A 114,081-nucleotide genomic window follows, 5' to 3' on the forward strand; every position below is an offset into this window, starting at 1 on the left:
ACAAGTGCACGCTGTTGAGTTCTCAAGGATCGGATGCTCCTGCTACTCAGCCTCTCAGCCTCGCCCGCAGGGCAACTAATCAATTGTCCGGTGTCCACCAGATCGGCGCTTCGCTCGACATGACGTCGGGCAGTGGTCCCTGACCTGGTTCTGTGAACCGGACTCCCCATCGTAGCACGCCCCGGAGGGTGTGTGTAAGAGGTGGGGGGTTGTCGGCTACTTGAGGGGAGCGGGGCGTCTCAGCCTCTCCGCTGTCCCTGTGGGGCCAACAAGAAAAAGAATACGTGGATCCCGGGCACCCGGCAAATCGGGCCCACCTCCCGGGCGTGTCGCGCCCCTGTCCCCCGTGATCACGCGGGTCCACGCCCCTCCCGGCGCGCCCACTCCTCCCCTGCGCACCACCTCCCCCGCACCCCGCCAGCGCACAACGTCGCCAATCCGCATCACCCCGGCACGGGCGACCACGCACAACGTCGCCAATCCAGTCCCCTGGACAGTTCCCCCCGCATCCACACGGCGGTCCAGCTTCGGAATGGCGACGTTGTGCAGCTGGTGCCAGGTGTGGGGTCGCCGGATTGGCGACGTTGTGCACGCGGCAGCCCGCGACCCGGGCGACCCGGGCACCCGCGCGCTCAGCGCGGGGCCGGCACGGTGGGGCGGAGGAACACCACCGCGACGATGCCGAGCAGGATCACCCCGGCCGGGAGCAGCGTCGCCTGGGCCATGGCCGCGGCGAACCCTGCTGCCACCTCGGCCGGCACCGCCCCGCCGCCGCCGTCGCCGGCGACCATTCCCGGGACGTTCGCCTCGAGGCGCCCCTGCATGACGGCGGCTATCGCGGCCGAACCGAGGACCGAGCCGATCGTGCGCATCGTGTTGTACACGCCGGAGCCGGCGCCGGCCCGTCGCGGCGCGAGATTGCGCGTGGCCGTCGTCGCCAACGGCCCCCACAGTCCGGCCTGCCCGGCGCCCATGAGAGCAGAGGGCAGCAGGAACATCCAGATGGGGGTGTCGAGGTTCATGAGCGCCGCGTACCAGACGAGCGCCGCCGAGACCGCGATCATCCCGGGTACGAGCAGCCGCCGCGGGTCGGTGCGATCGAGCAGCCGCCCGGCCAAGGGGGACAGGATGCCGGCGGCGAGCGCCATCGGCACGAGCACCAGGGCCGCCTGGGTGGGGGTGAGTCCGCGGGCGAGCTGCAGGAAGAACATGAACGGCAGCGACATGCTCGCCGCCATGAAGCCGACAGTGGTGATGCCGATGCCCGCGATCGCGAAGTTGCGGTCGCGGAAGAGGTCCATCGGCACGAGCGGCTCACTGCGCGTGCGCGCCTGCTGCCAGATGAACAGCCCGAGCACGGCGATGCCCGCGACGAGCAGCATCCACACCGTCACCGGCCCCCAGATGACGCCCCAGTCGTAGTGCTCCGCCTCCTGCAGCGCGAACACGATGAGGAAAAGCGCTGCGGCGCTGAGGAAGACGCCCACCATGTCGAACCGGTGCGGGTGCGTCTCGAGCGTGGGCACCAGCATCCACGCCAGCACGAACCCGATGACGCCGACCGGGAGGTTGACGAAGAAGATCCATTCCCATCCCCACGCATCCACGAGCAGCCCGCCCGCGAGAGGGCCGACGAGCATCGCGACGCCGGAGGTCGCGCCCCACAGCCCCATCGCGGCGCCCCGACGGTCGGCGGGGAACGTGCGCGTGATCACCGCCATCGTCTGCGGCGTCATGAGCGCGGCACCCAACCCCTGCACCGCGCGGAAGGCGATGAGGGCACCGAGCGTGGGTGAGAGCCCGCACCCGAGTGAGGCGAGGGTGAACACCGCCAGACCGATCAGGTAGATGTTCTTCGGTCCGAACCTGTCGCCCAGGCGGCCGGTCAGCAGCAGCGGCACCGCGTACGCGAGCAGGTAGGCGCTCGTGACCCACACGACATTGTCGAGGTTGCCCGTGGCGGGGTCGAGCGCCGCTTTGATCGCGGGGTTGGCGACCGAGACGATCGTGGTGTCCACCAGGATCATGAAGAACCCGATGACCAGCGCCCAGAGGGCCGGCCACGGTCCGCGTTCGCGGGTGGATGCCGCGGGGCGCTGCGCCGGGGCTGCGCGCCGCGCGCGGGTGTCGGGTTCGGTCACGGGTTCGCCCTTCCACATCGCGCGGCCATCGTCGTCGTCGGTCCACGGCGCACTCTACGCCCGGCGCGCACCCACGAGGGCCGCCGGGGCGGGGCCCCGCCGGCACCGTCGATAATGGGCACGTGACCTCCCCCGAGCTGCCCGGCTGGCGACATGTCTATTCCGGCAAGGTGCGTGACCTCTACGTACCGGACGCCGCAACGAGCGACGAGGCGGTGGCCGACCGCATGCTCGTTGTCGCCAGCGACCGCGTCAGCGCGTTCGACTTCGTACTGGAGCCCGGCATCCCGGGCAAGGGCGTGCTGCTCACGACGCTGAGTCTGTGGTGGTTCGACCAGCTTGCCGGCGGCGACGGCGGGCGCGGCATCCCGAACCACCTCGCCGCGAACGTCGTGCTGGGCGACGACGACGAACCACACCCGCTCGTCCCGGAGGCCGTGGCGGGACGGGCGATGGTGGTGCGCTCGCTCGAGATGCTCCCCGTCGAGTGCGTGGTGCGCGGCTACCTGACCGGGTCGGGGTGGGCCGAGTACCAGGCCTCCGGCACGGTGTGCGGCATCCCTCTGCCGGCCGGCCTCGGCGACGGCGACCGGCTGCCCGAGCCGCTCTTCACCCCCGCGTACAAGGCACCGATGGGCGAGCACGACGAGAACATCTCGTTCGCGCAGACCATCGACCTCGTCGGGGCGGAGCGTGCGCACGAACTGCGCGACACCTCGCTGGAGATCTACACGCGCGCCACGGCGACCGCCGAGCGCCACGGACTGATCCTCGCCGACACGAAGTTCGAGTTCGGACTCGACGATGGGGGCGAACTCACCCTCGCCGACGAAGTGCTCACGAGCGACTCCTCGCGCTATTGGGATGCCGCGGCCTGGCAGACCGGCACGACCCCCGCCGCGCGGATGGCGTCGTTCGACAAGCAGATCGTGCGCGACTGGCTGGCGGCGAACTGGGACAAGCGGGGCACGCCGCCGCCGCTTCCCGCCGACATCGTCGAGCGCACGGCCGACCGCTACCGGGAGCTGCTGCAGCGACTCACCGAACGTTGACCGCACCCGGCGGTTCCTCTCAGACTCCTCACAGATAATCTGAGTCCAGATACTTCCCCTGTACTTCCTACCCGAGGAGTCCTATGGCCATCTGGCGCCTGCACGGTGACGGCCGTCATGTCGAACGCGGAGCCGTCGTCAAACCCGAGGAACGTCTGAGCTGGGGCGCCACCATCGCCATCGGCGCGCAGCACGTCGTCGCGATGTTCGGTGCGACGTTCCTGGTTCCGATCCTCACCGGCTTCCCGGTGTCGACGACCCTGCTGTTCTCGGGACTCGGCACCCTGCTGTTCCTGCTCATCACCAAGAACCGCCTCCCCAGCTACCTGGGATCGTCGTTCGCGTTCATCGCACCGATCACCGCGCTCAACGCCGGCGGCCCGCTGACGACCGCCACCCAGCTCACCCAGGCGCTGGTCGGTGTGTTCGTCGCCGGCGCGCTGCTTGCCGCGGTCGGCTTCATCGTTCAGGCGGTGGGCACCGGCTGGATCGAGAAGCTCATGCCGCCGGTCGTCGCCGGTGCGATCGTCGCGCTGATCGGCTTCAACCTCGCCCCGGCGGCGTGGAACAACTTCCAACTGCAGCCGGAACTCGCCACCGTCACCCTCGTCGCGGTCGTGCTGTTCAGCGTGCTGTTCCGCGGGTTCCTCGGTCGCATCTCGATCTTCCTGGGCGTCATCGTCGGCTACCTCGTGGCCGTCTTCACCGGACAGATCGACTTCACGACGGTGAACGAGGCCGCGTGGATCGGACTGCCCGAGTTCCACCTCGCCGGTCTCACCGACCCCGCCGCGTGGGCGCTCGTGCCGATGTTCCTGCCCGTGGTGCTCGTGCTCATCGCGGAGAACGTCGGGCATGTGCGCGGCGTCGCCACCATGACCGAGGACCCCTCCATCAACAAGCACACCGGCCGCGCGCTCATCGCCGACGGTGCCGCGACGATGCTCGCCGGCGGCTTCGGCGGCTCGGCGACGACGACCTACGGCGAGAACATCGGCGTCATGGCCGCCACGCGCGTGTACTCGACGGCGGCCTACTGGGTCGCCGGCATCGTGGCGATGCTGCTGGCCTTCTCGCCCAAGATCGGCGCGCTGTTCAACACGATCCCGGCCGGCGTGCTGGGTGGCGTGACGACGGCCCTGTACGGCCTCATCGGCGTCATCGGCATCAAGATCTGGGTCGACAACCGCGTGGACTTCTCGCGCCCGGTGAACCAGTACACCGTGGCGGTGTCGTTCATCATCGCGATCGCCGGCTTCACGATGGACTGGGGCTCGCTGCAGTTCGGTGCGATCGTGCTCGGCACGGTGGCGGCGCTCGTGATCTACCACGCCGGCAACGCCATCGCCCGCTGGCGTCGCACCGGGGCCGACGACGGCGGCCCGATCCCCGCGGTCGGCCAGCTCGGCGGCGACCCGCAGGACTGACCCCGCCCCGCCGCGCGCCGTCTCCACCATGAGACGAATACCGGTGGCCGAGAACCTGGGTATCACCCACGGTCTCGGCCACTGGTATTCGTTTCAGCGCGGGGAAGGCGGTGACGCGACGCGGCGCGGCGGCGGCGGGGGGTCAGGCGGAGTCGCGGACGATCAGCTCGGTGGCGAGCATCGTCACGTGCTGCGGACGACCGCCACGCAGCAGCTCCAGCAGGATCGAGGCCATGTGCTCGCCCTGTTCGTGCGAGGGCTGGCGCACCGTCGTGAGCGCGGGGGTCACCGCCGTCGCGACGGGAGAGTCGTCGAAACCGACGATCCCGACGTCCTGCGGCACCCGGATGCCGGCCCGCGCGAGGGTCGCGAGCGCTCCCCGGGCCATGAGGTCGCTGGCGACGAACAGACCGTCGAACTCCACGCCCGCCTCGAGCATGCGCTCCAGCGCCCGCGCGCCGCCCTCGGCCGTGAAGTTGCCGTCCTCGACCGCGACCTCTTCGAGGCCCGCCGCGGCGAGCGCATCGCGGTACCCCTGCAGACGGTCCACGCCCGCGGGCATGGTGACGGGCCCCGTGATCGACGCGATGCGCCGGCGCCCGCGCTCGATGAGGTGCTGGGTCGCGACGCGACCGCCCTCGACGTTGTCGACGTCGACGTAGTAGTCGTTCTCGCGCTCGCGCACCGGCCGACCGCCGTAGACGACCGGCACGCTGGCTGCGATGCGGTCGATGAACGTGTCGCTGGTGTGGTGCGAGACGATGACCGCCCCGTCGACGGCGCCGCTGCGCACGTAGCTCGTGGTCTTGTCGCGCGGATCGTCGTTGGCGAGGATCAGGTTCAGCACGTAGTCCGACCGACTGATGCGCGCGTTGATGCCCGACACGACCGCCGCGAAGAACGGGTCGCCGAAGAATCTCGTCGTGTCCTCGGGCACCACCAGCGCGATCGCGAGCGTCTGCCTGCTCGCCAGCGACCGGGCCGCCCGGTTGGGGACGTAGTTCAGTTCGGTGATCGCGCGGTTGACCGCCTCCAGCGCGGTGGGGCTGACGGCGGTCGACCCGTTGACGACGCGCGACACCGTCGAACGTGACACGCCGGCGGCGGCGGCGACCTCTTCGATCGTCACCGCACCGCGCAGTTCGTCGATGCTCATGCGCCCTCCGGTGACATCGTGACTATCCGGCAGGCGGGACGTCCAGCGCCCGCTCGGCGATGATCCGACTGTACTCGCGACCGCTGTCCTTGACCGACCGCTGCTGGGTGTCGTAGTCGACGTGCACGATGCCGAAGCGCTTCTCGTATCCCCACGCCCACTCGAAGTTGTCCAGCAGGGACCAGTAGAAGTAGCCGCGCACGTCGACACCGGCATCCTGCGCGTCGAGGATCGCCCCCAGGTGCACCCGCACGAACTCGGCGCGGTCGGCGTCGTGCACGCGCACCTCGCCGTCCTCGACCACGGCGACGTCGTCGTAGGCGGCGCCGTTCTCGGTGACGTACAGCGGCACCTGCTTCGCGCCGGTGTAGTCCTCCTGCACACGCACGAGCAGGCGGGTGAGGCCCTCGGGCTGCACCTCCCAGTGCATGGTGGTGCGCGGGAGGCCTCGGTCGTGCCAGTGGATGCGATCGTGCGACGGGAACGGCGACGAAGCGGGCCGGTCGGTCGGGGCGTCGCCACCGGTGACGGGCACCGCGGGCGCGCTGCCGCCGACGAACTCGCCGTGGTAGTAATTCACGCCGAGGGCGTCGAGAGGCGTCGCGATGGCTTCGAGGTCGCCGGGGTGCACCGCCTGCTCGAACGCCGCGATCGCCTCGGCATCCACCGCGCGGATGTCCTCGACGATGTCGGCGGGGTAGGCCGCGCGGAAGATCGGGTCGAGGAACCACCGGTTGAACTGGCCGTCGATGCGACGGGCGGCGTCGAGGTCGGCGGGGTCCGTCGGATCCACCGGGTCTGCCACCGTCAGGTTGAGGGTGATCCCCAGCTGCAGGCCCGAATCGCGCGCCCGCAGCTCCCGCACGGCCTGGCCGTGTGCGAGCAGCAGGTGGTGTGCGGCCAGCACACCCTCGCGCACGCTCTCGTGCCCGGGGGCGTGGATGCCGGCGGTGTAGCTGAGGAACGACGAGCACCACGGCTCGTTGAGCGTCGTCCAGGCCTGCACGCGGTCGCCCAGCGCCTCGTGCATGTCCAGGGCGTACTCGGTGAACAGGTCCGCGGTATCGCGGTTGGTCCAGCCACCCTTCTCCTGCAGCGCCTGCGGCAGATCCCAGTGGTAGAGGGTCAGCCACGGCATGATGCCGGCATCGAGCAGCTCGTCGGTCAGCCGCTTGTAGAAGTCCACGCCCTTCGGGTTGAGCGCTCCGCCGTCGGGCCGCACGCGCGACCACGAGGTGGAGAACCGATAGGTCTGCAGCCCCATGCGCTTCATCAGCGCCACATCATCGCCGTAGCGGTGGTAGTGGTCGCAGGCCACGTCACCGTTGTCGGCGTTGATGACCGCCCCGGGAACGCGGGCGAAGGCATCCCAGATCGAATCCGTGCGGCCGTCCTCGTGGGCGGCCCCCTCGATCTGGTAGGCCGCGGTGGCGGCCCCGAAGAGGAAGTCGGTGGGGAAGGGGCGGGTACGTGCCGACATGCGGACGGACTCCTCTCGTGTGATGGTGCTCATGATCGTCAACCCTTGACTGCGCCGGCCATGATGCCGCTGACCAGCTGCTTGCCCGCGAAGATGAACAGCAGCAGGAGCGGAATCGTGGCGAGCACGACCCCGGCGAGCACGATGGAGTAGTCGACGAAGTAGTTCGACTGCAACAGCGACAACGCCACCGGCAGCGTGGGGTTCTGCCGATCGAGCACGATGAAGGGCCAGAAGAAATTGTTCCATGCGCCCACGAAGGTGAAGAGGAACAACATGGCAGCGGCGGGGCGGGCGGCGGTGACGCCGACGGTCCAGAAGGTGCGGATCATCGACGCGCCGTCGACACGGGCGGCTTCGATGAGCTCATCAGGCACGGCCTGCTGCAGGTACTGCGTCATCCAGAACACCCCGAAGGCGCTCGTGAGGGCCGGGATGATGATCGCACCGATCTCGCCCGTCCAGCCGAGGTCGGCGAACAGGATGTACAGCGGCACCACCCCCAGCTGCTGCGGCACGGCCATCGTGGCCACGACGAACACCAGCAGCGCCGGCCCACCGAGGAAGCGCAGTTTGGCGAACGCCCAGCCGGCGAGGGTCGAGGTGATGACCACAGCCGAGGCGATGATGAACGAGCTGTAGATCGAGTTCCACAGCGCCGGCCAGAAGTTCACCGCCGGGTTGGTCACGACCGACAGGGCGTTGTCGATGAAGTTGCCGCCCGGGACCCACGGGAAGTCCCCGCGCAGCGTCGTGGCATCGCCGGAGCCGATGATGAACGACCAGTACAGCGGGAAGACCGCCGAGAGGAAGACGACGCCGAGGGTCGCGTAGGCCCAGAATCCGGGGCGGGTACCGCGGATGCGGATCGCCTTGGCGCCGCGGCGGCGTGCGCGGGCGTTCGCGATGCCGGACTCGGCGATCGCGAGGGGCGGAGGGGTGCCGATGCTCATCGCTGGGACTCCTTGACCTGCTTCTTGGCGGTGCGGGCGGCCTGTTTCTGCTGGCGTTTGCTGAGTTCGGTGCGCAACCCCTCGTCACGCACGAAGGTGCGGGTGAGGAGGAGGTTGATCAACCCGATGCCGAGGATGATGATGAACAGGATCCAGGCCATCGCCGCGGCGCGGCCGAAGTTCCACTGCCCCCAGCCGATGTCGTACAGGTAGAGCGTGATGGTGAGCCACTGCTGACCCGCACCACCGCGACCGTACTGGTCGAACACGCGCGGTTCGTCGAAGATCTGCAGTCCGCCGATGGTGGAGGTGATGATGACGAAGATCAGGGTGGGCTTGAGCGACGGCATCGTGATGCTGAAGAACTGGCGCAGCGGGCCGGCACCGTCGACGGTGGCGGCCTCGTAGTAGTCGCGGTTCACGGCCTGCATGGCCGCCAGCAGGATGAGGGCGTTGTAGCCGACCCAGCGGTAGTTGACCATCGTGGCGATGGCGACGTGGCTCCAGAACGGTTCGACGTGCCACGGGATGGCGGAGATGCCGATGAGCTCGAGCCAGCTGTTGATGAGGCCGGACCTGTCGGCGAACATCGCGTTGAAGATGAGGCCGACGGCGACGGGGGCCACGACATAGGGCACGAGCACGCCCATGCGCCAGAACGTCTTGGCGCGGATGTTGCGGTCGAGCACCGCGGCGATGAAGATCGCGAGGATCAGCTGCGGGACGCTGGAGAGCACGAAGATGCTGAAGGTGTTGCGCAGCGCCGTCCAGAAATGGGGCTGCGACAGGATCCAGATGTACTGGTCGAAACCGACGAACTCGCCGGAGTTGCGGACGAGGTCCCAATCCATGAACGAGATGACGGCGGTGTAGGCGATGGGGAACAGACCCACGATCGCGAACATGATGAAGAACGGCGAGATGTAGAGGTACGGCGAGACCTTGAGGTCCCACTTGCTCAGCCGTTGCGAGAACGAGATCACGCGCGGCGGCCGCGGCGGCTGATCGAATGCCTCGGCGGTCGTCGCCGGGCGGGTGTCGGTAGCGGTCACGATCGCCTTTCGTTGTCGACGGTCACGGGGTGCGGGTCGCGCGGGCGGCCCGCACCCCGTGAGTCAGTGGTCGAGACTGTGCGTCAGAAACCGCTGATCTCGGTCAGCCACGTCTGCCACGCGGTCTCTTTGTCGTCCAGTCCGTCGAAGACGCGGGTGATCGCGTTCTGGAGCGCGTCGTGGTACTTGAAGTAGTCCTGACCCTTGTAGGTCGACACCGTGATCGCGTTGGCGCGGTCGATGCCGATCTGACCCGTCGGGGCGTCGTTGAAGTACTCATTGACGAAGCCGGTCAGGTCAGGGCTGTCCTGCGCGTCGACCTGGCTCGGGAGGGTGCCGGCGTTGACGAAGGCCTTGATCTGGGTCTCGGGGGACGTCAGCCAGTCGGCGAGCTGCTGGGCAGCTTCGATGTTGTCGCCGTCAGCGGGGACGACGAGGTACGAGCCACCCCAGTTGCCGCCACCCTCGGGGAACGCGTTGGCAACATCCCAGCCGGTGACGTCAGGAGCCTCACCGGCGATGATTCCCTGCATCCACGGCGGGCACAGCATGGCGGCGAACTCGCCACCCGCCATCGACGCGTACCAGTCTTCGCTCCACTGACCGGGGTAGGCCGCGATCGGCACGGCCTGGTCGATGACGGTGTCGTAGGCCGCGCGGATCTCGGGGTTGTCGGCGGCGATGATCGTGCCGTCCGGCTCCTCGTAGGCGAACTCGAGCTGGTTCACCAGGCCCTGGAGGACCGAGTTGGCCGAATCGATGAACGGCGTGCCGGTCTTGGCGACGTAGTCCGCACCCACCTGGAAGAAGGCGTCCCACGTCGGGAAGAGCTCGGCGACGGCCTCGCGGTCGGTGGGCAGGCCCGCCGCCTCGAAGAGGTCCTGGCGGTAGCAGACCGCCTGCGGGCCGGCGTCGGTGCCGTACGCGACCAGGTTGCCGGCGGCATCGGTCGCCGCCGCTTCCTTCCAGTCGAGCCAGCGGCCCTTGAGGTCGTCGGGCACGGGAACGACGAGGTCGGAGTACTGCATCATCTCGGTGAACCAGTCCACCTCGACGGCTTCGACGTCGCCGAGTCCGCCCTTGCCGAGCTTCTGGAAGAAGTTCGCGCGGGCGTCGTTGGACGTGGCCGCCTTGTTGTGGACGACTTCGATGCCGGTCTCTTCGGTGAACTCCGCGAGGAGTTCGTCCGAGTAGCCCATGTCGTTGAAGGTCGCGAGGGTCAGGGTGGCCCCGCCGCTCGCATCTCCATCGGCGTTGCCCCCGGCGTCGCCGTCGCCGGCGGTACAGCCGGCGAGCACGAGCGCGGAGGTGGTCGCGACGGCCGCCAGCAGGGCGGTGCGCCGCAGTGCGCGTGTTTTCACGTGTCACTCCTTTGTGGTGTGGGTATGGCTGGTGCGTCGGCCCGCGCACCCGACGTGGGAGCGCTCTCACCGATAGACCACAAGTTATGGGATCGCTCCCACCGAGTCAAGGGAGCGCTCCCACCGATCGGGTCACGCTTGCGTAACGCCGTCGACCCGCCCCGGCGGGCGTGCCGCGCCACGGGCTCCCCGTAGACTGGCCGGGCACCTTTCCCGCGACATCCGGAGCCCCCACATGCCCACCATCGTCGTCGACGTCATGCCCAAGGCCGAGCTGCTGGATCCGCAGGGGAAGGCCGTCTCGGGCGCACTCGACCGCCTCGGGGTCGCCGACTTCACCGCCGTGCGCATCGGCAAGCGTTTCGAGCTCACCGTCGAAGGCGACGTCACCGACGAGGTGCTCGCCACCGCCCGCCGCATCGCCGACGAGATCCTCTCCAACGCCGTCATCGAAGACGTCGTGGGCATCGAGGTCGTCGAATGACCGCTCGGGTCGGGGTCATCACGTTCCCCGGCTCGCTCGACGACGGCGACGCCGCTCGCGCCATCCGGCTGGCCGGCGCAGAACCCGTGGCGCTCTGGCACGGCTCGCACGACCTCGATGGTGTCGACGCTCTCGTGCTGCCCGGTGGGTTCAGCTACGGCGACTACCTGCGCGCCGGCGCGATCGCCGCGCTCGCGCCGATCATGGCCGAAGTGAAGGATGCCGCCGCCAAAGGCATGCCGGTGCTCGGCATCTGCAACGGCTTCCAGATGCTCGTCGAGGCGCACCTGCTGCCGGGCGGGCTCATCCGCAACGCCCACCAGCAGTTCATCCGACGCGACCAGCGCCTGCGGGTCGAGAACGCCACCACCTCGTGGACCAGCGACTACGACGCGGGGCAGGAGATCGTCATCCCGCTGAAGAACGCCGACGGCGGCTACATCGCCTCGGAGTCCGAGCTCGACCGTCTCGAGGGCGAGGGCCTGGTGGCGGTGCGCTACCTGGGGGTGAACCCCAACGGGTCGCTGCGCGACATCGCCGGCATCACGAACGAGCGCGGCAACGTCGTGGGCCTCATGCCCCACCCCGAGCACGCCGTCGAGCCGGGCTTCGGTCCTGACACCTCGGTGGCGATGCGCTCGGGCGTGGACGGACTGTCGTTCTTCACCTCGGCGATCAGCGCCGTGGTGGGCGCCGCGGCCTGACCCGCCACCCACGGGTCGCCGCACCGGCAGGGTCGGTATCGTCGGAGGATGACCTCCGGCATCCACGATCTCGTCCTCAGCGTGCCCTCGGCCCAGCTCGCCGCCGACCTGGGGCCACTGCCCGACGGTGTCGATCTGGTCGTCTGGGATATGGACGACGACGCCCCGCGTGAGCGCATCGACATCGTCGTGCCGCCCTACATGAACGGCGCGACGCCGTTCGACAAGCTGGCCGCGGTCGCACCGCGCCTCGTGCAGGGCCAGTCGATCGGGTACGAGGGGGTCGCCGACCGCCTTCCTGCGGGTCTCGTCTTCGCCAACGCGGCGAGCGTGCACGAGACCTCGACGGCCGAACTCGCGGTCGCGCTCATCCTCGCCGCGCAGCGCCACCTCGACGACTTCGCCGTGGACACGCGCGAGGGCCGCTGGCGGCCGCAGTTCGCACAGAGCCTCGCCGATCGTCGCGTGCTGCTCATCGGCTACGGCGGCGTGGGCAAGGCCACCGCGGCGCGGCTGCTGCCGTTCGAGGTGGAGCTCACCGTCGTCGCCCGCACCGCACGCGACGAGGACGGCGTGCACGTGCACGGCATCGACGAACTCGACACCCTGCTGCCGGACGCCGAGATCGTCGTGCTGACGCTCCCCGGCGGCGCCGAGACCCGCGGCATCCTCGACGAGCGCACCCTCGCGCTGCTGCCCGACGGCGCGCTCGTGGTCAACGTCGGCCGCGGCTCGCTGGTCGACACCGACGCGCTCGTGGCTGAGACGGGATCGGGCCGGCTGCGTGCGGCGCTCGACGTCGTCGACCCCGAGCCGCTGCCCGAGGGGCACCCGCTGTGGGGTACGCCCGGCGTGCTGATCGCCCCGCACGTGGGCGGGGCGTCCAGCGCGATGCGCCCGCGCATCGCCCGACTCGTCCGGCGTCAGGCCGAGCGGATGCTGGCGGGCGAGGAACCGCTGAACGTCGTCATCCGCACCTGAGCGGCGGGGCTCGGGGGCCTCAGGCGGTGAAGACCGAGTAGACGTCGCCGACGGCCTCGCGGCCGCCGAGTCCTTCGAGTTCCATGAGCACGGCGGTGCCGACGACGACGCCGCCGAGCCGGCCGATGAGCTCGTGCGCGGCGACGAGGGTGCCGCCGGTGGCGAGCACGTCGTCGACCAGCAGCACGCGGGTGCCGTCGGCGATGTCGTCGTGGGCTTCGATCGTGGCGGTGCCGTACTCGAGCGTGTACGAGACGGCGGCCGCGGGGCGGGGGAGCTTGCCGGCCTTGCGGATGGGCACGAGGCCGACGCCGGCGGCGGTCGCCATGGCCCCGGCGAGCAGGAAGCCGCGCGCCTCGATGCCGGCGACCACGTCGAACCGGCCGGCGAACGGGGCGATCATCGCGTCGACCACACTGCGCAGCGCCGTGGCGTCGGCCAGCAGCGGGGTGACGTCGCGGAAGAGCACGCCCGGCTGGGGATAGTCGGGGATCGTGCGGATGAGCGAGTCGGCGTGTGCGAGCGCGGTTTCGGGGGTCACCGACAGATTCTATGCGCCGCGACCGGACGATGCCTGGGAGAGCCGACAACGGCCGCGACCACTGCAAGCGCTTGCATTAGCATGGCGGCATGACACTTCCCGAGACCGCCCTCCCCGGAGAGACCCGCGAGAACTCCCGCCCCGGCGCAGAATGGTGGCGCACCGCCGTCATCTACCAGATCTACCCCCGGTCCTTCGCCGACGCCTCGGGCGACGGCGTGGGCGACCTGCCCGGTGTGACCTCGCACATCGATGATCTGCAGGCGCTCGGCATCGACGCGATCTGGCTGAGCCCGTTCCAGCGGTCGCCGCAGAAGGATGCCGGCTACGACGTGGCCGACTACTGCGACGTCGACCCGCTCTTCGGCACCCTGGCCGACTTCGACGACCTCATCGACGCGGCCCACTCCCGCGGCATCCGCATCATCACGGACCTCGTCCCCAACCACTCCTCCGACCAGCACGAGTGGTTCCAGCAGGCTCTCGCCGCCGCCCCCGGCAGCCCCGAGCGCGCCCGCTACATCTTCCGCGACGGCAAGGGCGAGCACGGCGAACTGCCCCCGAACAACTGGGAGTCCGTCTTCGGCGGCCCGGCCTGGACCCGTGTGGTCGAGCCCGACGGCACGCCCGGTCAGTGGTACCTGCACCTGTTCGACTCGTCGCAGCCCGACTTCGATTGGTCCAACCCCGAGGTGCGCGAGGAGTTCCGTCGCATCCTGCGCTTCTGGCTGGACCGCGGCGTCGACGGCTTCCGCGTGGATGTCGCCCACGGTCTCGTGAAGGCCGCGGGCCTGCCCGACTACACGCCCGACCCCGACGCGGGCTCGATGGGCGGCGACGCCGCCGACGTGCCCTACTGGGGCCAGGAGGGTGTGCACGAGATCTACCGCGACTGGCACGAGCTGCTCGCCGAGTACGACGGCGACCGGGCGCTGTGCGCCGAGGCGTGGCTGCCCACCGTGGACATCACCGCCCAGTGGGTGCGCCCCGACGAGATGCACCAGGCGTTCAACTTCGCCTACCTCGAGACCCCGTGGGATGCCGCGGCGCTGCGCGAGGTCATCGATGAGTCGCTGCGCGCCTACCCCGCCGTGGGCGCCCCGAGCACGTGGGTGCTGTCGAACCACGACGTCGTGCGCCACGCGTCGCGTCTCGCACTGACCGCCGAGAACCCGCAGGGCCACGGCATCGGACCGGACTCCCCCGGCCAGCCGGAGCCCGTGCTGGGCCTGCGGCGCGCCCGCGCCGCGTCGACGGTCATGCTGGCGCTGCCCGGTTCGGCCTACCTCTACCAGGGCGAGGAATTGGGCCTGCCCGAGGTCATCGACCTGCCCGGCGAGGCGCGTCAGGACCCGACGTGGTTCCGCACCGGCGGCGAGCGCTACGGGCGTGACGGCTGCCGCGTGCCGATCCCGTGGCAGGCCGACGCCCCCGCGTACGGCTTCAGCCCCACCGGCCGGTCGTGGCTGCCGCAGCCCGCGCAGTGGGCGCCCCTCGCCCGCAGCGCCCAGGTCGACGACCCGGCATCCACGCTGTCGCTGTACCGCACGCTGCTCGCCGCGCGCCGCGCGCACGGGCTCGGCGCCGGCGCACTGCAGTGGATCGACGGCTTCGGCGACGACGTGCTGGCCTTCCGCAACGGCGACGTCACGGTGATCTCCAACATCGGCCCCACGCCGGTCGAGCTCCCCGCGGGCGAGGTCATCGCGGCGAGCGAGCCGGTGACCGGCGGCGTCCTGCCCGCCGACACCACCGTGTGGCTGCGATCGGCCTGACGCGAGCCCTGCGGGGCCCGACACCATGGTGAGCATCGACGAAGTGGCCCGCGCGGCCGGGGTCTCCACGGCCACGGTCTCGCGGGCCCTCAGCGGCCGCGGCCAGGTGTCGCTCGGCACCCGGTCGCGGGTGCTGGCCACCGCCGCGGAGCTGGGCTACGTCGTCTCGTCCTCGGCGTCGAGCCTCGCTTCGGGACGCACGCGCAACATCGGGGTGCTGCTGCCGGTCGTGGACCGCTGGTACTTCTCCACCGTGCTCGCCGGCATCGCCTCGGGCCTGCAGCGCGCCGGGTACGACATCACGCTCTATGCGCTGACCGAGGATGCCGCCGAGCGCGCGACCGTGTTCGAGACGTTCCTGCGGCGGCAGCGCGTGGATGCGGTCATCGCGATCGCGATCTCGCTCGATGCCGCAGAGGTCGAACGGGTCGAGGCGCTGGGGCTGCCGGTGGTGGCGCTGGGTGCCGCGCACCCGCGGCTGCCGAGCCTGTCGGTCGACGACGTCGCCGTCGCGCGCGTGGCGACCGGGCACCTCACCGCCCTCGGGCACCGCCGCATCGCCCACATCGGCACCACCTCGGCGCACGACGCCGACGGCGACCACATCCCGACGCTGCGACGACACGGGTTCGAGCAGGCCCTCGCCGATGCCGGCATCCCCGCGGCATCGGCCCGTCACGAGCACGCCGACTTCACGATCGAGGACGGGCACCGTGCGGCGATGCGGCTGCTGCGCTCCGACGAGCCGCCCACCGCGATCTTCGCCGCCTCCGACGAGATGGCCATCGGCGCGCTCATGGCCGCGCGCGACCTCGCCCTCTCGGTGCCCGGCGATCTGTCGATCGTCGGGGTCGACGGTCACGAACTGAGCGCCTTCTTCGGACTCACCACCGTCGACCAGTTCCCCCACGACCAGGGGCTGCGCGCGGCCGAGGCGGTGCTGGCCGAGCTCGGCGACGCCGCTCCACCCGCCCCCCTCGCGCCGCTGCCGTTCGAGCTGGTGGTGCGCGCGTCCACCGCACCGCCCGCACGCCCTTCGCCCTAGGCTCACGGGCATGAGCATCGACCTCGAAGCCCTCTACCTCGACCTGCACCGGCATCCGGAGCTCTCCTTCCAGGAGACCCGCACCGCCGGCGTCATCACGCGCGTGCTGGGCGAACTCGGCATCGAGTTCGAAGAGGGCATCGGCCGCACCGGCGTCGCCGCCGTGGTGCGCAACGGCGAGGGGCCGACGGTGTGGCTGCGCGCCGACATGGATGGCCTGCCCGTCCAGGAGCGCACCGGCCTCGCGTACGCCAGCACCGCGCACGGCATCGACCCGTCCGGGCAGGACGTGCCCGTCATGCACGCCTGCGGTCACGACATGCACGTCACCGCGCTGCTGGGGGCGTTGGAGCGCTTGACGGCGACGCGCGAGGAGTGGGCGGGAACGGTCGTCGCCGTGTTCCAGCCCGCCGAGGAGTACGGCGCCGGCGCGCAGGCGATGATCGCCGACGGGGTGCTCGACCGCTTCCCCCGCCCCGACATCGTGCTCGGCCAGCACGTGACGCCGCTGCCGTCGGGAGTCGTGGGCGTGCGACCGGGGACGCAGATGGCCGCGTCCGACGGGCTCACCGTGACGCTGCTCGGCCGCGGCGGCCACGGGTCGCGCCCGCACGCGACGATCGATCCGGTCGTGATGGCGGCTGCCACGGTGATGCGCCTGCAGACGATCGTCTCGCGCGAGGTCGACCCGCGGGAGATGGCGGTCGTGACGGTCGGCGCGATCCACGCCGGGCTGAAGAACAACATCATCCCCGCCGAGGCGCGGCTCGAGCTGAGCCTGCGCTACGCCGACGAGGCGGCGCGCGAACGCATCATGGCCAAGGTCGAGCGGGTGGTGCGCGCCGAGGCCGAGGCGTCCGGCGCCGAGGAGCAGCCGGTGATCAGCACCCTCCACACCCTGCCCCCCACGATCAACGACGTGGATGCCACGGCCCGCCTCGTCGCGGCGTTCGAGCGGTCGTTCGGCGAGGGTGCGGTGGTCGACCCGGGCATGTTCACCGGCAGCGAGGACGTGTCGTGGTTCGCGCGCGAGGGCGGCGCTCCGCTGGTGTTCTGGTTCTGGGGCGGAGTCGACCCGGAGGCATACGCGGCCGCCGCTGCGCGCGGCACGCTCGACGCCGACATCCCCACGAACCACTCGCCGTTCTTCGCTCCGGTGCTGCATCCCACCATCGAACGCGGGGTCGAGAACCTCGTCGTGGCGGCGCGGGAGTTCCTCGCGCAGTGACGCCGGCGCGGCCCGTCGCGAACACCCCTTTCGGACCATTGTGCGACCGGTCGCGCAGGAGTAGCGTCCCTCGCCGTGACCACAGATCAACCCGGCCCGGCGGCGGAGTCCCCCGCCGTCAAGCGGCTGCTCATCGGCGAGCCGCTCACCTCCAGCCGGCAGGAAGAGCAGCTGCTGCACAAGCGCATGGCGCTGCCGATCTTCGCCTCCGATGCGCTGTCGTCGGTGGCGTACGCGCCGCAGGAACTGCTGATGATCCTGATGCTGGGTGGGCTGTCGTTCCTGACGTTCAGCCCGTGGATCGCCCTGGCGGTCGTGGTGCTCTTGGCGGTCGTCGTGCTCAGTTACCGGCAGCTGATCCTCGCCTACCCCTCCGGTGGCGGCGACTACGAGGTGGCGCGCACGAACCTGGGCGAGATACCGGGCGTGGTCGTCGCCTCGGCGCTGCTGGTCGACTACATCCTCACCGTCGCGGTGTCGGTGGCCGCGGGCGTCGACAACATCATCTCGGCCCTGGCGGTGCTGAACCCCTGGCGCGTCGAGCTCGCCGTCGGTTTCGTCGTCCTGCTCGTCGCGGTGAACCTGCGCGGTGTGCGCGAAGCGTCGCGCGCTTTCGCCCTGCCCACCTACCTCTTCATCGGCTCGGTGGGGGTCATGGTGGTCACCGGCCTGGTGCGCTGGGCGGTCGGGGATTCTCCCGTGGCATCCAGCGCCCAGTTCGGGGTGGAATCGGCCGGCCTCACCCAGGTCGCGGTGGTGCTGCTGCTGCTGCGCGCCTTCGCCAGCGGGTGCTCGGCGCTGACGGGGGTCGAGGCCATCGCCAACGGCGTACCCGCGTTCCGCCCGCCCCAGGCACGCAACGCTCGCACCACCCTGGCGATCATGGGCCTCATCGCGATCTCGCTCTTCGCCGGGCTCACGACCCTGGCCCTCGTCAGCGGGGTGCGGTACGCCGAGGACCCCTGTGAGCTGATCGGATTCGACTGCACACTGCCGCAGCCCTCGCTCATCGCGCAGGTCGCGGCGGCGACCTTCGGCATGGGGTCGGTGCTGTTCTACGTCGTGCAGGCCACCACCGCATGCGTGCTGCTGCTGGCGGCCAACACCGCCTTCAACGGCTTTCCGCTGCTCGGGTCGGTGCTCGCCCGCGACGGTTACGCCCCCAAGTCGCTCAACACGCGCGGTGACCGGCTGGTGTACTCCAACGGCATGGTGCTGCTCGGCATCGCCGCCATCACGGCGCTGCTGGTGTTCCAAGCCGACCTGACGACGCTGATCCAGCTCTACATCATCGGGGTTTTCGTGTCGTTCTCGCTCGGTCAGATCGGCATGGTGCGGCATTGGAACCGCGAACTGCGGCTGATCCCCCGCCAGGCGACGCTCGAACGACGCATCGCCCTGCGCGGACGCGTCATCAACTCCCTCGGCGCGGTGATGACGGTCGTCGTGTTGGTGATCGTCACGGTGACGAAGTTCACCCACGGGGCGTGGCTGGTGTTCCTGGCCATCCCCGTGCTGACGACGCTGATGATCGGTGTGCGGCGGTACTACCTCGACGTCGAGGTGGAAACCGCCATCGACGACGACAGCGTGCGCTTCGGGTCCCGCGGCGATGTGGCCCTCGTGCTGGTGGGAGCGTTCCACAAACCGGCGGCGAAGGCGATCGACTACGCCCTGGCCGCCCAACACGACACGACGATCGCGGTGCATGTGGCCGTCACCCCGCGCGAGACGGCGCAGCTCGCGGCCGACTGGGAGGAGCACCATGTGCCGGTGCCGCTCATGGTGCTCGAATCGCCCTATCGCCAGTACGCCGCCCCGCTGGCGGCTTTCATCCGCGAGTACCGCCGCCGGCACGGTTCGTCGGTCGTGACGATCTACCTGCCGCAGTACATCGTCGGGCACTGGTGGGAGACGTTCCTGCACAATCGGCGAGCCCGTCGCCTGGCTCAGCGCCTCATGCTCATCCACGGGGTAGCCGTGACCCTCGTGCCGTGGCTGCTGGACTCGTCGCGCCTGCTGTACGGCCGCGCGGCGCGACCCATGCCCGGCGACGACCGCGCGGGACACGCGGCGGAGTACGGCCTGGTGACCCACCTGGCGCCCGAAGCCGACGACGCGACGACCGGCCCCCCGACCCCCGATCCCACCGCCTCCCGACCGGCGTAGCCTGGAAGGGTGAGTGCCACCATCGCATCCGAGCCCGGTCGGGTCTTCGACCCCGCCGCGTTGCGCGCGGACTTCCCCATCCTCGACCAGACCGTCAACGGCGAGTCGCTGGTCTACCTCGACTCCGGCGCCACCAGCCAGAAGCCGCAGGTGGTGCTCGACACCGAGATCGACTTCCTCATCCGCGCCAACTCCGCCGTGCACCGTGGGGCCCACACCCTCGCCGCCGAGGCGACCGAGCTGTTCGAAGATGCCCGCGAGACCGTCGCCGGCTTCGTCGGTGCCGCGCCCGAGAACCTCGTCTGGACCAGCGGCGCCACCGCCGCCCTCAACCTCGTCGCCTACTCGATCGGCAACGCCACCGACGGCCGCGGCCTGCCGGCATCCGCCCCCTACGCACTGCGCGCCGGCGACGAGATCGTCGTGACCGAAGCCGAGCATCACGCCAACCTCATCCCGTGGCAGGAACTCGCCGCCCGCACCGGCGCGGTGCTGCGCCACATCCCGGTGCACGACGACGGCACCCTCGACCTGCATGCCGCGGCCGAGATCATCGGCGAGCGCACCAAGGTCGTCGCGTTCACCCACGTGTCCAACGTGCTGGGCATCGTCAACCCGGTGACCGAGATCGTCGCGCTGGCGAAGGCGGTCGGCGCGCTGACGGTGATGGATGCCTGCCAGTCGGTGCCGCACCTGGCATTGGACCTGCCCGCACTCGGGGTGGACCTCGCGGCCTTCTCGGGCCACAAGATGCTCGGCCCCTACGGCATCGGCGCCCTGTACGGCCGCACTGAGGTGCTCGAGGCGCTGCCCCCGTTCCTCACCGGCGGCTCGATGGTCACCACCGTCACCCTCGACGAAGCCGGGTTCCTGCCCGCACCGCAGAAGTTCGAGGCCGGCACCCAGCCGGTGTCGCAGGCGATCGCGCTGGCCGCGGCGGTGCGGTACCTCGAGGCCCTGGGCATGGACGCCGTGCACGACCACGAGCGCGCGATCGGCCGCCGTCTCATGGCAGGCCTGCGCGACCTCGACGGCGTGCGGGTGCTCGGCGACGCCGCCGAGGGCACCGCCGACCGCATCGGGCTGGCATCCTTCGACGTCGCCGGTGTGCACGCGCACGATGTCGGGCAGTTCCTCGACTCCCGCGGCATCGCGGTGCGGGTGGGCCACCACTGCGCCAAGCCGCTGCACGCCCGGTTCGGCCTGACGGCGTCGGTGCGCGCCTCGGCATCCGTGTTCACCACCGACGACGACGTCGACCGTTTTCTCGACGCTGTGGCCGGAGTGCGGTCGTACTTCGGCGTGGAAGGAACCCCCGCATGAGCAACCTCGACTCCCTGTACCAGGAGCTGATCCTCGATCACTCCAAGCACCCCCACGCCCGCGGCCTCGCCTCGGAGGACGGGCGCACCGCCACGTCTCACCAGCACAACCCGATCTGCGGCGACGACATCACGCTGCGCGCACAGGTGTCCGACGACGGCGAGACGCTCACCTCGGTGACGTGGGAAGGCGCCGGCTGCTCGATCTCGCAGGCATCGGCATCGATGCTCGCCTCGCTCATCGACGACCGCATCGACGCCGGCGACGCGCTGACCCGGCAGGAGGCGATCGACCTGATCGCCGGGTTCCGGGAGGTGCTGCGCTCGCGCGGCAAGATGGAGCTCGACGAGGACGTCTACGGCGATGCCACGGCGCTCTCGGGAGTGTCGAAGTTCACCGCCCGGGTGAAGTGCGCGATGCTCGCGTGGGTCGCGCTGGAAGACGCGCTGCCCCGCGCCTGACGCCCGCGCAGCCGCAGCCGCGCGGGCGCCTGTGCGGCGTCAGCGCAGGGCGCCGTCGGTGGCCAGCACCGACTCGAGCCGCGCGTAGCTGGTCTCCATGCCGTCGGCCATGCCGGTCGCGAGGATCGCGTCGCGGGTCTCGACGTCGGGGTACTCCACGAGCAGGGTGAGCAGGGTCGCGCCGTCCTCCTCCTCGAGGTTCAGGTCGTTGAGCGTGCCCGGACCCGCCATGCCGATCATGCGCTCGGTGGTGACGGCGCGGCGCGGCGGCGCGGACAGCAGCAGTTCGCCCTCGAATCCGAAGCCGGATCCTTCGACGCCGTCCTGCTCCCACCAGTAGCGGTACGTGCCACCGACTTCCGTCGCCACATCGCAGGTCGTCATCGACCAGCCGTCGGGGCCGAGCAGCCACCGACGCATCAGGTCGGAGTCGTGGTGCGCCCGCCAGATGAGGTCGCGCGAGCCCTCGATGAACCGCGTGATGCGCACGTGGGTGTCGTCGATCAACTCGACCTGCGTGCCCTTGCCCTGCGCGTACTCGCGCAGGCCCAGCAGCACGCGGTCGAGCTGGTTCAGCGCCATCGTCGAACCCTCGACCGCGCCCATCGCGACCATGGCGTCGAGCGAGTCGGCGGAGGGGAAGTGGGTGACGTTGCGCAGCCGGGAGCCGGTCGCGGTGGGCTCGAAGGCGAAGCTCATGCGCATCGCCGGGGGCATGTCCTCGTCGACGTCGCCGTTCTCGTCGACGAAGCCGTCGAGCACTTCGAACCCGGCGGGCTCGTCGATGGACAGGAACTCCCACGAGCCGCGCGACTTCTCGCCGCGGGGACTGGTCATGTGGTACCTGGCGCGGCCACCGGCGATGGGGTCGAACTCGGTGAAGGTCACCGGCCAGCCCGGCGGGCCCCAGAACCGTTCCAGCTCGCGCGGGTCGCTGAACGCCTGCCAGAGGCGCTCGACGGGGGCGGCGAAGTCGGCGATGAGGGTCATCGTGAGGGCTTCGGGGTCGGTGGTGACTTCGGTGACGGGCATGTCACCCTCCTTGCGTGTTCGGTGGCGGGGCCGGCGCAGCCAACAGGTCGTCCAGCCGATCGATGCGTGCGCGCCAGAGGGCTTCGTAGGCCGCCAGGAGGGCGCGGGCTCGGGCGATCATGCGCGGATCCGCCCGCACCAGCCGCTCGCGCCCCTCGGCACGCTTGATGATGAGTCCGGCCGCTTCGAGCACGGCCACGTGCTTCTGCACCGCCGCGAACGACATGTCGTACCCGGCCGCGAGGGCCGAGACGGACTGCTCGCTCTCGAGCGTGCGCCGCAGGATGTCGCGACGGGTGGATGCCGCCAGCGCCTGGAAGACGCGGTCGGTCTGCTCATCGGTGAACTCATCTTGTACAACCATTTGGTTGCACGTTACGGCGGGGAGGGCGGCACGTCAAGAGCATCTGCTGTCGGCGCGCAGCGCAGGAGTGCGGCGCCCCCGCGCGAAACGACGAGGCCGGGGGTGGGGATCCCCCGGCCTCGTGCCGTTCGCCGCCGGTCAGGCGCCGGGGACCAGCACCCGATCGATCGTGTGGATGACCCCGTTGGTCGCCTGGATGTTGATCGCCCGGAGCACGAGCCGCGGGTCCTTGAGCGACGGGGTTTCATCGCGAAGCGTGGTGCCGCGCGGCTGGACGGTGCCGCCGTTGGCCATCGTCAGGTTGCGCGAGAGCAGCACCTGGAGGGGGCCGAGCTTCTTACCCGGCACCACGTGGTACAGCAGGATGTTCGAGATCTGCTCCGCCGAGAAGGTCGAGGTGATCGCCGTGAGGGCCGCGGCCTCTGACGCCGGCGCCGCGCCGGTGAGGTCGGTGACCAGGCGCAGGAAGGCCTCGTCGTTGGGCGCGAACACCGTGAAGGTGGTGCTCGTGTCGGCGAGGGTGGCATCGAGCCCGGTGGCGACGAGCGCCTGCACCAGCAGGTCGTAGTCGCGGCCGTTGGCATCGGGGGTTCCCCCGCCCGATGCGGCGACCGCCACATCGACGATCGACCCGGTCGGCTTCGAGCCGCCGTACGCCGACGCCGGCGAGGCGGTCAGCGCGAGCGACGCGGTGAGCACGGCCACGAGGCCGAGGGAGAGTTTCCTGTTCATCTTCCAGCTCCTTCGATGAGAAGAGTCACGCTCGGCGACAGCCGTCGGGCGCCTGAAAGATATTCCGCTCGAGCGCCCCGTTTGGATGCAGGGGCGGCTCAATCGGATGCAGGGACTCACTCGTCTCCGGGGGAAGAGGGGCGGCGCGGCCGGCGCCGCCCCCTCGGCATCAGTCGAAGGTGGCGACCAGACGCCCCTTCACCTCACCGCGGTGCAGCCGCTCGAGCCCCTCGGCGATCTCGTCGAAACGGATGGTCGTGGTCTCGGGCTTCAGCTGCCCCGTCTTCATGTACTCGTAGACGCCGGCGATGTCCTCTTTGCTGCCGCCGTTCGAGCCGCGCAGGTTGCACTGGTTGAGGATGAGCGACTTGGTGCTGATCGTCGCCTCGAGCCGGCCCATGCCCACCACGACGACCGTGCCGTCGCGGCGGATCGCATCCACCGCCTGCGCCGTGGTCGTGCCGAATCCGGCGAAGTCGACGATGACGTCGAAGGCGACACCCTCGAAGTCGGCGATGGATGCCGCGACCCCCGCCGCGCCGATCTGCTCGGCCAGGGGCCACGCCGACTCGTCGATCTCGGCGACGTACACGGTCGCCCCGGCGAGCACGGCCACGCGGGCGCCGATCTGGCCGAGGCCCCCGAGACCGATGATGCCGACGGTGTCGCCCGCCTTCACCCCGCCGTTGGTGATGACCGCGGCGTAAGAGGTCATGCCGGCATCCGTCGCCGCCGCCCCGTAGACGTCGTCGACCTCGTCGGGGATCGGGACGAGCGCTTCGGCGGCCACCGCCATCTTCTCGGCGAAGCCGCCGTCGAAGCCGTAGCCGGGGGCGCCGGCGGCGGTCGTCGGGCACACCGCGACACGGTCGCCGACGGCGTAGTCGGTGACGCCGTCGCCGACGGCCTCGACCACGCCTGCGTTCTCGTGACCGAGCGTGATCGGCAGCTTCGCCAGCATCGACAGCCAGCCTTCGTCCTCGAGCACCCCCACGTCGGAGTGGCACAGTCCTGCGGCGGTCATCTTCAGCACGACCTCCCCCGGGGCCGGGGTCGGATCGGGCACCTCGTTCAGGACGAGCGGTTCGTGGGTTCCGGTGAACTGCCAGGCTTTCATGGCTGCTCCTTCGTTCTCGGGTCCCTCTCGGGCTTCTTTCCACGCTACGTCGCGGGCCGCGCACGGGCGGGGGAAGGGACCGGGGAAAAGCACCGGGCGACTAGGATGGACGCGTCCGGCATCCCCTCATCTCCTGGAGTTCAGCCGCGTGACCACGCCCTCTTCGACCTCTGTCGCCGATACCGTCGAAAACGCGGTCGCCACCCCCGAACGGGAGCAGCCGTATGCCGCTCTCGGGCTGAAACCCGACGAGTACGCCAAGATCCGCGAGATCCTCGGCCGCCGCCCCACCTCCGGCGAGCTGGCGATGTACTCGGTGATGTGGAGCGAGCACTGCTCCTACAAGTCGAGCAAGATCTACCTGCGCAAATTCGGCGAGAAGGTCTCCGACGAGATGAAGACCCGCCTCATGGTGGGCATGGGCCAGAACGCCGGCGTCGTCGATGTCGGCGAGGGCTGGGCGGTGACCTTCAAGGTCGAGTCGCACAACCACCCCAGCTACATCGAGCCCTTCCAGGGAGCGGCGACCGGTGTCGGCGGCATCGTGCGCGACATCATCTCGATGGGCGCGCGCCCCGTCGCCGTCATGGACCAGCTGCGCTTCGGCGCCATCGACCACCCCGACACGGCGCGCGTCGTGCACGGTGTCACCAGCGGCATCTCGTTCTACGGCAACTGCCTGGGCCTGCCCAACATCGGCGGCGAGACGGTGTTCGACTCGGTCTACCAGGGCAACCCGCTCGTCAACGCCCTCGCGGTGGGCGTCATGCGCCACGAAGACATCAAGCTGGCCAACGCCACCGGCGCCGGCAACAAGGTCGTGCTCTTCGGGGCGCGCACCGGCGGCGACGGCATCGGCGGCGCGTCGATTCTGGCATCCGACACCTTCGCCGACGGCGGCCCCACCAAGCGCCCCGCGGTGCAGGTGGGCGACCCGTTCGCCGAGAAGGTGCTCATCGAGTGCTGCCTGGAGCTGTACCAGGGCGAGCTCGTCGAGGCGATCCAGGACCTCGGTGCCGCCGGCATCTCGTGCGCCACGAGCGAGCTGGCCGCCAACGGCGGGTCGGGCATGCGCGTGGATCTGGAGAACGTGCTGCTGCGCGACCCCTCGCTCACGCCGGAGGAGATCCTCATGAGCGAGAGCCAGGAGCGCATGATGGCCATCGTCGCTCCCGAGAAGCTCGACGCGTTCCTCGCCGTCACCGGCAAGTGGGATGTCGAGACGAGCGTGCTGGGCGAGGTCACCGGAGACGGCCGCCTGCAGATCTTCTGGCACGGCGAGGAGATCGTCAACGTCGACCCGTCCACGGTCGCCGTCGACGGCCCCGTCTACGAGCGCCCCGTCGCGTACCCGACCTGGATCGACGCGCTGCGCGAAGACTCGGCCTCGGCCCTCCCCCGCAGCGACGACCCCGCGACGCTGCGCGAGCAGTTCCTGCAGCTGGTGGCCAGCCCCAACCTCGCCGACACGTCGTGGGTGACCAACCAGTACGACTACTACGTGATGGGCAACACCGCCCTCAGCTTCCCCGACGACGCCGGCATGATCCGCGTCGACGAGGAGTCAGGCCTGGGCTTCGCCATCGCCACCGACTGCAACGGCCGGTTCTGCCAGCTCGACCCGTATGAGGGTGCGAAGCTGGCCCTCGCCGAGGCCTACCGCAACGTCGCCGTCACCGGCGCCGTTCCCACCGCTGTCACCGACTGCCTCAACTTCGGCAGCCCCGAGAACCCCGAGGTCATGTGGCAGTTCTCGCAGACCGTCGACGGCCTGTCGGACGCCTGCCTCGAACTCGGTGTGCCGGTCACGGGCGGCAACGTGTCGTTCTACAACCAGACCGGTGACATCCCCATCCACCCCACCCCCGTGGTGGGCGTGCTCGGCATCATCGACGACGTCGCCCGGCGCATCCCGAGCGGCTGGCAGGATGCCGGCGAGAACATCTACCTCCTCGGCGTCACCGCCACCGAGCTGAGCGGCTCGCAGTGGGCGGGGACGATCCACGGGCACCTCGGCGGTCGCCCCCCGAAGGTCGACCTCGCGGCCGAGAAGCGTCTGGCGGGCCTGCTGCACGCGGCATCCCAGCAGTCGCTGGTCTCCAGCGCCCACGACCTGTCGGAGGGTGGCCTCGCGCAGGCCCTCGCCGAAGGCGTCATGCGCTTCGGCGTCGGCGCCCGCGTGTGGCTGCGCGAGATCATGGAGCGCGACGGCGTGGATGCCGCGACCGCACTGTTCTCCGAGTCGACCGGCCGCGTCATCGTCACCGTCCCCCGCGAGGACGACGTGAAGTTCCGGGGCCTGTGCGACGGGCGCGACTACCCGGTGCTGCGCATCGGCGTGACCGACGCCCCCGGCGACGGCGATGCACCGGCGCTCGAGGTGCAGGACGTCTTCACCGTTTCCGCGACCGAGCTGCGCGATCGCTCGCGCGCGACCCTGCCCGCCGCGTTCGGCGCGACGGTCACCGAGCCCGCCTGAGAGGCAGACACATGTCGAACGACGACGAGTACGGCACCTACGGCCAGGCGCGCCAGCGGCGCATGAAGATCGTGGCGTGGGTCGTCATCGTGTCGCTGATCCTGGTCGGCGGCGGCGCGACGGTGATCGCGCTGCTCTTCGGCTGACCCGCCGCCGAACCGGCGAGACACCACTTCTCGGACGAGACACCGCGCATCGCGTGATGTCTCGTCCGATTCGTGGTTTCTGGGCGGAATGCGGGGGCGGGCGGGCGGGCGGGGTGCCCGATGCCGGGCGGGGCGGCCGCGGCTAGCATGGCAGGGTGGAGACGGTGCTCCTGATCGTGAGCTCGTGGTGGTGGGTTGCCCCCGCCGCCGCGGGCGTGGGCGCGGTCGGATACGGGGCGCTGACCACCACCCGCCGCCGCGCCCGTCGACTCGAGCTCGATGCCGCCCGCCAGGAGGAGCTCACCGCCTACCGAGCACTGCAGGCGGCGCGGGCGCAGCTGCGTGCCGCGCAGGCCGACCTGCTGACGGCGAAGGCGCAGCGCGGCGTCTCTGCCCCCGGCATCCCCTCGATCTCCGCCGCCCGGCAGGCGCTGCAGGCCGCGAAGCAGCAGGAACGGGTGGCGTCGTTGCAGTTGCGGGCGAGCCGCAGCCGGGTGAAAGCGACGCGGGCGACGTACGGCGCCGCGGCCGGCGACGCGCCGCTGCCGATCGAGGCGCTGTTCGCGCAGCACGACGCCGTCACGGCGCGCTGGCTCGAGTACGAGACGGATGCCGGCAAGGCGCTGTCCTTCCCGCAGATGCTCGACGCGCGGCATCCGGCGACGCTCGCGTTCCTGCGGGCGCAGCACGAGGCGCAGCGGCTGCGGCCCGCGGCGGTGCGCGCGAAGGTGACACCGGCGCAGTTCCTGGCGTATCGCGACGCGGTGCGCCAGGCGGAGGCGGCCTTCGTGTCCGCAGAACACGACGCGCATCGCGCGGCGCGGGCGGCGCTGCCCCGGCCGCCGGGCAGCCCGATCTGGCCGGCGCCGGCGCGCGGGCCGCGACCCCCGGCATCCACCTGACGCCGGTCATCGACCGCGCCTCGGCGCGAGACGGGTGGGGACTACCATGACAGGGTGGAGCCACTGTTCGACTTCCTCGGCAACTACTGGTGGCTGGCGTTCCCGCTCGCCGGCATCTTCGGTGGTGTCGGCTCCGCGTGGGAGCGGGCGACGAAGCGCCGGCACAAGCGCCGCCTCGAGATTCTGCGAGCGAAGAGCGAACTGAAGGCCGCGCAGGCGGCGGCGCGGGCGAAGCCGGTCGCAACGGCGTCCGTGCCGACCGCGATCACGCGTCCGTCACCGGAGCCCGATCAGCTCGAGCAGCTGGTGACCGCGCATGATGAGGTGGCGCGGCGCTGGCTCGACTACGAGCTCGATGTCGCGAAGCTCATCGCGTTCCCCGCCATGAGCGATGGGCGCCAGCCGATGACGGCGGCGTTCCTTCGAGCCAAGCGCAACGCCGATCATCTGCGACCGGCATCGGCCAAGGCGAGGGTGACCAAGCAGCAGCTCGACGAGTACCGCTCCGCGGTGACCGAGTTCGAGGTGGCGTTCGACCTGGCCGAGCGCGAGGCCCGCCGGGTGCGCGACTCGTCGTTCACCGAGGTCGAGCGCAAGCGCCTGTCGACGGCGAAGCAGCTGCTGACGGTGGCGATCGATCAGGCGGCCACGCCTGCCGAACGCCAGCTGGCCTACAAGCGGGTGCGTGAAGAGCTGGACGGCCTGATCTCGCTGTCCGATGAGGCCGTCGAGGAGCTGGAGAAGAAGGTGGCGCTGGAGCTCACCGCCGATCCCCATCCCGCCAACGAGTGAGCACCCGTGCGCGCCCGGATCACTGATCGCAGGGCGCGCAACGAGTGCTCACTCGACGCGAAGAATACTCACTCGGCGGTGAGGGAGGTGACGTACTCTTCGTTCGCGGCCATCCAGTCGGCCACGATGGCCTCGTAGTCGTCGCTGTCGTTCTCGTTGAACATCACGTTCTCGAGGGAGTACAGCGTCTCGCTGTCCATCTCGAAGGCGCTCAGCCACGCGAAGACCTCGGGGAAGTCCTCTTCGAACGTCGTCGAGGCGAAGGAGTGGATGCCCTCGGCGTCGCCGAGCAGGCCCTGGGGGTCTTCGAGGTCCTTGATCGGGTACGCGTCGTAGGCCCAGTGCGGACGCCACAGGGTGACGAGGATGTTCTCGCCTGCGTTCGTGGCGGTGTCGAGCTCGGTGAGCATGGCAGGGGTCGACGACGTCACGTGGTCGAACGCTTCCAGTCCGTACCCGGGGATGACGGCCGCGTCGGTCACGGTCGCCAGGCCCGACCCCGACTCGATGCCGATGATCTGGTTGCCGAACAGCTCGGCGTTGTCGGCGAGCTCCTCGAGCGAGTCGATCGGGGCGTCCTCGTTGACCGCGAAGGTCAGCTTCGCCTCGGTGTTCCAGGCGCCGAGGTCGACCATGTCATCGCCGTACTCGTCGATGTAGTCGGCGTGGGTCAGCGGCAGCCAGGTGTCCAGCGTCAGGTCGTAGTCGCCACTGGAGATGCCGTTGTAGACGGCGGCGGGGTCGGCGTACTCGAGCTCGACCTCGTAGCCCTGCTCTTCGAGCACGGCCTTCCACAGCTCGGACGCGGCGATGCCCTCGTCCCAGCCGTTGAACACGGCGATCGTGATGGGCCGGTCGGCGGCGGCGTTGTCCGAGCCGTTCGCGGAGCCCGCGTCATCGGTACCTCCGGCGCACCCGGTGAGTGCCAGTGCGGCGGCCGACGTGAGTGCCAGTGCCCCCAGAAGGGTGTTTCTCTTGGTCATCGTGACTTCCTCTCCCCTCGCGTGCTGTCGCGAGGCGGTCGTTGTGGTCGGGCGCGGAGTCTCCGCACCCCCCGCGAGTGATGAGCTCGCAAGTGTGTGTGACGGGCGGCGGTCAGGCGGATGCCGCCGCCACCGGCCGCGGCGTGCGCGCCGCCTTGCGGCCGCGGTTCGACCCGCGCGCGGCGAGGGCGGAGGTCGTGCGGTCGAGGATCATCGCGATGATCACCACCGACAGGCCGGCTTCGAAGCCGAGCGCGATGTCGATCTTCTGCAGGCTCTGCACCACGTCGCCGCCGAGGCCGCGTGCGCCGACCATGCCCGCGATGACCACCATCGACAGGCTGAGCATGATCACCTGGTTGACGCCGGCCATGATGCTCGGCAGCGCCAGCGGAAGCTGGATCTGCCGCAGGATGCGGCTGGGCGAGGCACCGAAGGCGTGGCCGGCTTCGACGACCTCGCGGTCGACACCGCGGATGCCGAGCTCGGTCAGCCGCACGCCGGGCGCGAGGGCGAAGAGGATGGTGGCGACGATGCCCGGCACGACGCCCACGCGGAAGAGCATGAGCGCGGGGATGAGGTACACGAAGGCGGGCATGGTCTGCAGGAAGTCCAGCACCGGGCGCACGATCTTCGAGACGGTGTCGCTGCGCGCGGCCCAGATGCCGAGCGGGATGCCGAGGGCGAGGGCGATCACCGACGCGACGATGACCAGGGCGAGCGACTGCATGGCGTTGTCCCACTGGTCGACGCCGACGATGATGAGCAGGCCCACCGCGGTGCCCACCGCCAGCCACAGGCCCCGCGCCCAGAACGCCAGCGCGGCCAGCACGATGATCACGGCCCAGAAGGGCGGGGTCTGCAGCGTCCATTCCAGCGCGTCGTAGACCGCGAGGAAGAGGGAGCGCAGGCCATCGAACAGCCACCCGAAGGTGTCGATGAGCCAGCGGACGAAGGTCTCGGCGATCTCGCCGAGGGGAAGGCGCACGTCGATCATCGGTCTCCCCCCTTCGCCGAAGCCGTGAGGCCGGCGGCATCCGCCTCCGCCGAGGCGGTGAGGCCGGCGGCATCCGTCTCGCTCCGGCCGAGCTCGGCCAGCGAGGCGACGAGGTCGGACTGCGGCACCGAGGGTGCCGGCTCGATGATCGGGATGGCCTGGGTCGTGGGCGGCACGTTGCCGAGGGCTGCCAGCAGCGTCACGCGCGGGATGAGGCCCACGAGGCGCCCCTCGGCGTCGACGACGGGCACCGGCACGGTGGTCTCCACAGCGCGCTCGACGACGTCGGTGAGGGGGTCGTCGGGCGAGACGGTCGGCACCGAGGCGTCGACGATCGCGCGCAGGTCGGTCTCGCCGGCCTTGATCGCCCGGATCACGCGGCGGTCGCTGACGACGCCGAGCAGCCGGCGGTTCTCGACGACGAACACGGAGCCGGCCTGCAGTTCACGCAGCGACCGCAGCGCACCGCGCAGGCCTGCGCTGACGGGGGTCGTGGCGTGTGCGGGCTCCATGACGGCGGAGGCGGTGAGCACCCGGGCACGGTCGACGTCCTGCACGAACTGCGCGACGTAGTCGTTCGCGGGGTCGGTGAGGATCTCTTCGGGCGTGCCGTTCTGCACGATGCGCCCATCGCGCATGACCGCGATGCGGTCGCCGAGGAACATGGCCTCGTTGAGGTCGTGGGTGATGAAGACGATGGTGCGGCCGAGCTCGCGCTGCAGCTCGACCAGCTGTTCCTGCATCTCGCGACGGATGAGGGGGTCCAGTGCCGAGAACGCCTCGTCCATCAGCAGGATGTCGGTGCCTGCCGTGAGGGCGCGGGCAAGCCCCACCCGCTGACGCATGCCGCCCGAGAGCTCGTCGGGCATGGCTTCGGCGCGGTCGCCCAGGCCGACCTTCTCGAGGATCTCCATCGCGCGGCGGCGGCGCTCGGCCTTGCCGACGCCCTGGATCTCGAGCGCATACGCGGCGTTGTCGATCACGGTGCGATGCGGCAGCAGGGCGAAGTGCTGGAACACCATCGAGATCGACTGGCGGCGAATGCCCCGCAACTCGCTGGCGGACGCGCCGGTGACGCTGCGCCCCTGCACGAGCACCTCGCCGGCGGTGGGCTCCAGCAGGCCGTTGAGCATGCGGATGATGGTGGATTTGCCCGACCCCGACAGGCCCATGATGACGAAGATCTCGCCGGGCTGCACGGTGAAGCTGGCGTCGATGACCGCGGCGGTGCCGGCATCGGCGACCTCGGTGCGGCTCTGCCCTGCACGCAGCCGTTTGACGGCATCCTTCGGGTTGCGACCGAAGACCTTGAACAGGTTCTTCGCTTCGACGGCGGGGGCAGCTGTCACGTGGTCACCTCGGCGGTCGCACCCGCGGCCGCTTAGGTCACGCCCGGGTGACGGTCATCGTCGCCCCGCACTCATGCCGCCGTCAGGCGACCGGGCGAGGCGCTCCGGCGACGCGCACATCGGGTGCGCGGCCCAGACCGCCGACCATACGCTCGCCCCTCCCGATCGGGTGACGGGGGACGACCGCGGACTGGTCTTACGGACCTCACGGTCCTCATCCACCGTATCCGGGCCTTTCAGCCTGTGCAAAACCAGTTCACAGCAGGCCTTGACAGCAGTGTGCTTCACGTTCCATAGTTAGCTACTCAAGTAATGAACCAGGGAACGGAGCGCAATGATCGAAGAAGGCCGGGCTCTCTTCCTGCAGATCGCCGAGAGCATCGAAGACGCCATCGTCGACGGCAGCCTCGCCGAAGAGGCCCGGGTGCCTTCGACGAACGAGCTCGCGGCCTTCCACCGCATCAACCCCGCCACGGCGGCGAAAGGAGTGAACATGCTCGTGGACAAGGGCGTGCTGTACAAGCGACGCGGCATCGGCATGTTCGTCGCCCCGGGGGCGCGCGAGCAGCTGCGCGGCGAGCGCCGCGCAGCCTTCGCCGACCGTTACATCGAGCCTCTGCTCGCCGAGGCGCGGGCGCTGGAGCTCGGCCCCTCGGAGCTGAGCGACCTCATCCGACAGCGGTACACCGACAGCACGACAGAAAGGACGGCACGATGACCTCCGTCATCGAGGTGACAGGCCTCACCAAGCGGTACCGCGACGCGCTCGCGGTCGACGACGTCAGCTTCACGATCGAGCAGGACACGATCTACGGCCTGCTCGGCCGCAACGGCGCGGGCAAGACCACGATCATGTCGATCCTCACGGCGCAGAACTTCGCCACGAGCGGGCAGGTGCGCGTCTTCGGCGAGGATCCCTACGAGAACTCCCACGTCCTGCAGCGGGTCTGCTTCGTGCGCGAGGGTCAGAAGTACCCCGACGACGCCCTCCCTCGCCACGCGTTCGAGACGGCGCGGCTGTTCTTCCCCCGCTGGGACCAAGAGCTCGCCGACCGGCTCGTCGCGGACTTCCAGCTGCCCACGAAGACGCGCATCAAGAAGCTCTCCCGGGGTCAGCTCTCGGCGGTCGGGGTGATCATCGGTCTGGCGGCGCGCGCCGAGATCACCTTCTTCGACGAGCCCTACCTGGGGCTCGACGCCGTCGCGCGTCAGACCTTCTACGACCGCCTGCTGGAGGACTACGCCGAGCACCCGCGCACCGTGGTGCTCTCCAGCCACCTCATCGACGAGGTCTCCAACCTCATCGAGCGGGTCCTGGTGATCGACCAGGGTCGGATCATCATGGATGAGTCGACGGATGCCGTGCGGGACCGCGCTGCGAACATCGTCGGCGAAACCGCAGCGGTCGACGCCTTCGTCGCCGGCCGAGAGGTGATCCACCGCGAGAGTCTGGGCCGGGTCTCGAGCGTCACGGTGCTGGGCACATTGACGGCCGCCGAGCGCGATCAGCTGGTGCGCGCCGGCCTCGACGTCGCCCCGGTCTCGCTCCAGCAGCTGATCGTGCGGACGACGCAGCATGCCGCCGAGAAGGCGGCGCAGGCAGCACCGCAGCCGGCGGCATCCGCCGCGGAAGGAGCACTCCGATGAGCCGCACGATCAATGTCGCGCGCATGCAGCTGGTGAACCGGCAGACCTACATCTGGATCCCGCTCATCGTGCTGGCAGGCTCGCTGGTCATCACGCTGGCGATCTACGGCATCCTCGCCAACGCCGGCGTCGAGGGCCCGAAGTACGGCGGCGGTGCGCAGGCGCCGCTGTGGTACTTCGCCGTCGTCGGCATCCAGGCGCTGACGCTCACGTTCCCGTTCTCGCAGGCCATGAGCGTGACCCGGCGGGAGTTCTATCTCGGCACGGTGCTCACCGCGACAGGGACCTCCGCCATCCTCGGGGTCGTGTTCGTCCTCGGCGGCCTGATCGAGCAGGCGACCGACGGGTGGGGAATGAACGGCTACTTCTTCTACCTGCCGTGGGTGTGGGAGGCGGGGCCGGTCGCCGCAGGCTTCGTCTTCTTCGTGCTGGCGCTGCTGTTCTTCGTCTGCGGCTTCTGGGGCGCGACGATCTACAAGCGCTTCGGCAACCTGTGGCTCACCGTGGTGCTGGTCGGGCTGTCGCTCGCGCTGGTCGGGCTCGCGTGGGTCATCACGCAGACGCGGTCGTGGGGTGCGGTCGCCGAGTGGCTCGTCGCGCAGAGCGCGCTGGGGCTGGCGCTGTGGGGCGTGGGCCTGATCGCGGTGCTGGGCGTGATCTCCTGGCGGACGCTGCGCCGCGCGGTTCCCTGAGCATCGGTCACGCTGCACGTGCAGGGCGCCCCGGGCCTCGGCTCGGGGCGCCCGTCGTGTCAGCGGCCGTCAGCGGCCGTCGGCGGCCGCGGCGTGGTGGCGGATCACCTCGGCGACGACGAAGTTGAACCACTTCTCGGCGAACTCGGGATCCAGCGACGACTCCTCGGCGAGGCGACGCAGCCGGCCGATCTGCTGCTCCTCACGCGACGGGTCGGATGCCGGCATGCCGTGCTCCGCCTTGAGGATGCCGACCTGTTTGGTGCACCGGAAGCGTTCGGCGAGCATGAAGATGAGCGCGGCGTCGATGTTGTCGATGCTGCTGCGCAGGTTGTGCAGCGTCACGGTGGGGTCTTCGGTCATGGCGTCCTCCTCGCATCGACCCTACCGGCGGGGCGGGGACCCTCCCGTCACGGCGGCCGCGGCGTACTGCGCATGACGCGGACGCGCCCCTAGAGTGTCCCCATGAGCGACCCCTCGGACCGCACGCCGGCCGCAGACGTGGCCGCCGGCACAGCCGCCGCCGGCCCCGCGCCCGCCGCGTCGGCGGCCCGGCGCACCGCGAGCCTGTCGAACCCGTTCGCCCTCGGCTTTCTGCTGACGCTCGGCGGTCTCGCCGCCCTGGTGCTGGGGCTGGCGGTCGCGAGCCTGTCGACGATCCTCATCTACATCGCGTTCGCGCTGTTCGCCGCGCTCGGGCTCGACCCTGTCGTGCGCTGGCTCGAGAAGCACAATGTGCCGCGGGCATGGGGCATGCTGATCGTCTTCCTCGGGTTCGCCGTGGTGGTCGTGGGCATGCTGTGGCTGGTGATCCCGGCCGTCGCCAGCCAGATCAAGCAGTTCTTCGACAATCTGCCGTCACTCATCGCCGATTTCCAGAAGAGCGACGTGTACGCCTGGCTCACGAGCACCTTCAGCGACCAGATCGGCACGCTCCTCACCGACGCGCAGGACTTCATCACCAACCCCAGCAACCTCGCCTCGATCGGCGGCGGCGTGCTGCAGGTCGGCGTCTCGATCGCCACCGCCATCTCGGGCGTGATCATCGTGCTCGTGCTGACGCTGTACTTCCTCGCGTCGCTGTCGACGATCAAGACGTCGTTCGTGCGTCTGACCCCGGCGCGCACCCGCACGAAGGTGGCCTCGCTCACCAACGAGATCACCGACTCGATCGGCAGCTACCTCATGGGGATGGTGATCCTCGCGTTCTTCAACTCGGTGTTCGCATTCATCCTGCACGTGGTGCTCGGGCTGCCGTTCCCGGCCCTCATGGCGGTCATCGCGTTCTGCATCACGATCATCCCGCTCGTGGGAACGGTGATCTTCTGGGTGCTGGCCACGACCCTCGCCCTGTTCACGAGCCCCGTCGCGGCGCTCGTGTTCGGCATCGCCTACCTCGTCTACATGCAGATCGAGGCATATGTGCTCACGCCGCGGGTGATGAACCGGGCGATCTCCGTTCCGGGCGCTCTCGTCGTGATCGGCGCGCTGGTCGGCGGCACCCTGCTGGGCCTGCTGGGCGCGCTCATCGCGATTCCGGTGACGGCGTCGATCCTGCTCATCATCAAGCAGGTGCTGGTCCCCCGCCAGGACGCGAAGATCTAGCGCATCGCGACGAGGCACGTCGGCGAGGGTGCCGCGGTGCGCGCCCGCGCCCGGCCGGGCACCCCGGTGCGCACGTCGAGGGTCAGTGCGGCGACCTCGTCGGAGCGCTGGCCCGCCACGAGCAGGGTGTCGAGCACGACGGTGTGATGCCGCGGCCCCGCGACACCCGCCTCGGCGAGTGCGACAGGGGTCAGCGTGGACCCGTCGCCGTGCACACGCAGCACCGCCAATGTGTCGCTGCCCCGCACGCCCACGTACACGAACTGCCCATCGCGGGACAGGCAGATCTCCGCCGCCGTGTCTCCGGCGAGGGTGCCCACCAGCTGCGCACCCGACACCACGCGCCACGCGCCGTCGGCACCGGGAGCCAGCACGTACACCTCGCGCGAGAGCTCGGTGACGACGTAGAGGTGACCGCTCGGATGCCACACCATGTGCCGCGGCCCGCTCCCCCGGGGCAGGACGACGTCGCGGAGGGCGCGCAGCGACCCGTCGACACCCCGCCAGAGCCGCACGAGGTCGAAGCCCATGTCGGTGGCGGCGACCACTCCGCCGGGGAGGAAGACGCTCTGGTGCGCGTGGGACACGCGCTCGGCGACCGCCTCACCGGCGGCATCCATCGTCGGGGCCGGCGTCGCGGCGACCACGGGCTCGGTTTCGGGCGCGTCGTACTGCGGCACGAGGTGGGCGAACTCCTCGCCCGCCGCCTCCCGCAGTGCCCGTGCCGCAGCGGCGAGGTCGCGCTGCTGCGCCTGCGCCTCATCGGCGTGCCCGGCGGCGCCGGTGCCGAGCACGGCGGCGGCCACGGCCGAGGCCGACGACGACGCGCCCTCGCGGGTGTAGGGGTCGCGTGCCGCCGCGGCGGCGGCGATCGTGGTGGTCGGACGCCCCTCGGCATCCACCCGCACCCGTACGACCCGGCCGTCGCCCCAGCAGCTCACCAGCAGCGACCCGGCGTCGGGCGCGACGGCGATGTGGCACGGCGCCTCGCCGACGGCGACCGCAGGTCCGAACGGCGCGAGCGACGTCGCGCCGGTGCGGCGGAACGCCTGCACCGTGCCGTCGCCCTCGAGCGCGGCGTAGACGACATCGAGCGACGGATGCCACGTGAGCCACGACGGCGACCCGCCGGTGCGCACCGCTTCACCCTCGAAGGCGAGCGGCCCGCCGGCAGAGGCGGCGTCGGCCTCACCGGCGCGCAGCACGCCGATGCCGGTGGCTGCGCCCGCCATGTCGGCGGTGTAGCCACCGAGCAGGAAGCGCATCAGTCCAGCAGGTCGTGCCGCACGATCACGGCGTCACGGCCGGGGCCGACCCCGATCACCGAGATGCGCGTGTTGCTCATCGCCTCCAGCGCCAACACGTAGTCCTGCGCGGCAGCCGGCAGCTCCTCGAACGTCCGCGCCGACGAGATGTCCTCGGTCCAGCCGCGGAAGTACTCCAGGATCGGCGTGGCGTGGTGGAAGTCGGACTGGTTGACCGGGACCTCTTCGAAGCGGGTGCCGTCGACGTCGTACGCGACGCACACCGGGATGCGCTCGAGACCGGTGAGGATGTCGAGCTTGGTCAGCACCAGGTCGGTGATGCCGTTGATGCGGGTGGCGTAGCGGGTCACCGGCGCGTCGTACCAGCCGACCCGGCGGGGACGACCGGTCGTGGTGCCGAATTCGAACCCGCGCGAGCGCAGCCATTCGCCCTGCTCATCGAACAGCTCGGTGGGGAACGGGCCCGACCCGACACGGGTCGTGTAGGCCTTCACGATGCCGACGATGCGGTCGAGGCGATTGGGGCCGACGCCGGATCCGGTCGCGGCTCCGCCGGCGGTGGCCGAGGAGGACGTCACGAACGGGTAGGTGCCGTGGTCGACGTCGAGCATGGTGGCCTGGCCGCCCTCGAAGACGACGACCTCACCGGCATCCAGCGCGTCACCCAGCAGCAGACCGGTGTCGCACACCATGGGGCGCAGGCGCTCGGCGTACGACAGCAGGTCGTCGACGACCTCGTCCACCGTGATGGCGCGGCGGTTGAACACCTTCACCAGCAGGTGGTTCTTCTGGTCGAGGGCGCCCTCGACCTTCTGACGCAGGATGTTCTCGTCGAACAGGTCCTGCATGCGCAGGCCGACACGGTTGATCTTGTCGGCGTAGGCGGGACCGATGCCGCGACCGGTCGTGCCGATCATGCGCTTGCCGAGGAAGCGCTCGGTGACCTTGTCGAGGGTGCGGTGGTACTGCGTGATGATGTGCGCATTGGCGCTCACCCGCAGCCGCGACGTATCGAGCCCGCGGGCGTTCAGCGCCTCGAGCTCATCGAAGAGCACTTCGAGGTCGACCACCACGCCGTTGCCGATGACGGCGTTCACGCCCGGCGACAGGATGCCCGAGGGCAGCAGGTGCAGCGCATACTTCTCGTCGCCGATGACGACGGTGTGACCGGCGTTGTTACCGCCGTTGAACTTGACGACCCAGTCGGTGCGCTCTCCGAGGAGGTCAGTGGCTTTGCCCTTACCCTCGTCTCCCCATTGAACGCCGACGATGACGATGCCTGGCATGGCCTTCTCCCCCGTGATCGGACGGTTACACCCCACCTTATCGGCCGCGCCGCGGCCCCCTCCTGCCGCGGCGACGACACGGGGCGTAACGCGATTACCGCCGGGCCGGGCGCGGCGGGTTGGATCGAGACGGCCCCCTTGCCGCCGATCGGCCGGGTGCGGGCACTGCATTGGAAGGCTTACCCGAACATGATCGCGCTCGACCACGTCACGAAACGCTACGGCGACCTCGCCGCCGTCGATGACGTCTCCCTCACGATCCCGAGCGGCGAGGTCTACGGCATCGTCGGCCAGAGCGGTGCCGGCAAGAGCACCCTGGCCCGCATCGTCAACCTGCTCGAGCGCCCGGATTCCGGCAGCGTCGTCGTGGACGGCACCGACCTCACCGCGCTCGGCACCGCCGACCTGCGCGCCGCGCGCCGTCGCATCGGCATGGTCTTCCAGCGCTTCAACCTGCTCGGCAGCCGCAGCGTCCGCGGCAACGTGGAACTCGCGCTCGAACTCGACGGTGTGCCCCGCGCCCAGCGCCGCGCGCGTGCCCAGGAGATGCTCGACCTCGTCGGCATCGGTCACCGCGGCGATGCGTCGGTGCACGAACTGTCGGGCGGTCAGCAGCAGCGCGTCGGCATCGCCCGGGCCCTCGCCGCACGACCGAGCGTGCTGCTGTCGGATGAGGCCACGAGCGCGCTGGACCCCGAGACGACCGCGTCGATCCTCGACCTCTACCGCCGCATCAACGAGCAGCTCGGCCTCACGGTGCTGCTCATCACCCACGAGATGGACGTCGTCAAGACGGCCTGCCACTCCGCCGCGCTGATCGAAGCCGGTCGCGTGGTCGAGAGCGGCCGTCTCGTCGACATCATCCGCACCCCCGGGTCCCGTCTGACGTCGCAGCTCTTCCCGCTCGGCACGATCCCGGCGACCGTCGAGTCGGATGCCACGGTCATCGACATCACGTTCGCCGGTGGCACCGCCGACCGCCCCGTCATCTCCCGCCTCGCGCGCGAGCACGACGTCGACGTGTCGATCCTCGGCGCCCTGATCGAGCAGATCGGTGGCACGCAGGCCGGTCGCACCCGACTGGAAGTCCCCACCCACGCAGCCGCCGGCATCATCACGGACCTCCGCGGGCAGAACCTGCTGGTCGAGGTCCTGCAGGAAGGCGTACGCGCATGAACGAGCAGCTGCTGCAGATCCTCCTCGTCGCCACGGGGCAGACCCTCTACATGGTGGGCGTCGCGCTGATCGTCACGGTCGTCGTGGGGCTTCCCCTGGGCGTCGTGCTCGTCGGCACCGAGGAGGGCCGGTTCCTCGACCGCCTGTTCGGCTCGCGCACCACCGCCGTCGTCGTCAACCGACTGCTGGATTTCATCGTCAACTTCGGCCGCTCGGTGCCGTTCATCATCCTGATGGTGGCGCTCATCCCCGTCACGCGCTTCATCGTCGGCACCTTCATCGGCCCCACCGCGGCGATCGTGCCGCTGTCGATCGTGGCGATCCCGTTCTTCGCCCGCATGGTGGAGATCTCGATCAAAGAGGTCGACCCGGGTCTGCTCGAGGTGGCATCCTCGCTCGGCGCGAGCCGGTGGGAGCTGGTGACCAAGGTGCTGCTGCCCGAGGCCGCAGCGTCCATGCTGCTGGGGCTGTCGACCACGGTCACCTCGATCATCAACTTCTCGGCCATGGTCGGCACCGTCGCCGGCGGTGGGCTGGGCGACGTCGCGATCCGCTACGGCTACCAGCAGTACAGCTGGATCCACATCATCGCCGTCATCGTCATCATCTTCGCGATCGTCATGGCCCTGCAGTCGCTCGCCGGCTGGGGCGCACGGCGTCTCGCCCGCACCACCCCGACCCGCACGCGCCGTCCCCGCGTCAGCGCCATCTGATCCACCCGAGAGGAATCACTTCATGTCCCGCACCCCCCGCCTCGCCCTGCTGGCCGCCGTCGCGGCAGCCGCCCTCACCCTCACCGGCTGCGCCGGCGCCACCGATTCGGCCGACAACGGCGACGCCGCGGCATCCGACGGGCTCGGCACCATCAAGGTCGGCGCCCTGCAGACCCCGGCCGGCGACATCCTGCAGCACATCGCCGAGAACGCCGCGGCGGAGCTGGGCCTCGAGATCGAGTTCGTCGCGTTCACCGACTACAACACGCCCAACACGGCGCTGGCCGACGGCTCGATCGACGCGAACCTCTTCCAGAACGGCGCGTTCCTGGCCAACTTCAACGAGGCCACCGGCTCCGACCTGGTCAACGTCGGCGAGGCGTACCTGCCCAGCGCCGCCTTCTACTCCGACAAGGTCGACAGCCTCGACGACCTCGAAGACGGCGCGACCATCGCCGTGCCGAACGACCCCACCAACGAGGGCCGGGCACTGCAGCTGCTCGCCGACGAGGGCCTCATCGAGGTCGAAGAGGGCGTCACCGACCTCACCGGCATCACCGCCAACCCGCGCGAGTTCCGGTTCACCGAGATCGAGAACGCGACGCTGCCGCAGGCCCTCCCCGATGTGGATGCCGCGTTCGTGACCATCTCGTTCGCGCTGCCCGCCGGCCTGTCCGGCGACAGGGCGATCCTGCTCGAAGGCGAGTCGAGCCCGTACTACAACGTGCTCGCCACCCGCCCCGAGCTCGTCGAGGACCCCCGCATCGAGGCGCTCTACGACCTGCTGACCTCGCAGGAGACCGCCGACTTCGAGAACGAGACGTGGGGCGGCCTGGTCGTCCCCGTCGTGCGCTGACACCGGCATCCGCACCACCGAAGGCCTCGCTCCGATCGAGCGGGGCCTTCGCCGTGGAGGCGAGGGGCGCGTCGCCCTACGCTGGACGCATGCGCTCCCGTCTGCTCGCCGTCCCCCTGCTCGCCGCTTCGCTCCTCGTCCTCGCCGGGTGCACGGGCGCCGGCGACGGTCCGGCCGCCTCGGGCAGCACGGCCCCCTCCAACGGCGCCTCGGCCGACACGTGCGCCTATGCCGTCGGCGGCTCCGCGGCCGTCGACGTCGACGCCCCGCCGGCGACCCCCACCGTCGACGGCGACGTGTCCGCGACGCTGGAGACCTCGGTCGGCACCATCGCACTCACCCTCGACGCCGAGCGCACGCCGTGCACCGTCGGCAGCTTCGTCTCGCTGGCCGACCAGGGCTACTACGACGACACCATCTGCCACCGCCTCACCACCTCCGGCATCTTCGTGCTGCAGTGCGGCGACCCCACAGGCACCGGCCGCGGCGGTCCCGGCTACAGCTACCCCGATGAGCTCGACGGCACCGAGACCTACCCGGCCGGCACGGTCGCCATGGCCAACGCCGGCCCCGACACCAACGGCTCGCAGTTCTTCCTCGTCTACGAAGACACCCAGCTGCCGCCGTCGTACACGGTGTTCGGACAGATGGATGCCGCCGGCCTCGAGGTCGTCCGCGAGGTCGCCGCCGCGGGGGCCGAGGGTGGCGCGCCCGACGGCATGCCCGCGACCCCGGTCACCATCACCGACGTCGTCATCGGCTGACCGGCGCCGCTCAGGGGGCATCCGCCGGATCACTAGACTGAAGACCATGTCGAAGGTCCTTCAGTCCCTGCCCGTCGGCGAACGCGTCGGCATCGCCTTCTCCGGAGGACTCGACACATCTGTCGCCGTCGCCTGGATGCGTGACAAGGGCGCCGTGCCCTGCACCTACACCGGCGACCTCGGTCAGCCGGACGAGACCGACATCGCCGCGATCCCCGGCCGCGCGCTGGAGTACGGCGCCGAGGTGGCTCGGCTCGTCGACTGCAAGACGGCGCTGGTCGAGGAGGGCTTCGTCGCCCTCGCCTGCGGCGCCTTCCACATCCGCAGCGGCGGCCGCACCTACTTCAACACCACACCGCTGGGCCGCGCCGTCACCGGCACGCTGCTCGTGCGCGCCATGAAGGAGGACGGCGTCGACATCTGGGGCGACGGCTCCACCTACAAGGGCAACGACATCGAGCGGTTCTACCGCTACGGCCTGCTCGCCAACCCCGCGCTGCGCATCTACAAGCCCTGGCTCGACGCCGACTTCGTCACCGAGCTCGGCGGCCGCACCGAGATGAGCGAATGGCTCGTCGCGCACGGCTTCCCCTACCGCGACTCCGCTGAGAAGGCCTACTCCACCGACGCGAACATCTGGGGTGCGACGCACGAGGCCAAGACGCTCGAGCACCTCGACATCTCGCTCGAGACGGTCGAACCCATCATGGGCGTGCGCTTCTGGGACCCGTCGGTGCAGATCGAGACCGAAGACGTGTCGGTGACCTTCGAGGGCGGCCGTCCGGTCGCGCTCAACGGCGTCGAGTTCGCCGACCCGGTGGACCTCGTCTTCGAGGCCAACCGCATCGGCGGTCGCCATGGCCTCGGCATGAGCGATCAGATCGAGAACCGCATCATCGAGGCGAAGTCGCGCGGCATCTACGAGGCGCCGGGCATGGCGCTGCTGTTCATCGCGTACGAGCGGCTCGTCAACGCCATCCTCAACGAGGACACCCTCGCGACCTATCACGAGCAGGGTCGGCGCCTGGGGCGCCTGATGTACGAAGGCCGCTGGCTCGAGCCGCAGTCGCTCATGCTGCGGGAGTCGATCCAGCGCTGGGTGGGCTCGTCGATCAGCGGCACCGTCACCCTGCGCCTGCGTCGCGGCGAGGACTACACGGTGCTCGACACGTCGGGCCCCGGCCTGTCGTACCACCCCGAGAAGCTGTCGATGGAGCGCGTGGGCGACGCGGCGTTCGGTCCGACCGACCGCATCGGCCAGCTGACGATGCGCAACCTCGACATCGCCGACTCGCGCTCGCGCCTGGAGCAGTACGCGGGCATGGGCCTGCTCGGCGGCCCCACCGGCGACCTCATCGGCACGCTGGAGAAGGGCGGCGCGGACGAGATCACCGAGCACGCCGACGGCTACGACGCGAAGCGCGAGGAGCTGGCCGAGGCTGTCGACGGGGCATCCGAGTCGGCGTCGTTCGACTTCGGCGCCGACTGACCCGCCGCGGCGGCGCGATCGGGCGCCGTCGGGATAGCATTCGAGCACCGTCGCGCTCACTGGGGAGTCGCGGCACGACTGGGGATGCTCGATGGCGACACGCGAACTCATGACGGTGGACGACGAACCGCGCGGCGGTGACCCGTCGACCGGCGACGGGGGGACTGCGAAGCGCCGCCGGTCGATCGGTCGCATCATCGGCATGTCGCTGTACGGGCTGTTCGCCGCCATCGTGGTCGTCGCGCTCATCGCGGCGAGCGCCGTGGTGTGGACGATCCAGCGCTCGTTCCCGCAGCTGGACGGCACCGTGGAGCTGGCCGGCCTCGCGGGCGAGGTCGAGGTGCTGCGCGACGAACTGGGGGTGCCGACCATCGTCGCCGGCTCCTCCGACGACCTCTTCTTCGCGCAGGGCTTCGTCCACGCGCAGGACCGCTTCTGGGAGATGGACTTCCGCCGCCACGTCACGAGCGGCCGCGTGTCGGAGCTGTTCGGCGAGAGCCAGCTGCCGACCGACCTGTTCCTGCGCACGCTCGGATGGCGCGAGATCGCCGAGCAGGAGGTCGCCGCCCTCGACGAGGAGACCCGCGGATACTACGAGGCCTACGCCGACGGGGTGAACGCGTACCTCGCCGACCACGACGGCGCGGAGGCATCCTTCGAGTACGCCGTGCTGGGGCTGCAGAACCCCGACTACCGCATCGAGCCGTGGAGCGCCGTCGACTCGATCGCATGGTTGAAGGCGATGGCGTGGGACCTGCGCAGCAACGTCGAGACCGAAACCGAACGGGCGCTCATGGCGCAGGACTTCTCCACCGAGCAGATCACGCAGCTCTTCCCCGGGTACCCGTTCGACCGCAACCCGGTGATCGCCCCCACCCTCACCCCCGTCGACCTGCTGCCGGCCACGCCCGAGACCTCCGGGTTCTCGTCGGCCTCGGTCCCGACGCCGCCGGTCGAGGGCGAGACGGATGCCGCGGCGGCCGTGATCGACTGGGGGGCCGTCGACGGTGTCGTCGAGGCGGCCGCCGCGCTGCTGGGCGGCGTGGGCGAAGGCATCGGCTCGAACTCGTGGGTCGTCTCGGGCGAGCTGACGGCGTCGGGCAAGCCGCTGCTGGCCAACGACCCGCACCTCGGCGCGTCGCTGCCGAGCGTGTGGCACCAGAGCCACCTGCGCTGCGCGCCGGTGTCGGAGGAGTGCCCGTTCGACGTCGCGGGGTTCGGCTTCTCGGGTGTTCCGGGCATCATCATCGGCCACAACCGCGACATCGCATGGGGGTTCACCAACCTCACCACCGACGTGACCGACCTGTACATCGAGCGCATCGACGGCGACTCGTACTGGCGCGACGGACAGCTCGTGCCGCTGGAGACGCGCACCGAGACGGTGGAGGTCGCCGGCGGCGACCCGGTGACCCTCGAGATCCGCTCCACCGTGCACGGTCCGATCGTCTCCGGCCTCACCTCGGACTTCACCGCGATCGCCGCAGACCCGGTGATCCCCCACGGGTCGGGGGCGACGGCGCCCGACGCGGAACCGGCGGGAAGTGAGTACGCGGTGAGCCTGCGGTGGACCGCACTCGAACCCGGCTCCACCGCGGCATCCATCTTCGCGCTCGATGAAGCCACCGACTTCGCGACCTTCCGCGACGCCGCCGCGCTGTTCGACGTCCCCGCGCAGAACCTCGTCTACGCCGACCGCGAGGGCAACATCGGCTACCAGACCCCGGGACGCCTGCCCATCCGCGGCGCCGGCGACGGATCGCTGCCGCAGCCGGGGTGGGACTCCGCCTACGACTGGCAGGGGATGATCCCGTTCGCCGAGCTGCCGGTGGTCTACAACCCCGACGAGGGGTACATCGTGACCGCCAACAATGCGGTCGTCGACCCCGACTACCGCTACTTCCTCACGTCCGACTGGGACTACGGCTGGCGGGCGGCGCGCATCACCGAACTGGTGCAGCGCAAGGCCGCGTCGGGCCCGCTCACCGCCGACGACATGCGCGACATCCAGGCCGACGCGCAGTTCTGGATGGGCAAGCGCCTGGCGGCCGCCTACGCCGACGTCACGACGGACGATGCGCGGACCGATGCCGCACTCGCGCTGCTCGATGACTGGGACGCGCAGAACTCCGCCGACTCCGCCGCCGCGGCGTATGCGAACGTGCTGTGGGACGAACTGGTGGCGAACATGTTCGTGCGGGAGCGCGAGGTGGCCGCCCCCGCCGGCAGCCAGTCGCGCATGTTCCTCGTCGTCGACCGCCTGCTGGACGAATCGACCGACCCGTGGTGGACCAACGAGGGTCTGGGCATCTCGGGCCAGCGGGAGATGCTCGAGAGAACCGCCGACGATGCCGCCGAGCGCCTCGCGGGTCTGCAGGGCGATGATCCGACGCGATGGGAGTGGGGATCGCTGCACGCCATCACCCTCACCAGCGACACGTTCGGCTCGTCGGGCATCGCGCCCATCGAATGGCTGTTCAACCGCGGCCCCTACCCCGTGGCGGGCGGCACGTCGGTGGTGGATGCCACCGGCTGGGTGCTCGGCAGCGACAGCTTCGCCACCGTCACGGTGCCGTCGATGCGGATGGTGGTGGATCTCGCCGACCTCGACGCATCGCGCTGGAACCACCTCACCGGCACGAGCGGCCACGCGTTCCACCCGAACTACACCGACCAGACCGAGACGTGGCAGCGCCGCGAGATGACCCCCTGGGCATTCAGCGACGACGCGGTGCGGGCGGCGGCGACCGACGAACTGCGGCTCGTGCCGGCATCCTGAGCAGGTCACCCGTCCCGACGCAACCCCGGCTGTTCGCGCGGCCTGCTCGCCTACGATCGGAGCACCGACGAGAGGAGTCGCGATGGCAGGCGGCATTGCGCGCGTCATGCGCTGCACACCCGATGATGTGTTCGCCACGCTCGCCGACGGGTGGCTGTACCCCGTGTGGGTGGTGGGAGCGGCACGCATGCGCGCGGTCTCGCCCGAGTGGCCGCAGCAGGGCTCGGCGCTGCACCACTCCCTGGGACTGTGGCCGGTGCTCATCGACGACACCACCGAGATCGTGTCGTGGTCGCCGCCGCGGCGCGTGAGGCTGCGGGCTCAGGCGGGGCCGTTCGGGCGCGCGGTGGTGGTGATCGACGTGCGCGAGCACGCGGAGGGGTGTGTCGTGCGCATGGGCGAGGAGCCCGTCGCGGGAGCGGCTCGCCTGCTGCCGCGCGTGCTGTGGGCGCCGCTGCTGCGGGCACGCAACCGCGAGACGCTGCGGCGGCTGGGGTTCCTCGCCGAGGGACGCCGACGCGAACGCGACGCCGGGGAGCAGACCGCCCGCGACGAGGTGCCCGAGACGCAGCCCGCCGACGCGGACGCGCAGGCCCAGGCCGACGTGCATGCCGCGACGGACGCCGCGGCCGACGCGGGAGCGCCGCCGGCGGGCGATCGATCGGCATGAGCATCCTCGATGCGATCATCGTCGGGGCGGGTCCCAACGGCCTGGCTGCGGCGGTCACCCTGGCCCGCGCGGGACTGTCGGTGCGCGTGTACGAGCGCGCCGCGCAGCCCGGCGGCGGCGCCCGCACACAGGAGCTGACCCTCCCCGGGTTCCGCCACGACACGTGCTCCGCAGTGCACCCGCTCGCCGTCGCCTCCCCCTTCTTCCGCGCATTCGGGCTCGCGGAGCGCATCGAGCTGCTGACCCCCGAGGTGTCGTTCGCGCACCCGCTGCCGGGAGGCGCCGGCGGCATCGCGTACCGCGACCTCGACCGCACCGCGCAGGCGCTGGGCCGCGACGGCCGGGCGTACCGGCGGCTCCTGGCGCCGCTGGCGGCACGGTCGCTGCACGTCGCCGAGTTCACGGGATCGAACCTGATCGGCATCCCGCGGCATCCGCTGGTCGCGGCGCGGTTCGGCATGAGCGCGCTGGAGCAGGGGTCACCGCTGTGGAACGCGCGGTTCTCGGGCGAGGCCGCTCCCGCGATGATCACCGGCGTCGCCGCGCACGCGATCGTGCGCCAGCCGTCGATCGTGGGCGCCGGGGCGGGGCTCGCGCTGCAGGCACACGCGCACGCCGGCGGCTGGCCGATTCCGCGGGGCGGGAGTCAGGCGATCGTCGATGCGCTCATCGCCGATCTCGTGGCCCACGGCGGAGAGGTGGTGACCGACCACGAGGTGCGGTCGCTGCGCGCGCTGCCGCCCGCCCGGGCGACACTCATGGACGTGACCCCGCGCGCGTTGCTGCGCTGGGCCGGCGACCGCCTGCCGGCCCGATACCGCCGGGCGCTGCAGGGGTTCCGTTACGGCAACGCCGCGGCGAAGGTCGACTTCGCCCTGTCGGGTGCGGTCCCGTGGGCGGACCCGCGGGTGGCGCAGGCCGGCACCGTGCACCTGGGGGGCACCCGCCGCGACATCGCGTACGCCGAGAACGAAGTGGCCCGGGGCCGGCATGCGACCGACCCGTACGTGCTGGTGTCGCAGCCGTCGGTGCTCGACGACACCCGCGCGCCCGGCGACGCGCAGTCGTTGTGGGCGTACACGCACGTGCCGGCGGGGTCGACGGTCGACCAGCGCGAGACGATCACGCGCATGATCGAGCGCTCCGCACCCGGGTTCCGGGACCTCATCCTCGATGCCCGCAGCGTCACGGCGGCGGATCTGCCCGAGGAGAACCCGAACTACATCGACGGGGACATCAGCGCCGGTGCGGCGACGCTGCGCCAGTTGGTGCGGCGGCCGGTGGCCACGACCGATCCGTGGCGAACCCCCCTGCCCGGGGTGTATCTGTGCGGCGCGTCGACGGTGCCCGGACCCGGCGTGCACGGCCTGTCGGGGTGGTACGCCGCCCGCTCCGCCCTGCGTCACACCTTCGGCATCCCCACCCTGCCGTCGCTGGCTCCCGCGTGAGCACTCGTCACGCCGAGTGAGCCCTCACCGCCCGCGTGCACGGGAGAGGACCCGCCAGACGCGCGGCGGCACGATGCGACGCGCGAGCGCGATCGGGCGCCGCGCGGCCCGGGCCACCGTGTCTCTGAGCGCGCCGCCCGCACCCTCGCGTCGCAGTTCGACGGTGCCGTCATCGGTGACGACCAGCTCGCACCGGCGCCCGGCGAGCAGCGGCGAGCGCGTCAGCGTCTCGAGGGCCGCCGGCTCCGCGCGCAGCGGGGTGTCGAAGGTCCAGCCGGCGTGACGCACCCGCACCAGGATCTCCCCCTCCGCCCCGCCTGCACCCGAGCCCGCCCCATGCAGCGGGTCCACGACCACGGTCGCTCGTGAGACGTCGCGCTGCGCCCGTCCCGGCAGAGTCCGCACGCGGCCGTCCCGGCGGTCGCGCACCAGCAGATCCACCCGGTCGCGGCGCAGTTCCCGCCCCGCGTCACGCGCGTCGACCGGCAGAGCACCGAGATCGAGGGATGCCGGTGGCCACCAGATCACGGGACGGGCAGGCTCCGCAACGTCCGATTCCGCCACGCCCGCGGCATCGACCCTCTCCTGCCGCGTCTCGAACACGAACGCGTCCTGACCGTCATGGACGAATCGGATGCGCATGCCGAGCTTGAGCCTGCCCCCACGCGTCCACTGCGCGGTGGTGAGGTCGGCGCGGCATTCGATGCCCTGTTCGAACTCGGCCAGTCGGACCAATTCGTCGCGTCGCCCCGACCGCAGCAGCGCCGAGCGCACCCGCAGGGGGAACGGCAGCCCCGACTCGACCCCCGGCCCGAACCGGCGCTGCACGATCGGGATGACGACGTCGAGGAAGCGCTCACGGTACTCGTCGGGATAGCGCACCATGCGCCGCGGAGCCAGCCGGTTCAGGATCTTGCCGCGATACCAATGGCGCAGCAACGTGTCGCGCGTGCGTCCGGGCGTCGTGTTCGCCTCGACGAGATCGAGCACGGTCTCGAGGTGCGGGAAGTAGGTTTCGGGATCGATGCGCGGAGAGCTCGCACTGCCCTCGCTCTTCACCCACGCGTAGCAGGGCTCGCTCGCGAGGATCGACACCGTCTGCGCCGCGAAGTACGCCTGCATGACGAACAGGTGATCCTCAAGCCGCACCTTGCCATCGGGGAAGCGGATGCCGTGGCTGCGCAGGAACGACAGCCGGAACATCTTGTGCGGGGTGAGCACCTCCAGCAGCGGGTCCTTTCCGAGCACCGCGCGCGGGATGTCGCGCTGGAAGATGCGTGCCGGCAGCGCGCGGCCGATGCCCACCTCCTTTCCGACGACGACGTCGGACGCATGCTGATCGGCGTAGTCGCAGAGGCGCTCCAGAGCCCCCTCGAACAGCCAATCGTCCTGGTCGACGAAGTAGACGTACTCGCCCCGCGCCGCGTCGATGCCGCGATTGCGCGGGGTACCCGGCCACCCGGTGTGCTCGAGGGTCAGCACGTGCACGTTCGGGCGCGCGGCCGCGGCATGCGCCAGGCGCCGCCGCGTCTCTTCGTCGGAGCCGTCGTCACACAGCACCACCTCGAACTCGTCCTGCGGCAGCGTCTGCCGGTCGAGGGAACCGACGAGGTCGTCGAAGCCCGCCCCGGGGTTGAACACCGGCACGATCACACTCACCCGCACCGGCCTCGGCTCACTCAGATCGTGTCGCGTCGACGTCATCGTTCCAGCGAACCGCGACAGGGGCGGGATTTCACGGGGTTGCGTTCGCCCGACGGACGTGCTGCGCTGCCGCTTCGCCGTGAGGCGGATGCCCGCGCTCACTAGACTCGAACCCCGACCGGCGAGGAGATCACCATGCCCTTGGACCCGTTCTTCGCGGAGCGGCTGCGGGTGCACCGCCGCTATCTCATCGGGCAGGGACTGAGGGCATTGCGCGGCCGCGTCGCGAGCTGGCGGGCACTGGTGTGGGGCAAGGCCGCGGGGCGCGCGCGAGGGGATGCCGGCGCCTCTGCGTCCGGGACGGCGGCGGGTCACGCGGGTGCGGATCACGCCGGTGCGGATCACGCGGGTGCGGGTCGCTCGAGCGGCGACGCCGCGCGCGCCCGGCATCGGCGAGCCGCCCTCGCCTGGGATCGCAAGGAGCTCGATGCGATCGGCACGCCGGGACCGCCGGTGCGCACGACCGAGCACCAGGTCGCGGTGCCCGGCTACCCGACGGTGCGGGTGCGCATCTACCACCCGCACGCGGCAGACGCCCCGCCGGTGCCGGGGTGGCTGAGCTTCTTCGGCGGCGCGTTCCGCATCGGCGGCATCGACTATCCGACCACCGATGCCGCCAACCGCCGCCGCGCGGTGGAAGCCGGTGTCGCCATCGTGGCCGTCGACTACGCCCTCGCCCCCGAGCACCGCTTCCCGACGCAGGTCGAGCAGGCCCACGCCGCTCTCGTGTGGGTGCACGACAACGCCGCCGAGCTGGGGATCGACCCCCACCGGCTCGGGGTCATCGGCACCTCGGCAGGCGGCGCGATCGCGGCCTCGTTGGCGCTGGCCAACCGCGATCGCGGCAACCTGCCGATCCGGCTGCAGGTGCTCGAGGTGCCCGTCACCGACCTCACCGGCGGCCACATCGACCTGCGGGTCACCTGGGCTCTCGGCATCCCGACGATCATCGCGCTGCGGGAGCTGCGGTCGGTGGCGCGCACGTATCTGCGGCATCGCTCCGACGCACGCGACCCGCTCGCCTCACCGCTGCGCGCGGCCTCGCACGCGGGCCTCCCCGAGGCGGTGATCCTCACCGCGCAGTACGATCCGCTGCGGCGCGACGGGGCCGCGTACGCTGCGCGGCTGCGGGCCGACGGCGTCGCAGCCAGCGCGGTGCAGTACCTCGGGGTCACCCACGACATCCCGATGTTCACGGGCGCGCTGCCGGCGGCGCGGCGGTGGCACCGCGACGTGGTCTCCGCCCTCGCGCGGCTGCACGAGGACTGACGCGACGCGGGAGGGCTCAGCCGCCGGCGGCGGGTGGGGTCTCGCGCGACTCGGTCAGCTCGTCCACGTACAGCGAGCTCGCCTCGATCGTCCCGTTGCGGTGGGCGGCACGCCCGACCATGTGCGCCGACAGCGGCGCCGTCGCCAGTTGCACGAGCACGATGGCGACGAGGAACGCGACCACCGGCCACGAGCGCGCCGACAGCGCCACTGCGAGGCAGATGACGATGAGACCCAGCACCTGGGGCTTGGTCGCCGCGTGCAGCCGGGTGGGCACGTCGTGGAAGCGCAGCAGGCCGATCGCGGCGGTCAGGCACAGCGCCGCCCCGAGGAGGATCAGCACGACGGAGATGATGTCCAGCACGGCGTTCATCGTTCGCTGTTGTCCCTTCTCGCGACGAAGCGCGCGATGGAGATCGATCCGAACACGCCCACCGCGGCGATGATCAGCAGCACCGGCAGCGTACGGGTGTGATGGTTGATGGCCATGTCGGCGCCGAGCAGGCACATCACGAGCGTCATCAGCACATCGGATGCCACGGCGCGGTCGAGGATCGACGGGCCCTTGATGATGCGCCACACCGTGAGTACACCCGACACGGCGAAGACGACGTAGATGACGATCAGCAGCGCACTCATACCGGGGTCCCCCCTTCGCGCGGGGAATCGACCGCCGTCGCGCGGATCTTCTCCACCTGGGCGCGCGAGCCGACGGCGCGCACGATGCGCGCCTCCCACCCCTGGATGGCTCGGCGCTGCATGCGCACGTCGTCATCACTGTCGACGCCGATCACGTGCAGATACAGGATGCGCCGGTCACGATCGGTCTCGACGACGAGCGACCCGGGGATGAGCGAAGCGGTCACGCCCACGTGAGTCATGATGAGGTCGTCGTCGGTCACCAGCGGCACCGCGATGATCGCCGTGCCGGGATAGCGACGGGGATTGAGCACCTGCCACGCGACCAGCAGCGACCCGCGCACGACGGCGCCGAAGAAGGTCACGACGAACACGAATCCGTACCAGAGGTTCACCCGCCCCGACAGCTCCACCGGCGGCAGCCGGAACACGCGCGTGACGAAGAGGGCGACGACCAGTCCGGTGACGAACGCCAGCACCGTGAACTGGCCCCACAGCAGCATCCACAGGGCGACCAGCCACACCATGAACGGCATCTGCCGCCACGCCTGCGCCAGCACGGACTGCCGTTCGGGGCTCACAGCTGCGTCCCCTCTTCCAGCTGCACGAGGGTCACCGGGTCCATGAGCGATGCACCGACGCGCGCGCACACGTCGTAGAGCGGACCGGCGAAGACGGTGAGCGCGATCGTCACGGCGACCATGCCGGCGGTCGCGGCGGTCATGATGCGCGGGATCACCCGGCGACGCGTTTCGATGGCCGCGGCGGGCGCCCCGCCGAGGTACGAGATGCGCGCCTCGGTCTCGGACTCGCTGTGGTCGTCCTCGTCCTCGCGCCAGAACGACAGGTTCCAGGCCCGCATGAGCGAGTACAGCGTGAGCAGGCTCGTGATGATGCCGGCGACGATCAGCACCATCATGAGCGGGGTGCCCACGGATGCCGCGGCGTCGAACAGCGCGAACTTGCCGATGAACCCCGAGAAGGGCGGCAGGCCGCCGAGGTTGATCGCGGGGATGAAGTACAGCACGGCGAGCAGCGGAGCTGCGCGCATGAGGCCGCGCACCTTGAGGATCGACGTGGATCCCGCCCGGCGCTCCACGAGCCCGACAGCGAGGAACAGCGTCGTCTGCACCACGATGTGGTGCACCGTGTAGTAGATGGTCGCGCCGATGGCGGCGGGGGTGGCGATCGCGAGCCCGAACACCATGTAGCCGATGTGACTGACGAGGGTGAACGACAGGATGCGTTTGAGCTCGGCCTGCGCGACGGCGCCGAGCACCCCCACGATCATGGTCGCCAGCGCCACGATGAGCAGCAGGGTGTTGACGTCGTTGTCGCGGAAGATCTGCGTCTCGGTGCGGATCATCGCGTAGACGCCGACCTTGGTCAGCAGGCCCGCGAACACCGCCGTGACCGGCGCGGGCGCGGTCGGGTAGGAGTCCGGCAGCCAGAACGACAACGGGAAGACGGCGGCTTTGATGCTGAACGCCAGCAGCAGCAGGATGTGCAGCACGAGTTGCGTCTGCTGCGGCAGTTCGCTCATCCGCTGCGACAGCTGCGCCATGTTCACCGTGCCCAGCGCCCCGTAGATGGCGGCGATGGCCGAGAGGAACAGAATCGACGACACGAGCGAGACCACGATGTAGACGACACCGGTGCGGATGCGCGACTCGGTGCCACCCAGGGTGATGAGCACGTACGAGGCGACCAGCAGGATCTCGAAACCGACGTAGAGGTTGAACAGGTCGCCCGCGATGAAGGCGTTGAAGATGCCCGCCGCGAGGATCAGATACGACGGGTGGAAGATCGACACCGGCGTCTCGTCGTCGCCGTCGGCGGCGCCCTGGCCGACCGAGAACAGCAGCACCGCCAGCAGCACGATGCTGGACACGACCACCAGCAGCGCGGCGAGCCGGTCGACGTAGAGCACGATGCCGAACGGGATCGGCCACCCACCCACCGACACCGCGAACGGCACATCGGAGGAGTCCACCGCCACCAGCAGCACCGCAGCGATGATGCAGACGAGGGTCAGGGTGATGATCGAGACGACCACCTGCGTGCGACGATGACGGCCGGCGATGAGGGCCACCGCGGCACCCAGCAGCGGCAGGGTCACCAGCAGCGGGACGAGGGTGTTCAGTGTCATCGCCCACCTCCTGCGTCGGGCCGGTCGGTGGGGGCGTCGTCGCGCAAGCCGGGGACGTCCTTCGCGTGGAGCACCGTGATGGGTGCGGTCTCGACGCCGACGAAGTCCGTCGTCGCCTCCTCGTCGTCGTCGGTGACCTCGTCGTCCATCGAGTCCTCGTCCACCGCACTGCGCTCGCGCACGGCGCGGTCCTCGGCGTCGTCCTCGACGGTGTCGGCCTGGCCGAGCTGCCACGAGCGGTAGATGAGGGCGAGGAGGAACGCCGACACCGCGAAGGTGATGACGATGGCCGTCAGGGTGAGCGCCTGCGGCAGCGGGTCGCTGACCCGCTCATCCCCGGATCCGCCTTCGCCGCCGAAGAACGGCGCCGCACCGGGCTCGCCCATGACGATCAGCAGGAAGAGGTTCGCGGCGTTTCCCAGCAGCAGGAAGCCGATGAGCACGCGGGTCAGGCTGCGCTCGAGCATCGCGTAGACACCGGCGGCGAACAGCACCGCCATGATCACGATGAGGGTCAGTGAGACATCCACGGCGCACTCACCCCCCGGTCACGCAATTCCTGCGTCTGTCGGTCGACTTCGGCGCCGAGGCTGCGCAGCACGTCGAGCACGAGGCCGATGACGACGAGGTAGACCCCGATATCGAAGATCGTGGAGCTGACGAACTCGACGTGTCCGATCAACGGAAGCTCCGCTTCCCAGAACGTGCTCGTCAGTGGTGGGGCGCCGAAGAACAGCGGCACGACGGCGCAGCCGATCGCGAGCGCCATACCCACACCCAGCAGACGCCCGGCGTCGGTGGGCGCCGCGGCGCCCAGCTCGTACCGGCCGCCCGCGACGTAGCGCATGACCAGTCCCATACCGGCCACGAGGCCGCCGGCGAAGCCGCCGCCGGGCAGGTTGTGACCGGCGAACAGCAGGTAGATCGAGACGACCATGATCGTGTGGAACAGCACCCGCACGATCACTTCGAGCATGATCGAGCGGTTCTCCGGACGCACGCGCTGTCCACCGACCAGCCACGTGCGCGGCGCGCCACGGTTGGCCGCTGTCTGCGGCCGGGGCCCGTCGGCGGTGTCCACCAGCAGGCGCCGATTGCGGGCGGCCGACACCGGCAGCGGCGCGACGGCGCGCGAGAGCATGTCGGCGCGATGCGTGACGAAGACGAGGGATGCCACTCCCGTGGCGGCGAGGATGAGCACCGAGAGCTCCCCCATGGTGTCCCAGCCGCGCAGGTCCACCAACGCGACGTTGACGACGTTCCTGCCGTGACCGAGCTCGTACGCGAGCTCGGGGAACGCGTCGGAGATGGGGGCGTGCACACGCGCACCGGTCGCGACGATGGCGACCATCGCCATCGTGAGACCGACGCCGGCGGCCAGCACCGCCCGGGCGACCGGCAGCACCGAGGCGTTGTGCTCACCGAGCCGTGCCGGGATGCGTCGCAGCACCAGCGCGAAGGCGACCAGGGTCACCGTTTCGACGAGCACCTGGGTGAGCGCGAGGTCGGGCGCACCGCTCGTCGCGAACAGCAGCACCATGCCGAAGCCGGTCACCGAGACCAGCACCACACCGGTGTAGCGCTTGCGGGCGCGCACCGCGACGATGCCGGCGACGATCATCATGGGAGCCACGAGCACCTGGATCGGGGACTGCCAGGCGTCGAGGCTCATCTGCCATTCGGGCGAGGCGAGCAGCACCGTGCCCTCTGCGGCGACCAGCACGACGAAGATCGTGCCGACGTACACCGGCAGCGACCCGCGCTGGGTGACGGTGACGGTGATCACCGCGAGGCGGGCGATGGAGCGAAGCACCGTGTTGTAGACCTCGGCCGCGGTGAACGGCAGCACCCGACGGGGCATCCCGACGCGACGCACGAGCCAGAACAGCGCCGCACCGGCGGCGATCGAGCCGAGCGAGAGGAACAGCGCCGGCTCCAGCCCGTGCCAGAGCGCGAGGTGGTACGCGTACTCGGGGGCGGCGACACCCGGACTCGCGACCGCAGCGGTGTCGGCGTAGGTCGCGAGCGCCGTGTCGAGCAGGGGCGCGGCGACGCCGGCGACCACCGTCATCCCCGCCAGCAGCACCGGCGCGCTCAGGAATCCGATGGGCGGATCAGGCCATTCCGTCCGCGGCATATCATTGCCCGCGGCATCCTTCTTGGTCCAGAACGCACCCCAGATGAAGCGGATGCCGTAGGCGGCGGTCAGCACGGAACCCAGGACGATCCCGATGAGGCCCACGATCGCCCACACCTGTCCTGATGCGCCCTCGGCGAGGAAGGCCGTGAGTGCCGCCTCCTTCGCGACGAAGCCGACAGTGGGGATGAATCCCACCATCGAGGCGATGGCGATGGTCGAGAACACCGCGAGCACGGGCGCCTGCCTGCCGACCCCGGAGAGCTCTCCGATGTCGCGGGTGGACAGCTGCCGGTCGACGACGCCGACCACCAGGAACAGGGCCGACTTGAACATCGCGTGACTGATCAGCAGCGCCAGCCCCGCCAGCGCGGCGTCTCGCGTGCCGTAGCCGAGCACGGCGGTGAGCATGCCGAGCTGACTCACCGTGCCGAAGGCCAGGATGCGCTTGAGGTCGGATTCGCGCAGCGCCTGGATGCCGCCGATGAGCATCGTGAGGATGCCGAGGCCGACCACGATCGGCCGCCACGGGGCGGCGATCGCGAACACCGGCGCGAGTCGCGCGATGAGATAGATGCCGGCCTTGACCATGGCCGCGGCGTGCAGGTAGGCACTGACCGGCGTCGGCGCCGCCATGGCCCCGGGCAGCCAGAAGTGGAACGGGAAGATCGCCGACTTGCTGAGTGCGCCGACGAGCATGAGCACGAGGGCGGCGTCGATGACGGGACCGGTGGGGGCGAGCTCCAGGATGCCGGAGAGGCTCGTGGTGCCGGTGTCGACGACCATGAGCACGACGCCGATCAGCATGATCAAACCGCCGAGGGTGGTCACCAGCAGCGCCTGCAGGGCGGCTCGGCGGCTCGCGCCACGGCGGTGGTAGAAGCCGATGAGCAGGTAGGACAGCACGCTCGTGACTTCCCACAGCATGACGAGCACGACGATGTCGTCGGTGAGGACCAACCCGTACATGGCGCCGGCGAACGCCAGCAGCACGGCGCAGAACTGGCCGACGCCGTCGCGCTTGCCGTCGAAGTACCAGCGGCAGTAGATCATCACGAGCGCGCCGACGGCGGTGACGATGAGTGCCATCACCCAGCCGAGGGTGTCCATGCGCATCGACACCGAGATGTCCAGCGCCGGGATCCACGAGAACGTCTCGAACGGCGGGTCATCCGACAGCGCGCGCGGCGTGAGCGTCAGCGTGTGCGCGAAGGCGACGATCGGGAGGGCGGCGGCGGCATAGAACGCCCGCGCGCCGAAGCGGCTGACGAGCCACGGCAGCATCAGCGGAAGTATTGCGAACGCGCCGAGCACCATCAGCATTCGCGGCCTCCTCAGGGGTCGCGGCCAGAGGCGCGGGCGTGCAGGATCGTGATCCAGTCTACCGGCCCGATGGTGCGACCGACGCCGTCGGGGTCAGGATCCGAGCGGCGGAGCGGTCGTATTCCCTTCGCGGAACACACTGCTGAAACACACCGAGGGCGCGTCCCGTTCGGCCAGCATCGCCACGACGGCTTCGCCTGCGGCACGCCCCTTCTCCGTCGCCGGCTGCACCATCGTGGTGAGCAGGGAGGGCGCCAGGCCGTCGACGTCGATGCCGTCGAAGCCGGTGACGCTCAGGTCGTCGGGCACCGTGAGTCCGCACTCCGCCGCGGCCCGCAGCACGCCCGCCGCGAGCAGATCGCTCTGCGCGAGCACCGCCGTCGGCCGCTGCTGCGCGTCGCCGAGGATCGCGCGCCCGGCCGCGAGCCCCGCATCGATCGAGCTGGCGGTCGCCGCATATGCGGGGGCGTCGGGGTAGACGTCACGCACGCCGTCGAGGCGGTGCCGCGTGACGTCGACCGTGATCTCGTGTCGGCGGCGCTCATCGATCCACCCCGGGTCGCTCTGACCGCTCGTGGGGAGTGTCACGAGGGCGACGTCGGTGTGCCCGAGGGAGCGGAGGTGGCTGGCGAGGGAGCGCTGCGCCTCGCGGTTGTCCAGGATCACGCGAGGCACATCGGGGCCGGCATCGCCCTCGACCACGACCACGGGAATGCCGCGGGCCCGCAGCGTCGCGAGCGAATCGGCCATGCCGGGCGTGCAGCCCACCAGCACGGCGGCGTCGATCGGGGCCGTGGTCAGCGATGCTCCGGGCGAATCCCCCTCGACGCCTTCGCGCAGCAGCAGCAGACCAGCGTCGATCGGGGCGACGGCATCGGCGAGGCCGTCCATCATCAGTCGGATCACGGGGTCGAGGAACGCGGTGCCCAGCGGACCCTGGAAGACGACGCCGACGATGCCGGAACGGCCTCGTCGGAGCGAGGCGGCACGCGGATCGGGCCCGCTGTAGCCGAGGGTGGCGGCGGCATCCATCACCCGCCGGCGCGTGGCATCCGATACGGGCGTCTTGCCGCTGAACACCACCGACGCGGTCGACGGCGACACCCCCGCCGAGCGGGCGACGTCGGCGATCGTTGCGCGGCGTGTGCTCATGTCTCCACGATGCTACGCGGTCGGCGGCGTCGAATCGATTCGGTACGCTGACTCGGTGAATACCGCCCTGTCTCGCCGTGGGTTCGTGCGCTGGCGCACCGCCATCTTCGCGATCTTCGCCGCCAGCGGCTTGAGCATTGCAACGTGGGCCTCGCGCGTGCCGTCGATCAAAGCCGACCTCGGCATCGAGAACAGCCAGATCGGTCTGATGCTGCTGGCGATGGGCGTCGCCTCGATCCTGGGGCTGTCGGCATCGTCGGTGATCATCGCCCGCTTCGGCACGCGCACCGGCATGCTCGGCGCGATGATCGTCTTCGCCGCCGGCGTCGCCCTCATCGGCATCGGCACCAACCTCGCGCCGTCGGTGGCGGTCGTGCTGGTCGGCCTCGCGCTCTTCGGCTTCGGCAACGGCTCGGTCGACGTCATGATGAACGTCGAGGGCGCCGCGATCGAGACGCAGTCCTCCAAGACGCTGCTGCCGCTGTTCCACGCGTTCTTCAGCGTGGGCACGGTGCTCGGCGCGGGCCTCGGCGCCCTCGCCGCGAGCCTTGAGATCAACGTCTTCACCCACACCGCGGTCGTGACCGCGCTCATCGTCGTGGTCGCCTTCGTCGCGCACGCGAACGTCCCCGTGCACGTCGGGGCCGACGCCCCGCAGACGCATGCCGACGCCCCCCGCCCCGCGTGGCGGACCCGCCTCGCCGCCTCACTGTCGGCCTGGCGCGAGCCGCGCACCTATGCACTGGGCGTCGTCATGCTCGGCATGGCCTTCGCCGAAGGCGGCGCCAACGACTGGCTCGCCCTCGGCGTGAGCGAGGACCACGGCGGCGGCGACGCCCTCGGGGCGACCGCCCTCATGGTGTTCTCGGTGGCGATGACCGTCGTCCGGGTGGTGGGCGGCCCGCTCGTGGACCGCTTCGGCCGCGTGGCGACGCTGCGCGTGCTCGCGGTGACGGCCACCGCCGGCATCGTGCTGTTCATCCTCGCACCCACCCTGCCGCTCGTCTTCGTCGGGGCGGCGCTGTGGGGCATGGGCGCGTCGCTCGGCTTCCCGCTCGGCATGTCGGCGGCCGCCGACGACCCTGCCAGGGCCGCGGCCCGCGTGAGCGCTGCGGCGACGATCGGCTACGTCGCCTTCCTCTGCGGCCCGCCGGTGCTCGGCTTCATCAGCGACCAGATCGGTCTGCTCAACACCCTCTACATCGTCGTCGCGCTGGTCGTGGCATCCGGACTCGCCTCGGGCGCCGCCCGGCCGACGGCCGGATCCACGGTGGGCGTCGGGCGCCGCGTCGAGCACGGGTAGGCTCGACGGGTGCGTTTGGTCATCGCCCGCTGTTCCGTCGATTACGCGGGGCGCTTGAATGCGCACCTGCCCACTGCGACGCGCCTGCTCGTCCACAAGGGCGACGGGAGCCTGCTCATCCACTCCGACGGCGGCTCGTACAAGCCGCTGAACTGGATGAGCCCGCCGTGCACCCTCACCGTCGAGCCGCCCGCTGAGGCGGGTGAGGACGAGGAGCAGATCGTCGAGCAGTGGCGCGTCACCCACGCGAAGTCCGGCGACTCGCTCGTCGTGCGCATCTACGAGGTGCTGCACGACTCGTCGCACGAACTGGGCGTCGATCCCGGCTTGGTGAAGGACGGCGTCGAAGCCGATCTGCAGCGGCTGCTGGCCGAGCAGGTCGGGGTGATCGGCGACGGACTGACCCTCGTGCGGCGCGAATTCCCCACCGCGATCGGGCCGGTCGACCTGCTGCTGCGCGACCCCGCCGGCGGCACGATCGCCGTCGAGGTGAAGCGCCGGGGCGACATCGACGGCGTCGAGCAGCTCACCCGCTACCTCGAGCTGCTGGGCCGCGACCCGCACCTCGCACCGGTGACGGGCGTGTTCGCCGCGCAGGAGATCAAGCCGCAGGCGCGGGTGCTGGCCGCCGACCGCGGCATCCGCTGCGTGACGCTGGACTACGACGAGATGAAGGGCATCGACTCCGGCGCCCCCCGCCTCTTCTGACGCACCCCCTCGCCGCCGCCCCCCTCTCCCGCTGAGACGACATCTGGCGGACGAGACAACGGTCGTCACCCACTGTCTCGGCCACCCACTGTCGTCTCACCGCCCAAGGGCGGGGCGGGGCGGGCGAAGGGCGGGAGGGCGCAGGGCGGAATAGGGTGGGGGGATGCCGGTGCGATCTCCTTTCTCCTGTGTGCTGTGGGACGTCGATGGCACGATCGTCGACGCGTCCGAGGGCATCCTCCGGCGACTGGCGGTCACCCTCGAGCACTTCGGACACCCCGCGCCGACCCACGCCGAGCTCGTGCACTGGATCGGCCCGCCCATGTTCGAGTCGTTCCAGACGAACGTCGGCATGACGCCGGAACAGTCCACCGAGGCGGTCACCTTCTACCGCGTACTCGGCAAGGCCGACGGCTACACCACCGGCGCCCGGCTCTATCCCGGCATCGCGGATCTCATCGCCGACCTGGCCGCGGCCGGTGTGCCCCAGGCGACCGCGAGCTCGAAGCCCGAGGTCCAGGTGCGCACGCTCGTCGACCACTTCGGTCTCGCGCCCTCCTTCACCGCCGTCACCGGCGCCACGCCCGACGAGCGCACCCTCGCGACGAAGGCCGACATCATCGGCGAGGCGCTGCGGCGCCTCGACGCGGCCGGCGTCGACACCAGTCGCCCCGTGCTCATCGGCGACCGCCACCACGACATCGACGGCGCCGCCGTGCACGACGTCCCGGTGGTGTTCGTGCGCTGGGGCTTCAGCTGGCCGCACGAATCCGAGGGCGCCTCCGCGGTCGTCGACACCGTCGACGAGCTGCGGGCTCTCCTGCTCGTATCGGAGGAGACCGGGTGAACGTCGGCCTCGACGCGGTCCTGGCCTGGGTGATCCCGGCCGTGATCGTGTTCGGGGTGGCGGCGATCGCATCGATCGGCGCCGTATGGGCGATGCGCCGCGCCGCCCGCTCGCCGCGCGCGCGCGCCGCCGCCGAGGCCGACCGCACGCGCGCCGGCACAGCCCTCGTGCGCCTGGACGACGCCGTGACCGAGCTCGACCTCGAGGTCGGTCTGTCCGGCGCGCTCTACGACGGTGACGCGCCCTCGACGCTGCGGCGGGCCCGCATCACGGCCCAGCACGTGCGCGACGAGGCCTTCGAGGCGTTCCGCGACCTCGACGCTCTGCCGCCCCGCGAGGTGCGCCGGGTGAGCGCCCGCATCCGCTCCCGCGCCGAAGAGGCGCTGGCCGTCATCGCCCGTGCGCGCGCCGAGCATGCCGAGTGGATGCGCGTGCACAGCTCCGCAGCCGCGCAGGTCGATGCCGCAGCCCTCCGCCTCGAACGGCTCCGCATCGAGATCGGCGATCCCGGTGCCCTCGTCGCCGACCTGTCCGACCGATTCGACGAGACCGAGTGGCGGCAGGCCGGCAGCGCCGCCCATGCGGCATCCGATGCTCTCGCGAAGGCACAGGTGCACCTCGACGCGGCGCGCGCTCTCGCCGCCGACCCCACCCGCAGCGCCCTGCCCGAACTCGCCGCCGCACAGCGCGAGCTGCAGCGGGCGCAGTCGGGGGCCCGGGCCCTCGACGAGGCGCACCGGCTCGTGACCGATGCCGCGATCGCGGTGCCGCAGGAGCTCGCCACGGCCCGCGCCGCGCTCGCGCAGGCCATGAGGGTGGGCGAAGAGCTCGACGCCGACAGCGCGGAACGGCTCGGCACCGAGCTGCGTGCGATCACCGCGGCGCTCGACGCGCTCGAGCCGGATGCCGCCCGGCGCCCGACCACGACCGTCGGCGATATCGCGCGCGTGCGCTCCCGCCTCGATCTCGCCCTCGGCGACGCGCGCACCTCGCAGCAGCGCCTGCGCGGGGCGCGCACGGCACTGCCGGGCACGCTCGCCGCGGCGCGTGGCGCCGTCGCCCGCGCCGAGAGCGTCGCAGCGGGCGCCGGGGCCGACGCCCGGGTGCGGCTCGATTCCGCGCAGCGGGAACTCGCCGCGGCACGTCAGGCCCAGGATCCGGTGGAGGCACTGGATGCCGCGCGGCGCGCGATGCGTCACGCCGAAGACGCCGTCGCCCTCGCGGATTACGCCCGCCTGCACCCCTGACGCCCGAGGGGGCTGTGCTCCGTCGGAGCGCGGCCCGCGGCATCCGCCGCGGATCCCGCACGCCTCAACGCAGCACGCGTCCGGGCGTCCCCCGGACGCGTCGCTGCGTCCGAACGCCGGAGCGCTCAGATGGGGCGGATGTTCTCCGCCTGCAGGCCCTTGGGGCCCTGAGCGACCTCGAACTCGACGCGCTGGTTCTCTTCCAGCGAGCGGTAGCCACCGGCCTGGATGGCGCTGTAGTGAGCGAAGACGTCTGCGCCGCCCTCGTCAGGGGCGATGAAGCCGAAGCCCTTCTCGGAGTTGAACCACTTGACGGTGCCCTGCGTAGCCATGAATTGCCTTCGTGCTGAGGATGCCGGAGCGGCCGCCCCGACGGTTCATACCGTAGCCAAAGTGCGTGCGCGCGTCAGCAACGATTTCTGATGGTGACGAAAATGTTGCATCGGTGTCGGCGGAGCCCCCGATGAGAGTCGCAGGTGGCGCGAGTAGCGTGTGCGGATGGGACATGTGGAGCTGCGACCCCTCGACGATGACGACCTGGATGCCGTGTTCGAGATGATGCGCGACCGGGATGCCGTGGCGAAGGAGGCGTTCACCGCCGACGACCCCGACGACCGCGCCGCGTTCGATACCTGGATCGCCCGCGAGCGCGCGGCCGACGACGTCACCCTTCACGTCGTGACCGAAGACGGCGGCTTCGCCGGCACGGCGGCCGCGTTCACGGTGGGCGAAGACCGCGAGGTGAGCTTCTGGATCGCCCGCCATGCGTGGGGTCGGGGAGTGGCGACCGAGGCGCTGCGCCTCTTGGTGTCGCGCGAACCGATCCGACCGCTGTTCGCGCGGGTGGCGGCCCACAACAACGCCGCCATCGCGGTGCTGCAGCGCAACGGCTTCGCCGAGATCGCCCGCGACAGCGCCTACGCCCCCGGCGTCGACCGCGAGGTGGAGGAACTGATCTACGCCCTCGCCCCCGTCCTCGACGGCGTCTGACCCGCGCCTCGCCGCCCGCCGCCGCCGGCGGCATCCGATCGCTGAGACGACAGTTGGTGGCCGAGACAGTGGGAAACGACCGTTGTCTCGGCCGCCAGTTGTCGTCTCACGGTGCGGGAGGGAGGGAACCGCGGCCGGGAACGACGAAGGGCCCCCGGATCGGGGGCCCTCGTCTTGCTGTGCGCGAGGGGGGACTTGAACCCCCACGCCCTTGCGGGCACTGGCACCTGAAGCCAGCGCGTCTACCTATTCCGCCACTCGCGCGAGCCGCGGTATGCGCGGACTCAACTTCCCGACAATATCACGTTTCGCACCCCGGATGCCGCGCCCGCCACCGACCCGAATCCGGGCCGCGTGACGCCCCGACACCCCCGGACAACGGCCGCCGGCACCCTGCAACCCTTGATTTCCTGCGGATCCCCGCCCGGGGAACGCGATCTCCCAGTCGTTCCAACTAGCATGTAGCGACCGGTCTGCCTGCCTGAGGAGACGTGTGGGACTACTAGACAGCTTCGAGAAGGGGCTCGAGCGCGCCGTGAACGGTGCGTTCGCCAAGACCTTCCGCAGCGGCGTCCAGCCCGTCGAGATCGCTTCGGCGCTGCGCGCCGAGCTCGACACCAAAGCCGCCGTGGTCAGCCGCGACCGCATTCTGGCGCCCAACAACTTCACCGTGCGCCTGGCATCCAGTGATGAGGAGCGCATGCGCGACCTCGGCTCCACGCTCGGCGAAGAGCTGCGCACCCTCGTCACGACGCATGCCCGCGCGCAGGGCTACAGCTTCGCCGGCCCGGTGACCATCACCATCCAGCGCGACGATGACCTCACCACCGGCACCCTGCGCGTCGACTCGCAGAGCGCGCAGGGCGATGTCGCCTGGCGCGGCGTCGTCGACATCAGCGGTGCCCGCCATGCCCTCGGGAAGGGACGCACCGTGATCGGCCGCGGCAGCGATGCCGACATCACGATCGCGGATGCCGGAACGAGCCGCCGCCACGTCGAGATCCTGTGGGACGGTGAGCGTGCCATGGTGCGCGACCTCGGCTCGACGAACGGCACGAAGCTCGACGGGCAGCGGGTGACCGAGGCGCCGCTGCCGCCGGACTCGACCGTCACGATCGGCCGCACCGACATCGTCTTCCGGGTCGTCCCGCAGGCCCAGCCGCAGCGACCGTCGCGCGCCGCCGCCGACGCCACGCGCGCCTTCGACGCACGAGGGGGAACCGGTGAGTGAGCTGACACTCCTGCTGCTGCGCATCGGGTTCCTCGTGCTGTTGTGGTTCTTCGTCTTCGCCGTCATCTATTCGCTGCGTGCCGACCTGTTCGGTGTGAAGGTGCGAAAGCTCCCCGAACCCGCCGCCGCCGGCACCGCGCCCGCCGCCCCTGTCGCCGGTCCGAGCGACCTGACCGCCCCGGTCACCAAGCGCCCCGCCGCCGCGCCCGTGGCGGGCGGGCCGGCCACGACCGGCACCGTCTCGCGCATCGTCATCACCAGCGGCCCGAAGACGGGTCTCGAACTGCCACTGGGCAACGAACCGCTCACGATCGGGCGATCGAGCGAATCGGGCCTGGTCATCCGCGACGACTACACCTCCAGCCACCACGCCCGCCTGGTGCTGTGGGGCGACCAGTGGATGATCCAGGACTTGGATTCCACCAACGGCACCTGGCACGACGGCAAGCGCGTCGCCGCCCCCGTTGCGATCAAGGTCGGCGCGCCCATCAAGGTCGGCGCGACGACTTTCGAGCTGCGGAAGTAGCGGAACGTCGGCACATGGTCTTCCAGGGCTCGAGCGTGGCGATCTCGCACACCGGCAAGGTGCGCTCCAACAACCAGGACTCCGCGTACGCCGGATCGAACCTCTTCGCCGTCGCCGACGGCATGGGCGGCCACGCCGGCGGCGATGTCGCCTCCAGCATCGCCATCAACCGCCTCGCGGTGCTCGACCATGTGTATGAGACACCGTCGGATGCCGAACGGGCACTGCGCGACGCCATCGCCGACACCGCGGCGCGCCTGATCGAGACGGTCAAGACCCAGCCCGAGCTCGCGGGCCTGGGCACCACGGTGAGCGCGCTGGTCATGGTCGACGACTACGCCGTGCTCGCCCACATCGGCGATTCGCGGGTGTATCTGTACCGCGACGACACGCTCACCCAGATCACCACCGACCACACCTTCGTGCAGCGACTCGTCGACTCGGGGCGCATCACCCCCGAAGAGGCCCGGTATCACCCGCGCCGCTCGGTGCTCATGCGCGTGCTCGGCGACACCGACGCCGATCCCGAGCTCGACACGTTCATCATGCCGACGCAGCCCGGCGACCGGTGGCTGCTGTGCTCAGACGGCCTCTCGGGCGTCGTGGACGACTCGCACGCCGCCAAGGCCCTCGGTCAGGGGCTCCCCCCGGGGAGAACGGCTGACATCCTGCTGCGCCAGGCGCTCGACGGCGGCGCCCCCGACAACGTCACGATCGTGCTCGTCGATGTGGGCGGTCAGCACCCGGTGTTCACCGGCACGCCCACGATCGTCGGCTCGGCGTCGACTCCGACCGGCGTCGAGATGCCCACGGCACGGCCCGCCCGCACCGGTTGGCTGCACACCGGCCGTCAGGCCGCCAACGAACCCACCCACTTCGAGCCCGCCCCCGAGTTCCTCGAGGAGCTCATCGAGGAAGACCGGCGCCGCGCCAAGAGCCGCCGCGTGTGCTGGGTCGTCTCGCTCGTCGTCGTGCTGGCTGCCCTCGGCATCGGGCTGTTCGCGGGCTACTCGTGGACGCAGACCCGCTACTTCGTGGGGGCCGACGAGGACACCGTGGTGGTCTATCGCGGCATCCAGCAGAACATCGGTCCCCTCACCCTGTCCACCCGGTGGGCGGACACCGGGATCGACCTCGACGACCTCCCCGGCTTCGTGCGCGACAGCGTCGAGCAGACCATCACCGCAGACTCCCTCGACCATGCCCAACGCATCGTCAACCAGCTTCGTGACACCGCGGAGGACAGCCCATGACCTCCCCCACCGAAACGCGGGCCGACACCACGGTCATCCGCGCGCTGAAGAAGCTGCGGGTGCCGCAGACGCAGCGCAACCGTGAGCTCTGGCTGCTGCTGTTCGCCTTCGTCATCAACGCCGCCGCCGTCGCCCTCGTGCAGCTGGGCGCCAACGGGGCCATCGACGCGACGTTCCTCATCTACTGCGGCGGGCTCACCGCACTGGTGCTGGCGCTGCACATCGTGCTGCGCCTGGTCGCCCGCGATGCCGACCCGTTCGTGGTGCCCATCGCGACCGTGCTCACCGGGCTCGGCATCGCGATGATCTACCGCATCGACCTCTACTGGGACGAGCACGGGTGGGCCGCCACCTCCACCCGGCAACTGGCGTGGGCGGCGATCGCGGTGGTGGGCGCCATCGCCGTGGTCGTGGCACTGCGCAACTACCGGGTGCTGTTCCGCTACACGTACCTGTTCGGTCTCGCCGGCATCCTGCTGATGCTGCTGCCGATCGTGCCGGGGCTGGGGGCCGACGCCAACGCCGACGTGTGGGTCGACCTCGGGATCTTCTCGTTCCAGCCGGGCGAGCTCGCCAAGATCGCCCTCGCGATCTTCTTCGCCGGCTACCTCGTGCGCACGCGTGAATCGCTCACCTCGGTCGGTTCCCGCTTCCTCGGGATCACCTGGCCGCGTGCCCGCGAACTGGGCCCGCTGCTGGTGATCTGGCTCGCGTCTCTCGGCATCATCGTGCTGCAGCGCGACCTCGGCACGGGCCTGCTCATCTTCGGCATGTTCGTCGCGATGCTCTACGTCGCGACCGGCAAGACCAGCTGGGTGCTCATCGGTCTGCTGCTGGCGAGCGCCGGGGCGTTCCTGGCCTCCCGCGTGCTGCCCTACGTCGCCGGTCGGTTCGAGAACTGGCTGAATGCGTTCGACCCCGACCTGTACGAGGCCGGCGCCGGAACCTATCAGCTGGCCAACGGCATCTTCGGTCTCGCCGAGGGCGGGCTCGTCGGCACCGGCCTCGGGCAGGGCCGCCCCTGGATGACCCCGCTGTCGCAGAGCGACTACATCTTCCCGAGCCTCGGTGAGGAGATCGGGCTCATCGGCGTGTTCGCCATCCTGTGCCTGTACATGGTGTTCGTCAGCCGCGGCTTCCGCATCGGGCTCGCGGGCCAAGACGACTTCGGCAAGCTGCTGGCGACGGGCCTGTCGTTCACCCTCGCACTGCAGGTGTTCATCATGGTGGGCGGCGTGACCCGCCTCATCCCGCTGACCGGGCTGACGACCCCGTTCCTCGCGGCGGGCGGTTCCTCGCTCATCGCCAACTGGATCATCGTCGCCCTGCTGCTGCGCATCTCGGATGCCGTGCGCAGCCGACCCCGGGTGGTGATCGGATGACCAAGGAACTGCGCAGACTCAGCATCCTGGTGCTGGCGATGTTCTTGGCGCTGTTCGCCTCGACGAGCGTCATCCAGGTCGTGCAGGCCGACGCCCTGGGCGAGAACCCGCTCAACCGCCGCGCCCTGTACGACACGTTCGAGGTGCAGCGGGGAGCGATCATCGCCAGCGGCACCGCGATCGCCGCGTCCGTTCCCAGCGAAGACCTCTACAGCTGGCAGCGCGTGTACACCGACGCCGACATGTGGGCTCCGGTGACCGGCTGGATCAACCCGGTGTTCGGCACGGCCACGGGCATCGAACGCGCGATGAACCAGGAACTCAGCGGCACCGCCGACTCGCAGTTCCTCTCGCGCATCGAGCAGATCATCAGCGGCCAGCAGCCCCGGGGTGCGAACGTCGTGCTCTCCCTCGATGCCGCGGTGCAGCGTGCCGCCTATGACGCGCTCGGCGACCTGCAAGGCGCGGTCGTGGCGATCGAGCCCGCCACCGGCCGCATCCTCGCGATGGTCTCCAGCCCCGGCTACGACACGAACCCATTGGCCTCCCACGACGGTGAAGCCGCTCAGTCGGCCTACACGGCGCTCGAGGAAGACCCGCTGGCCCCGCTCGACAATCGTGCGATCGCGGGCCGGCTCAACCCGCCCGGCTCGACGTTCAAGCTCGTCGTGGCCTCGGCGGCGCTGGCGACCGGCGAGTGGACGGCACAGTCGACCCTCCCGAACCCGGCGACCTACACGCTGCCGCAGTCGTCGAGCATCGTGCGCAATGCGGGCGGCGGCACGTGCGGCGAGGGCGAGAACGTCACGATCGCCGACGCACTGCGCTTGAGCTGCAACATCCCGTTCGCGGAGCTCGCCGTGCAGCTGGGCGACGACGTCATCCGCGAAGAAGCGGAGAAGTACGGCTTCGACACGTCGTTCACGATGCCGCTCGTGTCCACCCCGTCGGAGTATCCGCGCGCACTCGACGACGCGCAGACCGCGCTGTCGGGATTCGGTCAGGGCGACGTACGGGCCACGCCCCTGCAGATGGCCATGGTCTCCGCCGGCATCGCCAACGAAGGGATCGTGATGAACCCCCGGATGGTGGATTCCGTCATCGCCGCCGACCTCACCGAACAGCAGCGATTCGACGACACGGAGTTCGGTCGAGCCGTCTCGGCGGAGATCGCCGCGTCGATGACCACGATGATGGTCGCCAATGTCCAGTCCGGCGTCGCGAGCGGTGCAACAATAGACGGCGTAGACGTCGCCGGGAAGACCGGCACCGCGGAGAACGGGGTGGACGATCCCTACACGCTGTGGTTCACCGGATTCGCTCCGGCGGACGACCCTCGGGTCGCTGTCGCCGTTGTGGTCGAAAATGGGGGCGGGCTGGGCCAGTCAGGCAGCAGCAACAGGATCGCGGCTCCGATCGCGGCAAAGGTCATGGAGGCGGTGCTGAGTAGATGAGACCGACGCAGGGTGTGACCTTCGGCGGCCGATACGAGCTGGACTCGCGAATCGCGATCGGCGGTATGGGCGAGGTGTGGGAGGCGACGGACCACGTCATCGGACGGACCGTCGCCATCAAGATCCTCAAAGACGAGTACATGGGGGACCCCGGGTTCCTCGAGCGCTTCCGGGCCGAGGCCCGGCACGCGGCGCTGGTGAACCATGAGGGCATCGCCAGCGTGTTCGACTACGGCGAGGAGAACGGCAGCGCCTTCCTCGTCATGGAGCTGGTGCCCGGCGAGGCATTGTCGACGATCCTCGAGCGCGAGGGGTCCTTGTCGCCCGACAAGACCCTCGACATCGTGGCGCAGACCTCGCTCGCGCTGCAGGCCGCGCACGCTGCGGGGCTCGTACATCGCGACATCAAGCCCGGCAACCTCCTCATCACGCCCGACGGCCGGGTGAAGATCACCGACTTCGGCATCGCGCGCATCGCCGATCAGGTGCCGCTGACGGCCACCGGTCAGGTCATGGGCACGGTGCAGTACCTCTCGCCCGAGCAGGCCTCGGGTCATGCGGCATCGCCGGCGACCGACGTCTATTCGCTCGGCATCGTGGCCTACGAGTGCCTCGCCGGCAAGCGGCCCTTCACCGGTGAATCGCAAGTCGCCATCGCGATGGCGCAGATCAACGAGCAGCCGCCACCGCTCCCGGCCAGCGTGCCGGTGCCGGTGCAGAACCTCGTCATGGCGATGATCGCCAAGAAGCCCGAGGACCGCCCCGCCACCGCATCGGCCGTGGCACGCGCCGCCACGGCGCTGCGTCGAGGCGACCTCGCTGCCGCCGCCGCCGCGGTGCCGGCCATCGCCGGCGGTGCCGCCGGGCTCGATGATGTGACCCAGCTGCTCACGCCGGGGCTGTCGACGCAGGATGCCACGCGCATCCTCCCCGCCACGACCGCGCTGGACCCCGCCGCAGCGGAAGGCGACGCAACGCCCGAGGGCGACAAGCCCAAGCGCAAGCGGAGCCCCTGGACGTGGCCACTCATCGCCCTCATCGTGCTGCTGCTGCTCGTGCTCGGCGGCACCGTATGGGCGATGCTGTCCGGCCAGGAGCCGGATCCCGCGCCGACGAGCAGCAGCCCCACGCCCTCACGGCCGGCACCCAGCCCGACGGTGGAGGAACCGCAGAAGGTCGACGTCGACTCGCTCGGCCTCATCGACCTGCCGTGCGACGACGCGGCTGCGATCGTGCAGGAGGCAGGGCTGGTGGCCAACTGCGTCGCCGGCGACCCCGCTCCCAACGGCGACAGCGTGAACCTCGTGTACCGCGTCAACCCTCGCGGCAACGTCGATCCGGGTACGACGCTCGACCTCACCTTCTACGGCGACCAGGTCGCCCTGGAGACCCCCGGCGCCCCGACGCTGCCCAGCACCGTCGACGTCGACAGCACCGTGCAGGTCACCTGGCCGGGGTACTCGTGTCCCTCGGGTCAGGGCAGCGTCAGCGCCTACACGCTGTCGGCCACCAACGCCGTCTTCCCCGCCACGGGGCAGTCGACGGCGTCGTTCGGCGGCGGGGAGCGCAGCGCGCAGCTGCAGGTCACGGGTGCCGCCGGCCAGCCGGTCATCGTCACCTACACCGTCACGTGCACGGGCGGCAGCGCCGGCCAGCGTGTGACGGGACCGTCGGGCGAGGCGTCGGCGCAGATCCAGGCCGTCGCCACCCCCACCCCGGAGCCCACAGGCGGAGCGGACCCCGGCGACGAGCCCGAGACCGGCGCCGGGGGCTGACCGCGGGCACCGGGTTCACTCGGGTGCGGTCGACTAGGCTGGTCCTCTACTCAGGGGGGTGTCCGTGACGGCTGAGCCGCGCGTGCTTTCGGGCCGCTACCGCATCGATGAGACCATCGGGCGTGGCGGCATGGCCCGGGTCTATCGGGGTTACGATCTGACCCTCGGGCGACCGGTGGCCATCAAGGTGCTCAAGCGCGACCTCGCCGAGGACAGTGCCTTCCGCACGCGGTTCCGGCTCGAGGCGCAGGCGGCTTCCCGCATGTCGCATCCCACGATCGTGCGTGTCTACGACGCGGGCGAGGACTCCGAGACCGATCCCGACGGTTCGGTGCATCCGGTGCCCTACATCGTCATGGAACTCGTGCAGGGCTCGCTCCTGAAGGACCTCGTCGCCGAGGGTCCCCTGCCGGTCACCACCGCCGTGCGGTATGTCGACGGCATCCTCGAAGCCCTCGAGTATTCGCACCGGGCCGGTGTCGTGCACCGGGACATCAAACCGGGCAACGTCATGATCACCGACGCCGGCCAGATCAAGGTGATGGACTTCGGCATCGCCCGCGCCGTCTCCGATTCGTCGTCGACCGTCGCCGACACCACCGCGATCCTCGGCACCGCGGCCTACTTCTCGCCCGAGCAGGCCAAGGGCGAGCCCGTCGACGCGCGCGCCGACGTGTACTCCACCGGCATCGTGCTCTACGAGTTGCTCACCGGCCGCCAGCCGTTCCGCGGCGAGACGCCCGTCGCCGTCGCCTACCAGCACGTCAGCGAGACGCCGCTGCCGCCGAGCGAGGTCAACCCCGATGTGCCGCGTGCGCTGGATGCCGTCGTGCTTCGTGCGCTCGCCAAGGACCCGTTCCAGCGCTTCCAGGATGCCGCGGCGTTCCGGGAGGCCCTCGATGCCACCGTCGACGGCAAGACACCCTCCAAGCGTCAGGTCGGCGCACTCACCAACCAGCTGTACGGCCCCGACCCGCGCCAGGCGCAGGACACCGCCCGGTCGCTCCGACAGCTGAGCACCGACACCACCATGACCCGCACGCAGTCGGGTCCGCCGGTCGCGTGGATCTGGGCGGGCGTGGCCGTGCTGGCGGTGCTGCTGGTCTCCGTGCTCTTCTGGGTCGTCACGATCCAGCCGGGGTCGGGGGTCCCCAGCAACGCCCGCATCGTGCCCGACGCCGTCGACATGGCATACGACCGTGCCGAACAGCTGCTGGAGGACGAAGACCTCGAGCCCGACCGCATCGACGAGCCCAGCGAGACAGTCGCGCCCGGCAACGTCATCCGCACCGTGCCCGCCGCCGGCACATCGGTCGCGATCGGCGAGAAGGTCAACGTCTACGTCTCCACCGGCGTCGAGACCGCGGTCGTGCCGACCCTCGTGGGGCTCGACCTCGGCGCAGCGGAGCAGGCGCTCACCGCCGTGGGGCTGCGGCTCGGCGCGGTGACCGAGCGCAACGACCCGGCGGCAGCCCAGGGCATCGTGCTCGGATCGGCCCAGACCGAGGGGGCGGAGATCCCGGTGGACACCGCGGTGAACCTCGACGTCGCCACCGGTCAGGTGACTCTCGACGATGTGTCGGGCTACACCCTGGATGCCGCGACCCGCGAGCTCGAATCCGACGCGATGCAGCTGACGGTGCTCACCAGCGAAGATCCCTCGTGCCCGGCCACGCCGGGTGGACCCACCGTGCAGTCGCAGTCACTCACCCCCGGTGACGTGCCCATCCACTCCACCATCACCCTGTTCTACTGCACGGGCGAGTAGCCTGCGACGCCGCGGTGGGGGTGGAGGCGAGCCCCGACCGTCGCGGCGTCGGGCACGCCGACGCCGACGAGCCAGTTGCCGAGCAACCGGTAGCCGCCCTCGGTGAGTACGCTCTCGGGGTGGAACTGCACCCCCTCCAGTGGCAGCGTGCGGTGGGCGACGCCCATCACGACACCGGTCGCGGTGCGCGAGGTGACGACGATCTCCGGAGGCAGCGTCGCCGCGACGACCGCGAGCGAGTGGTACCTGCCGGCGGTGAACGGATTCGGAAGGCCCGCGTACAGGGGGCCGCCGTCGTGATGGACGGCGCTGGTCATACCGTGCATCAGCTCGGGGGCATGCGTCACCGTCGCCCCGAACGCCTCCGCGATCACCTGGTGCCCGAGACAGACCCCCAGCAGCGGCATCCGCACCGCCGCGGCCGCGCGCACGACGTCGAGCGAGGCCCCCGCACGGCCGGGTGCACCCGGCCCGGGTGAGATGAGCACGCCGTGGAATCCGGCGATCGCGGCGGGTGAGTCGTCGATCTCGTCGGCCTCGACGACGCATGCCTCTGCCCCCAGGTCGCCCAGGTAGCCCACGAGGGTGTGGACGAAGCTGTCGTGGTTGTCGACGACCAGCACGCGACGCCGCGTCATCCGACGGTGACGTCCTCAGGGGCGACCATCGTGGAGACCCAGGGGAAGACGGCGAAGAACAGCCCGTAGAGCACGCCTGCGGCGAGCACGAGCAGGATGAGCACCCGCACCCACCAGGGACCCGGGAGCACCCGCCAGAGCGCTGCGTACATCAGGCTTCTCCTGCCAGGGCGAGCGCGGCGGGTGCGCCCGCCGCGCGGGGGGTGAATGCGTCGAACACCGCGTAGGCGGCGATGCGCTCCGCGGTGGACCACATCGGGCTGCACGTCGTGAGGGTCAGGTAGCGCCCGTCGGGCGTCGACCCCACCCGCTGCGGCACCGGTTCGAGCACCGCCACCTCGTCGGGGCGCACGTACTCCAGGTTGCGGAAGCGATAGGTGTACCAGCCGTCGGCGGTCTCGATCACGATCGCGTCACCGACCTGCAGCGACGGCACGTTCTCGAACGCGGCGCCCTGGGTGTAGCGGTGCGCCGCGAGTGCGACGTTGCCCAGAGCGCCGGGCATGGCCGTGCCGGGGTAGTGGCCGATGCCGATGGGGTCGAGCACCCGGGACTTGCTGACGCCCTCGGCCACGGCGAACACCCAGCCCTCGCCGAACCGGGGGACGTGCAGGGTGGCGAAGATCTCGGATTCCCCCACCTCGGGGGTGACGATCGGCTCCGTCGCGACGGGGTCATCGATGGCATCCGGCTCCGGCGTCGCGGCAGGCGCAGACTGCTCCGCCGCCCACTGCTCAGTGACCTCGTGTGCCTCCGCCTGACGCTGGCCGCCGATGATCACATCGCCGATCCACATCTGGTAGGCCACGTACAGCAGCACCACGACACCCAGGGTCACGAGCACCTCGCCGATCACTCCGAGCACACTCACCGGGCGCCGGTGGGAGACGCGCTGTCGACGCGTGGGAGGCGCGGTCGCGGCATCTGACACGTGTGAATACTAACCGGCAGGGTGGAGACAGCGCGGGCCGCTAAACTGGCCCGCATGGCACCTTCCGACAAGGGCGGCGACTCCGTCACTGAGCGCACCGAGGGCGACGCGACCCCCAATCCCGTGTGGTTCAAGCCGATCATGTTCGGACTGATGCTGCTCGGCCTGGTCTGGGTGCTCGTCTTCTACTTGAGCAACATGCAGTTCCCGATTCCCGGCATCGATGCCTGGAACCTCGTGATCGGCTTCGGCATCGCGTTCATCGGCTTCCTGATGACGACGCGCTGGCGCTGAGCGCGCCCTCCACAACGCATCCCACACCTGTGAATTACACCGGTGTGATTCATCCCCAGGCTGGGGATGAACCTGTGGATAACTTTCAGCCGTAGACCACGACAGGCACGACCAGCAGCGCGAGCAGCCCGGCCGCGACACCGATCAGCAGCCACATCTGGCGACGTTGCGCGCGGATCGCGCGGGTGCGCGCGAAGATGAATCCCACGAGTGCACCCACGAGGCCCCCGCCGATGTGCGCCTGCCACGAGATGCCCGACCCCGGCAAGAACGTGATCACCAGGTTCAGCCCCAGCAGGATCGCGATCGCGGTGACGTTGACGCCCAGGTGACGCCCGATCACGAACATCGCGCCCAGCAGGCCCCACACGGCTCCGGAGGCTCCCACCACCCACGTACCGGGGGCGAGCAGCGACACCAGCACCGAACCGCCGAGGGCGCTGAGCAGGTACAGCGCGAGGAAGCGGCCGCGGCCGAGCAAGGGCTCGAGGCTGCGGCCCAGCGCCCACAGCGCCAGCATGTTCAGCACGAGATGCCAGAGGCTCGCGTGCACCAGCGTCACCGTCAGCAGCCGCCACGGCTGGAAGCCGATACCGGGGAACAGGAACGCGCTGTTGAAGGCCAGGTAGGCGGTGACCGTGTCACCGATCCCGGGGATCAGGGTGAACAGATACGTCAGTGACGTGACGATCACGATCGCGTACGTCACGAGGGGACGCGTGTCGGTGGCGCGCGCCCGCGCCGGCCCGCGACGCCGCGGCATCCGCGTGACCCGCCCCGCCTGCTGTTGCTGCTGCTGATCGCGCAGGCATTCGGGGCAGATCACTCCCACCGGCATCTGCGTCTGGCATTCCGGGCAGATGGTGCGCAAGCACCGCTGGCACAGCACGAAGCTCTGCCGGTCGGGGTGCCGGTAACAGTAGTTCTCCGGATTGGTGCGGAAGTCCGCGGACGTCACGAGCGTCCGGTCAGACCGCGGTGATGTCGATGGACGAGATCACGACGGGCTCGACCGGGCGGTCGCCCGCAGCGGTCGGGACCTTCGCGATCGCGTCGACGACGGCACGCGAGGCGTCGTCGGCGACCTCGCCGAAGATCGTGTGCTTGCCGTTGAGCCACGGGGTCGGGTCGGTGGTGATGAAGAACTGCGAGCCGTTCGTGCCCTCGGCCTTGCCGGTGATCGCGTTGCGACGGAGCCCTGCGTTGGCCATGGCCAGCAGGTAGGGCTTGCTGAAGGTCAGCTCGGGGTGGATCTCGTCGTCGAACGTGTAGCCGGGACCGCCCACGCCCTGACCGAGCGGGTCGCCGCCCTGGATCATGAAGCCGGGGATGATGCGGTGGAAGATGACGTCGGTGTAGAGGGGACCCTCGCCCGGCTTTCCGGTGGCGGGGTCGGTCCACGCGCCGGTGCCGTCGGCAAGGCCGACGAAGTTCTGCACCGTGCGGGGTGCGTGGTCTCCGAAGAGGTTGACGACGATGTCGCCGTGGTTGGTGTGCAGGGTCGCGACAGCGGTGGGGAGTGCCATGCCTAACATTCTCGCAGAGTTATGCGCAACCACCCCTCCCGCCCGGTGACAGGTCTGGCAAGATAAGGAGAAACGTCCCCGAGCGATAAGGGAGGGCCACCTCGTGAGCCTCAGCCGCAAGCGCAAGAAGGAACTCCGCAAGCTCCAGAAGCAGGCGACCACTCTGTGGGAGAGCCAGCAGGTGCTGGTCGGTGAAGCGGCGACCGTCGCCAAGGAGGCGGGGCGTCAGCTCGGCAAGTACAACCGCGAGCACATCGTTCCGACGATCAACACGGCGTACGGTCAGTACGCCGCCCCCTACGTCGACAAGGCCTCGAGCGTCTCGCGCCACGTGATCAACGACAAGGTGGTTCCCGCCGCCGGTGCCGTCGTCGGTTCCGCGATGTCGGTGTGGGATGCCGCGAACGACACCCGCGCCCGCGTGGCCGCCGGTCGTGGTTTCGCCGCCCCCGACGTGGCGAAGTACTCCAAGAAGGCCGACAAGTACGGCAAGGATGCGGCGAAGAAGATCGCCAAGAAGATCTCCGTCGCTGCCCCCGAGCCGAAGAAGCGCATGGGCGCCGGTGGCGTCATCGCCATCATCCTCGGTGCCGCTGCCGCCCTCGGCGTCGTCTACGCCGCGTGGCAGACGCTGCGCGCCGATGACGAACTGTGGGTGGCCGACGACCCGCTGAGCGCACCCGACGCTTGACGTCGCACACCGACGCGCTTTCTCGAGCCCGCGATGCCGCACAGGCACGCGGGCTCGAGGTGTCTTTCCGCGAGCGTCCCGCCGCCCGCAGTCTGGCCGAGGCCGCCGCGCTCCTGGGCCTGCAGCCCGCCGACATCGTGAAGACCCTCGTCGTCAAACGCAGCGACGACACGTACCTGTTCGCCCTCGTCCCGGGTGACCGCGCCATCTCGTGGCCGAAGCTGCGTGCCGTCGTCGGGGTGAACCGGCTGAAACTGCCGGACGCACAGCACGCCCTCGCCGCCACCGGCTACGAGCGCGGCACGATCGTGCCGATCGGCAGCACCACCGACTGGCCGGTGTTCGCCGACGAGCGCATCGTGGGCAAGCACATCGCGATGGGGGCCGGCGCCCACGGGTACAGCCTGTTCGTCGACGCCGACGCGCTCATCGCCGCCTACGACGCGACCGTGGCCGACATCTCGGTCGAAGCCCCCGCCCAGGACGCACCCGCGTAGGTCAGGCCAGCTTCGCCATCTTGAGTGCGATGTCGACGAGCTTCACCCGCTGCAGCAGCCACACCCCCGGCAGGGGGAACCACTCCGCCCGATCGGTGGAGCCGTCCACCTCGTCGCGCAGCCGCCCCCCGGTGATGCGGGCGGAGTACACGATGCGCAGCGTGTGCAGCGGCCCCTCGCCCTCGGTCACGCGCTGAGTGGCCGGGATCACCCGGGAATGGATGCCGAGCAGCTCCCCGACCGCGACGCGGTAGCCCGTCTCCTCCCGCACCTCGCGTCGCACGGCGTGCTCCGGGTCCTCACCGTCTTCCAGGCCGCCGCCGGGCATCGTCCAGCCCGTCCGTCCGTTCTGATTCCAGTGCGCCAGCAGCACCCGCTCGTCGGCGTCTGTGATGACGGCGTAGGCCGCGACCCGCATCTGCATGGGTGCGACTCTAGCGAGCACCGGCGACACCGCAGCGCACCGGCATCCGTTCACCACAGCTTCGGGGAAAGCCACGGTTTCGGAGGCGATGGCGCACACGGCCCCGAAACACTGCAGATCACCGAAGATGTGGCGGGCGGATGCCGGGCCGAACGGCGGGCGCCGGCGAACGGCCTTGACCTTGACGCTGCGTCAACCCACACGCTGGTGCGGTGACAACGACGATCGCGACGGAGGTATGGGCCCCGGCAACGGTGCAGCCGATCGATGACGTGCGCCACCCGGCGGCTCGCCGGGTGGCCGATGTGCTGCGGAGTCGCTCCGCCAGACCCCGGGTGTTCGTGCTCGACGACCTCGAGAACATCGAGCAGGCCGTCACGAGCGGGATCGTGCTGCACAGCCTGTACGTCACCGGAGCCGCACGCGATCGTGTGCTTCCGGTGCTCGCAGGCGTCGGTCCGGATGTGCCGCACTACGTGCTGGGGGAGGCAGTGGCGCGCGCGCTCTTCGGCGAACAGAAGAGTGCCCGGGTGTTCGCGCTCGCGCACGCCCCTCGGCCGTCGAAGCTGCATGATCTCATCGGCGTCGCCGGCGACGTGGCCGTGCTGGACGGCGTGCGGATCGTCGGCAACATCGGGGCGATCACGCGGACTGTCTGCGCGCTCGGCGCGGCGGGCGTCGTGCTGCTGGACAGCGGGCTTCGCACGACGCTCGACCGCCGTCTGATTCGCGCCAGCCGCGGCCTGGTGTTCGCGACACCGGTCATCCTCGCCGGTCGCGCAGAGTGCGTCGACTTCATCCGACGAGAAGGACTCACGGTCGCTGCGCTCTCGGCGGATGCAGCGCAGCCGCTGCGCGCCATCCGTGCGGTGCACGAACGCCTCGCGCTCGTCTTCGGAGGCGAGCGCGAAGGCATCGGCCCCGAGCTGAACGAGGTGACGACCTACCGCTACGCGATCCCCATGAATTCGATGGTCGACTCCCTCAACGTCTCCGTCACGGCCGGGATCGCCCTCTACGAACACGCATTCAGGGAGCAGAAAACCCCGGAATCACGGGGATTCCGGGGTTCTGTCTGACTGTGGAGCCTAGGAGATTCGAACTCCTGACATCCTGCTTGCAAAGCAGGCGCTCTACCAACTGAGCTAAGGCCCCCGGGGCTGTGTTGTGGGGCTACCAGGACTTGAACCTGGGACCTCTTCATTATCAGTGAAGCGCTCTAACCGCCTGAGCTATAGCCCCGTCTGCCGTGATTCCTCATCGGCAACCTCCAAGACTTTACCTGACGCGACCCGGTTTCACGAAACCGAGTCGCGCCCGGGCGCGTCAGTTGGAGGTGAAACCGACGAGAAGCCCGCCGGTGATCTTCACCATCAGGTTGTAGATGCCGGCCACGACCGCGCCCAGCACCGTCACGACGATGAGGTTGAGGATGGCCACGATCGCCGCGAACGCCATGACCTGCGGCAGCCCGATGAACGACGTGAGCGACACCGTCCCATCGGTGAAGGCGACGAACAGCTCATCCATCTTCGCCAGCAGCGTCGTCGCCTCGAGCACCATGTACACCAGGAAGATCGACACGACCGTGACGACGGCGAGGGCGACGGCGGCGAGGAAGGACAGCTTCACCGCGGACCAGAAGTCCACGTAGACCAGGCGCAACCGCACCTGCTTGGAGCTGGTCTTGCTCGACGACTTCTTCGCCAGCTTGTCGGCTACCGTGCTCATGCGTCAGTACTCTCTTCCGGGGTCTCGGGGGAGGTGGTCCCTTCGGCGGACTCACGGGCCGGTGCCTCGGGATCAACTGCGGCTGAGGCTGCCGCTTCGGCCGCAGCCTCGGCACGTTCTGCCAGGCCACGCTCGCCGTTTCGGGCGATGGCGAGGATGCGATCATCGTCGGCGGGTCGTGCGAAGACGACCCCCATGGTGTCGCGCCCCTTGGCAGGCACCTCGGCCACGGCAGAGCGTACCACCTTGCCGCTGGCAAGAACCACCAAGACCTCGTCGTCCTCACCGACGATCAGACCGCCCGCGAGATCACCGCGATCCTCATTGAGTTTGGCCACCTTGATGCCCAGACCGCCGCGGCCCTGCACGCGGTATTCGCCGACGGCGGTGCGCTTGGCGTAGCCGCCCTCGGTGACGACGAAGACGTACCCGCCCTCGTGAGCCACCGATGCCGACAGCAGGCTGTCGTCATCGCGGAACGACATGCCCTTGACGCCCTCGGTGGACCGGCCCATGGGGCGCAGCGACTCATCGGTGGCGGTGAAGCGCAGCGACATGCCGTGGTGCGAGATGAGCATGATGTCGTCGGTCTCGTCGACCAGCAGGGCGCTGACGACCTCATCGTCCTCCCGCAGGCGGATGGCGATGATGCCGCCCTGACGGTTGGTGTCGTACTCGGTCAGGCGCGTCTTCTTCACCAGTCCACCGCGCGTGGCCAGCACCAGGTAGTGCGCCGCGGAGTAGTCGCGGATGTCGAGGATCTGCGCGATCTCCTCATCCGGCTGCAGGGCGAGCAGGTTGGCGACGTGCTGACCCTTCGCGTCGCGCCCCGCCTCGGGGACTTCGTAACCCTTCGAGCGGTACACGCGGCCCTTGTTCGTGAAGAACAGCAGCCAGTGGTGGGTCGTGGTGACGAAGAAGTGCTCCACGACGTCGTCGGCGCGCAGCTGCGCACCCTTCACTCCCTTGCCGCCGCGGTGCTGCGAGCGATAGTTGTCGCTGCGCGTGCGCTTGATGTAGCCGGCACGTGTGACGGTGACGACCATCTCCTCCTGGGGGATGAGGTCCTCGATCGACATGTCGCCGTCGAACCCGTGCAGGATGTGGGTGCGGCGCTCGTCACCGAACTTCTCGACGATGCCGGTGAGCTCGTCGCGGATGATCTCACGCTGGCGCAGCGGGCTCGCAAGGATCGAGTTGTAGTCCGCGATCTTGATCTCGAGCTCGGTGGCCTCGTCGACGATCTTCTGCCGTTCCAGAGCCGCCAGGCGACGCAGCTGCATCGACAGGATGGCATCCGCCTGGTCGCTGTCGATCTCGAGCAGGGCCTTCAGACCCTCGCGCGCCTCGTCCACGGTGGGCGAGCGGCGGATCAGCGCGATGACCTCGTCGAGCGCGTCGAGCGCCTTCAGGTAGCCGCGCAGGATGTGCATGCGCGCCTCGGCTTCACGCAGGCGGAAGCGGGTGCGACGCACGATCACTTCGACCTGGTGTTCGATCCAGTACGAGACGAACCCGTCCAGCGGCAGCGTGCGGGGCACGCCGTCGACGATCGCCAGCATGTTGGCGCCGAAATTCTCCTGCAGCTGGGTGTGCTTGTACAGGTTGTTGAGGACGACCTTGGCCACGGCGTCGCGCTTGAGCACGATCACGAGGCGCTGACCGGTGCGGTCGGAGGTCTCGTCGCGGATGTCGGCGATGCCGGTGAGCTTGCCATCACGCGCGAGGTCGCGGATCTTGGCCGCGACGTTGTCGGGGTTCACCTGGTAGGGCAGCTCCGTGACGACCAGGCACGTGCGGCCCTGAATCTCTTCGACGTTGACCACGGCGCGCATCGTGATCGACCCGCGACCGGTGCGCTGGGCTTCACGGATGCCGCGGGTGCCGAGAATCTGCGCGCCGGTGGGGAAGTCGGGGCCGGGGATGCGCTGCATGAGCGCCTCGAGCAGCTCCTCGCGCGTGGCATCCGGATTCTCCAGTGCCCACAGCGCCCCGTCGGCGACCTCGCGCAGGTTGTGCGGCGGGATGTTCGTCGCCATGCCGACGGCGATGCCGACGGAGCCGTTGACCAGCAGGTTCGGGAATCGCGCGGGGAGCACCGAGGGCTCCTGGGTGCGACCGTCGTAGTTGTCCTCGAAGTCGACGGTGTCTTCGTTGATGTCGCGCACCATCTCGAGCGCGAGCTGGGCCATCTTGGTCTCGGTGTAGCGGGGGGCAGCGGCGCCCATGTTGCCCGGGGAGCCGAAGTTGCCCTGGCCGTCGGCCAGCGGGTAGCGCAGCGACCACGGCTGCACGAGACGCACGAGGGCGTCGTAGATGGCGCTGTCGCCGTGCGGGTGGTACTGACCCATGACCTCGCCGACGACACGGGCGCACTTGGAGTACGCCTTGTCGGGGCGGTAGCCGCCGTCGTACATGCCGTAGATCACGCGGCGGTGCACAGGCTTGAGACCGTCGCGCACGTCGGGAAGCGCGCGACCGACGATGACGCTCATCGCGTAGTCGAGGTAGCTGCGCTGCATCTCGACCTGCAGGTCGACCTGGTCGATGTTGCCGTGCTCGTACCCGTCGATCGGGGCAGGGCGCATGTCGTCAGTCATTTCGTTCTCTCAGTCCGGTGGTCTCGGTCCGCTGGTCGAGCGCTCGTTCGGGGCACGAGGGCAGCGAGACCACGTCAGATGTCCAGGAAGCGCACGTCCTTGGCGTTGCGCTGGATGAATCCGCGCCGCGCCTCGACGTCCTCGCCCATCAGCACCGAGAAGATCTCGTCGGCTGAGGCGGCGTCGTCGATGGTGACCTGTCGGAGCGTGCGGGTCTCGGGGTCCATCGTGGTCTCCCACAGCTCCTTGGCGTTCATCTCGCCCAGACCCTTGTAGCGCTGCACCCCGTTGTCCTTGGGGATGCGCTTGCCGGCGGCCTGACCTTCGGTCAGCAGCACGTCGCGCTCCCGGTCGCTGTAGACGTACTCGTGGTCGGCGTTCGTCCACTTCAGGCGGTACAGCGGCGGCTGGGCGAGGTAGACGTAGCCTGCCTCGATGAGGCCGCGCATGTAGCGGAAGAGCAGCGTCAGCAGCAGCGTCGTGATGTGCTGGCCGTCGACGTCGGCATCGGCCATGAGCACGATCTTGTGGTACCTGGCCTTCTCCACCGAGAAGTCCTCGCCGATGCCGGTGCCGAAGGCGGAGATCATCGCCTGGATCTCGGCGTTGCCGAGCGCGCGGTCCAGCCTCGCCTTCTCGACGTTGAGGATCTTGCCGCGCAGCGACAGGATCGCCTGCCGCTCGGGATCGCGGCCGCTCACGGCCGACCCACCGGCGGAGTCACCCTCCACGAGGAAGATCTCGCTGATCGAGGGGTCCTTGCTCGTGCAGTCCTTGAGCTTGTCGGGCATGGATGCCGACTCGAAGACGCTCTTGCGTCGTGCGGTCTCGCGCGCCTTGCGTGCGGCGAGGCGTGCGGTGGCGGCGTCGATCGCCTTGCCGATGACGCGTTTGGCCTGCACCGGGTTGCGGTCGAGCCAGTCGGTGAGTTGATCGCCGACGACCTTCTGCACAAAGGCCTTCGCCTCGGTGTTGCCGAGCTTGGTCTTGGTCTGACCCTCGAACTGCGGCTCGGAGAGCTTCACCGAGATGACGGCGGTGAGACCCTCGCGGATGTCCTCGCCGGTGAGGTTGTCATCCTTCTCCTTGAGCATGCCCTTCTCGCGGGCGTACTTGTTGACCAGCGTGGTCATCGCCGCGCGGAAGCCCTCTTCGTGGGTGCCGCCCTCGTGCGTGTTGATCGTGTTCGCGAAGGTGAAGACGTTCTCGGTGTAGCTCGTCGTCCACTGCATGGCGAGCTCCAGCGAGATGTGGCGCACGGTGTCTTCGGACTCGATCTCGATGATCTCGTCGTTGACGACCTCGGCCTTGCGCACCTTGTTGAGGTACTCGACGTAGTCGACGAGGCCCCGCTCGTAGTGGAAGTCGTCGTGTCGGAGGCGCTCTTCGGAGGTGCCGTCGGGCAGGTCGACCGGGTACGCCGCATCCGGCCGCTCGTCGCTCAGCGTGATGCGCAGGCCCTTGTTGAGGAACGCGGTCTGCTGGAACCGGGTGCGCAGCGTGTCGTAGTCGAAGTTCACCGACTCGAAGATCGTCTCGTCGGGCCAGAACTCGATGGTCGTTCCGGTCTCGGTGGTCTCCTCGGCACGGGCGAGGGGTGCCTGCGGCACGCCCCCGTCACGGTAGGACTGCCGCCACGCGTACCCCTGACGCTTGACCTCGACCTCGAGGCGGCTGGAGAGCGCGTTGACCACGGAGGAGCCGACGCCGTGCAGACCGCCCGAGACGGCATATCCACCGCCACCGAACTTGCCGCCGGCGTGCAGGACCGTGAGCACGACCTCGACGGTGGACTTGCCCTCGGCGCGATGGATGTCCACGGGGATGCCGCGGCCGTTGTCGACCACGCGGATGCCGCCGTCGGCGAGGATCGTCACGTGGATGGTGTCGCAGTAGCCCGCGAGGGCCTCATCGACGGAGTTGTCGACGATCTCGTACACGAGGTGGTGCAGGCCCCGCTCACCGGTGGAGCCGATGTACATGCCCGGGCGCTTGCGAACGGCCTCGAGGCCTTCGAGCACCTGGATCTCATCTGCCCCGTACTCCGTGTGCGTCGCCGACGCCGGTCGCGATTCGGGTTCTTCGGAAACGCTGTCGGGGTTCTGAGACGTCATAAGTTTCGAGCGCTCCACATCGATCGTGCCTGAGCGTCCAGTCTATCGGGTTTCCATCCCTTCGCGGGGCGAGAACGGCCCTGTCGCGCCCGGAAAACGTTCGGAATGCCACCGGTCGTGGGTCAGCCGTAGGTATCGCGAGCACCCCGCCCTGGAACCGCTCTGCGGCCCCATTTCCAAGAGGGGACGTCAGGCCCGATGAAGCGGATGCTCGATACCCCCGCCTCGGGGAAGCGCCGCGCGATCTCGGTGACGATCGTCGCGCGCATGAGCGTAAGCTGCCGGGCCCACGCCGTGGAGTCGCACTGCACGGTGAGCACGCCGTCGCCCAGCGCGACGGGGGAAGCGTGCTGCGCCGTCTCGGCGCCGGCGACACGCTCCCACTGCAGCACGAGATCTTCGCGCGCGAGCTGCGAGTCCCAACCCGACGCGCGGGTGAGGGCGGCCACGACGTCACCGAGCCCGCGCGGATCGCGGCCCGGCGTGAACGGCGCGTTCTCGTCATCGACGACCCTGCGGCGCTTGCGCCTGGAGCCGCGACTGGTCGGCTCGAGGCCGCGAAGGCGCATGTACGTCGCGATGGTTTCAGGAATGTGCGCGGGATCAGTCATTCTGCTCCCCCAGAATACGCCCGCCCTCGACCCGGACGGTACGAGCGCGCAGCGCCGGAGGCACGTCGTCGTCGACGGCCGCGGTGACGACGACCTGCTCATAGCCGGCGACGAGACCCGCGAGCCGGCTGCGCCGGTCGGCATCGAGCTCGGCGAAGACATCGTCGAGGATCAGCACGGGGTCGCCCAGCCGCGACTCGGCGCGCAGCAGCTCGGCTGACGCGAGCCGCAGTGCGAGCGCGACCGACCACGATTCGCCGTGCGAGGCGTATCCCTTCACGGGCAGTCCGCGCACGCGCAGCAGCAGGTCGTCGCGGTGCGGACCGGTGAGCGTGAGCCCGCGATCGAACTCCGCCGAACGCCGCGTGGCCAGTGCCGAACGGAACCGGGCCTCGATGTCGGCGGCATCTGCGGCGGAGGCGGCGGCCACCGCGTCTTCTTCGGGGTCGGCACCGTCGACCGAGAGGGCCCAGACCAGCTCGGGGCTGTGATCGGCGCCGGCGATGGCGGCATACGCGTCGACGAGGGGACCGGTGAGTTCACCGGCGAGGGCGAGTCGGGCACGGATGACCTGAGTCCCCAGCGTGACCAGCTTGTCGTCCCAGACGTCGAGTGTGGTGAGCGCATCGCCGCGGATGCCGCGGGCCTTCGCCGACTTCAGCAGGGCCGTCCGCTGCTTGAGCACCCGGTCGTAGTCGGCGAGCACCCCGGCCATGCGGGGTGTGCGCTGGATGAGCAGCTGATCGGCGAAGCGGCGGCGCGACGACGGATCGCCCCGCACGATCTGCAGGTCTTCCGGGGCGAAGAGCACGACCTGCGCGTAGCGCGGCAACTCCGATGGCTTCACCGCTGCGCCGTTGACGCGCGCCTTGTTCGATCCCTGCCGGTTGAGCTGTGCTTCCAGCTGCACCCGGCGCTCACCGTGCGCGAGCCGCGCCCGCACGATGGCGGCATCCGCCCCGTGACGCACCATCGGGGCGTCGTTCGAGACCCGATGCGACCCCAGCGTCGCGAAGAACGCGATGGCTTCGACCAGGTTGGTCTTGCCCTGGCCGTTACGCCCCACGAAGACGTTCGCGCCGGGCGACAGCGCGACGTCGGCGACCGCATAGTTGCGGAAGTCCACGAGGCTGAGCTGCTCGACGATCACCGAATCACCCTCCTTCGCAGTTCCGACAGCCTGCGCTGTCGGGTGTGCAACTCAGCGCAGGAGCAGGTTCGGCTGCAGCAGGTACTTGAACGAGCCCTCGCCGGCGCGGTCGACCGAGGTCTGCGCCGTGATGAGCACGGGGCTGAGCTTGTTCGCGTTCTCGCTCGAGGTGAACGTGATGCGCGTGAACTCGCTGCGCACCGCACCCAGGGCCTCGATGAGGTACTGGGGGTTGAGGCCCAGCGTGACGTCCTCGCCGATGAGCGTGGCATCCACCGACTCGGTCGCACGGGCCTGCTCGGTGCCGGAGGCATCCATCGAGACTCCTTCACCCGTGAACGTGAACCGCAGCGGTGCGGAGCGGTCGAGCACGAGCGACACACGGCGCACGGCCTCGATGAGCTCGGCGGTGTTGACCACCGCGTGGTGCTCGGTCTGCTCGGGGAACAGGCGCCGGACCGGCGGGAAGTTGCCCTTGATCAGCAGCGACGTGACCGTCTTGTTGCCCGCGGTGAACGCGATGATCTCGCGGTCGCCTGAGCCGGAGAAGGCGATCGAGATGTCGCCGGAGTGCGCGAAGGTCTTGCCGACCTCCGTGAGGGTGCGAGCGGGGACCAGTGCCGTCGTCGATTCCTCGGATCCCGCCGCGCCGCCGTCCCACGGCAGTTCGCGCAGCGCCACGCGGTAGCGGTCGGTGGCGACGAGGCTCAGCTGCGTGCCCGAGACCTCGAGCTGCACACCGGTGAGCACGGGGGTGACATCGTCGCGCGACGCGGCGAAGGCGACCTGTGCGATCGCGGTTGCGAAGTCATCGGCCGGGACGAGACCCGATTCACCCGAGACCTCGGGGATCGCGGGGTACTCCTGCACCGGCATCGACGAGAGTGTGAAACGGGCGGAACCGCAGGTCAGCAGGATGCTGCCGTCGTCCTCGATGCTCATCTGGATCGGGGCGTTCGGGAGCTTGCTGGCGATGTCGGCGAGCAGTCGGCCGTGCACGAGGATCGTGCCCGGGTCGTCGACCGTGGCTTCGATCGTCGTGCGGGCGGAAGCCTCGTAGTCGAAAGCCGAGAGCGACAGGCCGTCTTCGGTGGCTTCGATGAGCACGCCGGCGAGGATCGGCTGCGGGTTTCGCTGCGGCAGAAGCTTCACGACGAACGACACGGCCTCGCTGAAGACATCGCGATTGACGTGGAACTTCACAAGTTCTCCCTTGTCGGCGGGTATGGGCTCCCATGCTACTGCCCACAAGGTGACGTCCCGGAAGTCGCGGTCGCCGGTCGCGTCACGGTGATGGACCTGGATCTCAAGAGAAAGTTCTTGTCATGGTGTTAACGCCTGTGGAAACTGTGGATAACTCTCGCGATCCCAGTCGAGACACTGGAACTACAAAGATGTCATTTGTGAGTTGCCTGCGGATTGGCGTGTTTCCGCGGGAGTCGGGACACCCCTTCGAAGGGGCGGTCATCCACAGGCTGGCCGAATCCACTCACAATCTCATCGGCGTGCCCCACAGTTATCCACAGGTTGTCCACAGTGTGAAAAACAGGAATCATCACGGTCTCGGGCGGGGCTGTCAAGCACGAAAACCGGGCATACGTCGATGCGAGGGTATGCGGCGGCCGGCATGGCAGCCAGGGAACGCTCAGCAGCGCACGTGTGCGCCGAGGGGGTTCGCTACGACCGGGCACGCCGAACGGAGCGGCGGCGGCTGGAGCCGCCCGCGGAGGGTCAGCGGCCGTTGCGGCCGAGCTGAGTGGTGATCTCCGAGACCTGGTTGTAGATCGAGCGGCGCTCCTTCATGAGCTCGCTGATCTTCTTGTAGGCGTACATGACCGTGGTGTGGTCGCGGTTGCCGAACAGCTGACCGATCTTCGGCAGCGACAGGCTCGTGCGCTCGCGACACAGGTACATGGCGATCTGCCGTGCCGTGGCGACGGCCTGGGATCGACTGGAGCCGTACAGATCGTCGACCGACAGCCGGAAGTACTGGGCCGTCGCGGTGATGATGTCGGTCGGGGAGACGACGTTCGCGTCGTCGTGGTCGACGATGTCGCGCAGCACCGTCTGGGCGAGTGAGATATCCAGCGAGGAGCGGTTGAGGCTCGCGAATGCCGAGACGCGGATGAGCGCGCCCTCGAGCTCGCGGATGTTGGAGGAGACCTTCGTCGCGATGTACTCGAGCACCTCGTCCGGAACGAGGAGGCGCTCGGACTGGGCTTTCTTGCGGAGGATCGCGATGCGGGTCTCGAGGTCGGGGGCCTGCACGTCGGTGATGAGGCCCCACTCGAAGCGGCTCCGCATGCGGTCCTCGAACCCGGTGAGCAGGCGCGGGGGCAGATCGCTCGTGATCACGACCTGTTTGTCGTGATCGTGGAGCTGGTTGAACGTGTGGAAGAACGCTTCCTGCGTCTCGGCGCGCCCCTGCAGGAACTGGATGTCGTCGATCAGCAGGATGTCGACCTCGCGGTAGCGCGCTTGGAACGCGGCACCGCGGTTGTTCGCGATCGAGTTGATGAAGTCGTTCGTGAACTCTTCGCTCGAGACGTAGCGCACGCGGATGCCGGGGTACAGGCTCAGCCCGTACTCCCCGATCGCATGCAGCAGGTGGGTCTTGCCGAGTCCCGAGTCGCCGTAGATGAACAGCGGGTTGTACGCCTTGGCCGGAGCCTCGGCCACCGCGACGGCGGCGGCGTGCGCGAACCGGTTGGACTGGCCGATGACGAAGTTGTCGAAGGTGTACTTCGGATTGAGTCGGGTGTCGCTGCGCGACGGCGGTGCCACGGGCTCCGGGACCTCGGCGATGGGGCTGCGCACCACGATGGGCGCGGCGGCCGGCTGCAGCGGGATCGGTTCACTCAGGTGCGCGTCGGCGAGCTCGGGGTTCACCACTACGCGGAAGGTGGATGCCGCCGGCTCCGCGTCGACGCGGGCGAGGGCTTCCATGATGGGTGCCCGCAGACGCTTGTTCAGCTGTGCCGCGGTCAGCTCGTTCGGCACGTCGAGGTAGAGCGTTCCACCCATCACGCCCTGCGCGACGGCGAGGCTCAGGAATCCCTGTAACTGCGGGGTGACGCGGTCATCTCCGGTGAGTTCGTCGAGCACGGCGCGCCAGACGGGGACGTCTGGAAGGTCCTGCTGTGACATTGCGACTCCGGGGATCGATGCGCCGTGGCATCCGCCGCACTCGGAGGGCGGGCCTGTGGATAACGTGCGTGGGTAACGCTAATCAGCGAGCCTTGCGTCCGCCAAATCCACTGTAGGCCGCGGCTGCGTGTCATTGCGAGGTTCGAGGGGAGTCGGTGGATAAAGTGTCGGCCGCTGGCGCCCGGTTTGAGTTCTCGCGCGGCGCGACGTACCCTTAATCGGTTGACTTATGCCCATTCGGGCAGTCCCCTGTACCCGAGTCCCCGGCCAGCTTTCCGGTGACCGCCGATCCGGAGTGATCCTCATGAGCAAGCGCACTTTCCAGCCCAACAACCGTCGCCGCGCCAAGAAGCACGGTTTCCGTGCCCGCATGCACACCCGCGCCGGCCGCGCCATCCTGTCGGCTCGTCGCGCCAAGGGGCGCACCGAGCTCTCGGCCTGACCCCAGCGGTGCTCTCGAGGCCGAACCGCCTCACACGCGGCATCGAATACCGCGCGGTTGTCCGCGGCGGGCGGCGATGTGGGGGCACCCACACCGTGACGTATGTCGCGCCCGCGATCGGTGGGCAGGTGCCGAGGTTCGGTTTCATCGTGAGTAAGCAGGTCGGCGGAGCCGTCGTGCGCAACACCGTGCGCAGGCGACTCAAAGCCGTCTGCGCCGAGGTGCTGGGCGACGCCGTCCCCTCGGGCGATGTCGTGATCCGCGCCCTGCCGAGTGCGGCTGAGGCTCCCTACGCGGAGCTGCGCAACGACGTACGCCGATGCCTGGCGAAACGGGCCGTGTCATGAGCACCGCGACCCTGCCCATGGCATCGGTAGGCGAGGCGACCCTCGACCCCACACAGACGTGGCGCATGCTTCCGCTCATCCCGCGCAATGCCGGCCTGGCGCTGCTGCACGGGTACCGCGCGACGATCTCGCACGTCTACGGCGACGTCTGCAAGTACTACCCGTCCTGTTCCGCCTACGCCGTGGGTGCCGTGCAGCAGCACGGTCTGGCCAAAGGCATCGTTCTGTCGGCCGCGCGACTTGCGCGCTGTCACCCCTGGGCCGCGGGTGGGATCGACGATGTTCCGTCGCATCCCCACTTTCGCCACGATCTGACTCGGCACGGATTCGTCGTGCCCTCCGGAAAGGACTGATCCGTGCTGGATCTCTTCGCTTCGACCCCGGTGCCGGTGGTGCCGACGCCCCCCACTCCCCCGCCGGGTGAAGGTTTCGACCTGTTCAGCACCTTGATGTGGCCGTTCAAGTGGCTCGTCGAGATGATCCTCGTGTTCTGGCACTGGCTGTTCACCGCCGCAGGGCTTCCCGCGGCCGCCGGCGCCACGTGGGTGCTGTCGATCATCGGTCTCGTGATCGTCGTGCGCTCCGCGCTGATCCCGCTGTTCGTGCGGCAGATCAAGAGCCAGCGCAAGATGATGGAAATCGCCCCTGAACTGCGAAAAGTTCAGGAGAAGTATCGCGGCAAGAAGGATCAGCTCTCTCGTGAGGCCATGAGCCGCGAGACGATGGCGCTGTACAAGAAGCACGGGACGACGCCCGTGTCGAGTTGCCTGCCACTGCTCGTGCAGATGCCGGTGCTGCTGGGCATGTTCTACACGCTGAGCGATGTGAAGCGTCACGCCGAGTGGGGTGTCGGTGGTGTCGGGCTCCTCAACGCCGAGCTGACGAAGCAGTTCTACGACGCCCAGTTGTTCGACGTCGCGCCCCTGCACACGAACATGATCGAGGCGATCAACCTCGGACAGACGGCGACGGTCATCATCCTCGTCATCCTCGTGGTGCTGATGATCGCTTCGCAGTTCATCACGCAGCTGCAGATCATCTCGAAGAACCTGTCGCCCGAGGCCAAGACCGGCCAGGCGTATCAGATGCAGAAGATCATGCTGTACGTGCTGCCGCTGGCATTCATCTTCTCCGGTGTCTTCTTCCCGCTCGGTGTCGTCATGTACTGGTTCACGTCGAACCTGTGGACCATGGCGCAGCAGTTCATCGTGATCCGCAACCTCCCGACCCCGGGGTCCGAGGCGGCCAAGGAGCGCGAAGAGCGCCTTGCTCGCAAGGGCAAGGCACTGGATGCCAAGGGTCGCGTGATCCCCCTGGAGAAGTACCAGGAGGAGCAGCGTCGCCTGGCGGAGGAGGCCGAGCGCGCCCGCGCCGCCACCCCGAAGCGCCAGCAGCCGATGGGTAAACAGCGCGCCAAGAAGAAGCAGCCGCCCAAGGCGGGCGAGCCGGCTCCGAAGGCCGCACCCAAGCCCTCGAAGGGCGGCGAGCAGCGTCCGAACGGCGGCCCGTCGACCACGCCTCCGCCGGCACCGAAGTCCTGACCGATCGCACCAAGGGAACCGACATGACCCTCTCCCCCGAATCCGCGGAGTCCACGGAAGCCACGGTCGAGCAGCTCGAGCAGGAAGGCGACATCGCCGCCGACTATCTCGAAGAACTGCTGGACATCGCCGACATCGACGGCGACCTGGGGATGGATGTGCGCGGCGGGCGTGCGTACGTGTCCGTCGAAGCCGACGAGTCGGGTTCGTTGGCTCGGTTGAGCCACCCCGATACGGTGCAGGCCCTGCAGGAGCTGACGCGTCTGGCCGTGCAGAACCGCACCGGCCGCTTCTCGCGCCTGATCCTGGACGTGGGTGGGTCTCGCGACGCGCGGCAGAAGGAACTCGAGGTGCTCGTCGACCGTGCGATCGCGCGTCTCGACGAGGGCGCGTCGCAGGCATCCCTGCCGCCGATGTCGAGCTACGAGCGCAAGCTCGTGCACGATGTCGTGTCGTCGCGCGGCTTCATCTCCGAGTCCTACGGCGAGGGCGCCGACCGCCACACGGTCATCCGTCGCTCCTGATGTTTCACGTGAAACGATGACTTCCCTCGAGGCGGAACCCGCCGCCGCAGTCGAGATCTTCGGCGATCGCATCGACACCGCGCGTGCCTTCACGTCTGCCCTCGCGGCGCATGGCGAGGAGCGCGGACTCATCGGGCCGCTCGAGCTGCCGCGGCTGTGGACGCGTCACATCCTCAACAGTGCTGTCGCCGCTCCCCTGTTCTCCGGTCGTGTCGGTGACGTCGGATCCGGCGCCGGCCTGCCGGGCATCGTGCTGGCGATCGCCCGACCCGATGTGGAATGGGTGCTCATCGAGCCCATGGAACGCCGCGTGGCCTGGCTCAATGAGCAGGTGCGCGACCTCGCCCTCGACAACGTCGAGGTGCTGCGCGATCGAGCGGAAGACTGGAAGCGCGGGCCGGTGCTCGACGCAGTGACCGCGCGGGCCGTGAGTGCGTTGCGCACGCTCGTGCCCCTGACCGCTCCCCTGGTGCGCGACGGCGGCGAGCTGATTCTGCTCAAGGGCGCGAACGCCGCCAACGAGATCGCGGCAGCCGAGAAGGTCATCCGCAAGTTCCGGTTGTCGAACGTCCGGGTCGAACCGGTGGGTGAGGGCCTCATCGAGGAGCCGACGCGCGTCATCCGCGCCACAGTGCGCTGACCGGCGCTGCTGTCGCCGCCGCGTCGTAGGAGCCGCCGGCCGATCTGCGATGGGTGTGGCGTTCGCGGGCGTGTGCTCTTGCGGTTGTTCTGCGCTCAACTCGATCTGTGATTCGACGTGCGCAGCTCTTGGTCCCGATCGCGCGAGGGGTCACCAGGCTCGCGCTGGCCAACCCCGGTGGCGCTGCCGACAACCATGGTCACGGCGAGCCAGGACAGACCCCAACGGACTGCAGTGGTCGTCGGGTGGGGTCAGAACAACCCGAATCGGACCGATTTCTGCCGTGCCCGACCTCTCTCGATCGCGCTTAGGATGGCGCTCACAGCACTGAAATCGGTGCGTTATGGGTCGGGTCGAGCGCGCCGACGCCCGCAACGGGCGGCGTCGCCGGCATCGCGGTCGCGCGGCGGCCGGCACGGGCGAGCAGCGACGGACATGACCATCTGCTGTGGTTGCGTCGCGACTGCACAATCACAACAATTCTCCGCCATCCCCGAGCCGCCCAGGAACTCCCGCCCGCGATCCGCGGATGTGGTGGCGTAGGCGAGGATGGCGCGCAGGAACACCGCAGTGATGCGCTCGGGCCGCCGGGACTGCGGGTGGTCGCGATGTTTCACGTGAAACGGGCAGCACTGGCACCTCGCGCCCGATTCGTGGTGTCTGTCTGGCATGCAACGCATACCCGATAACGGCGAGAGTTCGTCAAACGCACTCCCCTGCCTGGTGCCGGCGCCTCGAGCACACGAAGCCACCACGATCCGGTGCACGGAGGTCAACTGGCCATTCCGACTCGCGCTCGGCCCTGGTCGTCGATTGTTTCGCGTGACCGGTTCCGTAGTTCACTTCTGCGCAGGGCGCAGGCACCGCGATCTCCGCAGTCGCGCGCGTTCGCCTCGCATCTCGGCGTTTCACGTGAAACGCCGAGGTTCGTTGATGCGGCGCAAGGTCACCCATCGACGGGGAGCACTCCCGGTCGGTCGGATAGCTGTCTTGCGGTGACCGGGTCTCTCCGCGGGTCATGCGAGACGCGGGCCATGAAGGTACTTCGTGAAGGACAGGCCCGCCCCGCACTCCGAATCGATACACGGGAAACCGATGGCGGCGATATGGACGCGGATCTCCGTGCCGGCGCCCTGATCGCGGACGTTCGCGCCCTTGTCGCGCCGATGGTTGGCGCGCAGGAGACAGAATGCGTGGAGATTCGGCCAGTTCGCGCGGCGTTTCACGTGAAACTGTCTGTCTGGCAGCCGGACGGTGGTGATGTCGATACACAAGTCCGGGGGCGCGTAGTCGGACGTCGGGATCGGGCCGAAGAGACGCCGCCGGCACTCTTCACCGGGAGCTGCGGCTGGTGCGGACTTGTGGTGAACATACGCCGCAATCCAGTCGCACGTCGTGGCACTGCCGGCATCTCCGGTCCGTCGATCTTGGGCGAAGATCCTCACGCGGCCTGGCCAGCAGCGCACACCGGGCGATGTTTCACGTGAAACGGCGATGACGCCCGCGGGTGAGCACTCGGTGTGTTTGGGAGAGCAGTCTCCAGCGCGGACCGGGGGTGACGGGATGAAACCACCCCTCTCCCGTCATACGCCTTCGGCTCGGCGGTGCCGGCGTACGCGCCCATTCGCGTCTCCCGGACCATCGGCCGCATGCCCGTGGTGCGACTCGGATGAGGGGATGCGCGTATCACCCGCGGGTTCGCCGGCGTATGGCGGACGGTTGCGCCCCCTTGCCGACGGCATGATGTCAGGCTCGGACGCGCCAGGGGAAGCTCCGTTTCACGTGAAACAAGCAGCCGTTGCGGGGTCGGAACGGAGGGCGATCTCACGGCTAGCTCGGGCAGCTCGCGGGCACCCACAGCGATGGCTGCGCGTTGCGGGTCGCCGGTCAATGGCGTGCGACACGCCAGATCGGCCCGGTGTGCCCCAATGCGCCACAGATCGTGGCGTGCGAGGTGCTGCCCATGGCGACGAAACCGGTGATGTTTCACGTGAAACAGGTGCTCGAACGGTCAGCGGTGGGGGTGGGGTCGCGTAGGGTTGTACAGGTTGGTCGTCGAGCAAAACGGAAGGATGTTTCACGTGAAACAACCCGAGAATGGGGCCGGATCGGCATCCTTCTCCCTCGACGATTCACCTCTCGCGCGTGAACTTCTCGATTTGACCGCCCGGCGCCGTGCGCTGGACACAGCAGAGGTGCACCTCAGTGGTCAGACCCGCATCCTGACGGTGTCGAATCAGAAGGGTGGCGTGGGTAAGACCACGACCGCGGTGAACATCGCCGCCTCGCTCGCTTCGGTGGGCGCCCGCGTGCTGGTGATCGACCTCGACCCGCAGGGCAACGCCTCCACGGCCCTCGGCGTACCGCACTCGGCCGACACCCCGAGCGTGTACGACGTGCTGATCGATGACTTTCCACTCGCCGACATCATCCAGGTGAGCCCCGAGTCCCCCAACCTGCTCTGCGCCCCCAGCACCATCCACCTGGCCGGAGCCGAGATCGAACTCGTCTCGCAGGTGGCGCGTGAGCACCGCCTCAAGACCGCGCTCGAGGACTACCTCGATGCCGTCGAAGAGCGTCTCGACTTCGTGATCATCGATTGCCCGCCGTCGCTCGGGCTGCTCACGATCAACGCATTCACGGCCGCCGACGAAGTGATGATCCCCATTCAGTGCGAGTATTACGCGCTCGAAGGCCTCAGTCAGCTTCTCGGCAGCGTGCGCATGATCCAGAAGCACCTGAATCCGCAGCTGCACGTCTCCACCATCCTGCTGACGATGTACGACGGGCGCACGCGACTGGCGCAGCAGGTGGCCGAAGAAGTGCGCTCGCACTTCGCCGAGCAGGTGCTGCACACTGTGATCCCGCGCTCGGTGCGCGTGTCGGAGGCGCCGAGTTTCGGTCAGACCGTCATCGCCTACGATGGGCACTCGGCCGGCGCCGTCGCCTACCGCGAAGCCGCCGTGGAGATCATCCAGCGAGGCGACACAAACAACAGTGAAGGAACACCCTGATGGCGAAGCGAACAGGCCTCGGACGAGGTATCGGCGCACTCATCCCCACCGCGGAGCCCTCGGAGGCCCGCCCCGTCGATGTGTTCTTCCCGGGTGTGTCGCGCAAGGCCGAGGCCGCGGAGGCCGCCGCTGCCGAGGCGCTGAAGGCGGTGGGTGGCGAGGATGCCGCGGCGCCCGTCTCTGCGGAAGCCGCCGACTCCCCCGCGACCGCTGCCGAGCCGGACACGGCCGACGCCGAGCCGGACACGGCCGACGCCGCCGACGTGGAGCCGACGCCTGAGCTCGTGGCCATCCCCGGGACGCGCCTCATCCAGGTCGACCCGAATGAGATCGTGCCCAACCCGCGGCAGCCCCGCACGCACTTCGATGACGACGACCTCGCGGAGCTCGTGCACAGTGTGCGGGAGTTCGGTGTGCTGCAGCCGGTCGTGGTGCGCACCAACTCCGACGGCAAGTACGAGCTCATCATGGGTGAGCGCCGCACGCGTGCGTCGCGGGAGGCCGGCCTCACCTCGATCCCCGCCATCGTGCGGGACACCGAAGATGAGCACCTGCTGCGCGATGCGCTGCTGGAGAACCTGCACCGCTCCAACCTGAACCCGCTCGAAGAAGCATCCGCCTACCAGCAGCTGCTCGAGGACTTCGGTATCACCCAGGAGGAGCTGGCCACCCGGATCGGTCGGTCGCGTCCACAGATCAGCAACACGATCCGCCTGCTGAAGCTCCCCATCCCGGTGCAGCAGCGCGTCGCCGCCGGTGTGCTCAGCGCCGGTCACGCCCGCGCCGTGCTGTCACTCGAAGAGCCCGAAGCCATGCAGCGGCTGGCCGACAAGATCGTGAACGAAGACCTGTCGGTGCGTGCCGCCGAGGCCGCCGCGAAGGCTCCGGATGCCGGTGCGTCGCGGCGCGTGCCACCGAAGGCCGGCGCACGGCGCGCGCACCTCGACGAGGTCGCCGAGCGTCTGGGTGACCGCCTGAACACCAAGGTCAAGATCAACATCAGCGCCAGAAAAGGCCAGGTCGTGATTGATTTCGCGACGATCCAGGACCTCAACCGAATCCTCGCCGAGATCGGCGAGACCGAGTTCGGCGCGCACTGACGCCAACGTCCGCGGGCCCACGTAGGCTTGAAGGATGACAGCGCACGAGAACACCCCGCCTCGGCGGGCGAGTCTCGAACTGCTGCGCGCCGAAGCGACCGACGAGCTGTCGGTGCTGGTCTACGAGCGGTTGCGCGGCGGTGAGGACCCGTGGGATTTCATGGAGGACCTGCCCAGCGTCGATGAGCTCGTGGTGCTCATGCTGCGCGCCGAGAACATCGCCTCAGACGGCGGCTCCCGCCCCACAGAGGCCCGCAATTACCGGGTGCTGCGCCAGATCTCGCTCGACTATCCCGAGCTCACACGCGCGGTCTGGCGGCTGCTGGGGTCCGAACCCCACCGGCGGTGGGATGCCACGGTGCGCGCCGACGCTCCCTGACGCTCCCCACACACGCGAGAAGGCCCGGCCAGACGAATCCGACCGGGCCTTCTCGCTGAGCCGTCTCAGCCGATGTAGGCGGCGAGGTCCTGCTCGAGGGCGAACTTCGGCTTCGCGCCGATGATCGTCTTCTCGACCTCACCCTTGCGGAACACCTTCATCGCCGGGATCGAGGTGATCTGGTACTTCATCGCCAGATCGGGGTTCTCGTCGACGTTGAGCTTGAGGATCGTGATCTTGCCGGGGTGCTCGGACTGGATCTCGTCGAGGATCGGCGAGACCATGCGGCACGGGCCGCACCATTCTGCCCAGAAGTCGACGAGCACGGGCCCGTCGGCGTCGAGGACGTCCTGCTGCCAGTTGCTCGAGGTGGTGGCCTTGGCTGTCATGATGCTCTCCTTCGGGAAGTCTGTCAGTGGGTCCAACGTGGGCGCGGAGGCGATTGTTCCTCAGGCCCCGACGGTGGCGGCATCGGGCAGCCCGTCGATCTGTGCGGCATCCGTCGCCGGGAGTGCCGCCTCACCGCGTGCGGCGAGGTAGTGCTCGACGTCGAGGGCCGCCACCGTGCCGCTGCCGGCGGCGGTGACCGCCTGACGGTAGGTGGGGTCGATCACGTCGCCCGCGGCGAAGACGCCGGGCACCGAGGTGCGCGACGAGCGGCCGTCGACCCAGACGGTGCCCTCGGGGGTGAGGGCGAGCTTGTCGTGCACGAGGTGCGTGCGCGGGTCGTTGCCGATCGCGACGAACACGCCGTCCAGCGCCAGTTCGCGCCGCGAGCCGTCGACGGTGTCCTCCAGCACGACGCCGTTGACCGCGTCGTCGCCGAGGATGTCCACGACCGCGCTGTTCCACACGAACTCGATCTTCTCGTTCTTGAACGCCCGCTCCTGCATGATCTTCGATGCGCGCAGCTCGTCGCGGCGGTGGATGACATACACCTTCGAGGCGAACTTGGTGAGGAACGTCGCCTCTTCCATGGCCGAGTCGCCGCCGCCGACGACGGCGATGACCTTCTCGCGGAAGAAGAATCCGTCGCACGTGGCGCAGTACGACACCCCGCGGCCCGAGAGGCGGGATTCGCCCTCGATGCCGATCTTGCGGGGCGCGGAGCCGGTGGCGAACACGATGGCCTCGCCCTCGTGCACGGCGCCGCTGCCGAGGGTGACGGTCTTGGTGTCACCGGTCACATCGAGCGAGACGACGTCGTCGTAGAGCACCTCGGCGCCGAAGCGCTCGGCCTGCTCCTGCATCTTCGTCATGAGATCGGGGCCCATGATGCCCTCGGGGAAACCGGGGAAGTTCTCGACATCGGTCGTGTTCATCAGTTCGCCGCCGGCTTCGACGGAACTGGCGATCACGAGGGGTTCGAGGTTGGCGCGGGCGGCGTAGATGGCGGCGGTGTAGCCGGCGGGACCCGAACCGATGATGATGACCTGACGCACGTGTGCTGCTCCTTCGACGGCGGGCAGGATTGCCCGCTCCTGTCTTCAACACATGCTAACCGTGGGTCATTCCGCCCGCCCCCGGTGCACCCGCGCGGCGTGGAGTCAGCGCTTGCCGGGCAGGACGCGGCGCACGAGGCCGAGGGCGACCTGCAGCTCGGGGGCCCGCAGCAGGGCGAGCATGCCGACGTAGATCGCGGCGACGATCGCTCCGATGAGCATGGTGCCCACGGCGCCCTGCAGCTTGTCGGCGACCATCCAGCTGTCCTGGGCCCCGACGGCGAAGAAGACCAGCCAGCCGGCCGCCCCCGCGGGAAGGGCCGCCAGCACGAACCGTCCGATCGCGGGCAGCCAGCGGCCGGCGCCGAGGCCCCCGATCTTGCGGCGCAGCATCACGGCCGCGATCACGAGGGCTACCGTGAGCGCGATGGACTGGCCGAGGGCGACGCCCGCCGCGGTGAGTCCTGCGGGAAGGGTGGATGCCAGCAGTGCGGTCACGGCGACGATGACGGCCTGCACGAGCGAGAAGACGAACGGCGTGCGGGTGTCGCCCAGGGCGTAGAACGACCGCTGGATGGTGAAGAGCACGGCGATGGGGATGAGCCCCACCAGGTAGCCGCCGAGCACCAGGGCTCCCTCGACGGCTGTCGCGGCGTCGTTGGTGAAGATGCGGGAGACCGGCACGGCGGCGGCAGCCAGCGCGGCGGTCGCCCCCACGATCAGCACGCCGATCGAGCGGATGCTGGTGTCGATGTCGCGCCGCATGTCATCGATGCGTCCGTCGGCGGCGTGCTCGCTGAGCTGGGTGAAGTAGGGGATGCCGATCGACAGCACGATGATCGAGTACGGCAGCATGAAGATGAGGTTGGCGTTGCCGGTGACCATGTTCGCCGCGGCACCCGCGTCTGAGGCATCCGACAGCACGTTGGACTGCACGATCGCGCTCAGCTGGGCTACGAGCACCATGAGGAACGTCCAGCTCGCCAGCCGGCCGATGACGCCCAGACCCATGCCGCGCCAGTGGAAGTCGGGCCGCAGGTGCAGGCCGGTGCGGCGCCAGAACACCAGCAGCAGCGCGGCCTGCAGCACGATGCCGAGCGTCGCGGTGCCCGCGATGAGGGCGATCATGGTGGCATCCCAGCCGGCGATGGATGACTGCGTGCCGTAGAGCACGATGAAGGCGCCGAACCCGATGATCGAGACGACGTTGTTGACCACCGGCGTCCACGTGTACGGACCGAACACGCGGCGTGCGTTGAGGGTCTCTCCCAGCAGTGCGTAGAGGCCGTAGAAGAAGATCTGCGGCAGACACCAGTAGGCGAACACCGTCGCGAGGGCGTGCTGCTCGGGGGAGAATCCGCCGCCGTAGAGCGAGACCAGCAGCGGCGCGCAGGCGACCGCGATCGCGGTGATGACGAGCAGCACCACCGCGCCCAGGGTGATGAGCTTGGAGATGAACGCCTCGCCGCCGTCTTCGCTGCGGCCGGCGGCGACGATCTGCGGCACGATGACGCCGGTGAGGATGCCCATCGAGACGATGAGGAAGATGGCGTTGGGCAGCTGATTGGCGACGACGAAGGCATCGCCCGCCATCGCCGTGCCGATCGCCGTGACCAGCACGATCGATCGCAGCAGCCCGGTCACCCGCGAGACGAGTGTTCCAGCGCCGATCATGACGCTTGCCCGGCCGATGCTCATCGCTGTCCGTTCTGGTCGGTGTCGGTGTCGGTGTCGGTGTCGGTGTCGGTGCTGGTGCTGGTGTCGCCCGCCGTCTGCTCGGCGGCCGCTGCACGGCGGCGACGCACCGTGCGCACCAGACCGATCGTGAGTAGGCCGACCACGACGATCGACAGCGCGGAGATGCCGATGACCTCCCAGTCGGCACGCACCATCACGGTCGCCGTCTGGGAGGCGCCGATGGGCAGGTAGCGGGGGGAGAGCAGTTCGAGGCGCAGGTCGACCTCGCCGTTGCCCACGTGCGCCTCGACGGGGATCTCGACGCGGGTGTTGCTGTCGGGCGCGGCGCGCACGGTGGTCGCGCGTTGCACCAGCAGACGGGGGTCACCGGGCTGGGCGATAAGGACGACGTTGACCGGCCATTCCAGGCTGTTGCGCACGAAGATGCGCAGGGGCACGTTCTGGCCGACCAGGTTGATGTCGGTGAGCTGGGGGATGCTGACGGATCCGAGCGTGCGCGTGGTCGCCTCGCGATGCTCGCTGACGGCGGTCTGCCATCCGGCCGGGTCGGGGAGCCATCCCCCACCGAGCAGCTGCAGCAGATCGGCGCGCTCAGGCGCGGTGAGCACCGTGGGGTCGTCGAGGATCGTCGCGAAGTCGGCGAGGGCCGCTTCGTCCTCGCGCAGCGCGGTGACCGCGGCGGTGCGCGCGTCGTCCGACGACGCGTCGTCGATCGACACCTCGGCGGGTTCGGCGGCGAGGAGCGCTTCGAGGCCGGTCGACGCCGCTCCCGGTGCGGTCTCGACCGTCGACAGCGCGGTGGTGATGCCCAGTCTCGAGCGGCCGTCGCCGCGGTCGAGGGTGACCAGCAGGGGGCGGCCGTCGCTCTCCTGCACCGCGAATACGAGTTGCGCGGTCGCCTCGGTCAGTGCCGCCGCGCGCAGCGCGCTCTCGTCGGTCATCGACGCGCGCTGCAGAGCGGCGGAGGTCGCTGAGTCGTACACCAGCACGGATGCCGCGTCGACGGCCCCCCGCGCCGGCACGGTGCCCGCGTCGGCTCCCTGCGCCGTGGTGTCGGAGGCGATCAGTGTCGCTGTGGGCCCTTCGTCGGTGTTGAGCGCGCCGAGGGCCGACACGACGTTCGCGCCGGCGGTGCCGGTGAACGGCCAGTACATCCCGCCGCGTGCACCGTCGATGGTGAGCAGCTCATCGAGGCTCGGGTAGACCGGGTCGCCCGGTGCTGTGGTCGGTGAAGGGCTGGGGGTGACCCCGGGAGTGGCCGTCGCTGTGGGGGTCGGGTCCGGCGTCGCCGTCGGCGTGGGGGTGGCGGCGGCATCCGGAATGAAATCCGCCGCGGCGAGGTAGGGCTGCAGGGTCGTCGGAGCCAGGGGAGCCGCCAGCCCCGAGTCGATCTGAGCCGCGACGTCCGCATCACCGAACTGCAGTGCGAATCGCTCGTTGGGCAGCGATTCGAGTCGCTCGAGCCACGCGGTGGCGCCGGCGGGCGCCGAGGTGCCGAGCACGCGGATCGCGGCCGCGATGGCGGGGTCGATCGCGAGGATCGCGCCGGTGCCGTCGACCGCCTCGAGCTGCGCGGTGAGCTCACCATCGGGCGCGGTGAGCGCGAGCAGCTCGTCGGACGACAGCAGGCCTTCGCCGAGCGCCGGAGCCGTGATCGGCACCACGACACCCACCGGCACGGGCGTGACAGCGTCGTCGGGGACGATCAGCACGCTCGTGGCGACGAGCGTGCCCGATTCCGATGCCACGGTGGCGCGGAGCGCGTAGACCCCCGGCGCCCTGCCCGCCAGCTGCGGATCCTCCGGCGGCACCATGATCCCCGTCGTGCCGCGCTCCCCCGGCTCGACGGGCTGCGCCTGACCGGTGGCCAGCACCGTGAGTTCGCGGCCGCTCCCGTCGCCGGTGAGCCAGCCGGTGAGGGCGGCGCGGTCGGCCAGTGCCGCTTCTCCCACCTCGAGCACGACCTCCGCGGCGGGTGTGGCCGCGGCGGTGTCGTTCGTGAGCGACACCGAGAGTGACAGCGTCTCGCCGGGTCGGACGACGCCGTTCCCCACCGGAGCGAGCGTCAGCTGCGGTGCGTCGGCGACCGTCTCGGGGTTCGGCTCGGTGGCGCCGGTGGCCGGCAGCACGGGCGTCAGCGTCAGCAGGACCAGCACCGCGGTCAGCAGTGCAACGATCCACGGACGGCGTGGCACGGTGGGGATGTCGGTCATGGTGGGCTTCTGCTCGGGGTGCGATCCATGACCGCACATCAGAGCGATTCTAGGCCGAGCCCTCCTCTGAGCATCCCGAGTGCTCGGGCGATCCGCCGGATGCGGGTTGAATGGGACGATGCCGCTCTCCCCCGATCCTGCCCTGTGCCGGTCCCTCGCCGCCGACCTGCGCGACGCGGGCTTCACCGCCGATGCGCTGCGCACTGCCTGGGGCGACTCGGCGGATGCCGCCATCGCACGCGGTGTGCGCGCGCCCGCCGAGCGGGCCCTCGCCGGACGCACCGACCCCGTCGCAGTGCTGGCGCGGTTCTTCGTGCTCGGTCTGTCGCAGCCCGCAGTGGCGCTGACAGCGACGCTGCGGCGCACCGCGGTCTCGGGGCTGGTGGCGCTCGACCTCGCCGCACCCGAACACGACGCGACCGTCGCCCCACGTGCGCTCATCCGACCGCAGGAGCTGGTGGATGCCGCCGGCGACATACAGTGGTGGCTCGCGAGCGACCTCGATGAGACGGCCCTCGGCGGGCCGCTGCCCGAGGGTCACGTGCTCGGCGTGGGCGGTGCCTCACTCACCCTCGCCGGGCTGCAGCTTCCCGGGCATGTCGCCCGGGTGCTCGACGTCGGCACCGGCTGCGGCATCCAGGCGCTGCGCGCCCGCCGAGACGCAGATCACGTCGTCGCGACCGACATCTCGCCCCGCGCCCTCTTCTTCACCGAGTTCAACGCGGCACTCAACGGCGTGGACGGCATCGAGGTGCGTCACGGAAGCCTGTTCGCGCCGGTGGCGGGCGAGCAGTTCGACCGCGTCGTGTCGAACCCGCCGTTCGTGATCACGCCGCGTGCCGAGGGCGTCCCCGCCTATGAGTACCGGGACGGCGGTCTGGTGGGCGATGCGCTCGTGGCGGGGTTCATCCGGGGGGTCGGCGAGCACCTCGCCCCCGGTGGGGTGGCGCAGCTGCTGGGCAATTGGGAGTACCGCGACGGCGAGGATGGGCTCGATCGGGTGCGGCAGTGGGTGGCGGCATCCAATATGCCGCTGGACGCATGGGTTGTCGAGCGGGAGGTCCTCGACCCGCTCGAGTATGCGGAGCTCTGGATCCGCGACGGCGGCACCGTCGCCGGGTCCCCCGCGTTCTCCCGGCTCGTGACGGCGTGGCTCGACGATTTCGCGGCGCGCGGCGTGACGGGGGTGGGGTTCGGCTATGTTCTGCTGCGTCGGCCGGAATCGGGCGCACCCACCCTGTCGCGGTACGAGCGCCTGACCCAGGCCGTGCCGGCACCGCTCGGCCCGCACCTGCAGGCCGCCCTCGTCGTACACGATCGGCTCGCCACGCTCGACGACGCTCAGTTGGCGGCAGCCGTGCTCGCCGTCGCGGCCGATGTCACCGAGGCACGTCACCATCTGCCCGGCGCGGAGGCGCCGAGCGTCATCGAGCTGCGTCAGGGCGGCGGATTCGGGCGCACGCTCGACGTCGACCCGGCGCTGGCGGGCCTCGTGGGCGCGTGCGACGGCGACCTGCCCGTGGGCGTGCTCATCGACGCGATCGCGGACCTGCTCGAAGTGGATGCCGCCGCGCTCCGGGCCGACCTTCTCCCCCGCGTGCGTGAGTTGCTGTTCACAGGGTTCCTGACGTTCGCCTGAACACGGCGCGGACGGCGACGCTCGGTAGGCTCGACCCCATGCTCAACATGGCCGAGGGCCTCGCCCGTGCCGCCGCACTGGCCGCGTCGCCGGTGGTCGACACGTTGGCTGCGACATTCGCGAATGCCGGCTTCGAGCTGGCGCTGGTGGGCGGGCCGGTGCGCGACGCGCTGCTGGGTCGCACGACCAACGACCTCGACTTCACCACGAACGCGCGCCCCGACGACATCCTGCGCATCGTGAAACCCGTCTCGACCGCGCAGTGGGACATCGGCCGCGAGTTCGGCACGATCGGCGCGCGCGTACGCGGCGAGCAGGTGGAGATCACCACCTACCGCGCCGACGAGTACGACGGCGCGACCCGCAAGCCCGTCGTGGCGTTCGGCGACGACCTCGAGGGCGACCTGGCGCGCCGTGACTTCACCGTCAACGCGATGGCGCTGCGTCTGCCCGGCCCGACGCTCGTCGACCCGTCCGGCGGTGTGGAAGACCTCGTCAGCGGCATTCTGCGCACCCCCGTCGACCCGGGCATCAGCTTCGGCGACGACCCGCTGCGCATGCTGCGCGCGGCGCGGTTCAGCGCCCAGCTCGGGTTCGACGTCGACCCGGCGACGGTCGCGGCGATGGCCGCCCGCGCCGACACCCTGTCGATCGTGAGTCCCGAGCGCATCCAGGGCGAGCTGGTGAAGCTGCTGCAGGCCGACGACCCGGTGCGCGGCATCCGTCTGCTGGTCGAGACCGGTCTGATGGCGAAGTTCCTCCCCGAGGTGCCGGCGCTGCGACTCGAGATCGACGAGCACCACCACCACAAAGACGTCTACGAGCACTCGCTGACCGTGCTGCGGCAGGCCATCGAGCTCGAGCACGAGCGTCATCCGGATGCCGCACCCGACGTGCCGCTGCGTGTGGCGGCGCTGCTGCACGACATCGGCAAGCCCGCGACGCGGCGGCTCGAGGAGGGCGGCGGGGTCACCTTCCACCACCACGACCTCAAGGGCGCGCGGCTGGCCCGCAAGCGTCTGCAGGCGCTGCGCTTCGACTCCGACACGATCGGCTCGGTCACCAAGCTCATCGAGCTGCACCTGCGGTTCTTCGGCTACGCCGAGGGGGCGTGGAGCGACTCCGCCGTGCGACGCTACGTGCGCGACGCCGGCGACGAGCTGGAGCGGCTGCACATCCTCACCCGCGCCGACGTGACGACCCGCAACAAGCGCAAGGCCGCGCGTCTGCGCTCGGCGTACGACGACATCGAGCGTCGCATCGACGAGCTGGCCGAGCAGGAGCAGCTGCAGTCGATGCGGCCGGCGCTCGACGGCAACCGCATCCAGGAGATCCTCGGCATCCCACCCGGACCCGTCGTCGGCGAGGCGTACCGCTTCCTGCTCGACGTGCGCCTGGACGAGGGCGTCGTCGACGAGGCCGAGGCCGAGCAGCGCCTGCGCGCCTGGTGGTCCGCCCGCCCCTGACCCCGCCACGGCCGTGAGACGAATGCGGACGGACGAGACCGCGGGTGACACCCATCGTCTCGTCCGACGGTATTCGTCTCAGCGGGAGAGGGGCCCCGGGGGCCGGTGCGCGGCGGGGGGTGGCGGGCTACACTGACCGCACGCTCCCCACCGCCGATCGGAGCTGCCATGTCGTCATGGTCGACGCGTCGCGATGTCTCACCCGAGAACGCCCGCCTTCTGATCGAGCGTGCCCACGAGGAGTTCGTCGCCACCGGCGACGCAGATGAGCGTCGTCTGCGCGACGTGCGGGCCCTCGTGCGCGAGTCATGGCGCCGCTCGCGCGCCGGGCACGTCGGCGCCGAGGGACTGCCGCCGCTCGACATGTCGGCCGCACAGCTCGAGGCCTACCGCCTCACGCACCCGCTCGCCGGCGTCATGGACATGGTGCGCGCACTGCTGCTGCCCGGTTCCGCCGCCGACGCGGGTGTCGCCGTTGCGGTGGGCGATGCCGCCGGCCGCCTGCTGTGGGTCGAGGGCGACACCCGGGTGCGCACCCTCACCGGCGACATGGGGTTCGTCCCCGGGGCCGACTGGTCCGAGCGCGCGGTGGGCACCTCGGCGCCGGGCACCGCGCTCGCACTCGGTCGCTCCGTGCAGATCCGGCAGGCTGAGCACTTCAACCGGCTCGTGCAGCCGTGGTCGTGCACCGCCGCGCCCGTGCACGACCCCGAGACGCATCGCCTCGTGGGCGTCATCGACGTCACCGGCGGGTCCGAGGCGGTCACCCCGCAGGCGCAGCTGCTGGTGGATGCCACGGCGCTCGCGATCGAAGGCGAACTGCTGGTGGCGCGCTTGCGGGCACGCGCCGCCGCCCCGGCATCCCGCCGCCCCCGCGCGCGGATGCCCACCGCGCGCGGCGGCGAGCCGACGCTCGCGACGCTGCGGGTGCTGGGGCGCGACCGGGCGCTGCTGGAGGTCGCCGCGGGCGGCGTCGAGACCATCACCGAGCTGACGGCACGGCACGCCGAGATCCTGCTCATGCTTGCGACGCATCGCCAGGGCCTGTCAGCCGAGCGCCTGGGTGAGCTGGTGTACGGGCAGGCGGATGCCGCCCTGACGCTGCGCCCCGAGATGGTGCGGCTGCGCAAGGTGCTCGAGCATGCGGCGCCGCACCTCGTGCGGCAGTCGCGGCCGTACCGCCTGACCGCCGAGCTCGAGACCGACGCGCACCACGTGCTGTCGCTGCTCGATCGCGGCGCGCACCGCGTCGCGCTGACCGCCTACCGGGGGTCGGTGCTGCCCGACTCGGTCGCGCCGGGCGTCGAGCAGCTGCGCGAGAGGGTGCGGGTCACGCTGCGGGAAGCACTCCTGGCCGAGGCATCCGTCGACGTGCTGATGGCGTACGCCGACTCGGTGGATGCCGCCGATACCGACGTGCTGCGGCTGTGCCTGACGCTGCTCCCCGCCCGCTCCCCCAAACGGGCCCACATCCTCGCCGCTTTCGCCGCCCTCGTCGCCGAGTGAGCACTCGTGCCCGCGCGTGCCGCGCGGTGGCCGTGCAAGGGGATGCAACCTTCGGCGGCGTACGGTCGGCGATGCGCGGCGATGGGGCCGCGCGTCGCGTCGAAGGAGACAACATGACCATCGTCGAAGAGAGCGTCTCGAGCGTTTACGCCGCACCCGGCCAGCGCGGTGCCATCGCCGAGTATCGCCCGCGGTACGGCCACTACATCGGCGGCGAATTCGTCGAACCGGTCAAGGGCCAGTACTTCGAGAACATCACCCCGATCACCGGCAAGCCGTTCTGCGAGGTGGGCCGCGGCACCGTCGAAGACATCGACCGCGCCGTCGACACCGCGTGGAAGGCGTTCGAGGGCTGGAAGAAGACGACACCGGCCGAGCGCGCCGTGGTGCTCAACAAGATCGCCGACCGCATCGAAGCGAACCTCGAGAAGATCGCCGTCGCCGAGACGTGGGAGAACGGCAAGCCGGTGCGTGAGACGCTCGGCGCCGACATCCCCCTCGTGGTCGATCACTTCCGCTACTTCGCCGGGGTGCTGCGCGCCCAGGAGGGTTCGCTCAGCCAGATCGACGAAGACACCGTCGCCTACCACTTCCACGAGCCGCTGGGCGTGGTCGGTCAGATCATCCCGTGGAACTTCCCGATCCTCATGGCCACGTGGAAGCTCGCGCCGGCGCTGGCGGCGGGCAACTGCGTCGTGCTCAAGCCCGCCGAGCAGACACCGGCATCCATCCTCTTCCTCTTCGACCTCATCGGCGACCTGCTGCCGGCGGGCGTCGTGAACATCGTCAACGGGTTCGGCATCGAAGCCGGGGCACCGCTCGCGTCGCACAAGCGCATCCGCAAGGTGGCGTTCACGGGCGAGACCACCACGGGGCGCCTCATCATGCAGTACGCCTCGCAGAACCTCATCCCGGTGACACTCGAGCTCGGCGGCAAGTCGGCCAACGTCTTCTTCGAGGATGTCGCCCGCGAGAAGGATGCGTATTACGACAAAGCCCTCGAGGGTTTCACATTCTTCGCCCTCAACCAGGGCGAGGTGTGCACGTGCCCGTCGCGGGCGCTCATTCAGCGGTCGGTGTACGACGGCTTTCTCGCCGACGGACTCGACCGGGTAGGCAAGATCGTGCAGGGAAACCCGCTCGACCCGGCGACGATGATCGGCGCGCAGGCATCCAATGACCAGCTCGAGAAGATCCTCAGCTACATCGACATCGGCAAGAAGGGCGGCGCGAAGCTGCTCGCGGGCGGGGAGCGCGTCGACCTCGGCGGCGACCTGAGCGGCGGCTACTACGTCGCGCCCACGGTGTTCGAGGGCACGAACGACATGCGCATCTTCCAGGAGGAGATCTTCGGCCCGGTCGTCTCGGTGACTTCGTTCGACGACTTCGACGACGCCATCAGCATCGCCAACGACACCCTCTACGGTCTCGGCGCCGGCGTGTGGAGCCGCTCCGGCGACACCGCCTACCGGGCCGGACGGGCCCTCGAGGCGGGCCGGGTCTGGACGAACACGTACCACCAGTACCCCGCTCACGCGGCGTTCGGCGGGTACAAGCAGTCGGGCATCGGGCGCGAGAACCACCTGAAGATGCTCGACCACTACCAGCAGACCAAGAACCTGCTGGTGTCATATGCCGAAGGGGCCATGGGCTTCTTCTGAGTCGCCGCCGCCGGGCGGAGGGGTCGTCGGGGGGCACCCCTCCGCCCGGTTCTCCAGGGAGGTCACGATGGTCAGTATCGCCACGTATCAGCGCGTGGATGTGACGGATGCCGCGGCCGCGCTGCTGCGGCAGCTCACCGAGCAGCACGGCCCGCTCATGTTCCACCAGTCGGGCGGCTGCTGCGACGGCAGCGCGCCGATGTGCTTTCCGGTGGGGATGTTCCTCACCGGTCCGAGCGACGTGAAGCTCGGCGAACTCGACGTCGGGCTGCCGCAGCCGATCGAGGTGTTCATCTCGGAGGCGCAGTTCGAGTACTGGAAGTACACCCACATCACCATCGACGTCGTGCCGGGTCGCGGCGCGGGCTTCAGCGTCGAGGGGCCGACGGGCTACCGGTTCATGATCCGCTCGCGCATGCTCACCGACCCCGAGCTGTCCCACTTCGGCCTGGCCCCCGCCCCCGCCCCCTGACCGCGACCGTCCCCGCCACCGTGAGACGACAACTGGCGGACGAGACAGTGGGTATTTCCCATGGTCTCGGCCGCCAGTATTCGTTTCAGCGATCGGATGCCGGGCGGGCGTGGCAGGTAGCTCATCCCGTTCGCCCGGGCGAAGCAGTCGAGCCGGTAGCGGCGGGTGGCCGCACCTGACCGCGAGATGACGAGGGCGACGATGCCCACCAGGCCGATGCCCAGCAGAAACAGCATCGACGGGATCCTCTCCGACAGGGCGAGACCGACCGAAGAGGATGCCCCGGAGCTCAGCGCCTCGAACACCAGCGCCCCGATGAAGAACGCCGCCACCACCACGAGGGCGACGATGCTCGACACCACACCGTTCTCGGCGCGGCCCGACGCATGCAGCTCCCGGGTGAACGCGCGCACGTCGGCGCGGGTCACCGGCTCGGTGAGAGGTCGGGCGTCGAACGATGCGGATGCCGTGGGCTTGCTCATCGGGAACCGTTCCGGGTCAGCGGCTCAGGAGGCTGAACAGGCCGAACATACCGGTCTGCATCCCGACCCAGAGCACCGCGAACAGTCCTATCAGCACGATCGTCCCCCGCGGGATGCGGCGGCGGAGGCGCTGCCCCTGCCGCGCGACCCCGACGGGAGGGCGCAGCTGCGCGGTGGGCGGGGTGAAGGGAAGGCTCTGCGCACCCATCGCGGCCGCACCCATCGCGGCCGCACCCGGTGAGGTGGCACCCGGTGCGGGGGTGCCTGCCTGTCCCGGGTGCGCCGTCATCGGCTGCGGGTGGGCGAGCCTCTGGCCGTGCTGCTCAGGAAACACCAGCCGCTCGTCGCGCCAGCGCTCCCACTGCGCGATCTTGCCCAGCAGCGCACCCACGACCGAGAACAGCCATGCCCACATGCGCGGATCCAGGGTGGAGAAGTCCCGCCGGGCATAGAGGAAGAGCCAGTCGTCGACGATCTCGACGTCGAGCTCGGCGGCGTTGTCGATGAGTCGGGCCATGATGTCGGGCGTGAACAGGTAGAGCGCGTCGCGTTCGTATCCCGCCGGGCAATACAGGCGGAAGTAACGGTCGAAGTCTCCTTCCAGGCTCAGCAGTTGCTCCTTGTCGAAGCTGGCAGGCAGGTTCGAGCCCAGCAGGCCGTTGTTGCCGACGGCATCCAGCACGATGTGCGGCAGCGGCGCGCTCAGCTTGACGGCGATGTACCCCCAGTGGTGGGTGGTGCTGTTCTTCCCCGACCCCGTCGTGTACCGGTAGTTCGCGAACTCCACGAAACGCGGCTGCGTGCCGCGGAGCAGATCGCTCGCCACCCGCGCCCGGCCCTGGTGGAAGATCATGCCCGGCAGTGGCGGGTCCGTCGCCTCGGGGTACCAGGTGAGGCCGTTCGCGCCGGCGAAGCGATCCAGCCGGTAGGCACGCTCCCGCCCGCGGCGGGCATTGCGCACCAGGTAGAAGATGATGAACGCCACCACCGCGGCGACGAACAGCAGCGGCAGCAGCCCCACCAGTGCCAACGCACCGAAGCCGTCCGACGATGAGAGCCCGATGAAGAGGAAACCGACCGGCGCGAATGCGCCGAGACCGAACACGGCGATCACGACGAGCGCGATGATCGCCTGCACGTTGCGCGATCCCGGCGTCCGCCCAGTCGCCGCCAGGTGATGTCGGTGCGCGGCGATGGCGGCAAGGTCGACCGGTTCGACGAGGGGCCGGGCGTCGAACGGCTCCGCCGGCGCAGGTGTCGTCATCACAGGAATCCTTCCCAGGGGTCGAACAGGCCGGTCGCCCAGGCAGCGCCGAGAGCGACGAGCGTGCGCGTGGCACTCGGCTGCTTCCCCTGCACGCCGCTCACGCTATCGAACGCGGGGCGGGGATGCCGCGAGACAGCGATTGCGCCCTCGCGTCGGTCGATGGCCGCGGCATCCGCTAGACTGTCGTGGTTGCCCGTCTGGCCGCGCCCCTGTGCGCACGCGAGCGGGCACGTGCACACACCCTCCTGCTTCCGGGAAATGCCCGGGAGCCGTTCTAGTCCGAAGGAGGTGGGTCAGTGACGCACACGCACCAGTACGAACTCATGGTGATCCTCAACCCCGAAATCGACGAGCGTCTCGTCGCCCCGAACCTTGAGAAGTTCCTCAAGGTCATCACGAATGATGGGGGCACGATCGACAGCCTCGACATCTGGGGTCGCCGTCGTCTCGCGTACGAGATCGAGAAGAAGACCGAAGGCGTCTACGCCGTCGTCAACTTCACTGCCACGGCCGAGGCCACGCAGGAGCTCGACCGTCAGCTGAAGCTGAGCGAGCAGATCATGCGCACCAAGGTTCTGCGCGCCGAAGACGCCATCGCTATGGTCGCCTCCGAGAAGGAGCGTTCCGACGCGAAGGCCGCTCGCAAGGCTGCCGCGCCCGCGAAGGCCCCGAAGGCGTAACCACCATGGCTGGCGAAACCGTCATCACCGTTGTGGGAAACCTCACGGCAGACCCCGAACTGCGTTACACGCAGGGCGGACTGCCCGTCGCGAACTTCACGATCGCGTCGACGCCGCGCACCTTCGACCGTCAGGCGAACGAGTGGAAGGACGGCGAAGCGCTGTTCCTCCGCGCGTCCGTGTGGCGCGATTTCGCGGAGCACGTGGCCGGTTCGCTCACCAAGGGCATGCGGGTCATCGCCAGCGGTCGCCTGAAGCAGCGGTCCTACCAGGACCGCGAGGGGCAGAACCGCGTCTCTATCGAGCTCGAGGTCGACGAAATCGGCCCGTCGCTGCGTTACGCGACCGCACAGGTCACGCGCACCAGCAGCAGCGGTGGCAACAACAGCGGCGGCGGCGGGGGCGGACAGCAGTCCCGCCCGGCGCAGCAGCAGGTTGCCGACGAGCCGTGGGCGACCCCCGGTTCGGCAAGTCCCGACGCGTGGAGCGCCCCCGGCGCTTACGGCGACGACACACCCTTCTGATCCTCGGATCAACCAACACTCGTAAGGAAACACCATGGCTGGAAAGTCGAGCGGCGACCGCCGCAAGCCGCGGAAGGGCGCGAAGAACGCTGCCCCCGCGAAGGCGATCCGTGTCGGCGTCATTGACTACAAGGACGTCGCCACTCTCCGCAAGTTCATCTCGGAGCGCGGGAAGATCCGCGCCCGTCGTATCACCGGGGTTTCGGTGCAGGAGCAGCGTCTGATCGCCAAGGCGATCAAGAACGCCCGTGAAATGGCGCTCCTGCCCTACGCCGGCGCTGGCCGGTAAGGGGTCCCGACATGGCAAAGCTGATTCTCACGAATGAGGTCGCCGGGCTCGGAAGCGCCGGCGACGTGATCGAGGTCAAGAACGGGTACGCCCGCAACTACCTCATCCCCCAGGGCTTCGCAGTGGCCTGGAGCCGCGGTGGCGAGAAGCAGGTGGCGTCCATCCGCGCCGCCCGCGACTCCCGCGCGATCCACGACCACGAAGAGGCCGTGGCCCTGAAGAACTCGCTCGAGGGCACCAAGGTGCGTCTGGCCGTCAAGGCCGGCGCCGAGGGTCGCCTGTTCGGTTCGGTCAAGACCGGTGACGTCGCTGACGCGGTCAAGGCTGCCGGGCTCGGCGAGCTCGACAAGCGCAAGATCCACATCACCACGCCGATCAAGGCCGTGGGCGAGCACGAGGCGACGATTCGCCTGCGTGACGACCTCACCGCCGTGATCACGCTGCAGGTGGTCGCCGCCAAGTAAGCGGTGCGACAGGACGGATGCCGTGGACCCTCGGGTCTGCGGCATCCGTCTTTCTTGTGTGCGCTCAGGCGTGGTTTCTGCTAGGCGTACGGGCTCCAGGCTGTGCATAACGCGGGCGCCATCCCCAACCTTCAACACTCACTTCAATCACAATCCCATCCACAGGGTGTGAATTAAAAAATCCCAGGTAGAGAGGGCTAAATTGGTTGTGGACTTCTGTCATCCCGGGCGTTTTCCACAGGCGTTGTACACAGGCAGGGCGGCGTTTCGCGCAATCTCTCCACAGAGTTATCCACAGGCTCGGTTGCAACTGTCAGAGGTCGTGCATAGCGTGAGTTCGTCCCACCCCGACATCCCCAACCCGACGGAGGTATTCGCGCGTGTCGATCGCTGACATCTCCGAAGAACGACTCGGTGGCCGCCGAGAGAACGAGCGCACCCCGCCGCACGACATCCTCGCTGAG

At 69.8% G+C, this 114,081-nt stretch carries 109 protein-coding genes and 3 tRNA genes (1 of these 112 only partly in view); 63 read left to right on the forward strand and 49 right to left on the reverse strand.

The genetic code is table 11. From position 1 onward, the window contains the following. Positions 1-632 precede the first annotated feature (632 nt). The gene (locus H9651_RS12135) at positions 633-2,141 is read right to left on the reverse strand and encodes a DHA2 family efflux MFS transporter permease subunit (RefSeq protein WP_404803017.1); all 1,509 of its coding nucleotides are present in this window, start codon (positions 2,139-2,141) and stop codon (positions 633-635) included. A 122-nt stretch (positions 2,142-2,263) separates the two neighbouring features. On the opposite strand from H9651_RS12135, the gene H9651_RS12140 reads away from it, so the two are divergent. After that, positions 2,264-3,193: a phosphoribosylaminoimidazolesuccinocarboxamide synthase gene (locus tag H9651_RS12140; protein WP_318244866.1), complete on the forward strand. Its 930-nt coding sequence runs from the start codon at positions 2,264-2,266 to the stop codon at positions 3,191-3,193. Positions 3,194-3,276: 83 nt separating this feature from the next. Then, on the forward strand, positions 3,277-4,620 hold the full coding sequence (locus H9651_RS12145; RefSeq protein ID WP_191719596.1) for a uracil-xanthine permease family protein: 1,344 nt from the start codon (positions 3,277-3,279) through the stop codon (positions 4,618-4,620). A 142-nt stretch (positions 4,621-4,762) separates the two neighbouring features. Here H9651_RS12145 and H9651_RS12150 read toward each other — a convergent pair whose 3' ends face one another. From H9651_RS12150 to H9651_RS12170, 5 genes are all read right to left on the reverse strand, one after another. After that, complete coding sequence (locus H9651_RS12150) at positions 4,763-5,776, reverse strand: LacI family DNA-binding transcriptional regulator (RefSeq protein ID WP_191719597.1); 1,014 nt, start codon at positions 5,774-5,776, stop codon at positions 4,763-4,765. Positions 5,777-5,798: 22 nt separating this feature from the next. Further along, entirely contained in the window at positions 5,799-7,289 is a 1,491-nt protein-coding gene (locus H9651_RS12155; protein ID WP_225216724.1) for a GH1 family beta-glucosidase, read from the reverse strand. Positions 7,290-7,294: 5 nt separating this feature from the next. Then, positions 7,295-8,209, reverse strand: coding sequence for a carbohydrate ABC transporter permease (locus H9651_RS12160; RefSeq protein WP_191719598.1), 915 nt, complete (start codon positions 8,207-8,209; stop codon positions 7,295-7,297). Beyond that, on the reverse strand, positions 8,206-9,261 hold the full coding sequence (locus H9651_RS12165) for a carbohydrate ABC transporter permease (RefSeq protein ID WP_191719599.1): 1,056 nt from the start codon (positions 9,259-9,261) through the stop codon (positions 8,206-8,208). Before H9651_RS12165 ends, H9651_RS12160 begins: the two co-directional genes overlap by 4 nt. A gap of 83 nt (positions 9,262-9,344) precedes the next feature. Next, positions 9,345-10,622 (reverse strand): ABC transporter substrate-binding protein, encoded by a 1,278-nt coding sequence (locus tag H9651_RS12170; RefSeq protein WP_191719600.1) that lies wholly within the window; start codon positions 10,620-10,622, stop codon positions 9,345-9,347. 235 nt (positions 10,623-10,857) lie between these two features. Here H9651_RS12170 and purS point away from each other — a divergent pair, with 235 nt between their 5' ends. The 3 genes from purS to H9651_RS12185 are packed head-to-tail and all read left to right on the forward strand — an operon-like array spanning position 10,858 to position 12,791. Further along, positions 10,858-11,106, forward strand: coding sequence for a phosphoribosylformylglycinamidine synthase subunit PurS (gene purS, locus H9651_RS12175; RefSeq protein WP_191719601.1), 249 nt, complete (start codon positions 10,858-10,860; stop codon positions 11,104-11,106). After that, positions 11,103-11,810, forward strand: coding sequence for a phosphoribosylformylglycinamidine synthase subunit PurQ (gene purQ / locus H9651_RS12180; RefSeq protein WP_191719602.1), 708 nt, complete (start codon positions 11,103-11,105; stop codon positions 11,808-11,810). The genes purS and purQ overlap by 4 nt, the downstream gene beginning before the upstream one ends. A gap of 48 nt (positions 11,811-11,858) precedes the next feature. Further along, on the forward strand, positions 11,859-12,791 hold the full coding sequence (locus tag H9651_RS12185; RefSeq protein ID WP_191719603.1) for a 2-hydroxyacid dehydrogenase: 933 nt from the start codon (positions 11,859-11,861) through the stop codon (positions 12,789-12,791). A 19-nt stretch (positions 12,792-12,810) separates the two neighbouring features. Here H9651_RS12185 and H9651_RS12190 read toward each other — a convergent pair whose 3' ends face one another. Then, positions 12,811-13,332 carry an adenine phosphoribosyltransferase gene (locus H9651_RS12190; RefSeq protein ID WP_191719604.1) on the reverse strand — a complete coding sequence of 174 codons (522 nt, stop codon included), beginning with the start codon at positions 13,330-13,332 and terminating at the stop codon, positions 12,811-12,813. Positions 13,333-13,421: 89 nt separating this feature from the next. Here H9651_RS12190 and H9651_RS12195 point away from each other — a divergent pair, with 89 nt between their 5' ends. From H9651_RS12195 to sufU, 6 genes are all read left to right on the forward strand, one after another. Then, positions 13,422-15,107 carry a glycoside hydrolase family 13 protein gene (locus H9651_RS12195; RefSeq protein WP_191719605.1) on the forward strand — a complete coding sequence of 562 codons (1,686 nt, stop codon included), beginning with the start codon at positions 13,422-13,424 and terminating at the stop codon, positions 15,105-15,107. Between the two features lie 25 nt (positions 15,108-15,132). Next, a complete protein-coding gene (locus H9651_RS12200) occupies positions 15,133-16,152 on the forward strand; it encodes a LacI family DNA-binding transcriptional regulator (protein WP_191719606.1) in 1,020 nt (339 codons plus the stop codon). 10 nt (positions 16,153-16,162) lie between these two features. Beyond that, complete coding sequence (locus H9651_RS12205; RefSeq protein WP_191719607.1) at positions 16,163-17,380, forward strand: amidohydrolase; 1,218 nt, start codon at positions 16,163-16,165, stop codon at positions 17,378-17,380. Between the two features lie 75 nt (positions 17,381-17,455). Further along, positions 17,456-19,549 carry an APC family permease gene (locus H9651_RS12210; RefSeq protein ID WP_404803018.1) on the forward strand — a complete coding sequence of 698 codons (2,094 nt, stop codon included), beginning with the start codon at positions 17,456-17,458 and terminating at the stop codon, positions 19,547-19,549. Positions 19,550-19,558: 9 nt separating this feature from the next. Then, positions 19,559-20,872 (forward strand): aminotransferase class V-fold PLP-dependent enzyme, encoded by a 1,314-nt coding sequence (locus H9651_RS12215; RefSeq protein ID WP_318244867.1) that lies wholly within the window; start codon positions 19,559-19,561, stop codon positions 20,870-20,872. Beyond that, on the forward strand, positions 20,869-21,333 hold the full coding sequence (gene sufU, locus H9651_RS12220) for a Fe-S cluster assembly sulfur transfer protein SufU (RefSeq protein ID WP_191719608.1): 465 nt from the start codon (positions 20,869-20,871) through the stop codon (positions 21,331-21,333). Before H9651_RS12215 ends, sufU begins: the two co-directional genes overlap by 4 nt. 39 nt (positions 21,334-21,372) lie before the next feature. Here sufU and H9651_RS12225 read toward each other — a convergent pair whose 3' ends face one another. From H9651_RS12225 to H9651_RS12240, 4 genes are all read right to left on the reverse strand, one after another. Beyond that, positions 21,373-22,365 carry an SRPBCC family protein gene (locus tag H9651_RS12225; RefSeq protein ID WP_191719609.1) on the reverse strand — a complete coding sequence of 331 codons (993 nt, stop codon included), beginning with the start codon at positions 22,363-22,365 and terminating at the stop codon, positions 21,373-21,375. A 1-nt stretch (position 22,366) separates the two neighbouring features. Next, the gene (locus H9651_RS12230) at positions 22,367-22,729 is read right to left on the reverse strand and encodes an ArsR/SmtB family transcription factor (RefSeq protein ID WP_191719610.1); all 363 of its coding nucleotides are present in this window, start codon (positions 22,727-22,729) and stop codon (positions 22,367-22,369) included. A gap of 138 nt (positions 22,730-22,867) precedes the next feature. Then, positions 22,868-23,461, reverse strand: a complete 594-nt coding sequence (locus H9651_RS12235; RefSeq protein ID WP_191719611.1) for a fasciclin domain-containing protein — start codon at positions 23,459-23,461, stop codon at positions 22,868-22,870. A 169-nt stretch (positions 23,462-23,630) separates the two neighbouring features. Then, positions 23,631-24,578, reverse strand: a complete 948-nt coding sequence (locus H9651_RS12240; protein WP_191719612.1) for a zinc-binding dehydrogenase — start codon at positions 24,576-24,578, stop codon at positions 23,631-23,633. Positions 24,579-24,726: 148 nt separating this feature from the next. On the opposite strand from H9651_RS12240, the gene purL reads away from it, so the two are divergent. The 4 genes from purL (at position 24,727) to H9651_RS12255 (ending at position 28,897) form a co-directional block, all read left to right on the forward strand. Continuing rightward, the gene (purL, locus tag H9651_RS12245) at positions 24,727-27,057 is read left to right on the forward strand and encodes a phosphoribosylformylglycinamidine synthase subunit PurL (protein WP_191719613.1); all 2,331 of its coding nucleotides are present in this window, start codon (positions 24,727-24,729) and stop codon (positions 27,055-27,057) included. A gap of 11 nt (positions 27,058-27,068) precedes the next feature. Next, positions 27,069-27,203: a hypothetical protein gene (locus H9651_RS14925; protein ID WP_263598655.1), complete on the forward strand. Its 135-nt coding sequence runs from the start codon at positions 27,069-27,071 to the stop codon at positions 27,201-27,203. A gap of 155 nt (positions 27,204-27,358) precedes the next feature. Then, positions 27,359-28,105, forward strand: a complete 747-nt coding sequence (locus tag H9651_RS12250; protein ID WP_191719614.1) for a hypothetical protein — start codon at positions 27,359-27,361, stop codon at positions 28,103-28,105. Between the two features lie 54 nt (positions 28,106-28,159). Beyond that, the gene (locus H9651_RS12255) at positions 28,160-28,897 is read left to right on the forward strand and encodes a hypothetical protein (protein ID WP_191719615.1); all 738 of its coding nucleotides are present in this window, start codon (positions 28,160-28,162) and stop codon (positions 28,895-28,897) included. A 68-nt stretch (positions 28,898-28,965) separates the two neighbouring features. On the opposite strand, the gene H9651_RS12260 is transcribed toward H9651_RS12255, so the two are convergent. The 3 genes from H9651_RS12260 to H9651_RS12270 form a co-directional block, all read right to left on the reverse strand. Then, positions 28,966-29,880 carry a glycine betaine ABC transporter substrate-binding protein gene (locus H9651_RS12260; RefSeq protein ID WP_191719616.1) on the reverse strand — a complete coding sequence of 305 codons (915 nt, stop codon included), beginning with the start codon at positions 29,878-29,880 and terminating at the stop codon, positions 28,966-28,968. Between the two features lie 112 nt (positions 29,881-29,992). Next, positions 29,993-30,877, reverse strand: a complete 885-nt coding sequence (locus H9651_RS12265) for an ABC transporter permease (RefSeq protein WP_191719617.1) — start codon at positions 30,875-30,877, stop codon at positions 29,993-29,995. Beyond that, the gene (locus H9651_RS12270; RefSeq protein WP_191719618.1) at positions 30,874-32,226 is read right to left on the reverse strand and encodes a quaternary amine ABC transporter ATP-binding protein; all 1,353 of its coding nucleotides are present in this window, start codon (positions 32,224-32,226) and stop codon (positions 30,874-30,876) included. Before H9651_RS12270 ends, H9651_RS12265 begins: the two co-directional genes overlap by 4 nt. 334 nt (positions 32,227-32,560) lie before the next feature. Between H9651_RS12270 and H9651_RS12275 the strand changes: the two genes are divergently transcribed. The 3 genes from H9651_RS12275 to H9651_RS12285 are packed head-to-tail and all read left to right on the forward strand — an operon-like array spanning position 32,561 to position 34,565. Then, positions 32,561-32,944 (forward strand): GntR family transcriptional regulator, encoded by a 384-nt coding sequence (locus H9651_RS12275; protein ID WP_191719619.1) that lies wholly within the window; start codon positions 32,561-32,563, stop codon positions 32,942-32,944. After that, positions 32,941-33,873: an ABC transporter ATP-binding protein gene (locus tag H9651_RS12280; protein WP_191719620.1), complete on the forward strand. Its 933-nt coding sequence runs from the start codon at positions 32,941-32,943 to the stop codon at positions 33,871-33,873. The genes H9651_RS12275 and H9651_RS12280 overlap by 4 nt, the downstream gene beginning before the upstream one ends. Further along, positions 33,870-34,565 (forward strand): hypothetical protein, encoded by a 696-nt coding sequence (locus tag H9651_RS12285; RefSeq protein ID WP_191719621.1) that lies wholly within the window; start codon positions 33,870-33,872, stop codon positions 34,563-34,565. Before H9651_RS12280 ends, H9651_RS12285 begins: the two co-directional genes overlap by 4 nt. A 69-nt stretch (positions 34,566-34,634) precedes the next feature. Here H9651_RS12285 and H9651_RS12290 read toward each other — a convergent pair whose 3' ends face one another. After that, positions 34,635-34,928: a chorismate mutase gene (locus H9651_RS12290; protein ID WP_191719622.1), complete on the reverse strand. Its 294-nt coding sequence runs from the start codon at positions 34,926-34,928 to the stop codon at positions 34,635-34,637. A gap of 102 nt (positions 34,929-35,030) precedes the next feature. On the opposite strand from H9651_RS12290, the gene H9651_RS12295 reads away from it, so the two are divergent. Continuing rightward, entirely contained in the window at positions 35,031-36,170 is a 1,140-nt protein-coding gene (locus H9651_RS12295) for an AI-2E family transporter (protein WP_191719623.1), read from the forward strand. Here the strand turns inward: H9651_RS12295 and H9651_RS12300 are convergent. Both H9651_RS12300 and H9651_RS12305 read right to left on the reverse strand, forming a co-directional pair. After that, complete coding sequence (locus H9651_RS12300; RefSeq protein ID WP_191719624.1) at positions 36,167-37,435, reverse strand: lactonase family protein; 1,269 nt, start codon at positions 37,433-37,435, stop codon at positions 36,167-36,169. The genes H9651_RS12295 and H9651_RS12300 overlap by 4 nt on opposite strands. Then, positions 37,435-38,721: an adenylosuccinate synthase gene (locus tag H9651_RS12305; RefSeq protein ID WP_191719625.1), complete on the reverse strand. Its 1,287-nt coding sequence runs from the start codon at positions 38,719-38,721 to the stop codon at positions 37,435-37,437. The genes H9651_RS12300 and H9651_RS12305 overlap by 1 nt, the downstream gene beginning before the upstream one ends. Positions 38,722-38,910: 189 nt before the next feature. Between H9651_RS12305 and H9651_RS12310 the strand changes: the two genes are divergently transcribed. The 8 genes from H9651_RS12310 (at position 38,911) to H9651_RS12345 (ending at position 48,616) form a co-directional block, all read left to right on the forward strand. Further along, positions 38,911-39,897, forward strand: a complete 987-nt coding sequence (locus H9651_RS12310; RefSeq protein ID WP_191719626.1) for a methionine ABC transporter ATP-binding protein — start codon at positions 38,911-38,913, stop codon at positions 39,895-39,897. After that, on the forward strand, positions 39,894-40,610 hold the full coding sequence (locus H9651_RS12315; protein WP_191719627.1) for a methionine ABC transporter permease: 717 nt from the start codon (positions 39,894-39,896) through the stop codon (positions 40,608-40,610). The genes H9651_RS12310 and H9651_RS12315 overlap by 4 nt, the downstream gene beginning before the upstream one ends. Positions 40,611-40,632: 22 nt before the next feature. Beyond that, entirely contained in the window at positions 40,633-41,466 is an 834-nt protein-coding gene (locus H9651_RS12320; RefSeq protein ID WP_191719628.1) for a MetQ/NlpA family ABC transporter substrate-binding protein, read from the forward strand. Between the two features lie 89 nt (positions 41,467-41,555). Next, positions 41,556-42,230 (forward strand): peptidylprolyl isomerase, encoded by a 675-nt coding sequence (locus tag H9651_RS12325; RefSeq protein WP_191719629.1) that lies wholly within the window; start codon positions 41,556-41,558, stop codon positions 42,228-42,230. A 46-nt stretch (positions 42,231-42,276) separates the two neighbouring features. Continuing rightward, positions 42,277-43,719: an argininosuccinate synthase gene (gene argG, locus H9651_RS12330; protein WP_191719630.1), complete on the forward strand. Its 1,443-nt coding sequence runs from the start codon at positions 42,277-42,279 to the stop codon at positions 43,717-43,719. A gap of 91 nt (positions 43,720-43,810) precedes the next feature. Further along, complete coding sequence (locus H9651_RS12335; protein ID WP_225216725.1) at positions 43,811-46,498, forward strand: penicillin acylase family protein; 2,688 nt, start codon at positions 43,811-43,813, stop codon at positions 46,496-46,498. Between the two features lie 82 nt (positions 46,499-46,580). Beyond that, the gene (locus tag H9651_RS12340) at positions 46,581-47,168 is read left to right on the forward strand and encodes an SRPBCC family protein (protein WP_191719631.1); all 588 of its coding nucleotides are present in this window, start codon (positions 46,581-46,583) and stop codon (positions 47,166-47,168) included. Then, entirely contained in the window at positions 47,165-48,616 is a 1,452-nt protein-coding gene (locus H9651_RS12345) for a phytoene desaturase family protein (protein WP_191719632.1), read from the forward strand. The genes H9651_RS12340 and H9651_RS12345 overlap by 4 nt, the downstream gene beginning before the upstream one ends. A 24-nt stretch (positions 48,617-48,640) precedes the next feature. Here H9651_RS12345 and H9651_RS12350 read toward each other — a convergent pair whose 3' ends face one another. Next, positions 48,641-50,320, reverse strand: coding sequence for a glycosyltransferase family 2 protein (locus H9651_RS12350; RefSeq protein ID WP_191719633.1), 1,680 nt, complete (start codon positions 50,318-50,320; stop codon positions 48,641-48,643). 135 nt (positions 50,321-50,455) lie between these two features. On the opposite strand from H9651_RS12350, the gene H9651_RS12355 reads away from it, so the two are divergent. Further along, a complete protein-coding gene (locus tag H9651_RS12355; RefSeq protein WP_191719634.1) occupies positions 50,456-51,589 on the forward strand; it encodes an alpha/beta hydrolase in 1,134 nt (377 codons plus the stop codon). Positions 51,590-51,605: 16 nt separating this feature from the next. On the opposite strand, the gene mnhG is transcribed toward H9651_RS12355, so the two are convergent. The 7 genes from mnhG to H9651_RS12390 form a co-directional block, all read right to left on the reverse strand. Then, positions 51,606-51,962 carry a monovalent cation/H(+) antiporter subunit G gene (gene mnhG / locus H9651_RS12360; protein WP_191719635.1) on the reverse strand — a complete coding sequence of 119 codons (357 nt, stop codon included), beginning with the start codon at positions 51,960-51,962 and terminating at the stop codon, positions 51,606-51,608. Further along, positions 51,959-52,228, reverse strand: coding sequence for a monovalent cation/H+ antiporter complex subunit F (locus H9651_RS12365; RefSeq protein WP_191719636.1), 270 nt, complete (start codon positions 52,226-52,228; stop codon positions 51,959-51,961). Before H9651_RS12365 ends, mnhG begins: the two co-directional genes overlap by 4 nt. After that, entirely contained in the window at positions 52,225-52,809 is a 585-nt protein-coding gene (locus H9651_RS12370) for a Na+/H+ antiporter subunit E (RefSeq protein ID WP_191719637.1), read from the reverse strand. Before H9651_RS12370 ends, H9651_RS12365 begins: the two co-directional genes overlap by 4 nt. Further along, positions 52,806-54,371 (reverse strand): Na+/H+ antiporter subunit D, encoded by a 1,566-nt coding sequence (locus tag H9651_RS12375; RefSeq protein ID WP_191719697.1) that lies wholly within the window; start codon positions 54,369-54,371, stop codon positions 52,806-52,808. The genes H9651_RS12370 and H9651_RS12375 overlap by 4 nt, the downstream gene beginning before the upstream one ends. Before the next feature lie 2 nt (positions 54,372-54,373). Beyond that, entirely contained in the window at positions 54,374-54,907 is a 534-nt protein-coding gene (locus H9651_RS12380) for a Na(+)/H(+) antiporter subunit C (RefSeq protein ID WP_191719638.1), read from the reverse strand. Next, positions 54,892-57,837 carry a Na+/H+ antiporter subunit A gene (locus H9651_RS12385; RefSeq protein WP_191719639.1) on the reverse strand — a complete coding sequence of 982 codons (2,946 nt, stop codon included), beginning with the start codon at positions 57,835-57,837 and terminating at the stop codon, positions 54,892-54,894. The genes H9651_RS12380 and H9651_RS12385 overlap by 16 nt, the downstream gene beginning before the upstream one ends. A 93-nt stretch (positions 57,838-57,930) precedes the next feature. After that, the gene (locus H9651_RS12390; RefSeq protein ID WP_191719640.1) at positions 57,931-58,989 is read right to left on the reverse strand and encodes a LacI family DNA-binding transcriptional regulator; all 1,059 of its coding nucleotides are present in this window, start codon (positions 58,987-58,989) and stop codon (positions 57,931-57,933) included. 55 nt (positions 58,990-59,044) lie between these two features. On the opposite strand from H9651_RS12390, the gene H9651_RS12395 reads away from it, so the two are divergent. The 4 genes from H9651_RS12395 to H9651_RS12410 all read left to right on the forward strand — a co-directional run bounded on the left by H9651_RS12395 (position 59,045) and on the right by H9651_RS12410 (position 63,094). Further along, positions 59,045-60,292 (forward strand): MFS transporter, encoded by a 1,248-nt coding sequence (locus H9651_RS12395; protein WP_318244868.1) that lies wholly within the window; start codon positions 59,045-59,047, stop codon positions 60,290-60,292. Between the two features lie 9 nt (positions 60,293-60,301). Then, positions 60,302-61,000, forward strand: coding sequence for an endonuclease NucS (gene nucS, locus H9651_RS12400; RefSeq protein WP_191719642.1), 699 nt, complete (start codon positions 60,302-60,304; stop codon positions 60,998-61,000). Between the two features lie 163 nt (positions 61,001-61,163). Further along, positions 61,164-61,847 (forward strand): HAD hydrolase-like protein, encoded by a 684-nt coding sequence (locus tag H9651_RS12405; protein WP_191719643.1) that lies wholly within the window; start codon positions 61,164-61,166, stop codon positions 61,845-61,847. Continuing rightward, the gene (locus H9651_RS12410; RefSeq protein ID WP_191719644.1) at positions 61,844-63,094 is read left to right on the forward strand and encodes a hypothetical protein; all 1,251 of its coding nucleotides are present in this window, start codon (positions 61,844-61,846) and stop codon (positions 63,092-63,094) included. Before H9651_RS12405 ends, H9651_RS12410 begins: the two co-directional genes overlap by 4 nt. A gap of 125 nt (positions 63,095-63,219) precedes the next feature. On the opposite strand, the gene H9651_RS12415 is transcribed toward H9651_RS12410, so the two are convergent. Then, positions 63,220-63,426, reverse strand: a complete 207-nt coding sequence (locus tag H9651_RS12415) for a cold-shock protein (protein WP_191719645.1) — start codon at positions 63,424-63,426, stop codon at positions 63,220-63,222. A gap of 166 nt (positions 63,427-63,592) precedes the next feature. Between H9651_RS12415 and H9651_RS12420 the strand changes: the two genes are divergently transcribed. Next, positions 63,593-64,084: a GNAT family N-acetyltransferase gene (locus H9651_RS12420; RefSeq protein WP_191719646.1), complete on the forward strand. Its 492-nt coding sequence runs from the start codon at positions 63,593-63,595 to the stop codon at positions 64,082-64,084. Between the two features lie 180 nt (positions 64,085-64,264). Here the strand turns inward: H9651_RS12420 and H9651_RS12425 are convergent. After that, positions 64,265-64,348 (reverse strand) — tRNA-Leu (locus H9651_RS12425). 229 nt (positions 64,349-64,577) lie between these two features. On the opposite strand from H9651_RS12425, the gene H9651_RS12430 reads away from it, so the two are divergent. The 7 genes from H9651_RS12430 (at position 64,578) to pknB (ending at position 73,473) form a co-directional block, all read left to right on the forward strand. Continuing rightward, positions 64,578-65,315: an FhaA domain-containing protein gene (locus H9651_RS12430; RefSeq protein WP_191719647.1), complete on the forward strand. Its 738-nt coding sequence runs from the start codon at positions 64,578-64,580 to the stop codon at positions 65,313-65,315. Continuing rightward, positions 65,308-65,841 carry an FHA domain-containing protein FhaB/FipA gene (locus H9651_RS12435; protein ID WP_191719648.1) on the forward strand — a complete coding sequence of 178 codons (534 nt, stop codon included), beginning with the start codon at positions 65,308-65,310 and terminating at the stop codon, positions 65,839-65,841. The genes H9651_RS12430 and H9651_RS12435 overlap by 8 nt, the downstream gene beginning before the upstream one ends. Positions 65,842-65,855: 14 nt before the next feature. Next, entirely contained in the window at positions 65,856-67,094 is a 1,239-nt protein-coding gene (locus tag H9651_RS12440) for a PP2C family protein-serine/threonine phosphatase (protein ID WP_191719649.1), read from the forward strand. After that, positions 67,091-68,476 (forward strand): FtsW/RodA/SpoVE family cell cycle protein, encoded by a 1,386-nt coding sequence (locus H9651_RS12445; RefSeq protein ID WP_191719650.1) that lies wholly within the window; start codon positions 67,091-67,093, stop codon positions 68,474-68,476. Before H9651_RS12440 ends, H9651_RS12445 begins: the two co-directional genes overlap by 4 nt. Then, entirely contained in the window at positions 68,473-69,930 is a 1,458-nt protein-coding gene (locus H9651_RS12450; RefSeq protein WP_191719651.1) for a peptidoglycan D,D-transpeptidase FtsI family protein, read from the forward strand. The genes H9651_RS12445 and H9651_RS12450 overlap by 4 nt, the downstream gene beginning before the upstream one ends. Next, positions 69,927-71,705 (forward strand): serine/threonine-protein kinase, encoded by a 1,779-nt coding sequence (locus H9651_RS12455; RefSeq protein ID WP_191719652.1) that lies wholly within the window; start codon positions 69,927-69,929, stop codon positions 71,703-71,705. The genes H9651_RS12450 and H9651_RS12455 overlap by 4 nt, the downstream gene beginning before the upstream one ends. A 64-nt stretch (positions 71,706-71,769) precedes the next feature. Then, entirely contained in the window at positions 71,770-73,473 is a 1,704-nt protein-coding gene (pknB, locus tag H9651_RS12460; protein WP_191719653.1) for a Stk1 family PASTA domain-containing Ser/Thr kinase, read from the forward strand. Here the strand turns inward: pknB and H9651_RS12465 are convergent. Genes H9651_RS12465 through H9651_RS12475 form a run of 3 tightly spaced genes read right to left on the reverse strand, consistent with a single transcriptional unit; the run spans position 73,455 to position 75,042 of the window. Continuing rightward, on the reverse strand, positions 73,455-74,111 hold the full coding sequence (locus H9651_RS12465) for an anthranilate synthase component II (protein WP_191719654.1): 657 nt from the start codon (positions 74,109-74,111) through the stop codon (positions 73,455-73,457). The two genes, pknB and H9651_RS12465, sit on opposite strands and share 19 nt — an antisense overlap. Beyond that, positions 74,108-74,263, reverse strand: a complete 156-nt coding sequence (locus tag H9651_RS12470; protein WP_191719655.1) for a hypothetical protein — start codon at positions 74,261-74,263, stop codon at positions 74,108-74,110. Before H9651_RS12470 ends, H9651_RS12465 begins: the two co-directional genes overlap by 4 nt. Continuing rightward, positions 74,263-75,042 carry a class E sortase gene (locus tag H9651_RS12475; protein WP_191719656.1) on the reverse strand — a complete coding sequence of 260 codons (780 nt, stop codon included), beginning with the start codon at positions 75,040-75,042 and terminating at the stop codon, positions 74,263-74,265. Before H9651_RS12475 ends, H9651_RS12470 begins: the two co-directional genes overlap by 1 nt. 54 nt (positions 75,043-75,096) lie before the next feature. Between H9651_RS12475 and H9651_RS12480 the strand changes: the two genes are divergently transcribed. Next, positions 75,097-75,336: a cell division protein CrgA gene (locus tag H9651_RS12480; RefSeq protein ID WP_191719657.1), complete on the forward strand. Its 240-nt coding sequence runs from the start codon at positions 75,097-75,099 to the stop codon at positions 75,334-75,336. Between the two features lie 85 nt (positions 75,337-75,421). On the opposite strand, the gene H9651_RS12485 is transcribed toward H9651_RS12480, so the two are convergent. Both H9651_RS12485 and H9651_RS12490 read right to left on the reverse strand, forming a co-directional pair. Further along, the gene (locus H9651_RS12485) at positions 75,422-76,294 is read right to left on the reverse strand and encodes a rhomboid family intramembrane serine protease (RefSeq protein ID WP_191719658.1); all 873 of its coding nucleotides are present in this window, start codon (positions 76,292-76,294) and stop codon (positions 75,422-75,424) included. A 10-nt stretch (positions 76,295-76,304) separates the two neighbouring features. Further along, the gene (locus H9651_RS12490) at positions 76,305-76,862 is read right to left on the reverse strand and encodes a peptidylprolyl isomerase (protein ID WP_191719659.1); all 558 of its coding nucleotides are present in this window, start codon (positions 76,860-76,862) and stop codon (positions 76,305-76,307) included. Between the two features lie 103 nt (positions 76,863-76,965). On the opposite strand from H9651_RS12490, the gene H9651_RS12495 reads away from it, so the two are divergent. Then, positions 76,966-77,553, forward strand: coding sequence for a DNA helicase (locus H9651_RS12495; RefSeq protein ID WP_191719660.1), 588 nt, complete (start codon positions 76,966-76,968; stop codon positions 77,551-77,553). Between the two features lie 59 nt (positions 77,554-77,612). After that, the gene (locus H9651_RS12500; protein ID WP_191719698.1) at positions 77,613-78,050 is read left to right on the forward strand and encodes an aminoacyl-tRNA deacylase; all 438 of its coding nucleotides are present in this window, start codon (positions 77,613-77,615) and stop codon (positions 78,048-78,050) included. A 1-nt stretch (position 78,051) separates the two neighbouring features. On the opposite strand, the gene H9651_RS12505 is transcribed toward H9651_RS12500, so the two are convergent. Beyond that, positions 78,052-78,474 carry an NUDIX hydrolase gene (locus H9651_RS12505; RefSeq protein ID WP_191719661.1) on the reverse strand — a complete coding sequence of 141 codons (423 nt, stop codon included), beginning with the start codon at positions 78,472-78,474 and terminating at the stop codon, positions 78,052-78,054. Positions 78,475-78,686: 212 nt separating this feature from the next. Between H9651_RS12505 and H9651_RS15050 the strand changes: the two genes are divergently transcribed. Beyond that, positions 78,687-79,553 carry a TrmH family RNA methyltransferase gene (locus H9651_RS15050; RefSeq protein ID WP_191719662.1) on the forward strand — a complete coding sequence of 289 codons (867 nt, stop codon included), beginning with the start codon at positions 78,687-78,689 and terminating at the stop codon, positions 79,551-79,553. 3 nt (positions 79,554-79,556) lie between these two features. On the opposite strand, the gene H9651_RS12515 is transcribed toward H9651_RS15050, so the two are convergent. From H9651_RS12515 to dnaA, 9 genes are all read right to left on the reverse strand, one after another. Beyond that, positions 79,557-79,629: transfer RNA gene (locus H9651_RS12515), tRNA-Ala, on the reverse strand. Between the two features lie 13 nt (positions 79,630-79,642). Next, positions 79,643-79,716 (reverse strand) — tRNA-Ile (locus H9651_RS12520). An 84-nt stretch (positions 79,717-79,800) separates the two neighbouring features. Then, positions 79,801-80,205, reverse strand: a complete 405-nt coding sequence (locus tag H9651_RS12525) for a DUF3566 domain-containing protein (RefSeq protein ID WP_191719663.1) — start codon at positions 80,203-80,205, stop codon at positions 79,801-79,803. Continuing rightward, positions 80,202-82,805, reverse strand: coding sequence for a DNA gyrase subunit A (gyrA, locus tag H9651_RS12530; protein WP_191719664.1), 2,604 nt, complete (start codon positions 82,803-82,805; stop codon positions 80,202-80,204). The genes H9651_RS12525 and gyrA overlap by 4 nt, the downstream gene beginning before the upstream one ends. Before the next feature lie 74 nt (positions 82,806-82,879). Next, positions 82,880-84,919, reverse strand: a complete 2,040-nt coding sequence (gene gyrB / locus H9651_RS12535) for a DNA topoisomerase (ATP-hydrolyzing) subunit B (RefSeq protein WP_191719665.1) — start codon at positions 84,917-84,919, stop codon at positions 82,880-82,882. Between the two features lie 122 nt (positions 84,920-85,041). Beyond that, on the reverse strand, positions 85,042-85,530 hold the full coding sequence (locus tag H9651_RS12540; RefSeq protein ID WP_191719666.1) for a DUF721 domain-containing protein: 489 nt from the start codon (positions 85,528-85,530) through the stop codon (positions 85,042-85,044). Then, complete coding sequence (gene recF, locus H9651_RS12545) at positions 85,523-86,680, reverse strand: DNA replication/repair protein RecF (RefSeq protein WP_191719667.1); 1,158 nt, start codon at positions 86,678-86,680, stop codon at positions 85,523-85,525. The genes H9651_RS12540 and recF overlap by 8 nt, the downstream gene beginning before the upstream one ends. Positions 86,681-86,731: 51 nt before the next feature. Further along, complete coding sequence (gene dnaN / locus H9651_RS12550) at positions 86,732-87,883, reverse strand: DNA polymerase III subunit beta (RefSeq protein ID WP_191719668.1); 1,152 nt, start codon at positions 87,881-87,883, stop codon at positions 86,732-86,734. 528 nt (positions 87,884-88,411) lie between these two features. Further along, positions 88,412-89,827, reverse strand: a complete 1,416-nt coding sequence (gene dnaA, locus H9651_RS12555) for a chromosomal replication initiator protein DnaA (RefSeq protein WP_191719669.1) — start codon at positions 89,825-89,827, stop codon at positions 88,412-88,414. Positions 89,828-90,131: 304 nt separating this feature from the next. On the opposite strand from dnaA, the gene rpmH reads away from it, so the two are divergent. Genes rpmH through rsmG form a run of 6 tightly spaced genes read left to right on the forward strand, consistent with a single transcriptional unit; the run spans position 90,132 to position 93,321 of the window. Then, entirely contained in the window at positions 90,132-90,269 is a 138-nt protein-coding gene (rpmH, locus tag H9651_RS12560; protein ID WP_026302947.1) for a 50S ribosomal protein L34, read from the forward strand. Positions 90,270-90,277: 8 nt separating this feature from the next. Continuing rightward, on the forward strand, positions 90,278-90,616 hold the full coding sequence (rnpA, locus tag H9651_RS12565) for a ribonuclease P protein component (protein WP_191719670.1): 339 nt from the start codon (positions 90,278-90,280) through the stop codon (positions 90,614-90,616). A gap of 17 nt (positions 90,617-90,633) precedes the next feature. After that, positions 90,634-90,969, forward strand: coding sequence for a membrane protein insertion efficiency factor YidD (gene yidD / locus H9651_RS12570; RefSeq protein WP_225216751.1), 336 nt, complete (start codon positions 90,634-90,636; stop codon positions 90,967-90,969). Positions 90,970-90,975: 6 nt separating this feature from the next. Further along, a complete protein-coding gene (gene yidC, locus H9651_RS12575) occupies positions 90,976-92,157 on the forward strand; it encodes a membrane protein insertase YidC (RefSeq protein WP_191719699.1) in 1,182 nt (393 codons plus the stop codon). Between the two features lie 23 nt (positions 92,158-92,180). After that, complete coding sequence (locus H9651_RS12580) at positions 92,181-92,681, forward strand: Jag family protein (RefSeq protein WP_191719672.1); 501 nt, start codon at positions 92,181-92,183, stop codon at positions 92,679-92,681. A gap of 16 nt (positions 92,682-92,697) precedes the next feature. Beyond that, on the forward strand, positions 92,698-93,321 hold the full coding sequence (rsmG, locus tag H9651_RS12585) for a 16S rRNA (guanine(527)-N(7))-methyltransferase RsmG (RefSeq protein ID WP_191719673.1): 624 nt from the start codon (positions 92,698-92,700) through the stop codon (positions 93,319-93,321). A gap of 1,016 nt (positions 93,322-94,337) precedes the next feature. Here the strand turns inward: rsmG and H9651_RS12590 are convergent. After that, complete coding sequence (locus H9651_RS12590; RefSeq protein ID WP_191719674.1) at positions 94,338-94,766, reverse strand: hypothetical protein; 429 nt, start codon at positions 94,764-94,766, stop codon at positions 94,338-94,340. 627 nt (positions 94,767-95,393) lie between these two features. Here H9651_RS12590 and H9651_RS12595 point away from each other — a divergent pair. Genes H9651_RS12595 through H9651_RS12605 form a run of 3 tightly spaced genes read left to right on the forward strand, consistent with a single transcriptional unit; the run spans position 95,394 to position 97,814 of the window. Continuing rightward, entirely contained in the window at positions 95,394-96,335 is a 942-nt protein-coding gene (locus tag H9651_RS12595; RefSeq protein ID WP_191719675.1) for a ParA family protein, read from the forward strand. After that, positions 96,335-97,435: a ParB/RepB/Spo0J family partition protein gene (locus H9651_RS12600; RefSeq protein ID WP_191719676.1), complete on the forward strand. Its 1,101-nt coding sequence runs from the start codon at positions 96,335-96,337 to the stop codon at positions 97,433-97,435. Before H9651_RS12595 ends, H9651_RS12600 begins: the two co-directional genes overlap by 1 nt. A 34-nt stretch (positions 97,436-97,469) precedes the next feature. Next, the gene (locus tag H9651_RS12605; protein WP_191719677.1) at positions 97,470-97,814 is read left to right on the forward strand and encodes a tryptophan synthase subunit alpha; all 345 of its coding nucleotides are present in this window, start codon (positions 97,470-97,472) and stop codon (positions 97,812-97,814) included. Positions 97,815-97,879: 65 nt separating this feature from the next. On the opposite strand, the gene trxA is transcribed toward H9651_RS12605, so the two are convergent. The 4 genes from trxA to H9651_RS12625 form a co-directional block, all read right to left on the reverse strand. Beyond that, complete coding sequence (trxA, locus tag H9651_RS12610; RefSeq protein WP_191719678.1) at positions 97,880-98,203, reverse strand: thioredoxin; 324 nt, start codon at positions 98,201-98,203, stop codon at positions 97,880-97,882. A 60-nt stretch (positions 98,204-98,263) separates the two neighbouring features. Next, complete coding sequence (trxB, locus tag H9651_RS12615; protein ID WP_191719679.1) at positions 98,264-99,256, reverse strand: thioredoxin-disulfide reductase; 993 nt, start codon at positions 99,254-99,256, stop codon at positions 98,264-98,266. A 105-nt stretch (positions 99,257-99,361) separates the two neighbouring features. After that, positions 99,362-100,954, reverse strand: coding sequence for a murein biosynthesis integral membrane protein MurJ (murJ, locus tag H9651_RS12620; RefSeq protein WP_191719680.1), 1,593 nt, complete (start codon positions 100,952-100,954; stop codon positions 99,362-99,364). Further along, entirely contained in the window at positions 100,951-103,167 is a 2,217-nt protein-coding gene (locus tag H9651_RS12625) for a DUF6049 family protein (RefSeq protein WP_191719681.1), read from the reverse strand. Before H9651_RS12625 ends, murJ begins: the two co-directional genes overlap by 4 nt. 118 nt (positions 103,168-103,285) lie before the next feature. Here H9651_RS12625 and H9651_RS12630 point away from each other — a divergent pair, with 118 nt between their 5' ends. From H9651_RS12630 to H9651_RS12650, 5 genes are all read left to right on the forward strand, one after another. Further along, the gene (locus H9651_RS12630; protein ID WP_191719682.1) at positions 103,286-104,806 is read left to right on the forward strand and encodes a DUF7059 domain-containing protein; all 1,521 of its coding nucleotides are present in this window, start codon (positions 103,286-103,288) and stop codon (positions 104,804-104,806) included. 38 nt (positions 104,807-104,844) lie between these two features. Next, a complete protein-coding gene (locus H9651_RS12635; protein WP_191719683.1) occupies positions 104,845-106,272 on the forward strand; it encodes a CCA tRNA nucleotidyltransferase in 1,428 nt (475 codons plus the stop codon). A 168-nt stretch (positions 106,273-106,440) separates the two neighbouring features. Next, the gene (locus tag H9651_RS12640; protein WP_191719684.1) at positions 106,441-107,778 is read left to right on the forward strand and encodes a GAF domain-containing protein; all 1,338 of its coding nucleotides are present in this window, start codon (positions 106,441-106,443) and stop codon (positions 107,776-107,778) included. A gap of 113 nt (positions 107,779-107,891) precedes the next feature. Further along, positions 107,892-109,439 carry an acetaldehyde dehydrogenase ExaC gene (gene exaC, locus H9651_RS12645; protein WP_191719685.1) on the forward strand — a complete coding sequence of 516 codons (1,548 nt, stop codon included), beginning with the start codon at positions 107,892-107,894 and terminating at the stop codon, positions 109,437-109,439. A 67-nt stretch (positions 109,440-109,506) separates the two neighbouring features. Next, entirely contained in the window at positions 109,507-109,911 is a 405-nt protein-coding gene (locus H9651_RS12650) for a DUF779 domain-containing protein (protein WP_191719686.1), read from the forward strand. Here the strand turns inward: H9651_RS12650 and H9651_RS12655 are convergent. Then, positions 109,830-110,393 carry a hypothetical protein gene (locus tag H9651_RS12655; RefSeq protein WP_191719687.1) on the reverse strand — a complete coding sequence of 188 codons (564 nt, stop codon included), beginning with the start codon at positions 110,391-110,393 and terminating at the stop codon, positions 109,830-109,832. The genes H9651_RS12650 and H9651_RS12655 overlap by 82 nt on opposite strands. 16 nt (positions 110,394-110,409) lie before the next feature. Next, positions 110,410-111,657 (reverse strand): hypothetical protein, encoded by a 1,248-nt coding sequence (locus tag H9651_RS12660; RefSeq protein ID WP_191719688.1) that lies wholly within the window; start codon positions 111,655-111,657, stop codon positions 110,410-110,412. 326 nt (positions 111,658-111,983) lie between these two features. On the opposite strand from H9651_RS12660, the gene rpsF reads away from it, so the two are divergent. From rpsF to dnaB, 5 genes are all read left to right on the forward strand, one after another. Beyond that, a complete protein-coding gene (gene rpsF, locus H9651_RS12665) occupies positions 111,984-112,340 on the forward strand; it encodes a 30S ribosomal protein S6 (RefSeq protein WP_225216752.1) in 357 nt (118 codons plus the stop codon). Between the two features lie 5 nt (positions 112,341-112,345). Next, positions 112,346-112,864 carry a single-stranded DNA-binding protein gene (locus H9651_RS12670; protein WP_191719690.1) on the forward strand — a complete coding sequence of 173 codons (519 nt, stop codon included), beginning with the start codon at positions 112,346-112,348 and terminating at the stop codon, positions 112,862-112,864. 34 nt (positions 112,865-112,898) lie between these two features. Continuing rightward, entirely contained in the window at positions 112,899-113,153 is a 255-nt protein-coding gene (gene rpsR, locus H9651_RS12675) for a 30S ribosomal protein S18 (RefSeq protein WP_133541417.1), read from the forward strand. Between the two features lie 11 nt (positions 113,154-113,164). Then, positions 113,165-113,617 (forward strand): 50S ribosomal protein L9, encoded by a 453-nt coding sequence (gene rplI / locus H9651_RS12680; RefSeq protein WP_191719691.1) that lies wholly within the window; start codon positions 113,165-113,167, stop codon positions 113,615-113,617. A 380-nt stretch (positions 113,618-113,997) separates the two neighbouring features. Continuing rightward, a protein-coding gene (gene dnaB, locus H9651_RS12685; RefSeq protein WP_191719692.1) for a replicative DNA helicase crosses the window boundary here: on the forward strand, positions 113,998-114,081 show its 5' portion. 1,278 nt of this gene lie beyond the right edge of the window; the window shows 84 of its 1,362 coding nt (coding positions 1-84); it begins with the start codon at positions 113,998-114,000; its stop codon lies beyond the right edge, outside the window.

It is taken from the genome of Microbacterium pullorum (assembly GCF_014836535.1).
Classification (GTDB): Bacteria; Actinomycetota; Actinomycetes; order Actinomycetales; family Microbacteriaceae; genus Microbacterium; species Microbacterium pullorum.

Bases quoted from the DNA above. Each gene is read 5' to 3' on its own strand.
- H9651_RS12145 (WP_191719596.1), top strand. From the start codon at position 3,277: ATGGCCATCTGGCGCCTGCACGGTGACGGCCGTCATGTCGAACGCGGA.
- H9651_RS12150 (WP_191719597.1), bottom strand. From the start codon at position 5,776: ATGAGCATCGACGAACTGCGCGGTGCGGTGACGATCGAAGAGGTCGCC.
- H9651_RS12155 (WP_225216724.1), bottom strand. From the start codon at position 7,289: ATGAGCACCATCACACGAGAGGAGTCCGTCCGCATGTCGGCACGTACC.
- H9651_RS12160 (WP_191719598.1), bottom strand. From the start codon at position 8,209: ATGAGCATCGGCACCCCTCCGCCCCTCGCGATCGCCGAGTCCGGCATC.
- purS (WP_191719601.1), top strand. From the start codon at position 10,858: ATGCCCACCATCGTCGTCGACGTCATGCCCAAGGCCGAGCTGCTGGAT.
- purQ (WP_191719602.1), top strand. From the start codon at position 11,103: ATGACCGCTCGGGTCGGGGTCATCACGTTCCCCGGCTCGCTCGACGAC.
- H9651_RS12185 (WP_191719603.1), top strand. From the start codon at position 11,859: ATGACCTCCGGCATCCACGATCTCGTCCTCAGCGTGCCCTCGGCCCAG.
- H9651_RS12195 (WP_191719605.1), top strand. From the start codon at position 13,422: ATGACACTTCCCGAGACCGCCCTCCCCGGAGAGACCCGCGAGAACTCC.
- H9651_RS12200 (WP_191719606.1), top strand. From the start codon at position 15,133: ATGGTGAGCATCGACGAAGTGGCCCGCGCGGCCGGGGTCTCCACGGCC.
- H9651_RS12205 (WP_191719607.1), top strand. From the start codon at position 16,163: ATGAGCATCGACCTCGAAGCCCTCTACCTCGACCTGCACCGGCATCCG.
- sufU (WP_191719608.1), top strand. From the start codon at position 20,869: ATGAGCAACCTCGACTCCCTGTACCAGGAGCTGATCCTCGATCACTCC.
- H9651_RS12225 (WP_191719609.1), bottom strand. From the start codon at position 22,365: ATGCCCGTCACCGAAGTCACCACCGACCCCGAAGCCCTCACGATGACC.
- H9651_RS12230 (WP_191719610.1), bottom strand. From the start codon at position 22,729: ATGGTTGTACAAGATGAGTTCACCGATGAGCAGACCGACCGCGTCTTC.
- H9651_RS12235 (WP_191719611.1), bottom strand. From the start codon at position 23,461: ATGAACAGGAAACTCTCCCTCGGCCTCGTGGCCGTGCTCACCGCGTCG.
- H9651_RS12240 (WP_191719612.1), bottom strand. From the start codon at position 24,578: ATGAAAGCCTGGCAGTTCACCGGAACCCACGAACCGCTCGTCCTGAAC.
- H9651_RS14925 (WP_263598655.1), top strand. From the start codon at position 27,069: ATGTCGAACGACGACGAGTACGGCACCTACGGCCAGGCGCGCCAGCGG.
- H9651_RS12260 (WP_191719616.1), bottom strand. From the start codon at position 29,880: ATGACCAAGAGAAACACCCTTCTGGGGGCACTGGCACTCACGTCGGCC.
- H9651_RS12265 (WP_191719617.1), bottom strand. From the start codon at position 30,877: ATGATCGACGTGCGCCTTCCCCTCGGCGAGATCGCCGAGACCTTCGTC.
- H9651_RS12275 (WP_191719619.1), top strand. From the start codon at position 32,561: ATGATCGAAGAAGGCCGGGCTCTCTTCCTGCAGATCGCCGAGAGCATC.
- H9651_RS12280 (WP_191719620.1), top strand. From the start codon at position 32,941: ATGACCTCCGTCATCGAGGTGACAGGCCTCACCAAGCGGTACCGCGAC.
- H9651_RS12285 (WP_191719621.1), top strand. From the start codon at position 33,870: ATGAGCCGCACGATCAATGTCGCGCGCATGCAGCTGGTGAACCGGCAG.
- H9651_RS12290 (WP_191719622.1), bottom strand. From the start codon at position 34,928: ATGACCGAAGACCCCACCGTGACGCTGCACAACCTGCGCAGCAGCATC.
- H9651_RS12295 (WP_191719623.1), top strand. From the start codon at position 35,031: ATGAGCGACCCCTCGGACCGCACGCCGGCCGCAGACGTGGCCGCCGGC.
- H9651_RS12300 (WP_191719624.1), bottom strand. From the start codon at position 37,435: ATGCGCTTCCTGCTCGGTGGCTACACCGCCGACATGGCGGGCGCAGCC.
- H9651_RS12305 (WP_191719625.1), bottom strand. From the start codon at position 38,721: ATGCCAGGCATCGTCATCGTCGGCGTTCAATGGGGAGACGAGGGTAAG.
- H9651_RS12310 (WP_191719626.1), top strand. From the start codon at position 38,911: ATGATCGCGCTCGACCACGTCACGAAACGCTACGGCGACCTCGCCGCC.
- H9651_RS12315 (WP_191719627.1), top strand. From the start codon at position 39,894: ATGAACGAGCAGCTGCTGCAGATCCTCCTCGTCGCCACGGGGCAGACC.
- H9651_RS12320 (WP_191719628.1), top strand. From the start codon at position 40,633: ATGTCCCGCACCCCCCGCCTCGCCCTGCTGGCCGCCGTCGCGGCAGCC.
- H9651_RS12325 (WP_191719629.1), top strand. From the start codon at position 41,556: ATGCGCTCCCGTCTGCTCGCCGTCCCCCTGCTCGCCGCTTCGCTCCTC.
- argG (WP_191719630.1), top strand. From the start codon at position 42,277: ATGTCGAAGGTCCTTCAGTCCCTGCCCGTCGGCGAACGCGTCGGCATC.
- H9651_RS12335 (WP_225216725.1), top strand. From the start codon at position 43,811: ATGGCGACACGCGAACTCATGACGGTGGACGACGAACCGCGCGGCGGT.
- H9651_RS12340 (WP_191719631.1), top strand. From the start codon at position 46,581: ATGGCAGGCGGCATTGCGCGCGTCATGCGCTGCACACCCGATGATGTG.
- H9651_RS12345 (WP_191719632.1), top strand. From the start codon at position 47,165: ATGAGCATCCTCGATGCGATCATCGTCGGGGCGGGTCCCAACGGCCTG.
- H9651_RS12350 (WP_191719633.1), bottom strand. From the start codon at position 50,320: ATGACGTCGACGCGACACGATCTGAGTGAGCCGAGGCCGGTGCGGGTG.
- H9651_RS12355 (WP_191719634.1), top strand. From the start codon at position 50,456: ATGCCCTTGGACCCGTTCTTCGCGGAGCGGCTGCGGGTGCACCGCCGC.
- mnhG (WP_191719635.1), bottom strand. From the start codon at position 51,962: ATGAACGCCGTGCTGGACATCATCTCCGTCGTGCTGATCCTCCTCGGG.
- H9651_RS12365 (WP_191719636.1), bottom strand. From the start codon at position 52,228: ATGAGTGCGCTGCTGATCGTCATCTACGTCGTCTTCGCCGTGTCGGGT.
- H9651_RS12385 (WP_191719639.1), bottom strand. From the start codon at position 57,837: ATGCTGATGGTGCTCGGCGCGTTCGCAATACTTCCGCTGATGCTGCCG.
- H9651_RS12390 (WP_191719640.1), bottom strand. From the start codon at position 58,989: ATGAGCACACGCCGCGCAACGATCGCCGACGTCGCCCGCTCGGCGGGG.
- H9651_RS12405 (WP_191719643.1), top strand. From the start codon at position 61,164: ATGCCGGTGCGATCTCCTTTCTCCTGTGTGCTGTGGGACGTCGATGGC.
- H9651_RS12415 (WP_191719645.1), bottom strand. From the start codon at position 63,426: ATGGCTACGCAGGGCACCGTCAAGTGGTTCAACTCCGAGAAGGGCTTC.
- H9651_RS12420 (WP_191719646.1), top strand. From the start codon at position 63,593: ATGGGACATGTGGAGCTGCGACCCCTCGACGATGACGACCTGGATGCC.
- H9651_RS12440 (WP_191719649.1), top strand. From the start codon at position 65,856: ATGGTCTTCCAGGGCTCGAGCGTGGCGATCTCGCACACCGGCAAGGTG.
- H9651_RS12445 (WP_191719650.1), top strand. From the start codon at position 67,091: ATGACCTCCCCCACCGAAACGCGGGCCGACACCACGGTCATCCGCGCG.
- H9651_RS12450 (WP_191719651.1), top strand. From the start codon at position 68,473: ATGACCAAGGAACTGCGCAGACTCAGCATCCTGGTGCTGGCGATGTTC.
- H9651_RS12455 (WP_191719652.1), top strand. From the start codon at position 69,927: ATGAGACCGACGCAGGGTGTGACCTTCGGCGGCCGATACGAGCTGGAC.
- H9651_RS12465 (WP_191719654.1), bottom strand. From the start codon at position 74,111: ATGACGCGGCGTCGCGTGCTGGTCGTCGACAACCACGACAGCTTCGTC.
- H9651_RS12470 (WP_191719655.1), bottom strand. From the start codon at position 74,263: ATGTACGCAGCGCTCTGGCGGGTGCTCCCGGGTCCCTGGTGGGTGCGG.
- H9651_RS12480 (WP_191719657.1), top strand. From the start codon at position 75,097: ATGGCACCTTCCGACAAGGGCGGCGACTCCGTCACTGAGCGCACCGAG.
- H9651_RS12490 (WP_191719659.1), bottom strand. From the start codon at position 76,862: ATGGCACTCCCCACCGCTGTCGCGACCCTGCACACCAACCACGGCGAC.
- H9651_RS12505 (WP_191719661.1), bottom strand. From the start codon at position 78,474: ATGCAGATGCGGGTCGCGGCCTACGCCGTCATCACAGACGCCGACGAG.
- H9651_RS12525 (WP_191719663.1), bottom strand. From the start codon at position 80,205: ATGAGCACGGTAGCCGACAAGCTGGCGAAGAAGTCGTCGAGCAAGACC.
- gyrA (WP_191719664.1), bottom strand. From the start codon at position 82,805: ATGACTGACGACATGCGCCCTGCCCCGATCGACGGGTACGAGCACGGC.
- gyrB (WP_191719665.1), bottom strand. From the start codon at position 84,919: ATGACGTCTCAGAACCCCGACAGCGTTTCCGAAGAACCCGAATCGCGA.
- H9651_RS12540 (WP_191719666.1), bottom strand. From the start codon at position 85,530: ATGACTGATCCCGCGCACATTCCTGAAACCATCGCGACGTACATGCGC.
- dnaA (WP_191719669.1), bottom strand. From the start codon at position 89,827: ATGTCACAGCAGGACCTTCCAGACGTCCCCGTCTGGCGCGCCGTGCTC.
- rpmH (WP_026302947.1), top strand. From the start codon at position 90,132: ATGAGCAAGCGCACTTTCCAGCCCAACAACCGTCGCCGCGCCAAGAAG.
- yidD (WP_225216751.1), top strand. From the start codon at position 90,634: ATGGCATCGGTAGGCGAGGCGACCCTCGACCCCACACAGACGTGGCGC.
- H9651_RS12580 (WP_191719672.1), top strand. From the start codon at position 92,181: ATGACCCTCTCCCCCGAATCCGCGGAGTCCACGGAAGCCACGGTCGAG.
- rsmG (WP_191719673.1), top strand. From the start codon at position 92,698: ATGACTTCCCTCGAGGCGGAACCCGCCGCCGCAGTCGAGATCTTCGGC.
- H9651_RS12595 (WP_191719675.1), top strand. From the start codon at position 95,394: ATGTTTCACGTGAAACAACCCGAGAATGGGGCCGGATCGGCATCCTTC.
- H9651_RS12600 (WP_191719676.1), top strand. From the start codon at position 96,335: ATGGCGAAGCGAACAGGCCTCGGACGAGGTATCGGCGCACTCATCCCC.
- H9651_RS12605 (WP_191719677.1), top strand. From the start codon at position 97,470: ATGACAGCGCACGAGAACACCCCGCCTCGGCGGGCGAGTCTCGAACTG.
- trxA (WP_191719678.1), bottom strand. From the start codon at position 98,203: ATGACAGCCAAGGCCACCACCTCGAGCAACTGGCAGCAGGACGTCCTC.
- murJ (WP_191719680.1), bottom strand. From the start codon at position 100,954: ATGAGCATCGGCCGGGCAAGCGTCATGATCGGCGCTGGAACACTCGTC.
- H9651_RS12625 (WP_191719681.1), bottom strand. From the start codon at position 103,167: ATGACCGACATCCCCACCGTGCCACGCCGTCCGTGGATCGTTGCACTG.
- H9651_RS12630 (WP_191719682.1), top strand. From the start codon at position 103,286: ATGCCGCTCTCCCCCGATCCTGCCCTGTGCCGGTCCCTCGCCGCCGAC.
- H9651_RS12635 (WP_191719683.1), top strand. From the start codon at position 104,845: ATGCTCAACATGGCCGAGGGCCTCGCCCGTGCCGCCGCACTGGCCGCG.
- H9651_RS12640 (WP_191719684.1), top strand. From the start codon at position 106,441: ATGTCGTCATGGTCGACGCGTCGCGATGTCTCACCCGAGAACGCCCGC.
- exaC (WP_191719685.1), top strand. From the start codon at position 107,892: ATGACCATCGTCGAAGAGAGCGTCTCGAGCGTTTACGCCGCACCCGGC.
- H9651_RS12650 (WP_191719686.1), top strand. From the start codon at position 109,507: ATGGTCAGTATCGCCACGTATCAGCGCGTGGATGTGACGGATGCCGCG.
- H9651_RS12655 (WP_191719687.1), bottom strand. From the start codon at position 110,393: ATGAGCAAGCCCACGGCATCCGCATCGTTCGACGCCCGACCTCTCACC.
- H9651_RS12660 (WP_191719688.1), bottom strand. From the start codon at position 111,657: ATGACGACACCTGCGCCGGCGGAGCCGTTCGACGCCCGGCCCCTCGTC.
- rpsF (WP_225216752.1), top strand. From the start codon at position 111,984: ATGGTGATCCTCAACCCCGAAATCGACGAGCGTCTCGTCGCCCCGAAC.
- H9651_RS12670 (WP_191719690.1), top strand. From the start codon at position 112,346: ATGGCTGGCGAAACCGTCATCACCGTTGTGGGAAACCTCACGGCAGAC.
- rpsR (WP_133541417.1), top strand. From the start codon at position 112,899: ATGGCTGGAAAGTCGAGCGGCGACCGCCGCAAGCCGCGGAAGGGCGCG.
- rplI (WP_191719691.1), top strand. From the start codon at position 113,165: ATGGCAAAGCTGATTCTCACGAATGAGGTCGCCGGGCTCGGAAGCGCC.